Source organism: Pseudomonas sp. FG29, assembly GCF_057809355.1.
In genome coordinates, this window is the sequence record NZ_JBMDJU010000002.1 from 112,396 (window position 1) to 227,738 (window position 115,343).

91 protein-coding genes, 4 tRNA genes and 3 pseudogenes (2 of these 98 only partly in view) are annotated in these 115,343 nt (G+C 61.7%); 39 read left to right on the plus strand and 59 right to left on the minus strand.

The window, feature by feature from the left end; all coding sequences use genetic code 11:
* Positions 1–635, plus strand: the 3' end of a protein-coding gene (gene clpA / locus ACODS1_RS03935; protein ID WP_322977860.1) for an ATP-dependent Clp protease ATP-binding subunit ClpA. It extends 1,636 nt beyond the left edge of the window; only the last 635 of its 2,271 coding nucleotides appear in the window; its start codon lies beyond the left edge, outside the window; it ends in the stop codon at positions 633–635.
* 122 nt (positions 636–757) lie between these two features.
* Here the strand turns inward: clpA and infA are convergent, their stop codons facing one another.
* The 4 genes from infA to trxB form a co-directional block, all read right to left on the minus strand.
* Positions 758–976: a translation initiation factor IF-1 gene (infA, locus tag ACODS1_RS03940; protein ID WP_002553999.1), complete on the minus strand. Its 219-nt coding sequence runs from the start codon at positions 974–976 to the stop codon at positions 758–760.
* Positions 977–1,112: 136 nt separating this feature from the next.
* Positions 1,113–1,820, minus strand: a complete 708-nt coding sequence (locus ACODS1_RS03945; RefSeq protein WP_489084620.1) for an arginyltransferase — start codon at positions 1,818–1,820, stop codon at positions 1,113–1,115.
* 54 nt (positions 1,821–1,874) lie between these two features.
* A complete protein-coding gene (aat, locus tag ACODS1_RS03950; protein WP_489084621.1) occupies positions 1,875–2,555 on the minus strand; it encodes a leucyl/phenylalanyl-tRNA--protein transferase in 681 nt (226 codons plus the stop codon).
* A gap of 49 nt (positions 2,556–2,604) precedes the next feature.
* A complete protein-coding gene (trxB, locus tag ACODS1_RS03955) occupies positions 2,605–3,555 on the minus strand; it encodes a thioredoxin-disulfide reductase (protein WP_322977857.1) in 951 nt (316 codons plus the stop codon).
* A gap of 189 nt (positions 3,556–3,744) precedes the next feature.
* Between trxB and ftsK the strand changes: the two genes are divergently transcribed.
* The 6 genes from ftsK to cysG all read left to right on the plus strand — a co-directional run bounded on the left by ftsK (position 3,745) and on the right by cysG (position 11,359).
* The gene (ftsK, locus tag ACODS1_RS03960) at positions 3,745–6,177 is read left to right on the plus strand and encodes a DNA translocase FtsK (protein WP_489084622.1); all 2,433 of its coding nucleotides are present in this window, start codon (positions 3,745–3,747) and stop codon (positions 6,175–6,177) included.
* A gap of 29 nt (positions 6,178–6,206) precedes the next feature.
* The gene (gene lolA, locus ACODS1_RS03965; protein WP_322977855.1) at positions 6,207–6,833 is read left to right on the plus strand and encodes an outer membrane lipoprotein periplasmic chaperone LolA; all 627 of its coding nucleotides are present in this window, start codon (positions 6,207–6,209) and stop codon (positions 6,831–6,833) included.
* Between the two features lie 3 nt (positions 6,834–6,836).
* Positions 6,837–8,162, plus strand: a complete 1,326-nt coding sequence (locus ACODS1_RS03970) for a replication-associated recombination protein A (protein ID WP_489084623.1) — start codon at positions 6,837–6,839, stop codon at positions 8,160–8,162.
* Positions 8,159–8,539, plus strand: coding sequence for a fluoride efflux transporter CrcB (crcB, locus tag ACODS1_RS03975; RefSeq protein WP_322977853.1), 381 nt, complete (start codon positions 8,159–8,161; stop codon positions 8,537–8,539). The genes ACODS1_RS03970 and crcB overlap by 4 nt, the downstream gene beginning before the upstream one ends.
* Positions 8,540–8,618: 79 nt before the next feature.
* Positions 8,619–9,896: a serine--tRNA ligase gene (gene serS, locus ACODS1_RS03980; protein WP_489084624.1), complete on the plus strand. Its 1,278-nt coding sequence runs from the start codon at positions 8,619–8,621 to the stop codon at positions 9,894–9,896.
* Positions 9,897–9,970: 74 nt separating this feature from the next.
* A complete protein-coding gene (gene cysG, locus ACODS1_RS03985) occupies positions 9,971–11,359 on the plus strand; it encodes a siroheme synthase CysG (protein ID WP_489084625.1) in 1,389 nt (462 codons plus the stop codon).
* Between the two features lie 47 nt (positions 11,360–11,406).
* Here the strand turns inward: cysG and ACODS1_RS03990 are convergent, their stop codons facing one another.
* The 7 genes from ACODS1_RS03990 to ACODS1_RS04020 all read right to left on the minus strand — a co-directional run bounded on the left by ACODS1_RS03990 (position 11,407) and on the right by ACODS1_RS04020 (position 15,633).
* A complete protein-coding gene (locus tag ACODS1_RS03990) occupies positions 11,407–12,405 on the minus strand; it encodes a glutathione S-transferase family protein (RefSeq protein WP_489084626.1) in 999 nt (332 codons plus the stop codon).
* An 87-nt stretch (positions 12,406–12,492) separates the two neighbouring features.
* Entirely contained in the window at positions 12,493–13,476 is a 984-nt protein-coding gene (locus ACODS1_RS03995) for a glycosyl transferase family protein (protein WP_489084627.1), read from the minus strand.
* A complete protein-coding gene (locus ACODS1_RS04000) occupies positions 13,473–13,808 on the minus strand; it encodes a TusE/DsrC/DsvC family sulfur relay protein (RefSeq protein ID WP_489084628.1) in 336 nt (111 codons plus the stop codon). Before ACODS1_RS04000 ends, ACODS1_RS03995 begins: the two co-directional genes overlap by 4 nt.
* On the minus strand, positions 13,805–14,104 hold the full coding sequence (gene tusB, locus ACODS1_RS04005; protein ID WP_489084629.1) for a sulfurtransferase complex subunit TusB: 300 nt from the start codon (positions 14,102–14,104) through the stop codon (positions 13,805–13,807). The genes ACODS1_RS04000 and tusB overlap by 4 nt, the downstream gene beginning before the upstream one ends.
* Positions 14,104–14,463: a sulfurtransferase complex subunit TusC gene (gene tusC / locus ACODS1_RS04010; RefSeq protein ID WP_489084630.1), complete on the minus strand. Its 360-nt coding sequence runs from the start codon at positions 14,461–14,463 to the stop codon at positions 14,104–14,106. The genes tusB and tusC overlap by 1 nt, the downstream gene beginning before the upstream one ends.
* Positions 14,463–14,855 (minus strand): sulfurtransferase complex subunit TusD, encoded by a 393-nt coding sequence (tusD, locus tag ACODS1_RS04015; protein ID WP_489084631.1) that lies wholly within the window; start codon positions 14,853–14,855, stop codon positions 14,463–14,465. The genes tusC and tusD overlap by 1 nt, the downstream gene beginning before the upstream one ends.
* Positions 14,856–14,964: 109 nt before the next feature.
* Complete coding sequence (locus ACODS1_RS04020; protein ID WP_489084632.1) at positions 14,965–15,633, minus strand: Bax inhibitor-1/YccA family protein; 669 nt, start codon at positions 15,631–15,633, stop codon at positions 14,965–14,967.
* Positions 15,634–15,766: 133 nt separating this feature from the next.
* Here ACODS1_RS04020 and ACODS1_RS04025 point away from each other — a divergent pair.
* From ACODS1_RS04025 to ACODS1_RS04055, 7 genes are all read left to right on the plus strand, one after another.
* A tRNA-Ser gene (locus tag ACODS1_RS04025) sits at positions 15,767–15,854 on the plus strand.
* Between the two features lie 154 nt (positions 15,855–16,008).
* Positions 16,009–16,653 carry a response regulator transcription factor GacA gene (gene gacA / locus ACODS1_RS04030; protein WP_489084633.1) on the plus strand — a complete coding sequence of 215 codons (645 nt, stop codon included), beginning with the start codon at positions 16,009–16,011 and terminating at the stop codon, positions 16,651–16,653.
* A complete protein-coding gene (gene uvrC, locus ACODS1_RS04035; protein ID WP_489084634.1) occupies positions 16,654–18,474 on the plus strand; it encodes an excinuclease ABC subunit UvrC in 1,821 nt (606 codons plus the stop codon).
* A 33-nt stretch (positions 18,475–18,507) separates the two neighbouring features.
* Entirely contained in the window at positions 18,508–19,068 is a 561-nt protein-coding gene (gene pgsA, locus ACODS1_RS04040) for a CDP-diacylglycerol--glycerol-3-phosphate 3-phosphatidyltransferase (protein WP_322977841.1), read from the plus strand.
* Positions 19,069–19,135: 67 nt separating this feature from the next.
* Positions 19,136–19,211 (plus strand) — tRNA-Gly (locus tag ACODS1_RS04045).
* Positions 19,212–19,249: 38 nt separating this feature from the next.
* A tRNA-Cys gene (locus tag ACODS1_RS04050) sits at positions 19,250–19,323 on the plus strand.
* 119 nt (positions 19,324–19,442) lie between these two features.
* Positions 19,443–19,529, plus strand: a tRNA-Leu gene (locus ACODS1_RS04055).
* Positions 19,530–19,716: 187 nt separating this feature from the next.
* On the opposite strand, the gene ACODS1_RS04060 is transcribed toward ACODS1_RS04055, so the two are convergent.
* From ACODS1_RS04060 to ACODS1_RS04070, 3 genes are all read right to left on the minus strand, one after another.
* The gene (locus ACODS1_RS04060) at positions 19,717–20,811 is read right to left on the minus strand and encodes a type I restriction endonuclease (RefSeq protein ID WP_489084635.1); all 1,095 of its coding nucleotides are present in this window, start codon (positions 20,809–20,811) and stop codon (positions 19,717–19,719) included.
* A 161-nt stretch (positions 20,812–20,972) separates the two neighbouring features.
* Complete coding sequence (locus ACODS1_RS04065; protein ID WP_489084636.1) at positions 20,973–21,830, minus strand: SDR family NAD(P)-dependent oxidoreductase; 858 nt, start codon at positions 21,828–21,830, stop codon at positions 20,973–20,975.
* 11 nt (positions 21,831–21,841) lie between these two features.
* Positions 21,842–23,230, minus strand: a complete 1,389-nt coding sequence (locus tag ACODS1_RS04070; protein ID WP_489084637.1) for a flavin-containing monooxygenase — start codon at positions 23,228–23,230, stop codon at positions 21,842–21,844.
* Positions 23,231–23,404: 174 nt separating this feature from the next.
* Between ACODS1_RS04070 and ACODS1_RS04075 the strand changes: the two genes are divergently transcribed.
* Positions 23,405–24,454: an AraC family transcriptional regulator gene (locus ACODS1_RS04075; protein ID WP_489084638.1), complete on the plus strand. Its 1,050-nt coding sequence runs from the start codon at positions 23,405–23,407 to the stop codon at positions 24,452–24,454.
* 34 nt (positions 24,455–24,488) lie between these two features.
* Here the strand turns inward: ACODS1_RS04075 and ACODS1_RS04080 are convergent, their stop codons facing one another.
* From ACODS1_RS04080 to ACODS1_RS04185, 22 genes are all read right to left on the minus strand, one after another.
* Positions 24,489–25,079 (minus strand): biliverdin-producing heme oxygenase, encoded by a 591-nt coding sequence (locus ACODS1_RS04080; protein WP_489084639.1) that lies wholly within the window; start codon positions 25,077–25,079, stop codon positions 24,489–24,491.
* 132 nt (positions 25,080–25,211) lie between these two features.
* The gene (locus ACODS1_RS04085; RefSeq protein WP_489084640.1) at positions 25,212–27,359 is read right to left on the minus strand and encodes a hypothetical protein; all 2,148 of its coding nucleotides are present in this window, start codon (positions 27,357–27,359) and stop codon (positions 25,212–25,214) included.
* Between the two features lie 111 nt (positions 27,360–27,470).
* Positions 27,471–28,826, minus strand: a complete 1,356-nt coding sequence (locus ACODS1_RS04090; protein ID WP_489084641.1) for an efflux RND transporter periplasmic adaptor subunit — start codon at positions 28,824–28,826, stop codon at positions 27,471–27,473.
* Positions 28,823–29,572, minus strand: coding sequence for an efflux RND transporter periplasmic adaptor subunit (locus tag ACODS1_RS04095; protein WP_489084642.1), 750 nt, complete (start codon positions 29,570–29,572; stop codon positions 28,823–28,825). Before ACODS1_RS04095 ends, ACODS1_RS04090 begins: the two co-directional genes overlap by 4 nt.
* A gap of 112 nt (positions 29,573–29,684) precedes the next feature.
* Positions 29,685–31,391: a TolC family protein gene (locus tag ACODS1_RS04100; RefSeq protein ID WP_489084643.1), complete on the minus strand. Its 1,707-nt coding sequence runs from the start codon at positions 31,389–31,391 to the stop codon at positions 29,685–29,687.
* Between the two features lie 23 nt (positions 31,392–31,414).
* Entirely contained in the window at positions 31,415–39,334 is a 7,920-nt protein-coding gene (locus ACODS1_RS04105; protein ID WP_489084644.1) for a beta-propeller fold lactonase family protein, read from the minus strand.
* A gap of 53 nt (positions 39,335–39,387) precedes the next feature.
* The gene (locus ACODS1_RS04110) at positions 39,388–41,031 is read right to left on the minus strand and encodes a TadE/TadG family type IV pilus assembly protein (protein ID WP_489084645.1); all 1,644 of its coding nucleotides are present in this window, start codon (positions 41,029–41,031) and stop codon (positions 39,388–39,390) included.
* A 138-nt stretch (positions 41,032–41,169) separates the two neighbouring features.
* The gene (locus ACODS1_RS04115) at positions 41,170–41,574 is read right to left on the minus strand and encodes a YbaN family protein (RefSeq protein WP_489084646.1); all 405 of its coding nucleotides are present in this window, start codon (positions 41,572–41,574) and stop codon (positions 41,170–41,172) included.
* Between the two features lie 170 nt (positions 41,575–41,744).
* Positions 41,745–42,341 carry a TadE/TadG family type IV pilus assembly protein gene (locus ACODS1_RS04120; protein WP_489084647.1) on the minus strand — a complete coding sequence of 199 codons (597 nt, stop codon included), beginning with the start codon at positions 42,339–42,341 and terminating at the stop codon, positions 41,745–41,747.
* On the minus strand, positions 42,334–42,852 hold the full coding sequence (locus tag ACODS1_RS04125; protein ID WP_489084648.1) for a TadE/TadG family type IV pilus assembly protein: 519 nt from the start codon (positions 42,850–42,852) through the stop codon (positions 42,334–42,336). Before ACODS1_RS04125 ends, ACODS1_RS04120 begins: the two co-directional genes overlap by 8 nt.
* Before the next feature lie 3 nt (positions 42,853–42,855).
* Positions 42,856–43,704, minus strand: a complete 849-nt coding sequence (locus ACODS1_RS04130) for a tetratricopeptide repeat protein (protein WP_489084649.1) — start codon at positions 43,702–43,704, stop codon at positions 42,856–42,858.
* Between the two features lie 14 nt (positions 43,705–43,718).
* Positions 43,719–44,681 carry a type II secretion system F family protein gene (locus ACODS1_RS04135; RefSeq protein WP_489084650.1) on the minus strand — a complete coding sequence of 321 codons (963 nt, stop codon included), beginning with the start codon at positions 44,679–44,681 and terminating at the stop codon, positions 43,719–43,721.
* A complete protein-coding gene (locus ACODS1_RS04140; RefSeq protein WP_322977816.1) occupies positions 44,678–45,667 on the minus strand; it encodes a type II secretion system F family protein in 990 nt (329 codons plus the stop codon). The genes ACODS1_RS04135 and ACODS1_RS04140 overlap by 4 nt, the downstream gene beginning before the upstream one ends.
* Positions 45,667–47,031: a TadA family conjugal transfer-associated ATPase gene (locus ACODS1_RS04145; protein ID WP_322977815.1), complete on the minus strand. Its 1,365-nt coding sequence runs from the start codon at positions 47,029–47,031 to the stop codon at positions 45,667–45,669. The genes ACODS1_RS04140 and ACODS1_RS04145 overlap by 1 nt, the downstream gene beginning before the upstream one ends.
* Positions 47,032–47,044: 13 nt before the next feature.
* Entirely contained in the window at positions 47,045–48,265 is a 1,221-nt protein-coding gene (locus ACODS1_RS04150; RefSeq protein WP_489084651.1) for a CpaE/TadZ family protein, read from the minus strand.
* A gap of 32 nt (positions 48,266–48,297) precedes the next feature.
* Complete coding sequence (locus ACODS1_RS04155; protein WP_489084652.1) at positions 48,298–48,948, minus strand: CpaD family pilus assembly lipoprotein; 651 nt, start codon at positions 48,946–48,948, stop codon at positions 48,298–48,300.
* An 11-nt stretch (positions 48,949–48,959) separates the two neighbouring features.
* Positions 48,960–50,477, minus strand: a complete 1,518-nt coding sequence (locus ACODS1_RS04160) for a type II and III secretion system protein family protein (RefSeq protein ID WP_489084653.1) — start codon at positions 50,475–50,477, stop codon at positions 48,960–48,962.
* A 44-nt stretch (positions 50,478–50,521) separates the two neighbouring features.
* Positions 50,522–51,436 (minus strand): Flp pilus assembly protein CpaB, encoded by a 915-nt coding sequence (gene cpaB / locus ACODS1_RS04165; RefSeq protein ID WP_489084654.1) that lies wholly within the window; start codon positions 51,434–51,436, stop codon positions 50,522–50,524.
* A 14-nt stretch (positions 51,437–51,450) separates the two neighbouring features.
* Positions 51,451–52,011 (minus strand): A24 family peptidase, encoded by a 561-nt coding sequence (locus ACODS1_RS04170; RefSeq protein ID WP_489084655.1) that lies wholly within the window; start codon positions 52,009–52,011, stop codon positions 51,451–51,453.
* A gap of 27 nt (positions 52,012–52,038) precedes the next feature.
* Positions 52,039–52,239 (minus strand): Flp family type IVb pilin, encoded by a 201-nt coding sequence (locus tag ACODS1_RS04175; protein ID WP_322977809.1) that lies wholly within the window; start codon positions 52,237–52,239, stop codon positions 52,039–52,041.
* Positions 52,240–52,349: 110 nt separating this feature from the next.
* Positions 52,350–53,732, minus strand: coding sequence for a sensor histidine kinase (locus ACODS1_RS04180; protein ID WP_489084656.1), 1,383 nt, complete (start codon positions 53,730–53,732; stop codon positions 52,350–52,352).
* 1 nt (position 53,733) lies between these two features.
* Entirely contained in the window at positions 53,734–54,399 is a 666-nt protein-coding gene (locus tag ACODS1_RS04185; protein WP_322977807.1) for a response regulator transcription factor, read from the minus strand.
* Positions 54,400–54,657: 258 nt separating this feature from the next.
* Between ACODS1_RS04185 and ACODS1_RS04190 the strand changes: the two genes are divergently transcribed.
* Together ACODS1_RS04190 and galU are read left to right on the plus strand one after the other, a co-directional pair.
* Positions 54,658–56,019: a UDP-glucose dehydrogenase family protein gene (locus ACODS1_RS04190; protein WP_489084657.1), complete on the plus strand. Its 1,362-nt coding sequence runs from the start codon at positions 54,658–54,660 to the stop codon at positions 56,017–56,019.
* Positions 56,020–56,062: 43 nt separating this feature from the next.
* Entirely contained in the window at positions 56,063–56,902 is an 840-nt protein-coding gene (galU, locus tag ACODS1_RS04195) for a UTP--glucose-1-phosphate uridylyltransferase GalU (protein WP_489084658.1), read from the plus strand.
* Positions 56,903–56,950: 48 nt separating this feature from the next.
* Here galU and ACODS1_RS04200 read toward each other — a convergent pair whose 3' ends face one another.
* Positions 56,951–57,373 carry a VOC family protein gene (locus ACODS1_RS04200; protein WP_489084659.1) on the minus strand — a complete coding sequence of 141 codons (423 nt, stop codon included), beginning with the start codon at positions 57,371–57,373 and terminating at the stop codon, positions 56,951–56,953.
* Positions 57,374–57,445: 72 nt separating this feature from the next.
* Here ACODS1_RS04200 and gorA point away from each other — a divergent pair, with 72 nt between their 5' ends.
* Positions 57,446–58,801, plus strand: coding sequence for a glutathione-disulfide reductase (gene gorA / locus ACODS1_RS04205; RefSeq protein ID WP_489084660.1), 1,356 nt, complete (start codon positions 57,446–57,448; stop codon positions 58,799–58,801).
* A gap of 9 nt (positions 58,802–58,810) precedes the next feature.
* Entirely contained in the window at positions 58,811–59,434 is a 624-nt protein-coding gene (locus tag ACODS1_RS04210) for a trimeric intracellular cation channel family protein (RefSeq protein WP_489084661.1), read from the plus strand.
* Between the two features lie 22 nt (positions 59,435–59,456).
* On the opposite strand, the gene ACODS1_RS04215 is transcribed toward ACODS1_RS04210, so the two are convergent.
* Positions 59,457–60,056 (minus strand): nucleotidyltransferase family protein, encoded by a 600-nt coding sequence (locus ACODS1_RS04215; RefSeq protein ID WP_489084662.1) that lies wholly within the window; start codon positions 60,054–60,056, stop codon positions 59,457–59,459.
* A 90-nt stretch (positions 60,057–60,146) separates the two neighbouring features.
* On the opposite strand from ACODS1_RS04215, the gene ACODS1_RS04220 reads away from it, so the two are divergent.
* Positions 60,147–61,061 (plus strand): LysR family transcriptional regulator, encoded by a 915-nt coding sequence (locus ACODS1_RS04220; RefSeq protein ID WP_489084663.1) that lies wholly within the window; start codon positions 60,147–60,149, stop codon positions 61,059–61,061.
* 174 nt (positions 61,062–61,235) lie between these two features.
* Here the strand turns inward: ACODS1_RS04220 and ACODS1_RS04225 are convergent.
* From ACODS1_RS04225 to ACODS1_RS04245, 5 genes and pseudogenes are all read right to left on the minus strand, one after another.
* Positions 61,236–61,984 (minus strand): annotated as a pseudogene (locus ACODS1_RS04225) (IS5 family transposase).
* Positions 61,985–62,114: 130 nt separating this feature from the next.
* Positions 62,115–65,219: a P-loop NTPase family protein gene (locus tag ACODS1_RS04230; RefSeq protein ID WP_489084664.1), complete on the minus strand. Its 3,105-nt coding sequence runs from the start codon at positions 65,217–65,219 to the stop codon at positions 62,115–62,117.
* Positions 65,216–67,027, minus strand: a complete 1,812-nt coding sequence (locus ACODS1_RS04235) for a trypsin-like serine peptidase (RefSeq protein WP_489084665.1) — start codon at positions 67,025–67,027, stop codon at positions 65,216–65,218. The genes ACODS1_RS04230 and ACODS1_RS04235 overlap by 4 nt, the downstream gene beginning before the upstream one ends.
* The gene (locus ACODS1_RS04240; RefSeq protein ID WP_489084666.1) at positions 67,024–68,103 is read right to left on the minus strand and encodes a trypsin-like serine peptidase; all 1,080 of its coding nucleotides are present in this window, start codon (positions 68,101–68,103) and stop codon (positions 67,024–67,026) included. The genes ACODS1_RS04235 and ACODS1_RS04240 overlap by 4 nt, the downstream gene beginning before the upstream one ends.
* 2 nt (positions 68,104–68,105) lie before the next feature.
* Complete coding sequence (locus ACODS1_RS04245; protein ID WP_489084667.1) at positions 68,106–69,473, minus strand: lipase/acyltransferase domain-containing protein; 1,368 nt, start codon at positions 69,471–69,473, stop codon at positions 68,106–68,108.
* Between the two features lie 520 nt (positions 69,474–69,993).
* On the opposite strand from ACODS1_RS04245, the gene ACODS1_RS04250 reads away from it, so the two are divergent.
* From ACODS1_RS04250 to ACODS1_RS04270, 5 genes and pseudogenes are all read left to right on the plus strand, one after another.
* The gene (locus ACODS1_RS04250; protein ID WP_489084668.1) at positions 69,994–70,818 is read left to right on the plus strand and encodes an ATPase; all 825 of its coding nucleotides are present in this window, start codon (positions 69,994–69,996) and stop codon (positions 70,816–70,818) included.
* Between the two features lie 127 nt (positions 70,819–70,945).
* Positions 70,946–72,292 carry an RES family NAD+ phosphorylase gene (locus ACODS1_RS04255; RefSeq protein ID WP_489084669.1) on the plus strand — a complete coding sequence of 449 codons (1,347 nt, stop codon included), beginning with the start codon at positions 70,946–70,948 and terminating at the stop codon, positions 72,290–72,292.
* 319 nt (positions 72,293–72,611) lie between these two features.
* Positions 72,612–74,678, plus strand: coding sequence for an ATP-dependent nuclease (locus tag ACODS1_RS04260; protein WP_489084670.1), 2,067 nt, complete (start codon positions 72,612–72,614; stop codon positions 74,676–74,678).
* Entirely contained in the window at positions 74,675–76,663 is a 1,989-nt protein-coding gene (locus ACODS1_RS04265; RefSeq protein ID WP_489084671.1) for a UvrD-helicase domain-containing protein, read from the plus strand. Before ACODS1_RS04260 ends, ACODS1_RS04265 begins: the two co-directional genes overlap by 4 nt.
* A 279-nt stretch (positions 76,664–76,942) precedes the next feature.
* Positions 76,943–77,200, plus strand: a pseudogene (locus tag ACODS1_RS04270) (antitoxin Xre/MbcA/ParS toxin-binding domain-containing protein); the annotation flags it as partial.
* 602 nt (positions 77,201–77,802) lie between these two features.
* On the opposite strand, the gene ACODS1_RS04275 reads toward ACODS1_RS04270, so the two are convergent.
* From ACODS1_RS04275 to ACODS1_RS04310, 8 genes are all read right to left on the minus strand, one after another.
* Positions 77,803–79,917 carry a hypothetical protein gene (locus ACODS1_RS04275; protein ID WP_489084672.1) on the minus strand — a complete coding sequence of 705 codons (2,115 nt, stop codon included), beginning with the start codon at positions 79,915–79,917 and terminating at the stop codon, positions 77,803–77,805.
* Complete coding sequence (locus ACODS1_RS04280; protein ID WP_489084673.1) at positions 79,904–81,424, minus strand: tyrosine-type recombinase/integrase; 1,521 nt, start codon at positions 81,422–81,424, stop codon at positions 79,904–79,906. The genes ACODS1_RS04275 and ACODS1_RS04280 overlap by 14 nt, the downstream gene beginning before the upstream one ends.
* Before the next feature lie 11 nt (positions 81,425–81,435).
* The gene (locus ACODS1_RS04285; RefSeq protein WP_489084674.1) at positions 81,436–82,689 is read right to left on the minus strand and encodes a tyrosine-type recombinase/integrase; all 1,254 of its coding nucleotides are present in this window, start codon (positions 82,687–82,689) and stop codon (positions 81,436–81,438) included.
* Between the two features lie 638 nt (positions 82,690–83,327).
* The gene (gene tssA / locus ACODS1_RS04290) at positions 83,328–84,392 is read right to left on the minus strand and encodes a type VI secretion system protein TssA (protein ID WP_489084675.1); all 1,065 of its coding nucleotides are present in this window, start codon (positions 84,390–84,392) and stop codon (positions 83,328–83,330) included.
* On the minus strand, positions 84,389–88,207 hold the full coding sequence (locus ACODS1_RS04295; RefSeq protein ID WP_489084676.1) for a type VI secretion system protein: 3,819 nt from the start codon (positions 88,205–88,207) through the stop codon (positions 84,389–84,391). Before ACODS1_RS04295 ends, tssA begins: the two co-directional genes overlap by 4 nt.
* The gene (locus tag ACODS1_RS04300; RefSeq protein WP_489084677.1) at positions 88,204–88,974 is read right to left on the minus strand and encodes a DotU family type IV/VI secretion system protein; all 771 of its coding nucleotides are present in this window, start codon (positions 88,972–88,974) and stop codon (positions 88,204–88,206) included. Before ACODS1_RS04300 ends, ACODS1_RS04295 begins: the two co-directional genes overlap by 4 nt.
* Positions 88,975–89,004: 30 nt before the next feature.
* Positions 89,005–90,330, minus strand: a complete 1,326-nt coding sequence (gene tssK, locus ACODS1_RS04305; protein WP_489084807.1) for a type VI secretion system baseplate subunit TssK — start codon at positions 90,328–90,330, stop codon at positions 89,005–89,007.
* A 55-nt stretch (positions 90,331–90,385) separates the two neighbouring features.
* The gene (locus tag ACODS1_RS04310) at positions 90,386–90,856 is read right to left on the minus strand and encodes a type VI secretion protein (RefSeq protein ID WP_489084678.1); all 471 of its coding nucleotides are present in this window, start codon (positions 90,854–90,856) and stop codon (positions 90,386–90,388) included.
* Positions 90,857–91,065: 209 nt separating this feature from the next.
* Between ACODS1_RS04310 and tssB the strand changes: the two genes are divergently transcribed.
* The 7 genes from tssB to tssH all read left to right on the plus strand — a co-directional run bounded on the left by tssB (position 91,066) and on the right by tssH (position 99,472).
* The gene (gene tssB, locus ACODS1_RS04315; RefSeq protein ID WP_322977791.1) at positions 91,066–91,626 is read left to right on the plus strand and encodes a type VI secretion system contractile sheath small subunit; all 561 of its coding nucleotides are present in this window, start codon (positions 91,066–91,068) and stop codon (positions 91,624–91,626) included.
* A gap of 29 nt (positions 91,627–91,655) precedes the next feature.
* Positions 91,656–93,134, plus strand: coding sequence for a type VI secretion system contractile sheath large subunit (gene tssC, locus ACODS1_RS04320; protein ID WP_489084679.1), 1,479 nt, complete (start codon positions 91,656–91,658; stop codon positions 93,132–93,134).
* 81 nt (positions 93,135–93,215) lie between these two features.
* Positions 93,216–93,713 (plus strand): Hcp family type VI secretion system effector, encoded by a 498-nt coding sequence (locus ACODS1_RS04325; protein ID WP_322977789.1) that lies wholly within the window; start codon positions 93,216–93,218, stop codon positions 93,711–93,713.
* Between the two features lie 15 nt (positions 93,714–93,728).
* Positions 93,729–94,169: a type VI secretion system baseplate subunit TssE gene (gene tssE / locus ACODS1_RS04330; protein WP_489084680.1), complete on the plus strand. Its 441-nt coding sequence runs from the start codon at positions 93,729–93,731 to the stop codon at positions 94,167–94,169.
* Positions 94,153–95,940, plus strand: a complete 1,788-nt coding sequence (gene tssF, locus ACODS1_RS04335; RefSeq protein ID WP_489084681.1) for a type VI secretion system baseplate subunit TssF — start codon at positions 94,153–94,155, stop codon at positions 95,938–95,940. The genes tssE and tssF overlap by 17 nt, the downstream gene beginning before the upstream one ends.
* Positions 95,904–96,923 (plus strand): type VI secretion system baseplate subunit TssG, encoded by a 1,020-nt coding sequence (gene tssG / locus ACODS1_RS04340; protein WP_489084682.1) that lies wholly within the window; start codon positions 95,904–95,906, stop codon positions 96,921–96,923. The genes tssF and tssG overlap by 37 nt, the downstream gene beginning before the upstream one ends.
* Positions 96,923–99,472 (plus strand): type VI secretion system ATPase TssH, encoded by a 2,550-nt coding sequence (gene tssH, locus ACODS1_RS04345; RefSeq protein ID WP_489084683.1) that lies wholly within the window; start codon positions 96,923–96,925, stop codon positions 99,470–99,472. The genes tssG and tssH overlap by 1 nt, the downstream gene beginning before the upstream one ends.
* 272 nt (positions 99,473–99,744) lie before the next feature.
* On the opposite strand, the gene ACODS1_RS04350 is transcribed toward tssH, so the two are convergent.
* On the minus strand, positions 99,745–100,107 hold the full coding sequence (locus tag ACODS1_RS04350; protein WP_489084684.1) for a hypothetical protein: 363 nt from the start codon (positions 100,105–100,107) through the stop codon (positions 99,745–99,747).
* A gap of 721 nt (positions 100,108–100,828) precedes the next feature.
* Between ACODS1_RS04350 and ACODS1_RS04355 the strand changes: the two genes are divergently transcribed.
* Together ACODS1_RS04355 and ACODS1_RS04360 are read left to right on the plus strand one after the other, a co-directional pair.
* Entirely contained in the window at positions 100,829–102,835 is a 2,007-nt protein-coding gene (locus ACODS1_RS04355) for a type VI secretion system Vgr family protein (RefSeq protein ID WP_489084685.1), read from the plus strand.
* 7 nt (positions 102,836–102,842) lie between these two features.
* A complete protein-coding gene (locus ACODS1_RS04360; RefSeq protein ID WP_489084686.1) occupies positions 102,843–103,385 on the plus strand; it encodes a toxin-antitoxin system YwqK family antitoxin in 543 nt (180 codons plus the stop codon).
* 194 nt (positions 103,386–103,579) lie between these two features.
* Here the strand turns inward: ACODS1_RS04360 and ACODS1_RS04365 are convergent, their stop codons facing one another.
* Entirely contained in the window at positions 103,580–103,972 is a 393-nt protein-coding gene (locus tag ACODS1_RS04365; RefSeq protein WP_322977780.1) for a DUF4280 domain-containing protein, read from the minus strand.
* A gap of 245 nt (positions 103,973–104,217) precedes the next feature.
* On the opposite strand from ACODS1_RS04365, the gene ACODS1_RS04370 reads away from it, so the two are divergent.
* Positions 104,218–105,405 carry an MFS transporter gene (locus ACODS1_RS04370; protein ID WP_489084687.1) on the plus strand — a complete coding sequence of 396 codons (1,188 nt, stop codon included), beginning with the start codon at positions 104,218–104,220 and terminating at the stop codon, positions 105,403–105,405.
* A gap of 83 nt (positions 105,406–105,488) precedes the next feature.
* Here the strand turns inward: ACODS1_RS04370 and ACODS1_RS04375 are convergent, their stop codons facing one another.
* Positions 105,489–106,433: a LysR family transcriptional regulator gene (locus ACODS1_RS04375; RefSeq protein WP_489084688.1), complete on the minus strand. Its 945-nt coding sequence runs from the start codon at positions 106,431–106,433 to the stop codon at positions 105,489–105,491.
* A gap of 825 nt (positions 106,434–107,258) precedes the next feature.
* Between ACODS1_RS04375 and ACODS1_RS04380 the strand changes: the two are divergent.
* Both ACODS1_RS04380 and ACODS1_RS04385 read left to right on the plus strand, forming a co-directional pair.
* Positions 107,259–107,399, plus strand: a pseudogene (locus ACODS1_RS04380) (HAMP domain-containing protein); the annotation flags it as partial.
* A 141-nt stretch (positions 107,400–107,540) separates the two neighbouring features.
* Complete coding sequence (locus ACODS1_RS04385; RefSeq protein WP_489084808.1) at positions 107,541–108,254, plus strand: methyl-accepting chemotaxis protein; 714 nt, start codon at positions 107,541–107,543, stop codon at positions 108,252–108,254.
* Here the strand turns inward: ACODS1_RS04385 and ACODS1_RS04390 are convergent.
* On the minus strand, positions 108,244–108,444 hold the full coding sequence (locus ACODS1_RS04390; protein WP_489084689.1) for a hypothetical protein: 201 nt from the start codon (positions 108,442–108,444) through the stop codon (positions 108,244–108,246). The two genes, ACODS1_RS04385 and ACODS1_RS04390, sit on opposite strands and share 11 nt — an antisense overlap.
* A gap of 116 nt (positions 108,445–108,560) precedes the next feature.
* Between ACODS1_RS04390 and ACODS1_RS04395 the strand changes: the two genes are divergently transcribed.
* The gene (locus ACODS1_RS04395) at positions 108,561–109,814 is read left to right on the plus strand and encodes an OprD family porin (protein ID WP_489084690.1); all 1,254 of its coding nucleotides are present in this window, start codon (positions 108,561–108,563) and stop codon (positions 109,812–109,814) included.
* 37 nt (positions 109,815–109,851) lie between these two features.
* Here the strand turns inward: ACODS1_RS04395 and pdxR are convergent, their stop codons facing one another.
* Positions 109,852–111,351, minus strand: a complete 1,500-nt coding sequence (pdxR, locus tag ACODS1_RS04400) for a MocR-like pyridoxine biosynthesis transcription factor PdxR (protein WP_489084691.1) — start codon at positions 111,349–111,351, stop codon at positions 109,852–109,854.
* A 120-nt stretch (positions 111,352–111,471) separates the two neighbouring features.
* Here pdxR and ACODS1_RS04405 point away from each other — a divergent pair, with 120 nt between their 5' ends.
* Complete coding sequence (locus tag ACODS1_RS04405) at positions 111,472–112,677, plus strand: NAD(P)/FAD-dependent oxidoreductase (protein WP_489084692.1); 1,206 nt, start codon at positions 111,472–111,474, stop codon at positions 112,675–112,677.
* Positions 112,678–112,729: 52 nt separating this feature from the next.
* On the opposite strand, the gene ACODS1_RS04410 is transcribed toward ACODS1_RS04405, so the two are convergent.
* The 3 genes from ACODS1_RS04410 to ACODS1_RS04420 form a co-directional block, all read right to left on the minus strand.
* Entirely contained in the window at positions 112,730–113,245 is a 516-nt protein-coding gene (locus ACODS1_RS04410) for a hypothetical protein (protein WP_489084693.1), read from the minus strand.
* Between the two features lie 165 nt (positions 113,246–113,410).
* Positions 113,411–114,301 carry a chemotaxis protein CheV gene (locus ACODS1_RS04415; RefSeq protein WP_489084694.1) on the minus strand — a complete coding sequence of 297 codons (891 nt, stop codon included), beginning with the start codon at positions 114,299–114,301 and terminating at the stop codon, positions 113,411–113,413.
* Between the two features lie 57 nt (positions 114,302–114,358).
* A protein-coding gene (locus tag ACODS1_RS04420; RefSeq protein WP_489084695.1) for a zinc-dependent alcohol dehydrogenase family protein crosses the window boundary here: on the minus strand, positions 114,359–115,343 show its 3' portion. Its footprint extends 38 nt past the window's final position; 985 of the gene's 1,023 nt are visible here — the last part of the coding sequence; its start codon lies off the right edge, out of view; it ends in the stop codon at positions 114,359–114,361.

Genomic DNA, 115,343 nt, shown 5'->3' on the forward strand with positions numbered 1-115,343 from the left:
GCTTCGATCAGGGTGGTTTGCTCACCGAGGCAATCACCAAGCAGCCGCACTGCGTGCTGTTGCTCGATGAAATCGAGAAGGCGCACCCGGAAGTCTTCAACCTGCTGCTGCAGGTCATGGATCATGGCACGCTGACTGATAACAACGGGCGCAAGGCGGACTTCCGCAACGTGATCCTGATCATGACCACCAACGCGGGCGCTGAGACTGCCTCGCGTGCGTCGATCGGCTTCACTCAGCAGGATCACTCCACCGATGCCATGGAAGTCATCAAGAAGAGCTTCACGCCGGAGTTCCGCAACCGCCTGGACACCATCATCCAGTTCGGCCGCCTGAGTCACGAAGTGATCAAGAGCATCGTCGACAAGTTCCTCACCGAGTTGCAGGCGCAACTGGAGGACAAGCGCGTCACGCTGGAAGTCAGCGGTGCAGCGCGCAGCTGGCTGGCCGAGCGCGGTTACGATGTGCAGATGGGGGCTCGACCGATGGCGCGCTTGATTCAGGACAAGATCAAGCGTCCGCTGGCGGAGGAGATTCTGTTCGGCGAGCTGGCCGAGCATGGCGGTGTGGTACACATCGACATCAAGGATGGCGAGCCGAGTTTCGAGTTCGAAACGGCGGCCGAGCTGGCCTGATGCTGGGGAGTTGTGGAGCGGCGTCCATGGGTCGCCGCTTACGCTCTTGTCGAACGGTAGGATTAATCCACGCGAACGAAAACGCCCGGCAAATGCCGGGCGTTTCGTATCTGGCGCTTGGCTTAGCGGGCGCGGTAGGTGATGCGGCCCTTGCTCAAGTCGTACGGCGTCAGTTCGACGCGTACTTTGTCACCAGTCAGAATGCGGATGTAATTCTTGCGCATCTTTCCGGAGATGTGCGCGGTAACGACATGCCCATTTTCCAACTCCACGCGGAACATGGTGTTGGGCAGGGTGTCGACGACAGTGCCTTCCATTTCGAAGCTGTCTTCTTTCGACATGCAGTAAAGCCCTCGGTGTCCAGGAAATGGCCCGGCGCGACTGGCCCCAGGCAAAAGCGGCGTGCATTGTGCCCGAAAACAGTGGTCTGCGCCAAGTGGCTTGGGTTTGCTTGCACGAGAGCGTGCAGGCAGCGCGCTAAGTCAGGAGCGTCCAGCGCTGATTGACGAACAGTTCTATCGGGTGGTACTGGGTCTTGTAGTTCATCTTGCGACAGTTCTTGATCCAGTAGCCCAGATAGACGGCATCAAGGCCAAGACGTTCAGTTTCTTCGATCTGCCAGAGAATGGCGAAGCGCCCAAGGCTGCGCTGTTCCTCGTCGGGATCGTAGAAGGTGTATACGGCCGACAGGCCATTGGGCAGGACATCGGTCACGGCGATCGCTACCAGTCGCTCCCCGAGGCGGAACTCATAAAAGCGCGAGAAAGACAGGTCGCGCACCAGGAAGGTCGAGAACTGATCACGGCTGGGCGGATACATGTCGCCGTCAGCATGGCGCTGTTCGATGTAGCGGGCATAGAGCTGGTAGTACTCTTCGCTGAAGGCTGGCCGCACGGGGCGTACGCTGATGTCCTGGTTGCGCTTGAGGATGCGCCGCTGCTGGCGATTGGGGGTGAAGAGAGCGGCGGGGATACGCGCCGGGATGCAGGCGGTGCACTGCTGGCAGTGTGGGCGATACAGGTGGTCACCGCTGCGCCGAAAGCCCATGTCGGAAAGCTCGGCGTACACCTGCACATCCATGGGCTGACTGGGGTCGAGAAACAGGGTGGTCGCCTGCTCCTCGGGCAGATAGCTGCACGGATGGGGCTGAGTCGCATAGAACTTCAGGCGGGCGAGCTCGGTCATGGCGGTGTCTCGAGAGGGCCTGATAAAGAGTGTATGTCAGGGTTGCCAGATCGACTAGGTAAGCCAGTTCGCCAGGCTGGGCTGATCCAGGTAGCGCTGCAAATATTCGGCGAAACTGGCGCGTGAAATCGCTCGGGCGCCGAAGCTGTGCAGATGCTGGGTCGGCATTTGGCAGTCGATCAAGGTGAAGCCCCATTCCTGCAGCTTGCTGACGAGTGTCACGAAGCCCACCTTGGACGCGTTGTCGGCGCGGCTGAACATGGACTCACCAAAGAATAGTCGCCCCATTGCCAGGCCGTAGAGCCCGCCGACCAGTTCGTCGCCTTGCCAGACCTCGACGGAGTGAGCAATGCCCTGTTCGTGCAGTTCGATGTAGGCGCTCTGCATCGGCGTGGTAATCCAGGTGCCGTCGGTGTAGCTGCGAGGTGCAGCGCAAGCGCGGATGACGGCGCTGAAGTCCTGGTCGAAGGTGACGCGGTAACGCTGCTGGCGCAGCACTTTGCCAAGGCTGCGCGATACGTGCAGCTCGTCGGGAAAAAGAACGGTGCGGGGATCCGGCGACCACCAGAGAATCGGCTGGCCGTCCTGAAACCATGGGAAGCAGCCGTGGCGATAGGCTTGTACGAGGCGCGCCGCACTGAGATCGCCGCCGGCAGCGAGCAGGCCATTGGGCTCGCGCATGGCTTTGGCCAGGGGCGGGAAATCAAATGAGTCGCGTTGCAGCCAGGTCAGCATGCGTCAGGGCTCGGAAGAGGGGAGGGCGGACGGCGTCCGCCCTGGGGTGTCAAAGATCTTCGAGGAATTTCTCGACATCCAGTGCGGCCATGCAGCCAGCGCCGGCCGAGGTGATGGCCTGACGATAGACGTGGTCGGCCACGTCACCGGCTGCGAATACACCTTCGATGCTGGTGGCCGTGGCATTGCCTTCGCTGCCACCCTTGATCTTCAGGTAGCCGTCATGCATATCCAATTGGCCGACGAATAGCTCGGTATTGGGTTTGTGGCCGATGGCGATGAAAACGCCTGCCAGCGGCAGCTCCTGGGTGCTGCCGTCCATGGTGCTCTTCAGGCGTACGCCGGTGACACCACTCTGATCGCCAAGCACTTCGTCCAGAGTCTGATTCCAGTGCAGGCGCACGTTGCCGTTGGCGGCCTTGTCGAACAGCTTGTCCTGCAGGATCTTCTCCGAGCGCAGCTTGTCGCGGCGATGCACGAGGTGAACTTCCTTGGCGATGTTCGACAGGTACAGTGCTTCTTCCACGGCAGTGTTGCCGCCGCCGATGACGGCGACCACCTGGTTGCGATAGAAGAAGCCATCGCAAGTGGCGCAGGCCGATACGCCCTTGCCCGCGAAGGCTTCCTCGGACGGCAGGCCCAGGTACTGGGCACTGGCGCCGGTGGCGATGATCAGCGCATCGCAGCTGTAGGTGCCGCTATCGCCCTTGAGTACGAAGGGGCGCGCTTGCAACTCGGCGGTGTGAATGTGGTCGTAGATGATCTCGGTGTCGAAGCGTTCTGCGTGCTTCTGCATGCGCTCCATCAAGGCCGGGCCGGTCAGGCCTTCGACATCGCCAGGCCAGTTGTCCACTTCGGTGGTGGTGGTGAGCTGGCCGCCGGGCTGGATGCCGGTGATGATCACGGGCTTGAGATTGGCGCGGGCCGCATAAACGGCAGCGCTATAACCGGCAGGGCCGGAGCCCAGGATAATCAGGCGGGAATGCTTGACGTCGCTCATAAAAAAACCCCATAAGCCTTTGTCACAAAAGAGAATGCATGCTCCAATTGAGCCGCATGGAAGCTGCTGCCGGCTATGCTACACCGAAGGAACGCGGCTGCGGGAGCGCTGCAGCATGTCGATAACGGTGTCGGTTCTGGCAGCGCACGGGCAAACCCGTACAATACCCGCTCTGTGCGGTAACCATCGATGGACGCGCCAAGAGCGCAGGATACGGCTGTTTTGAAGAATTCCACCTCCCAGAATCCGGATTGGCGCCTGAAACTTCAGTACCGACTGAAGGAGGGCGCCCTGATCGCCCTGGCGGCGTTGTGTCTGTACGTACTGATGACGCTGGTGACCTACAGCGTGTCGGATCCCGCCTGGGATAACAGCGTGCAAGTCCAGCACATCCTCAATGCGGGCGGGAGCATCGGCGCCTGGCTGTCCAGCGCGCTGTTCGGCGCGCTGGGCTATTTCGCCTACATCTTCCCGTTGCTGCTGGGCACCAAGACCTGGCAGGTGTTTCGCACGCGCAACCAGCCTTGGCAGTGGAATGGCTGGCTATTTTCCTGGCACAGCATCGGCCTGGTGTTCCTGATCCTTTCCGGTGCCGTGCTGGCACATATTCATTTCGATCCGGCCGCCGGGATGCAAGGCTCTGGCGGCGGCATGCTGGGCGCCAGCCTGGGCGAGCTGGCGAAAGAGGCACTCAACGTCGAGGGCAGCACGCTGCTGTTCCTGGCCTTGTTCCTCTTTGGTTTGACCGTCTTTACCGATCTGTCCTGGTTCAAGGTCATGGATCTTACCGGCAAGATCACGCTGGATTTGATCGAGCTGGTGCACGGCATAATCAGCGGCTGGTGGAGTTCGCGCAGCGAGCGCAAGCAGATGGTGGCGCAGCTGCGCGAGCTGGATGAGCGTGTTATCGAGGTGGCAGCGCCCGTCGTTCCAGATCGTCGCGAGCAGGCCAAGGTCAAGGAGCGCCTGCTCGAGCGTGAAGAATCACTGAGCAAGCACATGAGCGAGCGCGACAAGCGTCCGGCTCCGGTGATCACCCCGCCAGCCCCGCCGAAACCGGCCGAGCCGAGCAAGCGCGTACTCAAGGAAAAGCAGGCACCGCTGTTTGTCGATACGGCTATCGAAGGCAGCCTGCCGCCGATTTCCATCCTCGATGTCGCCGAGAAGAAGCAGAAGCAGTTTTCCCCGGAATCGCTGGAGGCCATGTCGCGCCTGCTGGAGATCAAGCTCAAGGAATTCGGTGTCGACGTGGTGGTCGAGTCAGTACATCCGGGCCCAGTGATCACCCGTTTCGAAATTCAGCCCGCCGCCGGTGTGAAGGTCAGTCGCATTTCCAACCTGGCCAAGGATCTGGCGCGCTCGATGGCCATGGTCAGCGTGCGCGTGGTCGAGGTGATTCCCGGCAAGACCACGGTGGGCATCGAGGTGCCCAACGAGGATCGCCAGATCGTGCGCTTCTCCGAGGTGTTGTCCTCCAGCGAATACGACGACGCCAAGTCGCCGGTCACCCTGGCGCTGGGCCACGATATCGGTGGCCGCCCGGTCATCGCTGACCTGGCCAAGATGCCCCACCTGTTGGTCGCCGGTACCACCGGCTCCGGTAAGTCGGTGGGCGTCAACGCCATGATCCTGTCGGTGCTGTTCAAGTCCACGCCGGAAGAGGCGCGGATGATCATGATCGACCCGAAGATGCTCGAACTGTCGATCTACGAAGGCATTCCGCACCTGCTCTGCCCGGTGGTCACCGACATGAAGGAAGCGGCGAACGCGCTGCGCTGGTCGGTCGCCGAGATGGAGCGTCGCTACAAGCTGATGGCGGCCATGGGGGTGCGTAACCTGGCGGGCTTCAACCGCAAGGTGAAGGACGCCATCGAGGCCGGCACGCCGCTGCATGATCCGCTGTATAAGCGCGAGTCGATGGATGACGAGCCGCCGCATCTGAAAACGCTGCCGACCATCGTCGTTGTCGTCGACGAGTTCGCCGACATGATGATGATCGTCGGCAAGAAGGTCGAAGAGCTGATCGCACGTATCGCACAGAAGGCGCGGGCGGCTGGTATCCATTTGATCCTCGCTACCCAGCGCCCGTCGGTGGACGTGATCACCGGTCTGATCAAGGCCAACATCCCGACACGTATGGCCTTCCAGGTATCGAGCAAGATCGATTCGCGCACCATCCTCGATCAGGGCGGCGCCGAACAGCTGCTCGGCCACGGCGATATGCTCTACCTGCCGCCGGGGACCGGTCTGCCGATTCGGGTGCATGGTGCTTTCGTCTCCGACGATGAGGTTCATCGCGTGGTCGAGGCCTGGAAGCAACGTGGTGCGCCGGACTACATCGAAGACATCCTCGCCGGTGCCGAAGAGAGTGGCAGCGGCTTCGAAGGGGGTGGCAGCGGTGAGGGCAGTGAGGGCAGCGAGGAAGATCCGCTCTACGACGAGGCCGTCAACTTCGTGCTGGAAAGCCGCCGCGCGTCCATTTCCGCCGTACAACGCAAACTCAAGATCGGTTACAACCGCGCGGCGCGAATGATCGAGGCCATGGAGATGGCTGGCGTGGTAACCCCGATGAACACCAATGGCTCGCGCGAAGTGATCGCGCCCGGGCCATCCCGCGATTGATCCTCTTACGGACTGACGAGGTTTTTTATATGCGATTTATCCGCCTGCTGATGCTGGCTGCCCTGAGCTTTACCCTGCTGCCGGCGCATGCCGACGAAGATGCAGCGACCCAGCGCCTGACCGAGTTGCTCAGTCAGGCCAAGACTATCAGCGCTCGCTTCTCTCAACTGACGCTCGATGCCAGCGGCACTCAGCTGCAGGAAACTGCCGGCCAGCTCGTGCTCAAACGCCCAGGGCTGTTCCGTTGGCACACCGACCAGCCGATGGAGCAGCTGCTGGTTTCCAATGGTCAGAAGGTCTGGCTGTATGACCCGGATCTGCAGCAGGTCACCATTCAGACGCTCGACCAGCGCCTGACTCACACCCCGGCGCTGTTGCTGTCCGGCGATGTATCGCAGATTCGCGAGAACTTCGACATCGAGTACAAGGAAGGCGGCAACGTGGTCGACTTCATCCTCAAGCCCAAGGCCAAGGACAGCCTGTTCGACAGCCTGCGCCTGTCGTTCCGCAATCGTGTGCTCAATGACATGCAACTGATCGACAGCATCGGTCAGCGCACCAACATCCTGTTCCTCAATGTGAAGATGAACGAGCCAGTCGAGGATCACCTGTTCACCTTCGACATTCCGGAAGGCGCGGACGTCATTCAGGAGTAAGCCGTGGATCTGTTCGGCCGCCAACCCGTCGCGCAGCCTCTGGCTGCGCGTTTGCGTGCGACCAGCCTGGACGAATACGTCGGCCAGGAGCACGTGCTGGGGCCGGGCAAACCGCTGCGCGAGGCGCTGGAGCAGGGCGCTTTGCATTCGATGATCTTCTGGGGGCCGCCTGGCGTCGGCAAGACCACCCTGGCGCGCCTGCTGGCCAAGGTCACCGATGCGCATTTCGAGACCATTTCCGCCGTCTTGTCCGGGGTGAAGGAAATTCGCCAGGCTGTCGAAGTGGCTCAGCAGCACGCCGCTCAGTACGGCCGACGCACCATTCTTTTCGTCGACGAAGTGCACCGCTTCAACAAGAGCCAGCAGGACGCCTTTCTGCCCTATGTGGAAGACGGCACGTTGATCTTCATCGGCGCCACCACAGAAAACCCCTCGTTCGAGCTGAACAATGCGCTGCTGTCGCGCGCCCGCGTCTATGTGCTGAAGAGCCTCGACGAGGCGGCCATGCGCAAGCTGGTCAATCGTGCCCTGAGTGATCCGAAGGGCCTTGGCGAGCGTCATCTCAGCCTGCCAGATGAGGCCTTCCAGATTCTTCTGGCTGCCGCCGATGGCGATGGCCGGCGTCTGCTCAATTTCCTCGAGAATGCTGCCGACCTGGCCGAGGATGGCGGTGAGATCGGCGTGGCGTCGCTGCAAAACCTGCTGGGCGATAGTCGCCGCCGGTTCGACAAGGGCGGCGAAGCCTTCTACGACCAGATCAGTGCGCTGCACAAGTCTGTGCGCGGCTCCAACCCCGATGGTGCGCTGTACTGGCTGGCGCGCATGCTCGACGGCGGCTGCGATCCGGCCTATATCTGCCGACGTATCGTCGCCATGGCCAGCGAGGACATCGGTAATGCCGACCCGCGAGCGTTGCCGCTGTGCCTGGCTGCCTGGGATGCGGTCAAGCGCCTGGGCAGCCCAGAGGGCGATCTTGCGCTGGCTCAGGCGGTGACCTACCTCGCCTGCGCGGCCAAGAGCAATGCCGTTTACCTGGGTATCAAGGCTGCCAAGCGGGATGTCGCCGAGTTCGGCTCGCTGGAGGTGCCACTGCACCTGCGCAATGCACCGACCAAGCTGATGCAGCAGCTCGGCTATGGCGAGGAATACCGATACGCCCACGATGAGCCCAATGCCTATGCTGCCGGTGAAGTGTATTTCCCCGATGAAATGGAGCCGCGAGAGTATTACCAACCGGTGCCACGAGGCTTGGAATCGAAGATTCGCGAGAAGCTCAAACATCTGCGCAGCCTAGATGCCAGCAGCCCAAGACAAAGGAGAAAACCATGATTCGTGTCGCGCTTGCCGTTGCCGCTGGTGGCGCTTTCGGTTCCGTGCTGCGCTTTCTGGCCGCCAGTTGGGTGGCGGGCAATTGGCCGCGCCATTTCTATCTGGGCACGCTAGCAGTGAATATCCTGGGCTGCCTGCTGATCGGCCTGCTGTCGGGGCTGTTCCTGACGCGCACCGACCTGCCCCTGGAGCTACGCACCGGGCTGATCACCGGCGTGCTGGGCGGCTTCACCACTTTTTCCTCGTTCAGCCTGGAAATCATGAAGCTGCTGGAAGGCGGCCGCGCCCCGGAGGCCATGGGTTATCTGGCATTCAGCATCCTGGGCGGTCTGCTCGCAGCCTGGGCCGGTTTGAGCCTGGCTCGATTGGCGTCCTGACCCGCTAAGGCTTTACACTCCACCACCCGCGCCAGCTGGCTGGCCGTACTCTTTTTCGCCGATGTATTGAGACCCGAACATGCTCGATTCCAAACTCGTCCGCACGCAACTCACCGAAATCGCCGAGCGCCTTGCCACGCGCGGCTTCGCCCTCGACGTCGCCCGCTTCGAGGCTCTGGAGAGTCAGCGCAAGTCGGTACAGGTGCGTACCGAGCAGTTGCAGGCCGAGCGCAACAGCCGCTCCAAATCCATTGGCCAGGCCAAGGCCCGCGGTGAGGACATTGCGCCGCTGTTGGCCGATGTCGACCGCATGGGTAACGAGCTGGACGAGGCCAAGCGCGAGCTGGACGGCATCCAGGCCGAGCTCGATCACCTGATGCTGACCATTCCCAACCTGCCGCACGAGTCGGTGCCGGTGGGCGAGGATGAAGAAGGCAACGTCGAGGTGCGTCGCTGGGGCATCCCCCGTGCCTTCGATTTCGAGATCAAGGATCACGTCGCCCTGGGCGAGCAGCATGGCTGGCTGGATTTCGAGACCGCCGCCAAACTGTCCGGCGCCCGCTTTGCGCTGCTGCGCGGGCCGATCGCTCGCCTGCACCGCGCCCTGGCGCAGTTCATGATCAACCTGCACACCGCCGAGCACGGCTACGAAGAAGCCTACACCCCGTACCTGGTACAGGCCCCGGCGCTGATGGGCACTGGCCAGTTGCCGAAGTTCGAGGAAGACCTGTTCAAGATCACCCGCGAAGGTGAGGCCGACTTCTACCTGATCCCGACGGCTGAGGTTTCGCTGACCAACATCGTTGCCGGCGAGATCCTCGACGCCAAGCAACTGCCACTCAAGTTCGTCGCCCATACGCCCTGCTTCCGCAGCGAGGCGGGTGCGTCCGGGCGTGACACCCGCGGCATGATTCGTCAGCATCAGTTCGACAAGGTCGAGATGGTGCAGATCGTCGAGCCGAGCAAATCCTACGAGGCGCTGGAAGGTCTGACTGCCAACGCCGAGCGTGTGCTGCAGGCGCTGGAACTGCCGTATCGCGTTCTCTCCCTGTGCACCGGCGACATGGGCTTTGGCGCGACCAAGACCTACGACCTGGAAGTCTGGGTGCCAAGCCAGGACAAATACCGCGAGATTTCCTCCTGCTCCAACTGTGGCGACTTCCAGGCGCGCCGCATGCAGGCGCGCTACCGCAACCCGGAAACCGGCAAGACCGAGCTGGTGCATACCCTCAACGGTTCCGGCCTGGCGGTTGGCCGCACTCTGGTGGCGGTATTGGAGAACTACCAGCAAGCCGACGGCAGCATCCGCGTGCCGGAAGTGCTCAAGCCCTACATGGGCGGTATCGACGTCATCTAACTACGGCCGCGAGCTGCAAGCCCCAAGCTGCAACATGAGCTTGAAGCTTGTGGCTTGCAGCGCGAGGCTGCTTCATGGAATTTCTTCCGCTATTTCACAAGCTCAAAGAGCGCCCGGTGCTGGTCGTCGGCGGTGGCGAGGTTGCGCTGCGCAAAGCGCGCCTGCTGGCCGAGGCCGGCGCGCAACTGCGCGTCGTGGCGCCCGATATCCGCAGCGAACTGCAGACCATGGCCGGCGAGCAGGGTATGTTCCTGCGCGGTTACCAGACCGATGATCTGCAGGGCGTTGGGCTGGTCATCGCCGCCACCGACGATGAGCCACTCAATGCGCGGATCTCTGCTGAAGCACAGGCGCTGGGCATCCCGGTCAACGTGGTCGACGCGCCGGCGCTGTGCAGCGTGATCTTCCCGGCCATCGTCGACCGTTCCCCGCTGATCGTTGCCGTCAGCAGCGGTGGCGATGCCCCGGTACTGGCTCGCCTGATCCGCGCCAAGATCGAAACCTGGATTCCGGCCACCTATGGCCAATTGGCCAACCTAGGCAAGCGTTTCCGTGAGCGAGTCAAACTGATGTTCCCGGATGTGCAGCAGCGCCGCGTGTTCTGGGAAGACGTGTTCCAGGGGCAGATTGCCGAGAGCGTATTCGCCGGCAAGCCTGCCGAAGGCGAGCGGCTGCTCGAAGAACGTCTGGCCGGTGCTGCGCCACGTGCGCTGGGTGAGGTTTATCTGGTGGGCGCCGGTCCCGGCGATCCGGATCTGCTGACCTTTCGTGCCCTGCGTCTGATGCAACAGGCCGATGTAGTGCTCTACGACCGCCTCGTGGCGGCGCCGATCATCGACCTGTGCCGTCGTGATGCCGAACGCATCTATGTCGGCAAGCGTCGCGCTGACCATGCCGTGCCGCAGGAGCAGATCAACCAGTTGCTGATCGATCTGGCCCGTGAAGGCAAGCGTGTATTGCGCCTCAAGGGCGGCGATCCGTTCATCTTCGGCCGCGGCGGGGAAGAGATCGAGCAGTTGGCCGCCGAAGGCATTCCTTTCCAGGTTGTGCCTGGTATCACCGCGGCCTCGGGCTGTGCCGCCTACGCCGGTATTCCACTGACCCATCGCGACCATGCTCAGTCCGTGCGCTTCGTCACCGGCCACCTCAAGGATGGCAGCAGCAACCTGCCGTGGAAGGATCTGGTGGCGCCGGGGCAGACCCTGGTGTTCTACATGGGGCTGGTCGGCCTGCCAGACATCTGCGCACAACTGATCGCCCATGGTCGCGATGCTGAAACACCTGCAGCGCTGGTGCAGCAGGGCACCACGCAAAATCAGCGCGTGTTCACCGGCAGTCTGGCAACCCTGCCGGCGCTGGTCGCCGAGCATGAAGTGCACGCACCAACGCTGGTGATCGTCGGTGAGGTCGTAACCTTGCGTGACAAGCTCGCCTGGTTCGAAGGCCTGCAAGCCGACGCCTGAACCTTGTGCGCCGATGGATGAGTCAGCTCATCCATCGGCGCACCCGATTAGGCGGTGTAGACTCCTTTGCCGGATAAGCGCTGGCGATCATGCTTGCGATTGAAGTCCTGCTTCGGCCCTTTGGGGATGATCCCCGTCGGGTTGATGGTGGCGTGACTGGCATAGTAATGGCCTTTGATGTGGGTGAAGTCCACGGTCTCGGCAATCCCCGGCCACTGATACAGCTCGCGCAGCCAACTGGCGAGATTGCCGTAGTCCTCAAGGCGGCGCAGGTTGCACTTGAAGTGCCCATGGTAGACGGCATCGAAGCGAATCAGCGTGGTGAACAGGCGAATGTCGGCTTCGGTCAGGTATTCGCCAGCCAGGTAGCGTTGATCACCGAGCAGGGCGTCGAGCTCGTCCAGGGCCACAAACAGCTCGTCGAAGGCTTCTTCGTAGGCCGTCTGGGTAGTGGCGAAGCCGGCGCGGTAGACGCCATTGTTCACTGCCGGGTAGATGCGCTCATTGAGCTGCTCGATGCGCTCGCGCAGCGGCTCAGGGTAGAAATCCAGGTTATTGCCGGTCAGGCCATCGAACGCCGAGTTGAACATGCGGATGATCTCCGCCGATTCATTGCTGACGATGCGTTGCTGCTGTTTGTCCCACAAGAGCGGTACGGTTACGCGGCCAGTGTACTGGGCGTCATCGGCGGTGTAGCGCTGGTGTAGATAGTCGAAGCCGTCCAGAGCGTCGCCGCTGGAGCCATGAGCGGGATCGAACGTCCAGCCTTGCTCGCGCATCAGCCAACTGACCACGGACACATCGATCAAGCTTTCCAGGCCCTTGATCTTGCGCAGGATCAGCGTGCGATGGGCCCAGGGGCAGGCGAGGGAAACGTATAAGTGGTAGCGACCGGCTTCGGCCTTGAAACCCGCCTCACCACTGGGCCCGGCTGCGCCGTCGGCGGTGATCCAGTTGCGGCGCTGGGCATTTTCCCGCTGGAAACGACCGCTCTTGCCGGTGTCATACCACTGGTCACGCCACTGTCCTTCGATCAGCAAGCCCATTTCGCGTACCTCTTTCTAGCAAATGAGCCTGCAGTCTATCGTGATCGTTTCGATGGATAGGTGGAAAAAGCCGTACTAAATAAATCGTTATTTCGATCTATCTCGTTCGGTCCAGCGTTTTTCCGCTTCGGCGAAGGCCTGCGCCCTGGGCAGCCCGAGGGCGCGCAAGGCCAGGGCCATGGTTGCCAGAATGGCCAGGCGGCCATAGGCGTCCTCGCTCTCACCGCGCCACACGGCCAGCAGTTGGGCGGGCTGCAGGCTCTCCGGTTTGACGTGGCGTTGCGGCGACAGGGCTGGCCATTCCTCGTCCCAGGCGATGCCATCCTGCGTGCCGAAAAGTTGAGTCGTGGCATCCGGATTGACCTCGATCTCTCCACCTTCGCCCTTGATGACGATGGCGGGATCGCCCAGCAGGCGACTGGCCTCGCGGTGCACGGCCTGGTAGCCGGGGTGGAAAATGCTCTGCAAACCGCAGCGCGCGGAGAGCGGATTGATGACGCGGGCCAGTGAGTGGATGGGCGAGCGCAGGCCGAGGGTGTTGCGCAGGTCGATCATGCGCTGCAGCGGCGGCAGCCAGTCGCCGAGATAGGCGAAGGCCAGATTATGCTGCTCGAGCGCGTTCGACACCGATGACCAATCATGTGCCGTGGCGATGCCGAGCATATCGAGCAACTGCTCGGTATACAGGCGGCCAGCAGTGTGGGCGCCACCGCCGTGCATGAAGATGCGCACACCGCTGCCCGCCAGCGCTTTGGCTGCCAACAGATACCAGGGGAGATGGCGTTTCTTGCCGGCATAGCTCGGCCAGTCCAGATCGACCGCGATGGGGGGCGCAGCGAGCTGCTGGCGGATCGCGTCGGTGAAGCCGGCCAGCTCCTCGGCGCTTTCCTCCTTGTGTCGCAGCAACATGAGGAAGGCGCCGAGCTGGGTGTCTTCGACCCTGCCCGCGAGCAGAAGGGACATGGCCTCGCGGGCTTCCTCGCGGGTCAGGCCGCGAGCGCCGCGTTTGCCTTTGCCGAGAATCCGCACGTATTGGGCGAAGGGGTGCTCGGCGGGCGTGATCAGGTTCATAGGCAATTGGTCGGTTTCGGCAGGCCGGCGAGCTTCGCCGCGAGTTTGGCTGGGGTGCCGTTGAACAGGCGATTGAGGTGCAGGCTGTTGCCTTTCTCCGGGCCGAGCTTGAGCGCCACGTATTTGATCAGCGGGCGGTTGGCCGGTGACAGCTGAAATTCGGCATAGAACGCGCGCAGTAGATCGAGGATTTCCCAGTGCTCCGCGCTCAGTTGCAGGTCTTCCGCTGCAGCCAGTGCCTCGGCTACGGGGCGTGACCAGTCCTGCAGATCGATCAGGTAGCCGTCCTTGTCCAGGGCGATATCACGTCCGGCGACGTTGAGTGTGCTCATAGCCAACTGTTGACCTTGTCATAACGAGTGCAGAGCTCGACGAATTGCGCATAGTCCACCACCAGGGCACGCTCGGGCGCCTGCAGGGCGCGTGCGGCGAGGTCTTCGTCCAGTGCGTAGAGCGCGACATTACCGGGCATCCCTTGCAGCGCTTGCAGATGGGCGGTGCCGGACTGCAGCGCGTAGACCGCATCGCCCGTGAGCAGCAGGGCATCGCCTGCCTCCAGCAAACGCAGGCAACTGCTCAGGCGACTATCGGTGAACGGCGAATGAGAGAGAATGTGCAGGATGGCCATCAGAGCGTGATCACCTGGTCATAGCGGTCGAGTAGGGCAGTCAGCGCGCTGTCGTCGAGCCGCTGTACCGCCAGATTCAGTTCGGCATCACCCAGGCCGCGTTCGCTCAGGCTGTGCTGGCTGGCATAGAGCGACTCGACGCCGAACATCGGCAGCGCCTGCAGGTTGGCGCCGAGGTCTTTTTGCTGCAGTTGCCCAGGCTGTTGCCCGGCAATGAGCTGGAATACCCCATCATCGAGAAACAGCAGGCCGATGGGTAGGTCGAAGGCGCCGCCGGCCAGGGCGATGTCCAGTGCCTCACGTGCGCCCGGGCCGCTCCAGGGTGCCTGGCGACTGATGATCAGCAGGGACTTGCTCATCAATGACCTCCGAAGCAGATCAGCCGATCGGCCTGTTGCGTGGCCTCATGCAATTGCCCGAGGCCGGAAAGCTCCCAGGGCGCATGCAGGTTGGCGGCGGGGCGGGCATAGCGCTGGGCCTCCGCGCCATCGAGCACGCCACGTCGCAGTGCTGCGGCGATGCACACCACGGCATCCAGATCATTGTGGGTGACGAATTCGCGCCACTCCCGGGTCAGATCCAGTTCGTCCTGGGGCGCGACCACATTACTGGCAGCACTGTGTACGCCGTCCTGGTAGAAGAACAGACGGACGATCTCGTGGCCACCGGCGATGACCGTCTCGGCAAAGCGCAGAGCTCGTCGCGAGGCGGGGGCGTGAGGAGGGGAGAACAAGGCGATGGCGAACTTCATGGCAAATCCGGTACGGAAAACAGCGCCATGATAAGCCCGATAGCGGCTCGGGAAAAATCACACGCATGAAAAAGCCCGCCGAGGCGGGCTTCAGGACATTGCGGGCCGATCAGTCGTCGCCGCCCATGATGCCGAAGATCTGCAACAGGCTGACGAACAGGTTGTAGATGGAGACGTACAGGCTGATGGTGGCCATGATGTAGTTGCGTTCACCACCATGGATGATGGCGCTGGTCTGGAACAGGATGCACACCGAGGAGAACAGTACGAAACCAGCGCTGATCGCCAGTTGCAGACCGCTGATCTGGAAGAAGAAGCTGGCCACCACGGCACCGAGCAGGACGAAGAAGCCCGCAGTGATGAAGCCGCTGAGGAAGCTCATGTCCTTGCGGGTGGTGAGCACGTAGGCGGACAAGCCGAAGAACACCAGTGCGGTCATGGAGAACGCCGAGCTGATGACTTCCGCGCCATTGGCCATGCCCAGATAGCGGTTGAGGATCGGGCCCAGCGTGTAGCCCATGAAGCCGGTAAGGGCGAGGGTAGATACCAGGCCCCAGGCCGAGTCACGCAGCTTGTAGGTCAGGAAGAACAGGCCGTAGAAACCAGCCAGCAAGACGATGATGTTCGGGTAGGGGGCGTTCGCACGCTGGCTGAGGAAGGCAACCAGGCCGCTGAACGCAAGAGTGATGGCCAGCAGGCCGTAGGTGTTGCGCAACACCTTGCTGACCTCCAGTTGCTGGGCCTGCGAATGGTTCAGTGCATAGTCTTGCTCTTGCATGGCGACGCTCCTGTGGCAAAAAAGGGATGCCGATTGAACATTGACCCGGATCATAACAGAGGCAACCGAGCTGCCAATCACGAGAGTTTGACAGCGTGTTGCGTTCCGGTAAGATTGCCGCCCGCACTGCAGCGGAGGTGTGGCCGAGTGGTTTAAGGCAACGGTCTTGAAAACCGTCGATGGGCAACTATCCGTGAGTTCGAATCTCACCGCCTCCGCCAATTCTTCCCATGCTCAAATGGCAGCCCGAATTCTGGCGTTTGCTTTTTGACTGTTATGCGCCAAGCTAGGTTCGGCCTCGAATTATTTGTTAAGGTGGCCGACAGGTTGATCGCCGCCGTTCCTGGTGGCTGACAAGGTGCACGAGGTGGCCGATTGATTAAGGTCCTGGTGGTCGATGACCACGATCTGGTTCGCACAGGTATTACCCGGATGCTTGCCGATATCGACGGCCTGCAAGTGGTTGGCGAAGCGTCCACCGGTGAAGAAGCGCTGCTCAAGGTGCGCGAGCTCAAGCCAGATGTCGTCCTGATGGACGTCAAGATGCCCGGCATCGGCGGCCTCGAAGCCACCCGCAAGATGATGCGCAGCTACCCCGACATCAAGGTCGTCGCCGTTACCGTCTGCGAAGAAGACCCGTTCCCCACGCGCCTGCTACAGGCCGGTGCTGCTGGTTATCTGACCAAGGGCGCCGCGCTCGACGAAATGGTGCAGGCCATTCGCCTGGTGTTCGCCGGTCAGCGCTACATCGACCCGCAGATCGCTCAGCAGCTGGCGTTGAAATCCTTCCAGCCGCAAAGCGGCAGTTCGCCGTTCGATCTGCTCTCCGAGCGGGAAATTCAGATCGCCCTGATGATTGCCAACTGCCACAAGGTGCAGAACATCTCTGACAAGCTGTGCCTGTCGCCGAAGACGGTGAATACCTACCGTTATCGGATCTTCGAAAAGCTCTCCATTACCAGCGACGTCGAATTGGCTCTGCTCGCCGTACGTCACGGCATGGTCGACGCCGTCAGCTAAATGTCCGTTTTCGATTCGAGTGCCTTCCTGGCGACCTGCAGTGGCCGTCCCGGCGTCTATCGCATGTTCGATGCCGAGGCCAAGCTGCTTTACGTGGGCAAGGCCAAGAACCTCAAGAAGCGCCTTGCCAGCTATTTCCGCAAGACCGGCCAGGCGCCGAAGACGGCTGCGCTGGTCACGCGTATCGCGCAGATCGAAACCACCATCACCGCCAATGAAACCGAGGCGTTGCTGCTGGAACAGACGCTGATCAAGCAGTGGCGTCCGCCCTACAACATCCTGCTGCGCGACGATAAGTCCTATCCCTACGTATTCCTCTCCGATGGCGACTTTCCGCGTCTCGGCATCCATCGTGGCGCGAAAAAGGCCAAGGGGCGTTATTTCGGCCCTTATCCGAGCGCACTGGCGATTCGCGAAAGCCTCAGCCTGCTGCAAAAGACCTTCCTTGTGCGCCAATGCGAGGACAGCTATTACCGCAATCGCACCCGGCCTTGCCTGCAGTACCAGATCAAGCGCTGCAAGGGGCCTTGCGTGGGCCTCGTCTCGGCAGAGGAGTATGCGGAAGATGTGCGCCACTCGGTGATGTTCCTCGATGGGCGCAGCAATGCGCTGAGCGAAGAACTCTCGGCGAGCATGGAAAAGGCCGCGATGGCTCTGGAATTCGAGCGCGCCGCCGAACTGCGCGACCAGATTTCCCTGCTGCGCCGCGTCCAGGATCAACAGAGCATGGAGGGCGGCACGGGGGACGTCGATGTTGTCGCCGTGATGCTCACTCCAGGTGGTGCTTGCGTACATCTGATCAGCGTGCGTGGCGGACGCGTGCTCGGCAGCAAGAACTTCTTCCCGCAAGTGGCGATTGAGGAGGAGGGTGCAGACGTACTCATGGCCTTCCTGGCGCAGTACTACCTGGGTAATGCCGAGCGCGACCTGCCGGGCGAGCTGATCGTCAACGTCCTGCACGACGACTTCCCAACGTTGATCGAGGCCGTCGAGTCGTTGCGCGGCCGCAGCCTGAGCATCAGCCATCGCGTGCGCGGTACTCGTGCACGCTGGCAGCAATTGGCGGTGACCAATGCCGAGCAGGCCCTGAATGCTCGCCTGGCCAATCGGCAACATCTCGCTGAGCGTTTCGAGGCCCTGGCTGTCGTTCTGCAGCTGGACGAGCCACCACAGCGCATGGAGTGCTTCGATATCAGTCATTCCAGTGGCGAAGCGACGGTTGCATCGTGCGTTGTGTTCGGCCCCGAAGGGCCGCTGAAATCAGACTACCGCCGCTTCAATATCGAAGGCATTACCCCAGGCGATGACTACGCCGCCATGCATCAGGCACTGACGCGGCGTTTCAGCAAAGTGCGCGATGGCGAAGGCAAGTTGCCGGACGTGCTGTTGGTCGACGGTGGCAAGGGACAGTTGGCCATGGCCCGCGAGGTGCTGCAGGAGCTGGCCGTGCCCGATCTGATCCTGCTCGGCGTCGCCAAGGGCACCACCCGTAAACCGGGGCTGGAAGTGCTTTACCTCAATGATGCCGAGCACGAATTCACGCTGCCGGGTAACTCGCCGGCCTTGCACCTTATTCAGCAAATCCGCGATGAGTCCCACCGTTTCGCCATCACCGGGCACCGTGCTCGGCGTGGCAAGGCGCGGCGGACATCCAGCTTAGAAGAGGTCGCGGGCATCGGCCCGAAGCGCCGGCGCGAGCTGCTCAATCACTTCGGTGGTCTGCAGGAGTTGTCGCGGGCCAGCGCCGAGGAAATCGCCAAAGCGCCGGGAATCAGCAAAAAGCTTGCTGAGTCGATTTATGCCACCCTGCACAGCGAGTAGAATGCTCGATCACCTCACCGCCCAGTTGTGCCGATGAATATCCCCAATCTGCTTACCGTGCTTCGGGTTCTACTGATCCCCGTCTTCATCCTGCTGTTCTACATGCCATTCTCGTGGAGCTACTGGGCCGCCAGCATGGTCTTCGCCATCGCCGCTGCCACCGACTGGCTCGACGGCTACCTGGCGCGCCGCTGGGAGCAGAGCACGCCTTTTGGCGCGTTCCTCGATCCGGTGGCCGACAAGCTGATGGTGGCGGTTGCCCTGGTGCTACTGGTGGCCGAACACTCCAACCTGTGGCTGACCCTGGCTGCGGTCGTCATCATTGGCCGCGAGATCGTGGTATCAGCGCTGCGTGAATGGATGGCAGAGCTGGGCGCCCGTGCCCATGTGGCCGTTTCCAATCTTGGCAAGTGGAAAACGGCGGCGCAGATGCTGGCGTTGGTCATCCTGCTCGGCAATCCGCCGGTATTCACCTTCTGGGTGGTGCTCGGATACATCCTGCTGGTTGTCGCCGCCGTGCTGACATTGTGGTCGATGCTGCAGTACCTGCTGGCTGCCTGGCCTCATCTGAGCACCACCTCGGAAAAGAAATAAGTATTTTTGAATCAAAGGGTTGACGGCAGATTTCGAATCTATAGAATGGCGCCCGTCGACAAGACAAGCGGGAATAGCTCAGTTGGTAGAGCACGACCTTGCCAAGGTCGGGGTCGCGAGTTCGAGTCTCGTTTCCCGCTCCAGTTTTAAACGAATCGCCAAGGCGGTTCGTGCGATCAAAGGCTGAGTTGCAGAGTGGTTATGCACCGGATTGCAAATCCGTGAACGCCGGTTCGATTCCGACCTCAGCCTCCAATAGAAAGCCTCGTAGATCAGTGATTTACGAGGCTTTTTTCATTCTCCCTGGCATATCCCCAGATGCCTTGCGAGGACGCGGAGGGCTGTATATAGTCCGCCCTTCGCACAGCGCTACCGCCCGAATGGCGAAATCGGTAGACGCAGGAGACTTAAAATCTCTCGCTCGCAAGGGCGTGCCGGTTCGAGTCCGGCTTCGGGCACCATTGACATGTTTTCAGATGTTCCCGCATGACTCTGAAACCCAAGCAAACCGGCCTTTTTAGCCGGTTTTTTGTGCCTGTATATTCCCGCATGCCTCCCTACATATACTCATTTTAGGTATGCGTTTGGGTATATGTAGGCTTGATTGCGGGTCGTATTACGTCGCTTTTTTGAAAAATTAGGTTTTCCCTATTCGGGGGCGTCATATGACTTGGCGGTCGCTCTCAACGCATCAGCATGAGAGAAAATGTCATCCAGCGATTCGATGGGGTGGCGGGTTTCGTTCTTATCGGCATCGAACGTCCCGAGGTATTTCTGTGTGCGGTTGAAGTGTAGGCGGGCTATGGGCTTGCGGTTGTTGTCGTCCAGTAGAATACCGAAGTAGCTCTGCGTATCGCGGGCAGCAATGCGCTTGACGTCGACCTCGGCTCGTACGATGGCCTTGACGATGGTGTAGCCCTCGATCTCTTCGGCAGTGGTTACGATCCGATCTTTTTCCTCAGCCTCGTCCTGTGGCTTGGCCGCTGGTTGTTCAGCTTGAGCCTGGGCCACAAGGATCTGCTGAGAGCTTCCGGTAATTGCAGACTTGAGGCGCTCGTTAATCTGATCACTCAGAAACTGGGAAGCAGCCTTTCGAGTGAGCAGGGCGAATTGGTCGCGCACCTTTTGGGTGATGATCCCCTCGTACACGCGGGAGGCGAAGAAGCGAACGAAGTCTTCATCCGGCTGGCTGAATTGAGAGGCGAGGACACGCTTGATCTGGCCAACGTACTTGAGCTCGCCAGCCGCACTGATGATCGAGTCGACATCGAATGCGGACTTTGTAAGCTTCTGGAGTTCCGGGATGGCATGGTCGTCGATCTCCAAGAGATCCAGTTCGAGGAACGGCTTCTCGTCCATCTTGTTCGGAGCGTCCAGGTCTGTGAAGAATTTGTAGACTTGACCATTAGTCAGGATGGAAATCCTCGCGTTCGTCACATGGAAGTAGCGGAACAGCTGGCTGGCGTGATTGATGTTCAACGCCTCGCCAATCTTTTTGCTCTCGATGAGTATCTGGATTTCGCCGTCTTTCAGGATGGCATAGTCGACTTTTTCGCCTTTCTTTGTGCCTACATCTGCGGTGAATTCTGGAACGACCTCAAGCGGATTGAACACGTCGTAGCCCAAAACCGACTGGATGAAGGGCATGACGATTGCAGTCTTGGTCGCTTCCTCTGTCTGGATGGCAGATTTCTGTTGGCGGATCTTGGCGGCCATGCTGGCCAGCTTTTCTTCGAACTCCATGACTCCCTCCCATGGGATTTCCTTTCTGCGAATACCGCAGATAAATGGGGACGTCGCTTGTTCGCCCCCAGATTTACCCTGGAGCATAGACGGATGTAGCCTCAGTGCCATCACTGTTCAGAATCGTCGTTTCTCAGATTCCCTTGCCCTGATGTAGGCAATCACCCCTTACTCACCAGGCTCCACTTACCATCCTTGCGCTCGGCCAGCCCCTGCGCTTCCAGATTCTGCAGGTAGCGCTGCAGGCCGCGTTCGCCGCGGGCCTGGAAAAACGGCAGTAGGCGTGGCAGCAGGTTGGGGAAGAGCATCGCCAGTTTGGTCAGCCAGAGCTCGCTACGCCTGGGGGCGCTTTCCAGGGTCGGTTTGTCGAGCAGACGCAAGATGGTGCGTACGACGTCTTCCGGTGACTGCGGCGGATCCATGAATTGCAGGGCGTTGCCGCCATCTATCGCTTCCTGGCGCAGCATCGGCGTATCGGTGGCCGAGGGCAGCACGCAGGATACCTGGATGCCCCGTGGTGCCAGTTCCAGCGCCAGTGCCAGCATCGCGCCGCGCAGGCCGAATTTGCTGGCGCTGTAGATGGGGCTTTCCATGGTCGGGAAGATGCCGGCAATCGATACGGTGGTGACCAGCCGGGCATTGCTGGAGGCTTCGAGCAAGCCGATGGCCTGACGTGTCAGGAGCAGCGGTGCGAGCAGGTTGACGTCCAGCTCCTGGCGAATACTGGCGTTGCTGCGCGTCGCGAAGGCCTCCACGCGCACGATGGCGGCGTTATTGATCAGCACGTCGAGACGGCCGAAGCGTTCACCGATGAAGGCGATCAGCCCATCGATCTGCTGCTCATCGGTGAGGTCGATGGCGAAGGGGATGGCGCGCTCGCCGAGGCTGCTGCACAGGGTCTGGAGGCGCGACGCATCGCGATCCGCGAGGATCAGTTGTACATCGCGCTTGATCAGGTGCTGGCACAGGCATTGGCCGATACCACCGGCTGCGCCGGTGATGAGGATGATTTCGCTCATGTGGGGCTCGCTCAGGAAGCTTTCGACAGAGGGACGGCGACGTAGCCGGGTTGCTGGCGAACCGGGCTGAAGTAGCCTTCGTCCAGGTCACACCAACCCATGCGCCGACGCAGGCGCTGCATGTACTTCTTCAGGGCATGGACTTCCAGGTAGACCTCGTGGCGTTGCGACTGCACGAAGCGAATGCCGCCGGAGAGATCAGGCTCGTCATGCTCGATGAGTGCCTGGAACTCTCGCGCCATGCTCGGGCGCCTCAGCTGATCGGCCAGATGACAGGCGATCAGGTGGGCTTCGTTGTCGAATAGCTTGTAGGCACTGGAGTTGGTTTCCAGGTAACCGATGCCGAACAGGTTGTGATGCTGGCGACTGAAGATGGACAGGTACATCTGCGGACGTCCGCCTTTCCACTCGAAGTAGTCGGTGGCGTAGCGGCAGCTCCACTTGTAGCCGGTGGCGTAGAGCACCAGATCGAGGGTTTCACGGCTGCCGTCTTTGAACACCACCTGATCGCCGGCGAAGTGCGAGACATCCGGGCGTGCCTGGATGTCGCCGTGCTGCAGGTAGTGCAGCAACTGGCTGTTGAGCAGCGGGTGACTTTCGAACAGCTTGTGATCCGGTTTGGGCAGGCCGAAGCGGGTCAGGTCACCATTGACCAGGCGCAGCAGGCCGCCGAAGACCAGGCGTGTCAGCCACATGGGCAGTTGCGGCCCCTTTTCGCCGACTTCGTCTGCGGGCAGGCCGAAGATGTGCTTGGGAATGAAGTGATAGCCACGGCGCAGGCTGATGAAGGCCTTGTCGGCATTGGCGGCTGCGTCACAGGCGATATCGGCGCCGGAATTGCCCGCGCCCACGATCATCACGCGCTTGCCCTTGAATTCCTCGGGGTGGCGGTAGGTGACCGAGTGGCGGATCTCGCCGCTGAAATGTCCCTTGATTTCCGGCATGTTCGGATCCCAGTTGCAGCCGGTGGCGCAGACCAGCGCCAGGTAGCGGCGCCGCTCGCCGTTGCTCAGGGTGACGATCCAGCGCCCGTCTTCATCCTTGTCGACGCGCTCGACAGGCGTATTGAAACGCACCTTGTCATAGAGGCCGAAGGCGAGGGCGAAGGAGCGCAGGTACTCGAGGATCTGCCGGTTGCTCGGGTAGTCCGGGAAGTGCTTGGGCATCGGGTAGTCGAGAAAGCCGGAGAGGTCGCGCGAGGAGATGAAGTGCGCGGACTCGTACATCGGCGTGCCGGGGTTTTCCAGATCCCAGACGCCACCGAAGTCGCTGTGGCGCTCGAATTGTTCGTAGTCCAGGCCCTGGCGCTTGAGGGCGCGGGCCATGCACAGGCCGCCTGGGCCGCCGCCGATGATGCAGATACGGTCGCCACAGTCCTGGTAAGGGATATCGCTGGGCATGCAAGTCTCCGTGGAGGGGTTGGTCGATGACACCACGGTATCGCCAGTTGCACGGTCTGATCAGGGCAATGGCGGACAGCAAAGGGGGCCGAAACGGTCAGTTGATGAGTCCTTTGTATGCAGGCGTGTGCAGACGCGTTAACGTCCGAAAAAATGCCGCGAACGACTGCCCGCATGAAAACCACCGGTGACCCGCGTTTTTCCAACGCTTCGGCTCCAGCCCATATCTCGCGCATGCTGATGCGCATCGTCCACGAGCGCCAGGGTGACGCCGAGCGCCTCTGCCTGGGGCTTGGCTTCGCGGCGGCGGATCTGGCTAGGCCTGGTTTTCGCTTGTCGCATCGGCAGAATTACCTGCTGGTACGGCGCATTCTGGCCCAGTTCGGCGACGATGGCCTGGGGCTGGAAGTCGGCGCCCGGCAGAGCAGCGTCTCGCTCGGCCTGGTGGGGCTGGGCATGCAGGCCAGCGCCAGCATCGGTGCGGCGCTGGAGCTGGGCTTGCATTACCAACGCCATGCCGGCGCAATGCTCGATTACGCCCAGGAGGTCGAAGGTGAGATCGCCCGTGTGGTGCTGACACCACGCTTTTACGAGCCTGATGTCGCGGCCTTCTATGTCGAGGAAGCGTTCGCCAGCTCCTTGAGCGTCGTTCGCCATCTCAGTGGAGCTCGCCTGACGCCGCGGCGGCTATGTCTGGATTATCCACGCCCGCCCCATGGCGAGCGCTACGAAGCATTGTTCGGGTGCCCGGTACATTTCGGCGAGCCACTCAGCGCCATCGAGTTCGACTGCGCCTGGCTGTCGATACCCCTGGCCACCCAGGACGAGGCCGTGGCGGCTGAAGTGACCGAGCTGCTCAAGGAGGCGCGCTGGCTCGACCAGGAGCGTTCGGAGCTGATCGAAGGTTTGCAGCGAGAGGTACGCAAGCACCTCGACGCGCCGCCGCCTCTGGCGCAACTGGCCGCCCAGCTCAATATCAGCGAGCGCACACTGCGCAGGCGGATCGAATCAGCCGGCCTGAGTTACCAGTTGATCATCGACGAAGTGCGCCGGGCGAGGGCTCTTACGCTGCTGGGGCATGACGATCTTTCACTGGCCGAGGTGGCATTCCAGACGGGGTTCAGCGACGTGCGCAACTTCCGCCGGGCCTTCAAGCGCTGGACCGGTATCGGCCCGCGTGAGGCGCGCAAGGGCCTGTTGCAGCAGTTGGCGGAATGGGCCTAGGCGCTCTGGCGCCCAAGCCCAAGAGTGAAATGGCTCAGGCAGGGAAGATTTCACGCAGAGTGGCACGGTAGAAGTCGAAAGCGTCGAGCGCCCCCTGGATGGCTTCGTTGCGCTGCGTATCAGTCAGATCCAGACCGTCGAGCAGGGTGACGAACTGGCGCCAGTGCAGGGCGCGACCATCCGGGTGCGCTGCCAGGTGCCGGGCACCTTTCTCGCCATCCAGACCGATCTTCTGGGTTTGCTTGAACAGGAAGGCCGCGCCGAGGTTCGAGCCCTCCGCGCAGTAGAGCCAGCCGAGGGCGGCGCAGGGGCTGGAGGGACGAACCGGTTGTGGCTCGGTCGGTACCGGCAAGCCGAGGTCGACGAGATCGGCGCAGACGGCCTCGAAGCGCGGCAGCTCCTGCAGGCCTGGCAAGAGTTGGTTGAGTTCTGCGTCCTGGTACAGCCAGTTGATGACGCCATGGAAACGGTGCTGTAAGCGCAGGAAGTAGGCATAGCGTTCGTTGCTTTCGAACGGACGCGAGCCCATCACCAGGTTATCGACACTGTCGTGGTCACGCGTGGTGCCGGCTTTCAGGCGCTTGCTCAGGGGCAGCTCGGGGAGGTTCTGGACGATGGCGTTCATCTTGGCGATACCAGGGGAGAAATGACTGGCCGATGATGGAGGTCGTGGCAATTAGGAACAATTCTCAGATCATTAAGAATGCTTAAGGCTCCGAGTGGTCCGTGTATTTCCGAGACGCGGCCGCTTGATCGGTCAGAAGGCTGACTCACGGATCAATACGGCCATCGTCCAGCGCCAGGCCTGCAGCAGCGGGCTGCGCGCTTCGGCGGTGATGCTGGCCGTACCGCGCAGGGTCTGCGGGACAGCCGTGCCGCCATCCTGGGGGCGCAGCAGCACGCGATACAACGCCTGCTCCGGCACCGGCACGCGTTGCTCATCGAGCTGGCTGGCGATGCTGCCCTGGTACACCGATGCCAGCTCTGGTGCCGAAGTGAGCTTGCGTACCGCCGTCTGGCCGATGTCCTCGATGACTAGAGAGCGGCTCGGGCGGCCAGGATCCTCCGGCAGGAACCAGGCCCCGCCACCGAGCTGCAGGCGCTCACGATCACTCTCGCCAACAAAGGCCTCGATGAGTTCGCCATCGGTGCCGGCCACGGTTCCCAACCACTCGCCGGCGGGCAGCCATTCACCCTCCTGCAGGGGCTGGGCCAGGTCGGCTAGCACACCTGCGAAGGGGGTACGAACCTGCAACTGTGCCAGGCGCTGGCGCAGGGCATCGCGGCGTTCCAATGCCACCTGCAATTCCCGCTGGGCAACGGCCTGACGGGCAGCATCCTCGGCGGCGCGCAGTTGCAGGCTGCTTTGCCGGCGCAGCAATTCGATTTCCCGCTCCAGGCTGGTCAATTCGTGTTCGAGGTCGGGCGCCTGCAGGCGCAGCACGATCTGCCCTGCTGCGACTGACTGACCGGGCTCGACCTCAATGGCCTGCAGGCGCGCACCGACCGGCGTAAGCAGTAAAGCCTGCTGCTCTGCGCGCAGCAGCGCAGGCGCCTCGACGTGACCCCGCCAGGGCAGGGCCGCCAGTAGCAGCAGGGCCAGCAGCACGCTGGCGCTGATCAGGGTGTTGCGGTTCATGCGGTAGTCCTTGCGGCGTTGGTGCCAGTGGCGCAGTTCGCCCCAGATCGGGCGCAGGATGAAGTGGACGATCTCCACGGCGAACAGCAGCAAACCCAGCAACTTGAACGCGAAGTGGTAGACCAATAAGGCGATGCCGAGAAACAGAAAGAAGCGGTACACCCAGGTGGCGAAGGCATAGCCCAGCAGAACGCGTCGCAGCCAGGGCTCGACGTGTTCCGGTGGCGTGTCGCCGAAGCCGAACAGGGTTTCGCGCAGGCGCCAGCGCGCCAGTTCGAAGGCACGCTCCTGCAGGTTGGGCACGTCGATCAGGTCGGAGAACAGGAAGTAGCCGTCGAAGCGCATCAGCGGGTTCAGGTTGACCGCCAGGGTGAGAATCCAGGTGGTGCTGGCCAGCATGAAGGCAGCGCTGCGCAGCATGCCGTCGGGCAGAAAGCTCCAGGCTAGGGTGGCCCAAGCTGCCAGACACAGTTCCACGCCCATGCCGGCGGCGCCGATGGCCAGGCGCTGCCGGCGCTGGGTCAGGCGCCAAGCGCCGCTGGCGTCGGTGTAGAGCACCGGCCACAGCACCAGGAAGGCCACACCCATGGTCGGTACGCGGCAGCCGTAGCGCTTGCAGGTATACGCATGGCCGAACTCGTGCAGCACCTTGGTCAGGCTCAGGGTGATGGCCGCTAACGCCGCGCCTTCCAGGCTGAAGAAGTGCAGGAAGGTGTGCACGAACGTGTCCCACTGGCGCGCCGCCAGGTACAGGCCGAGCAGGGCGGCCAGCACCGTAGCGAGTGCGAAACCACGGCCAAAGAACCTCGCCACCAGCGGGTAGGTGCGCGTCAGGAAGGCGTCCGGGCGCAGCAGCGGTATGCGGATCGACAGGTAGTTGCTCAGTAGCCACGAAGCCCAACTGCCGCCCTTGCCGGCCTCGGCGCGACGACGCAGATCGGCAATGGCTTTTTCACCCTCGACCTCCACCAGTTGCACGTTGCGCAAAAACTGCACGAAGCCTTCCACGTCTTCCTTGGTCAGGGTCAGCGTCGTTTCTCGGTTGATGGCGGTGACCACGGCATCTGCGCTACCCAATTCCCAGCGCGCAAGAATCTCCGCTTCGGCCCAGCCGATCCGGTAGAAACGGCTGCGGGCATGGTCTTCCAGCGTCCAGGTTGGCGAGCCATCGCGCGAACGTGGGCCGGGGTGCAGGCGTAGGGTACGGCGTAGCGCTGGCAGCGGTTGCGGGCGAGATTGGCCGGGCAGGGTGGCGGCGAGCGTCATGGGTGGGTGTTCGACGGGATTCGAGGTTGCAGGGGTTCGCGGCTTGGGATGCGCTGCGCTCGTAGGAGCGGCTTCAGCCGCGAAATGTTGGCGCGTTGCTTCAGCATGCTGCTACCAGCCCAGGTAGACGCGCAGGGCGGCCAGCGGCCGGCGCATCACGTAGTTGAACAGCAGAGTGCGCTGACCGTAGAGCTTGGCGGTGCCCTTGAGGCCCACACGGATGCGCGAATCCTGCTCGGCAAAGGTGGCGTCAAGGCGGTAAGCCATGCTGCCGTCGGCTGCCGGGGCGGCACGGTAGCCATGGCGATGCAGGCTGGCTTGCAACGGGCTGCCAGGCTGGCTGTTGAGGAACAGCAGGATCTCGGCGCCGGGTTCCAGGGCGATGGCATCAGCCACCGGCAGGTGGATTTCCAGGCGCGCGTCGTGCGGGTCGGCAACCTGCATGATGCGCTCGCCGAGCGATACCGGGCGGCCGATCCAGTCGCTGGGATCATCGAAAATCGCCACGCCATCGCGTGGCGCCAGAATCAGCGAGCGTTGCAGATTGTCTTGCAGGTAGTCGACATCGGCGCGGGCCTGGTCACGGCGGGTGATCAGCTCAGCCAGGGCCGCCTTGGCGCGTTCATCGAACAATGCCTGCTGGCGCGTCTGACGCAGTTGCGCGTCGGCAGCGGCCAGGCTCTGGCGCGCCGATTCCAGACGGTTTTCCAGTTCGCGTTTGTCCAACTGCACCAGCGGGTCGCCGGTTTTCACGATCTGGTTCGGCTGTACCCGCATGCCTTCCACCACGGCCTGCAGCGGCGCGCGTAATACGGCGGGTTCACGCGGAACGATTTCCGCAGGTGCCAGCACGCTTTGCCGGACAGGCAGCAGGGCCAGGGCGACCAGCGCCGCCACAGCGACCAGCGCCACGCGACGCGGACGTTTGCGCAGCCAGCCGATACCCTTGCTGCGCTTGCCTCCAGCCACGCCGGCCCAGGCGTGGGCGTAAGCGTCCTGGAGGAGTTCCAGCAACGCGCGCTCGGAGCGTGCCAGTGGCTGTTCACGGCTGAGCAACAGGCAGCCGAGCAGCTCACCGTCGCGACGCCGTAGCGGCACCCACACCAGGTATTCGGCGAGGTATTCGTGCCACTCGCTGTGGTTTTCTGGCGCGGTATCCGTTGCGCTGAGTTCGCGCAGTTCGGCAGCCCAGGGTTGTCGTTGCCAGACCTGGCAGAGCCTGCGCAGAAACAACATGAAGGGCGCATTCGCCTCGACCTGAGCCAGGCCCGAGCAGGTCGTGATGCGATCCTCGGCGGCATGCCAGAGTAGCCCCTCGCGGTAGTCGAACAATTGGCGGCTGTCGTTGACCATGAGGAACGCCAGGCCAAGCAGGTCGGCTTCGGCGCGGGCACGGCGCTCCAGTTGCAGCAGCAAGGCCAGGCGTTCGGCACGTTTGTCGCGCAGCGGCGTCACAGTGGCATTCACGAACCGTCTCCGGGTGGTTGCAGGCGGGCCACGCCGCTCATGCCCGGCAGCAGCCCAGCGGTTTCACCGGTGATACGGGCGAAAACCTTGAGCGACTGACTCAACGGGTCGATGGCTGCACCGAGGCGTTCGATCTGCGCGGGATAGTCCTGGCCGGTTTCATCCAGGCGTACCTGGAAGTCGACACCGGGCTTGAGCCAGGACAGCCAGCTCGACGGCACGATCAGTTCCAACTGGTAGGCGCTGTCGTCGTAGATGGCCAACAGCTCGGTGCCTTCGGCAACATGCTGGAAGCGCTGCACCATGCGCTGCGAGACGCGCCCAGAGAAGGGCGCCTCCAGGTTGCAACGTGCCAGCATGGCGCGGCCTACGCCGCTTTCCGCCTGGGCCACGGCCAGGTCGGCCTGGGCTTGAGCGACTTCGGCCTGGCTGATGGACTCTAGCGCGTCGAGGCGCTTGGCCACGTTGAGTTTCTTCTGCGCACCGCTCTGGGCGGCTTCGCTGCGGGTCAGTTGGGCGCGTTGCACCGAGCAGTCGAAACCAACCAGGCGCTGACCCTGCTTGAACGCATCGCCTTCCTTGACCGCCAGCTCGGTGAGCTTGCCGGCCAGTTCGCTGGACAGCACGGTCTGGCGGATCGGGCTGAGTTGCACGCGCAGCTCGCCGCTTTCCTCGGCATGGGCCATGTCCGCTGCGGTGGCGATCAGGATCGCCAGTACCGCTTGCCAGTTGCGGGGCAAACGCATGGCCGTGGCTGTAGGAGCGGCTTCAGCCGCGAGCCGATGGGCATCGAGGCGGCCTTTTTCGCGGATGAATCCGCTCCTACAAAAACCTTTCAGGCGATTGCCCAGGGTTGGCTTAACGGTCACGGATGCTCTCCACGGGCACCAGCTCGGCGCCACGTAGCGAACCGAGGCTTTCCCACATATCCAGACGCAGAACCTTGGGCTGCGTTGCCTCAGCCTTGGCGATCAGGGGCGTGGCTGGCGTTGGGGAGGTAACCAGAGGCGTCGCAACGCCATGAGCGACCTGCTGGGCGACGGCGATACCGGCCGATACGGTTCCCTGGCCCTGATCCAGGCGCTGAGCATTGCCGACGATGGCGCGGGTCAGCTCATCGACGCTGCTGCCGGCGATCTTTTCTGGCAGCGGATCGAGGCCCGCTGCCTGGTAAACGGCGCCATGGGCGACCTGCAATTCGGCGAAGGCGCGGTCACGGGTACGGGTAGCGAGCACGGTTTCAGTCGCGGTGCGCACGCGCTCCAGGCGGCTTTGTGCCTGGCTGGAGTAGGCGCTTTCGCTCTGCCGCAGAATGCCGCGCTGCACCTGCTGCAGTTCGTTGGAGCGGGCAAACACCTGGCTGGAGCGCTGGAATTCGCGCCAGGCCACGTTGACCTGGGTCAGCACGGCCATGCGCATGGCCTGGCGACGCAGCTCGGCGACCTGCTGGCGGGCTTCGCCGGATTTCTTCACCGCCGGGTAGGCGAGTACGTTGAACAGGTTCCAACTGACCTGCAGGCCTGCATCGGCCCAGTTGTCGTTGACCAGGTAGCTGTTGCTGTCGTAGTTGCTGCCGACGAACAGGTTGGCGCCCGGCAGCAGCTTGAGCATGGCCGCGCGCGTTTCCAGTACGGCGTTGCGGGCCTGATAGCTCTCGCTGCGAATTTCCGGGCGCTGGGTCATGGAGGTGACTTCCAGATCGGCCAGGTTATAGGCCAGACTCGGCTCTACGTAGCTGGCCTCGCTGGGCAGCACCAGGCTGAACTGGGTTGCCGGCGGTAGGTTCATCAGGCTGGCCAGGCGGGTTTTGGCCACCGCCAGTTCGCCTTCGACCACTTCCAGTTGGCGGATCATCTCCAGCAGGCTCTTTTGGTAGCGTAGCGACTCCAGCGGCGCGACCAGGCGCTGACGCTCGGTCTGCTTGGCCTGTTCCAGGGCGCCGCGGGCGTCGGCCAGTGCACGCAGCACTTCCGGCTGCAGGCGCTCGGCGCTGGCAGCCTGCCAGTAGGCTTCACGCACCTGTTGGATGACGTCGGCAACCACCTTGCGCCGCGCTTCCTCGGCGGCCAGCACCTTGTTGGCCTGGGCCTTGGCGCTGAAGTAGCTGACGCCGAAATCGAGCACGTTCCACGACAGACGCAGGTTGGCATCGCGGCTGTAACGGTCGCTGCTGGTGGATGGCTCCAGGGACTCACGACCGCTGGTGACCGACTCGCTGGACGAACCTGCGACGTTGTCGCGGCCTTTCCAGCCAGCGCTGGCGGCCAGTTGCGGCAGTAGGTTGAGATTGCTGACGCTCAGGGTGTTGTCTTCCAGCGCGCGCTGCATCAGGCCCAGGCGCTGTTGCAGGTTGTACTTCACGGCGCGGGCCATGGCTTCTTCCAGGCTAATGGCGCGGGTTACCGGCTCTTGCGCATCGAACATGGCGCGGTGATCGCTCTGCGCCTCGGCCAGTTGCTGCTCGGGGGTGAGTGCCTCGGGCGTCACGGCACAGGCGGACAAGCCCAGCGCGGCACAGGCGATGGCCAGGCGCAGGGAAGAGCGGTTGAGGGCGGTGCGGTTCATCGATGAAAAATCCTTGGCAGTATTCAGGCAATGTGTCGGGTGGCGGCGGCTGGCTCTGCGGCCAGGTCGCTCAGTTGGTCGAGCAGGTCGAGCGCCTCGCTGAGCAGCGCGCTGGAGGTGTCCTGGCGCAGGCGTTCTGGCAGCGATTCGACTTGTGCTGTCGGTACCTGTGGTGCCGCGCGCTCGGCATTGGCCGGCGCCTGGGTGACACGCACTTCCACGGGGGTGCGTTGCTCCTTGCCCTCGGCATCGCGGCTGATCAGGGTCAGGCGCAGTACGCCGTCACGCGGCAGACGTTCGCGGTCGATACGCAGCTCGCCGCTGCGCGCATCGAAGCGGGCCCAGCTCGGCAGCGGTAGGCCATTGGCCAGGGTGACACGCTGGGCGCTGGCACCATCTGCCGTTGCAACCGGCAGGCGGAGTTCGATGCTGCGACTAGCGGGGTTCTGGTTCAGGTCGACGTCGCGGCGCAGGGTCGTGCCATCGAAGCTGAAGCTGCTTGCCGTGGCCTGCAGGCCGCTGTCGGTGAGCACACCATCGGAGTTGGCCAGTTGCTCGCTGAGCGAGCCGTGGCCATCAGCCAGGCCACTGCCTTGGCTGCTCTGCAGCAAGGCTTGCGCCGGTGATGGCGGTGGCGTCAGGGCTGCGGTTTCGATCAGGTCGCTGGCCGGCGCATCGCCGTATTCAAACAGCGGCGCATTCAGTGCCGGGCCGCCGAAACTGGCGGGTGTCAGGGCGCTTGCCTGTTGCTGGAAGCCACTGCTGGGAATTGGGGCTACGGTATCACCAGCGGTTTGTGTCGGCGGCTGGGCCACCGTCAGGCTCAGGGTGAGAGTGGCCGTCGCGCCATGCGGGTCCGTAGCGATAAGGGTGATGACATGGTTGCCCACTACATCCGGCGCGGTACCGGACAGGGTGCGGGTGTCGGCATCGAAGCTGAGCCACTCTGGCAGGTTGCTGATCGTCCAGGTCAGCTCGCTGTCGTTGGCGTCGTTGAACAGGTTCTCCGCCAGGGTGACTTCATAGGCCTGGCCGGTGTTGACGCTGCTCAGGGCAAACGACCCGCTGGCCACTGGCACTGCATTGACCACTTCGAGGGTCAACGTCATCTCCGCTTCACCGCCCCTGCCATCACTGACCTTGAGCGTCAGCTCATGGCTACCCATCGCTTGCACGGTGCCAGACAGGGTTCGCGTCAGCGGGTCGAAGCTCAGGCCTGTGGGCAGACCGTCGATAACCCAGGTCAGGATGTCATTGTCAGCATCGCTGAACAGGTCAGCGGGCAATTGAACGCTGTAGCGCTGCCCGGCAGTGGCCTCTACCAGGCTGAAGTTGCCAGCGTTGGCAATAGGGGCAGCGTTACTTTCCAGGTTAACGGTGGCCTGCTCGGAGAAGCTACTGCGGGTGCTGTAGTCATCCTCGATGACCCGCAGGCCGATGGTGCGGGTGCCCTCGGGGGCAGTGCTTTCGCTGGCGTAGGACAGGCTGTCGATCAGTGCCTGAGTCTGTTGCGGCGTGCCGGAGCCTTCCGGCAGGAAGAGATCGATGACCACCGTGTCGCCGTCTGCGTACAGGTTATAGGGCTGGCCCGATGGCAGGGTTTGCACACCCTTGCCAATCTGGCTGCTCAGATCACGGATTTGCTCATTCCCGATGCCGAGCACGTCGCCTGCAGCACTTCCGCCCAGGATCACCTGCACCTTCCAGATACCCTGACCGGTTTCTACCGTGTCGACATGGGTGTTCTCGAACAGCCTGACCGGCTCGCCACCTGCGCTGTAGGTCGGATTCAGGGGCGAGGTGCTGACCACGGCAGGATCATTGATACCTCGCAAGGTCACACTGGCGTCGAGCTGTGCCTGGTTGTTATCGCCGTCGTCGAAAACGATCCTGAAGCTAGCGTTGCTGCCAGCCCGCTCAGGGTCGTTGCTGCTGGAGCTATAGGCCACCTGGCGCAATACGAGCTGAGCGTCGGCCTGGCTGACACCGGCAAGGAAGCTGATGGTCAGCGTGCCATTGGCTTCGACGAAAGTGGCAATCGCGCGGGTGCCTTTCCAGATTGTGCCGTCATCCTTCAGTTCCAGGCCGTTGCCGGCGAGGAAGCTGAATGCATCGCCCGACTGGGCGCCGCCTTCACGCGTGATCACCAAGCTGGCGCCTTGGTAGTCGCCGGTGGTATCGAGCTGTGGGTCGCTCAGAGTGCCGCCGGGAAGGATGGCGACGGCTTCGCCATCTTCCGTGAAGGTGAGGGAGGCGGGTTTCAGGTCGATGACCAGCACACCCTCGTTCCAACCGGACTGGACGAAAATGCCGGTCAGATAGAGCTGCGTGCCATCGGGGCTGAGCGTCGCATGGCGGATCTCGTTGAAGGTGGTACCCGCGAAGTTGGCGTAATCACCAAAGCCCTCGACTTTCTGTACCAAGGTGAGGGCACCGTCTTCGCCGCGGCTATAGAGGAACACGCCGTAGCTGTTCCAGCTCTCGCTACTGCCCAGGTTGCCAATTACCAGCAGGGTCTTGCCATCTGGCGAAACGATGACGTCTTTGACACTGATGTCGTCGCCAGAGCCCAGCTCAAGGGTAGCAGCGGCGGTCAGATTGCCGTCTGTTCCGACATCAAGCACGTGCAGCAACGCGTTGTTATCGATCACGTAGAGCGTTTTGCCGTCGGCCGACAGGGCGAGTGCTGAGGCGTAGTGGCCGAACTCAGAAACATCGGTGCCGGCTACCGCCTGCCTGAAACTCAGCGAACCGTCGGTGGCGATGCTGAACACACTGACCAGCGTGTTCCCGCCGGAGGTGGCGACGTACAGGGTACGGCCATCGGGCGACAGGCTGATGGCGTTGGCCCCATCCAACTGCATGCCGCTGTCGCCGGCATCTTCGAGCGTCTGCTCCAGCGTCAGGTTGTTATCGTTGCGGGTGAACACCAACAGCTTGCTATCGGCCGTCACATAGACCTTGTCGCCCTGGGCCACGACATCGCTGACCAGGCCGATGTCGGCACCAAAGGTGCCGAGTTGCTGCAGGTCGGCTGCGTTGAACAGGGCGATGCCGTCGGAGCCGATCAGATAGAGGGTGCCGCCATCCGTCGAGACATGCAGGGTCGCTATGCCCGTCAACCCACTGACTGCCTGGGTTTCGAGCAGTTGCAATGTTCCATCCGCAGCGCGCTGGTAGACGGAGAGGGTATTGATGGCGACTTCCGAGCCGGTCTGGGTTGCTTCGTCGTACACCCAATCGCTGCTCGAGCGAACCACATAGACCTTGTCACCGATGGCCGTGATGCCCTGGACGCCCTGCAACAGGTTGTTGCCATTGTCATCAAGCTGGGTGAGCAGGTCTGCGTAGTCGAGTGCGCCGACATCTGCCCCCAACGAAGGCAACTGGCGTTGGTCGCGCACGGTGACGCTGGCGCTGATTCCCGGTTCGATCTGGTCGCTGGTATCACTCAGGCTGGCCAGGGTGATGGTGACGGTGCCTGCGCTGACGGTATCGGCCAGCGCCTGATAGGCGATGCCGTCGATCAGCGTGGCGGCGTCTTGCGCGGAAGCCGAGCCAGCGAGGCTGACACGAACACGAGTCCCGCCAGTGTCGACCTCGACCACGTACGCGTAACCATTGGCGCTGGTCTGGCCGCTACCGGCCTGCAGGACAACGGTGCTGCCATCGATGATCAAGGCCTGGTCGGTACCGCTGCGATCCACGCTGATGATCAGTTCGGACAATACCTCACCATCCTCACCGAGGCTGACCGAGACCTGCTCGAACAGGTCGACCTGGCCGGGCAGGCTGCTACCGCCGATGGTGATGGAAGTGGTGTTGCCATTGGCCGACAGCACGGGTTCAGGGGCGCTCAAGAGCAGAACCAGGGTGGTATCGCTGCTCTTGCCGCCATCGTCGACGCTCAGCTTCAGCTCGACGCGCGCTGGCGCTTCAGCGCTGTCGTTACGGTAGGTGACCTGTTGCAGCACCTGGTTGGCCGTCGCCTTGTCGACTGCGGCGATGAAGCGGATGGTCAGCTTGCCGTCGGTGCTGCTGAACTCGGCGATGGCAGTGCCGTTCTGCTGAATCTGGTTATTGACCAGAGTCAGGCCTGAGCCGTCCTTGAATCCAAACAGGTCGTTCACCGAAGCGCTGCCGCTACGGCTGATGGTCAGTTCGGCGCCCTGATAGCTGCCTGCTGCATCGAAGTCCACATCGGCGAAGCTGACCCCTTCGGCGAACGGTGTGCTCGCGCGATTGGCGACAGAAGAGGCGGTGGGCAATGCGGACAGAATCGCCACACCGGTGGTGAACTGGCTGCGGCCGGTGTAGAGGTTCAGGCCATCGGGCGTGACGGCGATCTGGTTGCTGCGGGCGCCGACGTTCAGGCTACTGACGAAGGCCACGGCGCCCGTGACGCTATCGCGGCTGAGTACAGCCAGAACGCCACCGTTGAAGCCGACATACAGGGCGGAGCCATCGCTGGACATGGCAATCTCGCGGATCGCCAGGGTACTCACGTACGAGTAGAGCGACAGGGTGCCGGCATAGGTCAGGCTGCCGTCCGCTGCGTCACGGCTGAAGACCGTCAGGGTCGCTTGCTGGCCCGAGCCGACGTAGACGTACTTGCCATCCGGGGAGATGACGATGTCCTGCAGCTCCAGCAGGTAGCGGTTGTCGCTGGGTTGGGCAGCGCTATCGGCATCGGCGGTGATCGTGCTGGCGTTGATGAAACCGACGTAAGTCAGCGCGCCGCTGTCGGTGTCACGGCTGAATACCGTGAGCATGCTGTTGCTGCGGTTGCTGACGTAGACCGACGTGCCATCGGGCGAGACGACGATGCCGGTCGGCGCGTTCATGCCCAGATCTGCCGAGCCGCCCTGGTAAGCCCCCAGGTAGGTGAGGGCGCCACTTTGCGCATCGATGGCAAACTGAGCCAGCACGGATTTGCCGGTGGCGCCGTCGATGGTGGTGACACCGTTGATGGTGTACAGCGATTTGCCATCTGCCGAGATCACGATCTCGGAAACCTGCGCATCCAGACCCGTGACACCGTCGACGCCCTGGGTGGCGACAATGCCGGCATAGGCGTATTCACCCGTATTGGCATCGTAGGTGAAACGCACCAGGGAGTAGGCTCCGGCATTGCCGGTGTGGCCGGCGAGATAGAGGTTGTCGCCATGCATCGCCAGAGTGCTGATGGCGCTGAGGCCGTTGGCCTCGATGGCCACGGTATCCGGGTTATCGCTGGCGCCCTGGGTAAAGGTTTGCACCAGGGTCAGCGCGCCAGTGCTGGTGTCGCGCGAATAGATGCGTAGGTAGCTGGTGCCGCTGGCGTTGTCGCCGGTGCTGCCGCTGATGACCAGCGTCTTGCCATCGGCGGACAGCAGCATGTCGGTGACGCGATCAGCGTAGCCGCTGAGCGTACCGTCGGCGTAATAGAGAGTAGGGTTCGGCTCGCTGGTATCGGTCTGCCATTGCGGTGCATTGTTGATGGCCAGTTCGATGCTGGCGCTGATGCCAGGCTCGCCGGTGTCGTCGCCCCCACCGGCACTGCCGCCGCTGTCACGAACGCTGGCCAGGGTGAAGGTGCGCGTGCCGGTGGTGGCAGCGCGGGTGTCGTTGACGTAGCCAATCCCGTTGACCAAGGTCTGCGCCGTCGCCGAGTTGATGCCGCCGCTGTCGATGACCAGCGTGGCGCTGTCGCCCGTGCGCGTGTAGGTGTAGCTGTAGGCGCCGGCGCTGCCGCTGGACGACTGCGACAGGTCGATGCGCGTGCCGGAGATGATGATGAATTCGTTGGCGACATCGTTCAGCCCGTCGATGCTCAGGGTCAGTTGGATGATCGACTGACCGACTTCACCGGTACGAATGGTGGTGTCCCTGAACAAGGTGACGAGAGTGCCGGTGGTGTCGTAGGGCGCGGTGATAGCCGAACTGGTGTTCAGCTCCGGTGCCGTGTTTTGCGTCAGTAGTACATCCAGGCCTATGAGCTGGCTGTCCACCTGGCCGTCGTTGACGCGTAGCTGCAGCGTCACCACGCTGCCATTGGCATCCGAACCTTCGTTGGCATAGGTCACCTGGCGCAGGACGGCGTTGGCGTCATCGCGGCTGGTACCGGCCTGGAAGGTGATGATCAACGTGCCGCCACTCTGGGTGAAGCTGGCGATGACCTCGCCGGACTTGAGTATTTCACCGTTGGCCAGTGTCAGACCGTTGCCATCGGCGAAGCCGAACACGTCATTGGCCGAGGCACCGCCCGCCCGCTCGATCAGCAAGCTGCCACCGCCGTAGTCACCGCTGCCACCAGCCAAGCGGTCGAAGTTGGCGTCGCTCAGACTCAGGTCGCTGGCCAGGGTGATCGCTTCGCCCCGGATCAGCGTCTGGATCGAGGAGAAGCGGCTCAGGCCGTTACCGGAAATTACGATGGATTGGCCGTCAGGCGCGACGGCGATCTCCTGGCCATTGGTCGGGCTGCTGAGCGTGCCCTGGCTGGTCAGGCTGCCATTGCTGGCGACGCTGTAGAGGTGCACGGTGCCATTGCTGGCAGCCACGAAAAGGCGGTCGCCATCGGCATCGAGCGAGAGGCTGCCGACGGCGATGCCGCTGATCGCATTGACCTGAGTGAGTTGATTGTCCGTACCCAACTGGTAGAGGGTGACACCGCTGGCACTGCCCACGTACAGGTAGCGACCATCGGCGGAGGCCACCAGATCGGTACCGGCCGCGCTGATATTGAGGCTGTCGACCAGGCTCAGGGTGCCCGAGGCGCTGCGCTGGTACACCGACAGGCTGGGCGGTGTCACGATACCGGTCCCGGCATAGGTCACGTAGACGTAGTCACCGGAGGTGGTGACGATCCCGCTACGCCCATCGAGGCGCTGGAGCTGTGTCAGCGCGCCGCTATCGGTATCACGGCTGTAAACGTAGAGGCCGTTCCACTGGCTGCCGACGAACAGCTGCGTGCCGTCATCGGAGATGGCGAGACTACCGGTGACGGAGTCGCCGACAGCAATGGTGGCATTACGGCTCAACGTACCATCGGCATCGACGCTGAGCAGCACCAGGTTGCCGTTGCCGGAGGCGGTATACACCGACTTGCCGTCCGGGCTCACCACCATGTGCGTGACCGTGCCGAGATCCTGGATGCCGGTCAGGGTCTGCTTCAGGATCAGGCTGCCAGTCTCGCTGACGTCGAACACGCTGATGCTGCTGTTCGAGCCGGCTGCATAGACGTACTTGCCGTCGGCGGAGTAAGCCACTTCGGTGGAGGCCGCCAGTACTCCGGCGTTCAGAGCCTCGGCCTCTTTCAGTACGTCGCCGGAAATCACCGGCGGCACATTGACCTGGCTGTCGATCTCGACCGTGGCCTTGATGGCGCTCAGGTCGGTGGTCTGGCCGCCGTCATCGCTCAGGCTGTGCAGGGTGATGGTAACGGTACCGCTGGCGACGGACTTGTCGAGAGCCTGGTAGGAGAGGGTGTCGATCAGGGTCGCGACACTGGCCGGATCAGGATCAAAGGCGTTGAGCGATAGAGTGATGGTCGTGGTCGTGCCGGAGACGCTCACCTCATAGAGGTAACCGCTGTCGTTGGCCCGCGTGGTGCCACTGCCAGCGACCAGCTCGATGGTCTTGCCATCGATGACCAGCGCCTGGTCGCTGCCCGTGCGGTCGACAGTGATCACCAGGTTGGCCAGCTCGTCCAGTCCACCGCCGGTTTCCTGGGAGACATCGACGCTACGGAACAGATCCACCGGTGGGAAGCTGGTCGTACTGTCGGTAATGGTGAGTGTGCTGTGAACCGGCGTGGCCTCGACGCCAGGGGCATCGGCGGTCGCTGGTGCCTCGGCTTGCGCCGCCACTTCCGCCGCAGTGGTAACCGCTGCGGCATCGAGCAGGATGCGCGGCTCCAGGGCCAGTGCGCGGAAAAAGCGTTGCGAAGGCTTGCGTGGGGTCATGGCAGTCTTCCGGGACAGTGAGCGTTGAAATGAGATGAGATGCAGCGCCCGTGCTATTCGACGAGACGGACGTAGGCACTCTGCTGGCGGATGTCGTCGAGGATCTGATCCAGGCGATCCTGAAGCTGTCCTTCGGCGGCGACGAAGTCGAAGCCGGGCATGTAGGTGATGTCGCCGGCCTGTTCCGCGCAGCGGGCCAGGCCTGGCCCGGCCAGACGCTTGAAGTCCGAGGCACCATCGACCGTGCCTTCGGCCAGGAGGTCGTTATCAGGGATCTCGTCCTGGCCGATGGCGATCAGGAAGAAACGCAGCTTGCGTTCACGCAGGGAGTCGCATAACTGAGCGAAGCGTTGCGTCCTGAGGCTGGTGTTTTCACCATCGGTGCCGGTTTCCCCGTCGATGGCCTGGCCGACGTAGGCGTTGTAGCTGTCGCTGTCGAACCAGCGCTGGTCTGTGGTGTTGACCAGCATGACGATGGCCTTGTAGCTGTCGCCGCCATCGTCCTTGAAGTCCTTGGGCAGATCGTCCGGCAGGTTCCAGCCGCTGTTACCACGGAACGCAGGCGCGAGGGCCATGGCACTCCAGCCCATGGCGATGGCGTAGTTGGTGTTGAAGCGGGTGGACATCTGGTCAAGGCGTTCCTCGATCTTGTCCAGGTCGTTGGTCAGGGGCAGCAGGGGAGCTGATGGGCAGCCGCGGTCGGCGACCATCCAGCGCGTGTCGTTGACGCCTGCCGCCTGGCCGAAGAGCGGGTTCGGGCCGATCCAGCGGATCGGGTTCGCACCTGGGCTGCCGTTCTCCGGCAGGTCGTGACGGTAGTAGATGCGGAACTGGCCACCCGGCGCCTCGTCCCAATGGTAGTTCTCGCCGCGATTCAGACCACGGTAGAGGCACAGCAGGTTGGCGCGGCGATCCGGGATACGACGGTCATGCAGACCGGCATAGCCGGAGCGGAACAACGAGGTCAACTCGATCGGGCGCAAGGCCGCTGCCATGGACCAACTGTTGAGGCGCTGCATGTGGCTGGCACTGGGGCCGGCCGGCGTACGCGTGTCGGGGTTGGTGTAGTCGGGCGAGACATTCACCGCCTGGCTGTAAGGCACCAGGGCCAGCCAGGCATCCTCGCGATCCTTCACCAGCTTTTCAGCGAAACGCTTGCCCAGGCGACGCAGCACCGCAAGGTTGGCTGCGTTTTCTGAACCGCTATTGGGCAGAGTCAGCGCCACTTCCAGGGCGCTGGGCTGCACCTCGACGGTCGAGTGGATGCTGATGTCACGCGGCTCGCCGCCAAGGAACTCTGGGCTGGCCTGGAACGTGACCTGCACCTGGTAGCGGATTCGGCCTTGCTCATCCTTTGTCTGGCTGAGCGCCAGGCTGTCTTCATCGATCTGTTCGGCGAGGGTGCTGTCGAGGCCCAGGTTGTTGATGACGTAGCCATAGGCGAGCTTGCGCAGTTGTTCCTCGCTCTTGTCGCCGCTGAGCACGCGCTCCTGGCCGATGGCGAGCGCGGCGGCATCGGTGGCCCGTTTCACCTGCGCGGCGCTGTTGGTCATGCGGCTGGTGTCGAGCGAATAGGCGGTAGCCAGCAGCGCGCCACCGATGGCCAGTGCCATGAATGGCGCGACGCTGCCGCGTTGCCGGTGAGCGCGGAGCATGGGCGCGGCGTGACGGTGGAAGAGGGTGGGCCATGCGCGCATCGGGATCTTGCCTTTCTCTGGAATGCCCGACAGGAAGCAGTGGGCTCGGAGCGGCAAAGATAAGAATTATTCCTAATCGCGAGCAATGCTCGTTTCATTAAGAATGCTTAAGGGAGCGCATGCGCTCGAAGCGAGGCGTCAAGCCAGCGGGCGTTCTGTCGGCAATGACTCAGGTCGTGACCAGATCCAACAGGCGCCGCAGAACATGCCACCGCCCGCAGTGAGCAGCAGCCACAGCGGCGGCTCATGCCACAGCAGTAGGGCGAAGCAGGCGAGCATGCCGAGGCTGGCGTAGAGCTTGTGGCGGCGGGCTATCACGCCGCCCCGTGTCCAGTTGTTGAGCATCGGGCCGAACAGGCGATGCTCGTGCAGCCAGCGATTCAGGCGTGGTGAACTCTTGCTGGAAGCCCAGGCCGCGAGCAGGACGAACTCGGTAGCCGGCAGACCCGGCAGGACGAGGCCGAGCAGGGCGAGGCCCAGGCTCAGGTAGGCCAGTACCAGGTAACAAAGACGTTTGGCGGGGCTAAGGGCAGGTGTCTGCATGAGTCGTGATAGATCGGCTGGTACGGAACGGTTCGCGCTGGGAGCGCAGCATAGGGGCGATACGGCACATGCCTCGTGCCGTGCTCAAGTAGAAGGCGCAGGCGTGCCTGAGGCAAGTTAAGAGGGCTTCATCTTTGCGGAAAACTACCGATACGAGCGGCATGCGGGCATCAGCTGTCTTCGTCCTCCAGGCCGACTTCCTCGCGTAACGGCGCATCCAGTTCGATGTCGCTGTAGCTCATGCGGGCGAAGGAAATGGTCTGGATATCCTTGCTCGCCAGCAGGGCGCTGCTCAGCGCCAGGGTGTCACTGTTGCGGCACAGTTGCACGACCACGATCGAGGTGCCGGACGTACTGTCCTCATCATCCTCGTCGTCACTGCTGTTGGCAGGCAGTTCCTCCGGCAGTTCGCCGGTATAGCGGTCACCGCTGAACAGCTCCGGGCAAAGGCCTTCGGCATTACCGCGATAGAGCGGCTTCCAGGGCATGCGGCGGTCGAGCATCACGCGGCTGATGACCATCTGGTAGTCACCCAGTACGCCCGGCGCCGCGCTTTGCTCGGTGAGTGCCTGCAGGCCGTCCTTGTCCAGGCGGTTCTGCATGGCCAGCGTGCTGGCCACCGTATGGGCGGACTGTTCCATGTAGGCGCGCGCCAGGTTGATGTTGTACAGGTCGGCGATCACCAGCGCGCTGCCGATCAGCAAGGGCAGCGTCAGGGCGCTCTCGATCAGGGCATTGCCGCGCTGCTTGCGGCGCAGGTCATTCATCGTCGTCCTCCTCGTCGGTGTCGCTGGTGAGGCTGCCCAGTAACTGGCGGTACTGGTACTGGAAGGCATCACCAAGACCGAACAGGGCCGGCAGTGGTGTCATGAAGGTCTGGGTCAGGTCGACGGTGACACTGAGCACGGGTGGCGAGTGGTCTACGGCGTCCTTTTCCTCGTCCGCCGCACCACCGGCGAAGCGGCGCAGGTTGTCGAAGGCCAGCACATCGACCTCGAAGTTGTCCTCGGTGAGAAAACCGTAGGACGAGTCGATCAGCCGCTGTTCGATGGCCGCCTGCAGCACATCGGGCGTCTGTGCGTAGAAGGCGCGCTCCTGGCGGAAGTCCTGCAGGGCGCGCTCCAGCGCGAGGTTGCCGACGCCGATCATCAGGCTGATACGGGCCAGTTCGAACAACATCATCACGCCGAACAGCAACACCGGCAGGATCAGCGCGGTCTCCACGGCGGTCACGCCTTGCTGTTCGTGCAGCAGGCGGTGCAAGCGAGTGGGCTGCATGGCTCAGTTCTGCTCGCTAAGGGCCAACGGTTGCTGGCTGGCCGCCAGCAGCTCGCTGGCCAGCGGCGCCCCGGCATTGACCCGGGCACGGGCGGTACGGAACTGCTCGATGATCCGCCCGGCGTACTCCGGCTGCAGGCTTTCCAGCAGCACAGCCTGGGCGGTGTCGTCGTGACCGGCGAACACGTAGGCCAGCGCCAGGTTCAACTGCAGGGAGATATCGCCCTGGCCGCGTGACTGGTTGAGCAGGCCGATGGCCTTGCTGCTGTCGCCGCTGGCCAGCCAGGACAGTGCCAGGTTGTTCAGCGCCGGCGCGAAGCCCGGGTTGATCTCCAGCGCCTTCTCGAATTGCCGGCGGGCGTCGTCATCGCGGTTTTGCAGGTTGTAGGCCACGCCCAGGCCATTGAGTGCCGGCAGGTTGCCCGGCTCGGCATCGATGGCGCACTGGAAATCACGCTCGGCGAAGCCAGCCTGACCGAGGGCCAGGCGCGCACGGCCCAGGCCTGTACACAGCGCCACGCGCTGCGCATCTGGCAGCGCCTGGATGTTACCGCCGAGTGCGTCACGGGCGCGTTGGTACAGCGGCAACACTTCCTGAGCTGGGCGTACGGCTGCGGCGACACTGGCGTATTCCAGCATATAGCTGTTCTTTAGCTGGCCACGCTCGTCCATGCGCGCATAGACCTCGTAGGCCGCCTGGAAGCGCTGGTTGTCGCGCAGGGTGTGAGCCAGGCGCAAGGCTTCAGCGGCTTCCTGATCCAGTTTCGGTTGGGTCAGCGGCGCAAGGCTGGCGCAGCCGCTTAACGTCAGGGCCAGGAGTAGGGGCAGTAAGGCAGTGCGGTAGGCAGGCATAAAGAGGTCTCGCATCATTGGCTGAGCAGGCGGATGACGCGCACCATCGCCGGTGCGCCCATCATCGCCACGATAGGCGGCAGGATCAGGGTCATCAGGGGCACGCTCAACTGGGCAGGCAGCTTGCCGGCGCGCTCTTCGAGGTTGAGGATCAGCGTCTTGCGACTTTCCTCGGAAATGGTGCGCAGTGCCTGCGACAGCGGCGTGCCGTAGCGCTCGGCCTGGATCAAGGTGGCGACCATGCTTTCGATGCCGCTCACGCCGGTGCGCTCGGCCAGGTTGAGCAGTGCGCGCGGACGGTCGCTGAGGATCTGCAGTTCGGCGTAGGTGTAGCGCAGCTCGTCGGCCAGCTCTGGTGCCGACAGCGCGAGTTCCTTGGACACCACTTGCAGCACGCGGCCTAGCGGCAAACCAGCCTCGGCGCAGATCACCATCAGGTCGAGGCCATCGGGCAGGCTGCGCGACAGGCGCTCACCGCGTTTGGCGCTGCGCATCTTCAGCCACAGTTCCGGGGCCGTGGTGCCGGCGAACAGCGCCATCAGCCCACCGGCCAGGCCATTCATGCCCAGGCGCGAGCCGGGCTCCAGCACGCCGAACAGCACCACCATCGCCAGCATCAGGCCGAGCGCGTACTTGCCAACCATCAATAGGCCGAGTGCTTCCGGGTTGCGGAAACCCGCCATGCTCAGCAGGCGGCGTAGTTTTTGGCGGTCGTTGTCGGTGCCCGCCAGCCCTTCGCCGAAACGCGCTGTCGGCAGCAGCAAGGCCTGCAGGCGCGCAGGCAGTTGCAGACCCTGGCCGCGCAGGATGTCGTCCTGGCGAACCGGCGCACTGGCTTGCGGGGCGTCCGGGCGCAGGCGCTGGCGCAGCGGGGCGAGCTTGCTGCGCTGGTGCAGGCCGATCAGCAGCAGGCCGACGCCGGCCAGCAGGATCGCCAGCGCACTGGCGGCCAGGGGATTGTCGAGCAGGGTGCTCATGTCACCCTCCTTACCATCAGGTGGGTGAGGGTCAGGCCCAGGGCGACACTGCCGAAGGCGTAGAACAAAACCATGTTGCCGGTCGGGTCGCCGAGCAGGAAGTGAAAGTCGCGTGGCGAGTTGAGGTACATGTAGCCGAGGGCAAAGGGCACCAGTGAGGCGACGATCTTCGCCGAGGCGCGGGCCTCGGAGGTCTTGGCCTGAATTTTCAGGTGCAGTTCGTGGCGGTCACGCAGGGTCGCCGACAGCCGATCCAGGGTTTCCCCCAGGCGGCCACCGGCCTCCTGGTTGATGATCAGGATCACCGCGAAGAAGCGGTACTCGTTGAGCGGGATACGCTTGGCCGAATCCTGCATGGCCTGGCGCAGCGGCACGCCCAGGCGCAGCCAGTTGTCGATCAAGGCGAATTCCACCGACAGCGGCCCGGCCAGGTTCGGCGCCACCAGGGCGAAGGCGTTGCTCACTGGCACGCCCGCGCGGGCCGTGCGGGTGATGGCGTCGATGGCTTCCGGCAGGCTCTGCTTGAGCTCGGCCAGGTGCTTGGCCAGGCCCTTGTTGTAGCCCAGGGTGGCGAGCACGGCGAAGAACACCAGGGTCAGCAGCAGGCTGGCCAACACCGGCAGCGGCGTTTCGCGCCCCAGCAGTACGCCGCCGATCAGGCTGGCCAGGCCGGTCAGGGCCAGGCGCATCGGCAGGCTCTGACGCCAGCCGAGCACGCTGATACCCAGCCAGATGCGGGAGATATGCGGGCCTATCACGGGCAGGTCGGCAAAGGGCGCTTGCTGCATCTCGCGCAGGATGCCGTCGACCGACACCTGCGGACTTTGCTTGATCGCCTCGCCGACGAGTTCGCCCTTGAGCTTCTCCAAGCGCTGCACCACGGCTTTGTCCGGCACGTTGCGGCGCTTCAGGCTGCGTACCGTCAGCACCGTGAGTACAACGACGGCGAACACCAGCAGGGTCAGCAGATCAAGCACGGCGTCCATCAGATCTGCCCCTCGAAGAGGTGGGCGTGGTCGTTGTAGAAGTGCGGGCGCTGGCCGCTGGACACGTATTGGCCCTGCAGGCGGCCCTGGGCGTCGATGCCGTGGGTCTTGAAGGCGAACAGTTCCTGGGTCTGGATCACGTCGTTCTCCATGCCGCAGACCTCGGTGATCGAGACGATGCGTCGCCCGCCATCGCGCTGCCGCTCGACCTGCACGATGAGGTTGACGGCGCTGGCGATCTGCCGGCGGATGGCTTCCAGTGGCAACTGCATGCTGGCCATCATCACCATGTTCTCCAGGCGCATGATGGCGTCGCGCGGAGTGTTGGCGTGCACCGTACAGAGCGAACCGTCGTGGCCGGTGTTCATCGCCTGCAGCATGTCGAAGCACTCGCCGCCCCGTACCTCACCGAGGATGATGCGGTCGGGGCGCATGCGCAGGGCGTTGCGCACCAGGTCGCGCTGGTCGACCTTGCCGGTGCCCTCGGCACTGACCGGACGGGTTTCCAGGCGCACCACATGGACCTGTTGCAGTTGCAGCTCGGCGGCATCCTCGATGGTGATGATGCGATCGTCGTTGCTGATGTTCTGTGACAGGGCGTTGAGCAGGGTGGTCTTGCCCGCGCCGGTACCGCCGGAAACGATGATGTTGAGCTTGGCCACCATGGCGCGCTTGAGCACCTCAGCCATGTCCATGGACAGCGCGCCGCGTTCGGCGAGAATTTCCAGCGACATGTTGCGGCGCATGAACTTACGGATCGAGATGCTGGTGCCGTCGATGGCCAGTGGGTAGGTGATGACGTTGACCCGGCTGCCGTCGGCCAGGCGCGCGTCGACCATCGGGTGGCTCTCGTCGATGCGCCGGCCCACGGCGGCGGCGATGCGCTGGGCGGTGTTGAGCACATGCTCTTCGTCGACGAAGGTGATCGGCGACAGCTCCAGCTTGCCGTAGCGTTCGACGAACACTTGCCCTGCGCCATTGACCAGAATGTCGTTGACCGAGTCGTCGTGCAGCAACGGCTGGATCGGGCCGATGCCCACCATCTCGTTGAGCATTTCCTCGGCGATGGCTTCCTCTTCCTGGCGCGACAGCTGCAGGCGGTTGTCATCGCAGATACGGCGGATCAGCGACTCGATCTGCACACGCAGCTTGTCGCGGCCCATGGCGGCGGCCTTGAGCGGGTCGATCTGGTCATACAGGTAGCCGCGAATCAGCTTGCGGTTCTGCGTGCTGGCGTTGTCCACCGGCTTGGCCTGGGCGTTGCGCTGCACGCTGGTGGCGCGCACGTCCTGCTGCGCGGGCTGCGGCTCGCTTTGCGCCTGTTGGCGCAGTTCGCGATTCTTGTGCGGGTGACGGATGAGCATGGGCGAACTCTCCTCAGGCCGCTTGGCGGTTCAGCACGCGCTTGAGGCGTGAGAGCAGGTTGCCGCTGGCAACGGTGGCGCGCTTGGGCGCATGCCCGGTGGCCATGTCGGCCAGATCCTGCAGGGCCACTTGCAGCGCCGGAGCGGCGGTCAGGTTCAATGAGCCGGTGAGCAGGCTGGCCGCCAACGCAGGCCCTGCATAGGGCAATTGCAGGTCGATGCGTCGCTCGATGAAATCCTCGAACTGGCTGCGCTCGACCACGCCAGCGTGGTTGCCTCGTGCGGCATTGGCCACCAGTAGCAGGTGCTGGCCGTCGCTCTCGTCGCCGATCTCGCGCAGCAGACGGTGCAGATTGCGCGCGTCCTGCACGGTCAGGTCGGTGAGCAGAATGCGCGTCTGCGCGTGAGCCAGCACATCCAGGGTGCCGTGCGGATGACCGGCCGGCAGATCCCAGATCACCTGGTTGAACATCTGACAGAGGTTGGCACCGAGAAACAGCAGGTGCTCGGCGCTGAAATTCTGCTCGGGGCGCAGGGTCGGGGCCTGGGCCAACAGGTGCAGGCGCTCGTTGATCCGGCCCATGGCGCGTTGCAGCAGGCGGCTGTCGATCTCACCGCTGCTCAGTGCACCGGCCAGGCCCGCGTCGCCCTCGTAGCCCAGCAGCAGGCTCTGGTCGCCGTTGTGCCGGTCGAAGTCGACCACGGCGCTGGCCATGTGCCGATCCAGCGAAAGGATCTGCGCCAGGCCGGCGACCACGGTGCTCACGCCGCAGCCACCAGAGGCGCCGCTGATGGCGATGGTGCGACCGCTGCGCGCGCCATGGCTGGTGGCCTGGCCCGCGCGGGCGCGGCCCAGGGTGGCGGCCAGCAGATCCAGTGGCACCGGCTTGGCCAGGTAATCGAATACGCCGCTGTGCAGCAGGGTACGGTAAAGGTCGACGTCCTGCTTGCTGCCAATGACCACGATATGGCAAGCCGGATCGCAGATTTCGCCCAGTTCGGCCAGCGACTGCAGGGGCATGGCATCGCCATCGATGTCGATGACCAGCACCTGCGGCGGCGGGTTGTCGCGGCTCCAGGCGATGGCCGCAGCGATGCCGCCAGCGCGTGCCTGGCTGGCTTCCTGGCCGAGCCGTTGTAGCTGTGCGCCGAAGCGGGCGGCTTCTTCGCTGCTGGCGGCGAACAGCATCAGAGTGGGCGTATCGTTTTTGAGCGCTTGGGTCGTGTCGTTCATGGTGCGGATCTCTTTGCGTCGGGCCTGCTGGCTCAGTCCTGGAAGTCGATGTCGAGCAATTCGCGGACTTCGTCGTCGTGGTAGCGGCCCACGGCATTCACCGCGCCGATTCCGTCGCCGCCATCGAGTGCTTGTGGGCGCAGCAGATCGCGCGGGTCGGACACCATGGCGGCGATATTGGCGCGATTGGCGCAGCCCAGCGTACCGATGGCCTGATAGGGCTTGACCGTCCAGGCGTCGGGGTTGGCGATGTTGCAGTCCGGCACCTTGACCACCAAGGCCTCGGAGACCACCTGCAGATCCCATTCGTTGGCTTGCGGGGCTTCCAGGCGCGACGGCATGACAATCACCTGCTCGCTCACCGCACCCTGGGCGCGCAGCACATCAGCCAGGCGCTGTGCCAGGCGTTCGCCGGACGGCGTGTAGGGCTGCAGGGTGAGGGTTTGTTGGCGCAGACGACCTTGAGCGCGCAACAGCGTGTTGAGGTTGGCCAGCGACTCGGCGGTGAAGCTGCCGTTGCCATTGGCCTTGAGCGAGGCGACCAGCGCCGAGGGGGCGACCTTGGGTTGCTCGATTTCGCCGAAAGGCGCGAAACGCTGTTCGCGCAACTGGTTCACATGGCGGTCGCAACCGGCCAGCAGCAGGGCGAGGGCCAGCAGGGAGAGCAGGGGACGTGCGGGCATGGCGAATATCCTCAGTACAGGTAGCCGGCAGTGGCCTGGGGCGGAATCATGGTGTCCAGCGCGCGAATGCCACGGCCGGGAGACTGCAAGGCGCCGGCCGCGGTCGGCTCGACCACGTAGGCGGTGGCGATGATCACCAACTCGCTGTCGCTCTGTTCGCTGGTCTCGGTCTCGAATAAACGGCCGAGCAGAGGCAGGCTCTTGAGGCCGGGCACGCTGCTGACCTGCTGGTTGATACTGCTGCGCAGCATGCCGGCGAGGGCGAAGCTCTGGCCGCTGGCCAACTCCACCGTGGTATCGGCGCGGCGCACCTTGAATGCCGGGATGGTGAAGCCGTCCAGGGTCACGGCGCCTTCGTCGGACAGGTCACTGACTTCCGGGGCGACGTGCAGGCTGATGCGATTCGGCGACAGCAGGGTCGGGGTCATGCGCATGATCACGCCGTACTGCTTGAAGTCGATGTTCACGCTGTTGTTGACGAAGGTGACGATGGGCACCTCGCCGCCAGCAGCGAAACCGGCGGTCTCGCCGGACATCGCGGTGAGGTTCGGTTCGGCCAGAATGGTCGCCAGGCCGTCGTCGGATAGCGCAGTGAGCAGGCCGCCGACGGTGACCGAACCGTTGCGGTGGAAACCACCCGCGACCGCATTGGTTACCGTGCCACCGCTGAAGGCGCCTGTGCTGGCATCGAACAGCGAGGCGCCATTGCGCAGGAAGTAGTTGCCGTCCTTGAGCGCGACATCCCAGTTCATGCCCAACGAAGAAGTCAGGCTGCGCGACACCTCGACGATGCGCACGCTGATATTGACCTGGGCGGACAGCTCCACCTTGAGTTGGTTGATCACTCGCGGCGCGCCCTGGCCATTGCCACCCTGCGCTTGCGGCTGGGCGCCGCCGCCCTGGCTGGAGCGGGCGCCGAGATTGGCCTCGACGCTGTCCATGACCTGCTTGGCCTGCTGCGGAGTGCGTACGCTGCCACGCACGATCAGGCTGCTGCCGGAGGGGACGAACTCCACCTTGGCCCCGGGGATTTCATTGGCGATTTGCTCGCTCAGGCGGGTCAGCGCAGCGATGTTCGGCGTGGCCACCAGGCGCACGGCTGCGACCACTTCATCATTGGCGTCCAGCGCGTAGAGGGTGGTGGTGCCGGGGATCTTGGCAAACACGAAGACACTGCCTGGCGATGCTACCTGGAAGCTGGCGACCTCGGGGTTGGCCACCATGACGTTGGTGGCTTCGCGCGGCAGTTGCAGCAGGCGCCCCTGGTTGAGCAGCAGTTGGACAGTCTCGGTTTCCTCGACGGTCTTCAGTCCCTTGCGCAGTTGGCGCACCGCTGGCGCCGCCGTCTCGGTTACTTGGCCGTTTTGCTCGTAGTATTCGCGGGCAAACGCCAGGTCGAGGTCAGGGTTGTAAGCGTTGGGTTCCTCAGTCTTGCTCTCGGCGGTATCCGAGGTCTCAGCATGAACCAGCCCAGGGCTAGTGAGCAGGCAGGCCAGCGGCAAGGCCAAGTGTTTGAGCGCGAACTTCATCTATCAAATTCTCTGTTGGCAGAAGGGGCTGAGCGTTAGGCGCTTCAAGGGGTACCGAACTGCACCGTGTTACTGGCGTCGCCGTGAAAGGTCTTTACGGGGGCGCGCTGGCCCGAGGGGGCGGCGACGCGGTACACGCTGGTGGTCTGCGCCAGGGTGGTGACACGACCGCTACCGACCTTGACCTGGCCATCACCGTTTTCCCGGCTGCTGCGCAAAATCAGATTCAAGGTGCCAACTTGGCTGGCCAGGGCCAGTCGCTCGGCGTAGACGGGCGGTACTTCCAGTGTCACGGTCTGGGCCGAGTGGCTGGGGTAGGCATCCGCGTTCTTCTTGCCGTTGGCAGGCTCGCTGGGACGCTGCTGCAGAGGGCTGCGAGTTTGGTTGTCGAGCGACAGTACGCGCACGTTTTGCAGCAGTGTCTGCGCTGCCAGGCGAGGTGCATTACCGGCCTCGGCACTACTTTGTTCATCACGCTCAAGGTTGAGCATCACATCCACCCGATCACCGGAAGTGAGCATGCTGTGCTGACTGGCCGTCTGGTTGGTTGGCACAGTAATGGCGCGCATGCCGGGCGTGATTACGGTGGCGATGAAGCCGGGCTCGTTAGGGCGTACCACGATGCCATTGGTCAGCGGCGTTCCAGCCGTTATCGCATGGCGCACGCTGGCCCCGGTTAACTGGCTCGCTGCCTCGCTACCACGGGTGTAATACAGGCGCTCATCGACTTGGCTGTCGCTTGGTTTCCACTCCACGGCATCGGTATCGATGAAGTCACCCGGACGCAGATCACGACTCGCGACCAGCACCGCCGGATAACTTGGCTTGGGTGCTTCGATGACGGGTTTCTCGACCACGGGCGGCGGTGGCGGCGGAGTCAGCATTACGCGAGCCAGCAAGGCTGCGCTGCCGGCAACCAGCAGCGTGCCGGCCACGAGGAGGACGGAAGGGGTTTTCATGGCGTGAACCGTGTCTAGGAATGGATGGGAACCAACAGCGTGTAGAGCGCACCGATGGCGATGGCCACGCCGTAGGGAATGCCCTGTGGTCGTTGCTCGGTGAGTGCCACGGGCAATGGAATGTTCAGGCGTGGGCAGGCAGTGCCCAGGCGTTGCCAGCGCAGGGCGAGGGCGTGCTCGATCTGGTTGAGCAGTGGTAGGCCGAGGGCCAGCATGCCACCGGCCAGGGCCGTCACGATAAGGAAGGCCATCTGATCCGACTGGCACATCCACAGGCTCACCGCAGCCACCAGTTTGATGTCGCCGGCACCGACCCGGCCGAGGCAGAACAGGCCGAAGCCGATCACCAGTACCAGCATGGCGCCGAGCAGGCCATACGCGACCTGATCGAACAGCTCGGCGCTGCTCATCGTGCCCCAGGGGCCAAAGCCGAACACGGCACTGACTGGCAGCACCAGCCACAGGGCCAGCAGCAGCAGGATGAGCAGGTTATGGATGCGCCGGTAGAGCAGGTCGGAGCCGACCACGAACAGCAGCGCCGGCAGCAGGACGATGATGATGAACAGATTGTCCATGCCGTACTCCAGCGCCTGGGGCCGCGCTTACTTGGTGGAGCCCGGGTTGTTGGTATTGGTGATCTGGTCAGCGATCGAGGAGAAGCGCTCCTTGAGCGCGGTCACGAATACACCGTCAGAACCGAAGATGATGCCGATGGCCGCAGCCATGGCGGCGGCGAGGATGCCGTACTCGATGGCGGTGACGCCGCTTTCGTCGGCGAGGAATTGCTTGATGCGATTGGACATGACAGCTCCGTCAGCTAAAGGCGAGCGTGTGTTTTCAGGAGCCACTATTAGGATTTATTCTCAAATGCGAAGCAAGATCGATTTCATTAAGAATGCTTAAGGAAAGCGCCTCACACACCCGTTGGCGCCGGCTTGAGCTCCAGGATCGCGCGCAGGCCCGGCTGGTTGTCCGCCAGTACCAGGCGTCCTCCATGCAGGTCGCAGATGGCTCGCGTAAGGGTCAGCCCCAGGCCGTTGCCCGGCACGTCACCGCTGGTGTCGAGGCGGCTGAAGCGCTCCATGGCCTTGGCATTGAGCTCGCGAGGTATGCCTCGTCCGCGGTCGGCGACACTCAGCGTCTGGCGTCCAGGCAGGTTGGCTGCCGCTAACAGAATTGGCGATCCGGTCGGCGCGTACTTCAGCGCGTTGTCGACCAGATTGGCCAGGGCCTGAAACAGCAGGGCACGGTCGCCATACAGGCGGTAGTCGGGCGCACACTCGATCTGCAGCAGACAATCACGCTCCTCGGCCAGCGGTAGGTAGTACTCACGCACGTCCTCCAGCAGCTCACGGGCCAGAATCACCTCGAACTGATGGGCGCAGCGGCCGGTTTCCACCTCGCCGACGCGCATCACCGCGCGGAACAGGCTCTGGATGCGCTCGCTGTCTTGCACGGCGCGCAGCAATTCCTCGCGAGGTTCGCCCTCGAGACGTTCGCTGACGCTGAGCAGGCGGCTTTGCAGGCGCGTCAGCGGGGTGCGCAACTCGTGGGCGATATGGCTGGTGACCGTCCTCACTTCCTCCATCAATCGGTCGATGCGCAGCAGGCTCTGGTTGATCTCGCCACCTAGCTGGTCGAACTCGTCGCCGTCACGGGCACTGGGCGCACGTGCGCTGTGATCGCCGCTGGCGTAGCGGGAGAGGGCGTCCCGTATGTGATTGATGCGCGCAAGGTTGCGTCGGCTGAACGGCAAGCTGATGAGCAGGATCAGCAGTAGCACCAACAGCAGACCAGCACCGGCCATCAAAGGAATGATGCGCGTACGCTCGAGCATCGGACGCAAGTCGTAGGCGCTGAAGTAGCGGCCGCCGTCGGCCAGTGGCACCAGCAGGCCGAGGATCTCCGCCTCGTTGCCATCCTCGCCATGGAGGGTCGTGTGGCGCCAGTTACTGGCGCATTCTCCCTGGCAGGCGAGGCTGGGCAGCAAATGAACGTCGCCATAGAGCGGCAGCCCCTGGTTGTCGATGACCAGCGAGTGACGTTCCTTGCGGTTTTCGAAAGGTTCCCGGTATTGCAGGGCCGAGACCACGTCCTTGCTAAGCAGCAGTCGCCCGTGCAGTTGTTGCGAGCGAACGTCATTAAGAATCATGTCACGCACATGGCTGCGCATGATCAGCTCCAGCAGGTGATTGCTGAAGATGATCGACGCCAGCGCAATGAGCAGGCTGATGAAGGCAATGGTCGAGGCTTGCTGGAAATTGCTGGTACTGAACAGCTGCCTGAGACTGAACACGTTAACCAAGGACGTAGCCTATCGCCCGGATGGTGCGGATCAATTGCCGTGCAAAGCCCTTGTCGATCTTGTTGCGCAGCTTGGACAGGTGGACGTCGATCAGGTTGGTTTGCGGATCGAAGTGATAGCCCCAGACCTTCTCCAGCAGCATGCCGCGGGTAACGGTCTGCCCCTGATGCTCGGCCAATACCTGCAGCAATTTGAATTCCTTGTCGGTAAGGTCGATCCGCTGACCGGCGCGCATGACCTCGCGGCGAGCCAAATCGATGCTCAGATCCTCGATCTGCTGTCGCTCCTCGTGAGTCGGGTGTTGCCGACGCCTGGCCAGAAGCTCCAGGCGCAGCAGCAACTCGGTGAAGTCGAAAGGCTTGCCCAGGTAGTCATCGGCGCCGGCCCGCAGTCCCTCGACGCGGTCGGATACCTGGTCGTTGGCAGAGAGGATGAGAATAGGGGGGCGTGGCTGACCATGCAGATGGGAAAGCACTTCGATGCCGTCCATGCGTGGCAGCATGCGGTCGAGGATAACCACATCGAAAGCCTCGTCGCGGATCATGCGCAGCGCACCTTCCCCGTTGTCTATCAGGCGGCAGTTGTGGCCGCAGGCATGGAGCTTGCTGCCCAGCCAGTGACTGACGGAAAGGTCGTCTTCTACGACCAGTACACGCATAGTGATATCTCTATCTGGAGGTGTAATCGACGATTCTCACGAATTGCCGGGGAGGGATGGAGTTAAGAATTATTAATTATAATGAGAACTATTATCAATGGTGTAATGGCGAATAGATAGCCTGTCCTCACTGCTTCGACCAACTGCTGACACGTCAGCCGCCCAATTCCTCAGGCTCTCGTCACAGCTCCTTCATCCAACTGCCATATCGCTGCCACCGGTTTTCGTTGCAATCGCAGCAAAACCGGAGGAACTACCATGCGAATCTGTGTGATCGGTGCGGGCTACGTCGGCCTGGTGAGTGCGGCGTGCTTCGCCGAGATGGGCAATCGGGTGGTGTGCGTGGAGCGTGACCCGTTTCGCGTCGCGCGCCTGAGCCGAGGCGAGGTGCCGATCTACGAGCCGGGGCTGGAGGCCATCCTCAAGGCGCAAACGGCCAGTGCGCAGCTCAGTTTCACCACCGAGCTGGCCGCGGGGATCGACCAGGCCGAGATCATCTTCATCGCAGTGGGCACGCCCAGTGGCGAGGATGGCTCGGCGGATCTGAGCCATGTCCTGGCAGTGGCCGACGAACTGGGCGAGCGACTCGAACACAGCTGCCTGGTGGTAGACAAATCCACCGTGCCGGTCGGCACCGGCGAGCAGGTGGCACGGCGCATCAACACAGCGCTTGCGCGCCGCCAGCAATGCGCGCGGGTGGTGGTGGCGAGCAACCCGGAATTTCTCAAGGAAGGCTCGGCGGTGGAGGACTTCATGCGTCCTGACCGCGTGATCGTCGGCTGCGACGACGAACGAGGCCGCGAGCTGCTGCGCCGGCTCTACGCGCCATTTTTGCGTAACCATGACCGTCTGCTGTGCATGGGGCTGCGTGCGGCGGAATTCAGCAAATATGCCGCCAACGCCTTCCTGGCCACGAAGATTTCCTTCATCAACGAGATGGCCGGTATCTGCACGCGCCTGGGTGTCGACATCGAGGACGTGCGGCGCGGCATCGGCAGCGACAAGCGCATCGGCACCCACTTCATCTACGCCGGCTGCGGCTACGGCGGCTCCTGCTTCCCGAAGGACGTGCGCGCCCTGATCCGCACGGCGGAGCACGAAGGGATTGAACCCGGCATCCTGCGCGCGGTCGAAGCCCGCAATGCGTTACAGAAGACGCTGCTGTTCCAGGCGATCCGCGAGCATTTCAACGGGCACCTGCAAGGACGGGTCGTCGCGCTCTGGGGTTTGGCGTTCAAGCCCGGTACCGATGATCTGCGTGAAGCACCGAGCCTGGTGTTGCTCGATACGCTGCTCAACGCCGGTGCGCGAGTTCAGGCGTGCGATCCGGTGGCCAGTGCCGCAGTGGCCAAGCGCTATGCGCAAGCTGTCGCGGCCGGGCAGTTGTCCTTGAGCGAGTCGCCCTACGTGGCCAGCCAGGGCGCCGATGCAGTGGTGCTGGTGACCGAGTGGAAGCAGTACCGTCAGCCGGACTTCGCCCGTATTCGTGGCGTGATGCGCATGCCGGTGCTGTTCGACGGGCGCAATATCTATGACGCTGGTCAGCTGGCGGAGCAGGGTTTTCTGTATCGTGGTATCGGTCGGCCAGCAGTCGGTAGTTGTAAGGCTAGCGCGGCTTGATAGACTGAGCGGCGCAATCCAACCATCCCCATCTGGGAGTCCCATGATCAAGAAATGCCTGTTCCCCGCTGCCGGTTACGGCACCCGCTTTTTGCCAGCGACCAAGGCAATGCCCAAGGAAATGCTGCCGGTGGTGAACAAGCCACTGATCCAGTACGGCGTTGAAGAAGCACTGGAAGCTGGCCTCGACCAGATCTCCATCGTCACCGGCCGTGGTAAGCGCGCGCTGGAAGACCATTTCGATGTGAGCTATGAGCTCGAGCACCAGATCAAGGGCACCGACAAGGAGAAGTACCTGGTCGGCATCCGTCGTCTGATCGACGAGTGCAGCTTCTCCTACACCCGCCAGGTCGAGATGAAAGGCCTGGGCCATGCCATCCTCTGCGGTCAGCCGCTGATCGGTGACGAGCCTTTTGCCGTGGTACTGGCCGACGACCTGTGCCTGAACCTCGAAGGCGACAGCGTACTGGCGCAAATGGTCAAGCTCTACAACCAGTTCCGCTGCTCCATCGTGGCGATCCAGGAAGTGCCGAAGGACGAAACCTCCAAGTACGGCGTGATCGATGGCGAGATGATTCGCGACGACATCTATCGCGTCAGCAACATGGTGGAGAAGCCCAAGCCCGAAGACGCGCCGTCCAACCTGGCGATCATCGGTCGTTACATCCTGACCCCGGACATCTTCGACCTGATCCGCAGCACGCCGCCGGGCAAGGGTGGTGAGATCCAGATCACCGACGCCCTGATGCGCCAGGCCCAGCAGGGCTGCGTGATGGCGTACAAGTTCAAGGGGCAGCGTTTCGACTGCGGCAGCGCCGAGGGTTACATCGACGCGACCAACTTCTGCTTCGAGCACCTGTACAAGACCGGCAAGGCGTTCTGATACGTCGGCCAGTCAACAGAACGCCACCTTCGGGTGGCGTTTTGCATTTCAGGGAATGGGCATCGCTTCCGAGCCTGGGCCGAGTGGCTGGCCGTAGCTGAACTCCACGTAGTTGCCGGCCGGGTCGCGCAGGCCGCAGTAATAGCCGACCGGGTAGGGCTCATCGCGTGGTGGCCAGATCAGGCAGCCATCGGCCTCGGCCTGAGCCGCGATACGGTCGACATCCTCACGGCTGTTCAGGGCGAAACCCAAGTGGCTGTAATCATTGGCAGCCAGGTTCCTGTCTTGCCCGCCGGGCATGATGACGAAGATGAATTGGTGCTCCTTGCCTGGTTCAGCCATCCAGACGATGCGGGTGCCTTTGCCGGGGCGTTCGTGAATGACCTGCATGCCGCAAAAGCGTTGGTAGAAGGCGATGCAGGCATCGAGATCGGGTACGTGCAGAGCCAGATGGGTCAGGGTAGGGCGCATGGGGTTGTCCTCCGTCTCTCAGCTTAGCGCCGGGCTTTGCGGTATGCTCCTCGTCTGCCAAGGAGATACCCAATGAGTTACGACTTCGACCTTTTCGTGATCGGCGCCGGTTCCGGCGGCGTCCGTGCGGCGCGCTTCGCCGCAGGCTATGGTGCACGCGTGGCGGTCGCCGAAAGCCGCTATCTGGGCGGCACCTGCGTCAACGTCGGCTGCGTGCCGAAGAAGCTGCTGGTTTACGGGGCGCACTACGCCGAAGACATCGAGCAGGCCGGCGCCTACGGCTGGTCGCTGGGCGAAGCCAGCTTTGACTGGGCCACCCTGATCGCCAACAAGAACCGCGAGATCCAGCGCCTCAACGGCATCTACCGCAATCTGTTGACCAACAGCGGCGTCCATCTGTTCGAAGGCCATGCGCGCATCGTCGACGCCCATACCGTCGAGGTGAATGGTCAACGGCATAGCTGCGAACGCATTCTCATCGCCACCGGCGGCTGGCCACAGATTCCTGACATTCCGGGGCGCGAGCTGGCCATCAGTTCGAACGAGGCATTCTTCCTGCCCGCACTGCCCAAGCGCGTCCTGGTCGTGGGCGGCGGCTATATCGCCGTGGAGTTCGTGTCGATCTTCAACGGCATGGGCGCGCAGACGACGCTGATGTATCGCGGCGACCTGTTCCTTCGCGGCTTCGACGGCGCGGTGCGTGAGCACCTGCGCGACGAGTTGGGCAAGAAGGGCGTCGATCTGCAATTCAATGCGGACATCGCAAGCATCGAGCGCCAGGCCGATGGCAGCCTGATCGCGACACTGAAGGACGGCCGCGCGCTGGAAACCGATTGCGTGTTCTATGCCACCGGGCGCCGTCCGATGCTGGACAACCTCGGTCTGGAGAACGTCGAGGTCAAGCTCGACGATCGCGGGTTCATCGAGGTGGATGACCTCTACCAGAGCAGTACGCCCTCGATTCTGGCCATCGGTGACGTGATCGGACGGATACAACTGACACCGGTCGCCCTGGCCGAAGGCATGGCCGTGGCACGCCGCCTGTTCAAGCCCGAGGAATATCGCCCGGTGGACTACCGCAGCATTCCGACTGCCGTGTTCAGCCTGCCCAACATCGGCACAGTGGGCCTCAGCGAAGAGCAGGCGATCGAGGCGGGGCACAAGGTGCGCATCTTCGAGAGCCGCTTCCGACCGATGAAACTTACCCTGACCGACAATCAGGAACGCACCCTGATGAAGCTGGTGGTGGATGCCGAGACCGATCGCGTCCTCGGTTGCCACATGGTTGGCCCGGATGCCGGCGAGATCGTCCAGGGGTTGGCCATCGCCATCAAGGCCGGTGCCACCAAGCAGATCTTCGACGAAACCATCGGCGTGCACCCCAGCGCGGCCGAAGAATTCGTGACCCTGCGCACGGCGGTTCGGTGATCATTGAACATGCAGCAGCTTTTCTATTTCGCCGACCTGTTCGGCGTAGCGGTATTCGCCATCACCGGGGCGCTGATGGCCGGTCGCAAATCCATGGATCTGTTCGGCGTACTGGTCATGGCCATTGTCACCGCCTTGGGCGGCGGCACCTTGCGCGACCTGATCCTGGACAACCATCCGGTCAGCTGGATTCGTGACGACACCTACATCCTCGTCGCCTCGCTGGCGGCACTGGGAACCGTGGCCTGGGTGCGCATGACGCGGCCGATCCACGAGAAGGGATTGTTGATCGCCGACGCCTTCGGCCTCGCGGTGTTCACCGTGTACGGCACCGAACTGGCGTTGCAGCACGACACGCCGACCAGCACGGCGGTGATCATGGGGGTCATGACCGGCGTGGTCGGCGGGGTGATCCGCGACGTGCTGTGCAACGAGATCCCGCTGATCTTCCAGAAGGAGATCTATGCCACGGCCTGCATCGCCGGCGCGCTGACCTTCATCGTCCTGCGCGAGCTGGGCACGCCGCACTGGCTCGACACCGCCGCCGCCATGCTGGTGGTATTGGGCGCACGCCTGGCCGCGATCCACTGGCACCTGGCGTTGCCGCGCTTCCATCTGCTGGACAAGCCCTGACGCCCAGCGGGCGCCTGATATTTCAGGTGCCCGCGCTAGGCAGATCCTCGGGCTGGTCGATGTCCTGCAGCACGCCGGGATCATCCACCCGGATGCGCCTGACAGCCTCTGAGTTGTCTTGCAGGATCGTTCGGGCGCCCGCGTCGCCGGATAATTGCGTCAGTTGCGGCCAGAAGTCCCGGCCGAATATCACCGGGTGCCCCGGTTGCCCGTCAAAGGTCGGCAGCACGATTCGCCCGGGCGCTGCCTCGGCCCGCAAGGCCGCGAGGGTTGATGCCCGGATCGCCGGCATATCACCCAGAAAGATCGCCAGCGCATCGGCGCCCGAGCGCTGCAGCAGATGGCGCGCGCCGGCGGCGATGCTGTGCCCCATGCCATGCAACGTCAGCGCATCCTGTATAACCTGCACGTCTTCCGGCAGCGCCAGATCACCAGGTTGCTCATCGGGGCGGATCACCACCCAGACTTCGCCCAGCGCGGTGCGCGGCAAGTCCAGGCTGGCAGCGAGCAGGGAGCGCTCGGGCGTCCAGCGCGCCTTGCGTTTGTCCCCAACGAAACGGCGGCTGTAGCCCGCCGCCAGCACCAGAGCGGCAACGGGGCAGGGCAGTGGGGTAGTTGTCATGGAGGCTCCGCTTGCACACACTGGGCGCCAGTATAAGGTTGCACCACCCCGCGTGCCGACGGGTGCGTGCCCCACGCCAAGGATTTCCGGATGAATCGCAACGATCTACGCCGCGTCGACCTCAACCTGCTGGTGATCTTCGAAACCCTGATGTTCGAGAAGAACCTCACGCGGGCAGCGGAAAAATTGTTCCTTGGGCAACCCGCGGTGAGCGCTGCATTGGCGCGCCTGCGTGATCTGTTCGATGACCCGTTGCTGGTACGCAATGGCCGTACCTTCGAGCCCACGGCGCGGGCGCTGGCGATTCTCAAGGAACTGCAGCCAGCCATGGACACCATCTCCGGCGCCGTCAGCCGGGCGCGCGAATTCAACCCGGCGACCAATCGCGACACTTTCCGCATTGGCTTGTCGGACGATGCCGAGTTTGGTCTGTTTCCCGCGTTGCTCAACCAGATCCGCGAGGAAGCGCCCGACGTGGTGGTGGTCGTGCGCCGGGTCAATTTCCTGCTCATGTCGCCCATGCTGGCCTCGGGCGAGATTTCCGTCGGCGTCAGCTATACCACCGAGCTACCGGCCAACGCCAAGCGGCGCAAGTTGCGCGAGATGAAGGTCAAGGTCTTGCGCGGTGACGATCGCCCGGGCCCGCTGACCCTGGACGAATATTGCTCGCGGCCGCATGCACTGGTGTCATTCTCGGGCGACCTGTGCGGCAACATCGACAACGACCTGGCACGCCTGGATCGCACACGCCGCGTGGTGCTGGCCGTGCCACAGTTCAGCGGTTTGCGCTCGATCATCGCCGGCACGGAAATGCTCGCGACCGTACCGGACTTTGCAGCCCATGCCTTGATCGAAGGCACCAGCCTGCGTGCGGACGATCCACCATTCGAACTGCAGAATTCCGATCTGTCGATGGTGTGGAGCGGCGTGACCGACAACGACCCAGCTGAACGCTGGTTGCGCAGCAAGATCGTCGAACACATGGCAGAGGGTGGGGCCGATTGATGGCAGGGGATCACGACAGCGCCTTTGAGCGTCTGTCGTGTAATACGTAATTTTACTTATGGGCGATGTCATCTGTTCATAAGCAGATCAGTAGTCCAAGAATGCTGGCCCAACGTCGATGAAATGAACGCAACTGTTCACCGATTGGTGTTCATAGACCTAGCTTTCCCGTCATTAGGTTCTGTCTGAAAAGAGGTGTCTCAAACACCGCATAGTGCAGGCCAGCGAGACCATCGCCGCATAACCTTTCGCGAGCGTGTCGACGCGAGTCCCGATCCTTCGATTCTCTTTTTAGCCAGCCAAACATGCGCTCGATCACATTGCGTTGACGGTACTTGGGGCGATCGAACAGGCGGGGTAGGCCAGGCTTGGGTTTGCGCTTCATCGAGCGCAAAGGAATGACCGGCTGCATGCGGTAACGCCGCATTGTATCGGCATCGTAGCCCTTGTCGGCTAGCAGCTACCGGCAGCGCTTACCGTTGGGATGCTTACTTCATCCAGCAGCGGCCAGGCATCGCTGATGTCATTGGCTTGACCGCCAGAGAGGAGCAAGCGCAACGGTACGCCGTTGGCATCGCAAAGCATATGAATCTTAGTAGTGAGTCCACCACTACCGCGGCCTAGAGCGTGATCGGCATGTTCATTAGGCCCCTTTTTTACAGTACCGAGTCTGAGGTGTAATCGCTTGAGTAACTGATCGAATGTGCCCGATTACGCCAATAACGAAAGCGATGGTAGACCATTCGCCAAGGCCCGAACCGCTTGGGCATGTCTAGCCATATAGCACCTGAGCACAGCAGCCACAGTATGCCATCGAGTATCAGGCGATTACTCGATCGCGGCCTGCCTCTGAAGTGGGTTGGAGTAAATAGATCCGCGATCACGTCCCATGCTTCATCTGCCAGTTCGTAGCGCTTGGCCATCACAGAATTCCTTCCCGTAGATGGCTGAAAAAATTACAGAATTTCTGCTTTCGGGGCCGGGAGTTCTGTTTGCCGGAACTTCAGATAGAGCCTAGACGCGACAGAGCCTGTTAGGATCTTTCATGATTTGTCAGTGGCTGGGGCCTTTGGGCCCTTGGGTCGTGGGTGCTGGTGAGGATGGCTCAAGCGCCTCAACCAAGCGCCAGGCCTGAGCTAGTTGGTGGAACTGCCGCGAAGTATCGCCAGTACAGATCCGCTCGAACTCGCGGCACACCTCACTGGCCAAACACATGCGCGCGAGCCATTCGACGAAGGGTATAAACACCCTATTGCCACTGCTTTTCCATAATTTGCTCAGCCATACATCCTGTTTGAGCGCGGCCGGGGTGCCTGGTGTATTGGCAATCAGATCGAGGAAGTACCGATTGGCGGTTTGGCGCTGAGTGGAATCGGTTAGGGCAGAGCGGATCAGTTGCCGGGTGGGAGCACGTAACTCGACGATCATCCCAGGCAGCATTTCGTTGGGGGTGAATCCAGCGATCGTGAAAAAGCCAATCCGATTGGCCTGGCACTCGGTGATGGCCTCGGCAAGCTGGCGGGTGTAGAGCCCGACCTGCTCCAATTCGACACGTTGCTTTCTGACCTTGGCCAGGCAAGCACGAAGCTGGTAACTGCCCGGCACGACATCACACAACCTATGAAGCTTGGCCAGGCAACGGTCGTCCAGTGACAAGGCATCACCGTGAACCACGAAGAGGTCATCCTCACTGACGTGGCCCGCCGCCCACAACAGTAGCCAGAGGCGTGCTTTCTCGTAACTGGCGAGCGGTGAATCATCCAGGGTCTGCGTGAGGGTCGAGTACATCACCCCCCATTCCTGATCGACGTTGGCAGGTTGCTGCAGCGCGCCAATGCCCCAGGCGACCATAGCCTTGAGCCAGCCGATAGTGCGTTTTGTTCGTCGTGCTTCGACCATACGCAGCAACACTGAAGGTTTGGGGATATTGCGGGTTCGGCGTCGCCAGAGGTCGAGGAATGCGCTGATCGCGAGGGCGTTCTGTTGATGCTCGCGGCTGCTGGAGGCGATGCCGCGAAAGGCCTCATAGTCCATGCCAAGAGCATTACCAACGGCAGGGGTATTCCATCTGGCCAAGTCATGCTGCGCGGTCAGCCACCACACGGGCAGAAAGCCTGGCGTCGGCAGTGCCAAGGCTTCTTCGGCCCGGTCGGCATCGATCAGCGCCCAGGCGTATTCAGCGGTCGCCTCACGCTGCAACTCACCCGGCAACAATGCAAGGTCTTCGCGCAACGGCGGCATTTGGCAGTAGGCGCGTGCCAGCGCTGCCGAGTAGGGCGTGAGCTCACTGAGGTCACCGGCCATGGCTTGCCTGACCAGCATCTGCTCCTGCTGATCCAACTGCTGCGGGCTTTGCAGCGTCATCAGGCGGTGATAGACGACTTCCAGTAGGTGCTGCTCTCTCGACAGGTCTGGGTCGCATTCCTCACGATGATATTCAATGGCTTCTCGGTGCAACAGCTGCGCAAGCGGCCCGGCCACCGGATCCTTGCGCAGCAGGCCTAAGGTCACGATACGCAGATCCTTGCGGTGGCGTACCTGATTCGGCGCGTGCTCATCGACTAACCAGGCGTGCTGCCTGAGGCGGTCGAACAGCGCCTGCGCTTGGTCCTGCGATAGCTCGTCGCCCAGCACCAGGGGAGCCAACACGTCATGCACCAGTGTTGGCGTGACCACGCGCAGTACCAACCCCGGATACGCCAGCTTGCGCAGCGGGTCGCTCTCGCCAATGCCGATGCGATTGAGAATGCGTGTGTAGAGCACACCCTGGCCGAGCGCCTTGTCCAGCCCGGCCGCATCTTTCAGGAATTCTTCCACATGGTCGGGATGGTTTGCCAGGTAACGGCCCACGAGCCTCAGTACCAGCGGGTTGCCGTCCAACGCGGCGGCCACTTTTTTTGCATGGCTGCTGCTGAGGCCTTCGCGGCTCAGCAGGGCACGGGCATGGTGTTGGGACAGTGGCGCCAGGTTGAACGGTTTACCGATCCTGTTGCCCAACGGCAGCGCCATGTTTGCCGCCGCGCGCCCTGCTACCAGCACGCGCATGCCGTGCATGTCGAAGTCCTGCCAGACTATTTCCAGCCACTCGGCCAACGCGCTGACGGCGCTATCGCCACGGCCAGCGAGCATTTCGAACGTGTCCAGCACCAGCAAGACGGGTTGCTTGTGCAGCCCGAGCCGGTGAATGACGGAGCGGATGAACGCGCTGCCTTCCATGCTGGAGGACAACGTCTGCTCGCGGCTAGAGCTCATGTCGTAGCGGCTAGCCGAACGATCGGTGAACGAGCGCTTGAAGTTCTTTCTGATATCGTTGAAATCGTCTTTGGCCTTGGGGTTGTAGCGGGCCAACTGGCGGGTGAGCTCCAAGGTCAGGCCAGGCCCTTCAGGGTCTAGCGAGGGCCGGTCAAAATCGAAATGCACGATGGGCAGGGGAGGCGTGAGGGCATTCAATGATTGGGTCAGTGCCGCGAGCAGGCTCGACTTGCCGATCCCGCCTTCGCCGTCGATGACCCGAATGTGGCCTTTATTTTGTACATCGGTGGCGAAGACCTGGAGCTCGCTCAGTTCATCTTCGCGACCGATCAGGCCTTCGCCCACGAGTGCCTGCAGCTCCTGATTACGGGTGCGGTTGGCGATTTCGCTTTGCACCTGCCGTGCATCTGGCAGGCTCAGGGTTTTACGGGTGTCGGACAAGCCTTGCAACCAACCGGTGGCCACCGCCAAGGATTGCAACTGCGGCGTGCTCAGCAGTTGCAGTTGCGGCTGCCAGCCACGCAGTAACTGTGCGGTGTACTTGCCTTCGAGGTCTTGGAGGGCGGGCTTGAAATGGTCAAGTACCCTGCGCGTGAAGTCCGGATTGACCAGCAATTCGGCCAGCGCCTTGCGCCGAGGCCCAATGGACAGGCGGCGGTACAGATCCCCAGTGTCGATCACCAGTTCGGAGATGTCGCTGAGGTGCGCAACCAGGGCCTCGCGCTCGCTGGGGGGGGCTTTGCGAGCCAGTTGGCCGAGGTCGAAAGCACCTGCCAAGGCGACGTTGGCAATCAACTCGCGGGCTTTGTCGGTAAAGGTATCGGTGGCCGGTATTTGCTGGGCGGCCAGGCTTTCTTCCAGCGCGGCGAGGCGCTTGCGCAGTGCTTCGTCGTCAGAGGCCGTCATAGGGATCTCATATTGTCGAGGAACAGCCCGCACGTCGTAGCCATGCAGTGCAGATTGGCAGTTGTGGGCTGGTCAGCAGTCATCGTTTTATAGCGCTTGCTCAGTGCTGTGCGGTACTTGATGTCGGGCACGCCAGAGAAGGCTTTATCCATGTACTGCGAGAACCTTGCAGGCGTGAGGTCGGGCAGTATCTGCTCGCTCCAGTAGGCGGCTGCGGCTCTGGGAGGAGTGCCCTCATAGCCCAGCAACACGATGCGTAGCCAGTGGTAGCCCGCCAGTGCCTCGTAGAGCAATTCCAGCAATTCGCGAAGGTTATTGCCGTCGCCCAGCGGCACATGGGAGGCGTCCGGGCGTTTCAGGTCGTCGAGCAGCAACCAGACATAGCGTTCCATGCGTGCTTGGTCGAGTCTGGCCAGCAACTCGGGTACCAAGGTGTTGCGCAGGTAGGCTACGTATGTGGTTTCACCTTGCGGCTGGGTGAACGGCGAGGGGTTGCTCTTGCCTGTGGCCGTCAGTAGCCGCAATGCGAAGTCTTCTGCGCCAAGGGAATGAATATCCAGCGCCGACATCCGCACCACACGGTGCTGCTCAGGCGGAAGCAGGGCCTTGAACAAGTCAGCGGTAAAGGTCATTCCAGCCGGCATGCGCAGGCTCGGGCGAATAATCAGCCCGCGCTGGTTGTCGTTGGTGCAGGCCTCACGCAGCCATGCCAGGGTCTGCTCGCGATCAACGATGGGGCGCGAGAACCCGTCCGCATCATCGAAGCTGTAGGGCCAGTTTGATGGCAGCGTTACAGGTTGTTGTGCAATGGCCGCAGCAACTTGATCGATGGCCGTTGCCAGATTACTCGCCGGTGTCGTCCCAAGCAACTCGCCCGTGTGAATGCCGACTACTTTAAAGTTGACGTCGAAACATGGTGCCCCCGAGCTGCCGGGCTCGGAATTGACCGAATGCTGGAACAGCCCTGGGTTTACATGAAGCCCAGTAACCTTGCCTTGCTGATGGCACATCACTTGCCCCTCGGGATGTTGAACCACCAGTAGGTAATCCTGGTGATACGGCAGGGCAGCGCTCATCTCGATAGGTCGGGCCATCGGCAAGGGGGCTTCGGCCAGGCGAATGATGGCGTAGTCTTGGTCAACCAAACCATGCTGGACGATGCCGCCGGCTTGTATTGCCGGTGAATTCAGTGCCACCAGCCACTGTTCGGCAAGCAGGAACTCACGGGGTTTGCGGCGTACCCGGCGGCCCCCGAACACGTCGAGCTTGTCGTCAAAGTACACAACGACCCTGAAAGGGTCGGCTTCTTCGGATTTGTCCACATCGACCAAAGGACCATTCGGTCTACCTGAGGTCAGCACATGGCCGGCAGTTACCACCATGTCAGGCGGCACGAGCCACCCTGTGCCGGCATGCCGGCCATCGATCTCTATACGGCATACATAGTCGGCAACGTGTAGTAGCCCCTTGGCATGCAGGGCACTGTTCAAGAATGGTGAATCGGCATCGATCAAGGCCTGGGCTTTGACCATCCAGGGCGATGCGGTCTGCTTGATCGCCTCCTCAATGAAGCCGCGAGCCACTAGCCGAGCGGTCACGCAGTTAGTGCAGAACTCGCTCAGCCAGCCGCCCGAGCGTGCATGGCCGAAGGCCCTGGCCATGCGCTGTTCGAGCGTATCGCCGGCTTGGCTCAGGGTATCGTACTGAACCTTTGTGTCATCGCGTTGTTGCAGGGTGAGAAATAGTTCGGCAAAGGCCAACTCACTATCGACCACCCACTTGGCTAGGCGTAGATCCTCTGCCGTCATGAACCACTCTCCATCACCGCACGTATGTCATGGGCCAAGTTGTACTCCCCGGATCGCCCGCCAAAATGCAAGCCTATGACTTGCCAGGTATCATCCAGGCCGATCACGCAACTGCCCGAGTTGCCGCCCAGGGTCGAAGCGTCGTGGCTGAAGCAGCGCGGAGGCTGGCTATCGCCGGGCACCTGACCAAGCGTATCGCCCAATAGGCCCGGCGAGAGCCGTTTGACGTCGAAAACGCCCTTGAATAATTTGAACAGAACCTTGGCGTTCTCCATGCCAAACGACGGCTCGGCCGGGAAGCCGATCGTGACTAGCGGCGTGCCTGGCTTCAAGGCGTGGGCATCGTCTGCATCGCACACTTGCAGTGGCGTGGGCAGGTGATTGTTGGGCAGCGCCTGAATCTGTATCAAGGCGAAGTCTAGGCGCTGTGGTTCGCCGAGTTGCAAGATCGGCTCGGGCCCGAAGCGCTCAACAGCGACGGGCCGAGCGAGTGCAGCCGGTGGATTACTGCGCTGATGCTCACCCCCGAAATCGATGACCAGGTCGTCCTTGAAGCGCCAGGTACCCGTGCCATCCAGAGCGGCCATTTCTTGCAGCACATGGCGATTTGTCGCGAGCAGGCCCGTGTTAACCAAAAAGCCCGTGCCCAACGTTTTACTGTCGCCGTTGGGCTGCTGCTGGGCAATGCGGGCAATTTTGCCTAACGTTTCCCTGAGAAGGGGTTTGCTCTTGGTCAGGCGGCTGAGCCAGCCGCCAATCTGTGGGTCCTGAAAATCGATGCTGTCGTTACTGACCAATAGCGCCGGCCGCGAGCCGTCAGTGAGGATGATGGCCTCGATGCCGACGCGCATGGCCGGCGTGAGGATACCGCTCTCGCTGCGCAGGTAATCTAGGCCTGCGCGAGCACTGGCTAGCAGGTGCCTGGCCGCGGGGTCGTTTTCATCGACCTGCGCTGCCAGGCACGCGAGCGAATGCTCACGTGCCTGCTCGGTCAGTGGATCCGCCCCGATGCCTTCGCGGCCATTCACGTTTACCTGGCTGCGCAGGCGACTGCGCAGTTGCTTTGCGACGTCCATGTTCACACTGTGGTGATTGCGAAGTGCAACGGGTCACTGAGTGTCGGTTGGCCCAGGAAGCGCAATTCATAAAGGCCCGGCGCGAACTTATTGGACTTGATGACCAGGCTGAGGCGGTCGAGAAGTGGCCCTGAATAGTTCACTCGGTATGTATGCGCTGGCGATTGTGCATCTGCGCGAGCGTCGGTAATGACCAGTTCCCCTTCGATGCTCGCGGTGCGCCCTTTGCCATCGAGTGCATTTAGGTTGAGCACCTCCAAGGTCACTTCGATTGGCTCGCCCTGCTCGTAGACCGGACGATCAAGAGAGCCTGCCAATGTGGCTTTGCCGATTGTCTCGATTGCAGGTCCAACGTTCCCGCCCAGCAAGCGGAAGAACGCACGTCGGAACGTTTCGCCTTTGAATACGGTGGCGTGCTCGTTGATCACAATCTGGCGCTGGCCAGTCGTAGGTAACGAGCTGTACAGCGGCACTGTGCCGTCGCCGGCATCATCGGTTTTGGTAATGACCGACATGGCATGATCAACAGTCTGGCCGGAGGTGTGGTTGACATTGATGCGGGTGACAGTTTGATGGCCGCTGCCGGCAAAGTAGAAGTAACGCACCCCTTCAGGGCGCGTGCCTGCGGCGAGTACCTGGTGCATCCGCTGAGCTTTATTCACCAAGTCATAGTCCAGCCCCAAGTCCTTGGCCGACTCTTGTTCATAGATGTCGACGGCTCTCAGGTCAGGACTGTTCAGCGCCCATACCGCCGCTTCACCTGGGGCAGGGAGGAGTTGGTAGGCCGACGGATAGCGTGGGTCGTTGGCCAGGCGCTTGACGTCTGTTGCACTGACCCCCGCGGTGCTGTCCAATCCGAAGATGCGCGCCAATGCCAGCGGTGCGCCCAGGTGCGGTGTGCCCAGGGTAATCAATTGGGTGATGCAGGCGAACCAAGGTTGTTTTTGGTTTTGCGCCTGTTCGAGCAGCAAGCGCGAGATCAGGCCGCCCATGGAATGGCCGACCAGGGTAACGCGCGCACCGGGTTCTTGGGTGTGCAGTTTTTCAAGCAGCTTGGCCAGCTTTTGCGCGCTATCGAAATTGTCTTGCCGCCAGTCATAACCGAACTCGATGCGGCGCTTGCCTTTGTCGGTGTTCTTGAACCCCAGGTCGTCAAGGTGTTCGCGCAGCAGGCTGTAGAAGTTGTAGCAGGCCACTTTATTGATCGGCTCGCCGACTTTCAGGTCGGGCCGAGTCAGCAGATCCAGACGTTTGTAACCCATCACGGCTTCGTAGGGCGTCGGCGGCCAAACCTCTTCTTGCTTGCCGTCTGCGTCGGTTGCCAGCAGGGTAGTGCCCATGATGCCTGGAATCAGGATGACGATATCCACTTTAACCTCCTTGTCGGTTTTCGAGCTGCGATCGCTTGGGATTGAGAGAAGCTAGCCAAATACCTTGATGATTGCAAATTGCTATATTTCACCCAATTTCAAGTGATCCAGCTATAGGGCGCCCACCATCCTCTAAATAGCAATCTTTATCGATTTGCAGGCTTCGGCAATGGGGTACCCGTGATCCAAAACCAGGCCAACTGCTTCGAGTTTGAGATTTGTAATGAATGCTTCTGGTCACGGAAACACTCCATGCTTGGGCGAAACTTAGCTCCTATCGGGGGTGTCCAGAATCATTGAGCCACAACACTGTGAATCGCCCCTTGGCGCTCCACACCCGGCGCGTTAGTCTCCAGCTTTTGCGTTGAGGCTGTAGATGCGAACGAAGAGAAGGATCACCCGGGCGTATTGTGTAGAACTGGGGGAGGAATTAACCATTGGCGGTGCACGCCAGGCCTACTTCAATCAAAACCAACCACGCAGCCGTTTTCTGTTCCAGTGCTCATCACCGGAATGCAGGATGCTCAAGGTGGTGCCTAAGATCACAGCCGTCAATTACGACATCCACCCAACCGACACAGCGCGCGTCAAATCTCCCCACTACAAAGACAACGAGCACTATGCTCATCATGCAGATTGCGAGTGGGTGCTGCCCGATGAGGACGAGAGTAGCGATGCACCGCTGCCAGGAGAAACAGAGTTACAGACACGCACCCGCCTAGCTAAACGCCAACTCACCTCGGTCATCGATATATTTGTTCCCCCAACGCAGCCTGAACAATCGGTAGTCCGTCCACCTCAAGCCGTCCCAGGTAACGAGGACGAGGCAGGGCCCAATCGTCGGCGTGGCGAGGGTGACGCAGAAGGTACCCGAACCGACCGGAAGCACCGGAGCGGTGATCTTCGAGAGCTGGTGGATTATTACCACGACACACGCGAGGCCCTCAAAGATCTGTTCCCTGAAGTAACCATCAACGTGACAGGGCGAGGCGAGATACCGCTGCGTTCGTACTTCAAGAAGGTGGCTTGGGCCAAACCTGATACCGCAGGATACGTCTACAGCGGTGGCGGGAGGATCGAACGAAGAGAAGAGGCTGGCTTCGTATTCAGGTTCTTCGACAAGGTCGCGGATAAGGAAGCCTTTCTCCAGGTCTCCGATGAGGTCATGACTCAGCACCGATCGAGGCGCTATGTGAATGAGCTTCTCGATCAGGCCCGAGTGGTAAGGTACTTCACGTTTTACTTCCTCGGCACTTTCGCCTATCACGAGGCCAGCGACACCATGATTGCAGAGGTCACCGACCTTCGCTGCCTGGCGATTGACCTTGGGCCTTTGAAAAGCTGAGCCCCAGTCGAGATGGGCGCATATAACAACTTGCATGGGCACGATCCGCTCGGCATAAGCTGAGGATAGAGAGTGGTCTTTGCCTGGCAGCAGGGATATATCGTGTGAAACAGTCAAGGAATACGTGATGAGTCAGCTGGTGTGTACCGATTGCCTCACCGAGGCCTATCTGCGGGATCAGGCTTCAGACAATGATGTCGGCGAATGCGATTACTGTGACCGAGAGCTTCCTGTCATGGACATGGAAGAGTTGGTAGAGCTGTGCGATACGGCAATCCAAGCCTCGTTCCGACCTATCCAGCAGCCGGGCTCAGTAATTCATCACGGTTATCCTCCAGTCGGCGAAAGTCTGTACGACGTGCTGGAGCGCATGCTGGGTGCCAATCAGACGCTTCTTTCGGATGTCCATGAGCGGTTGCTCGATTCGTGGAGCTACCACGATCCTGAGGACGACCCCTATTTTGTCGAAGAGACTGAAGCCTCGTCCGAATTAACGATGGGCTGGCGCAAAATGGAACACAGCCTGCAGTTTGAATCGCGACTGGCAAATCCCATGGTCGGGACAATCCTGGCCATGGTTTTCGACGGCATTGAAGATTTGCGTTCGAATGATAATCGATCAGCAATCGTCGAGGTGGGGCAGGGAAAGGAGATCACATCATTCCAGCGGGGGCGGGTGTTTCAGGACAACAAAATAATGGAGGAAGCCCTGAAGCACCCCGAAAAGCATCTGGGTCCGGTACCCAGAGGTAAGGGGGCCCCTGGTCGAATGAATGCCAAAGGGATCTCGGTTTTCTACGGTGCAACAGATGACCATACGGCAATTGCCGAAGTGCGTCCTCCCGTCGGCAGTATGGTTGTCACCGCACGTTTCGACGTCATTCGGCCTTTGCGGCTTCTCAACTTGCACGATCTGGCTTCAATGCGTCCACACCGTGAGCTGAGCTATTTCGATCCAGTTCGCAAGAGCCTCTCTGAGCGCTGCGCTTTTCTCAAAGCCTTACAACGGCAGCTAACTATGCCGGTTATGCCTGATTGGGCAGAAAGCGGATACCTGATCACCCAAGCGATTGCCGACTACCTCGCAACTCATGATCAGCTGAATATCGATGGGATCTTATTCCCTTCTGTGCAAGTGGCTCAGGATGCTTCGCCGGGCCAAAACGTGATTCTTTTCCATAAAGCCAGTGGGGTGGAGCGAGTCAAAGCTGCGGATGAGGCAGAGCATGTGAGCCTCTATGAGCCTGATGAGGATAGATGGATCTACTACCCCGAAATTTGGGAAGCTGAACCTAAATCCGATGATGAACACTCCCAGTATTTGCTTTTGGTGCCGCCCCCAGAACCAAGCCTGCGGCTAGCGCGAGATTGCATCGTGATTCACAAAATCCAAGGTGTGCGCTTTAGCACTGAGGCCGATCCCGTTCGTTATGTTCCTTGGTCGAAGGACAGGAAATACCATGGATTTAGATAGGGTGGCTGCCCGGTAATAGCAAAGCGGCTCCACATTGAGATACTGCACTCTTAGTGCATATCCGCAGAGAGCCGCCTGAGGCATTCATGTTGGCGGGACGTGCGGTACCCAAATTTTTTCGGCCGTACTACGTCGACACCCACGCGCGCAATTCGCCCGCTGTTGGAAGCAGTGCTCAGGCTTCCTGACTGAGACTTGAAGCAACTCGTCGATGAGTTGAGTAGCTCACACAGGTTTTTCATGGCATATAGCCAGCGTATCCAGGGAGGGAAAGTGTCGGCCAGGCTGGCAACCCTCTGAATCAGGTGAGGGTAGCGCTTTGTTCCTTTCAGCTTTGAAAATCGAAAATTTCCGCCAGTTTGGCAACGGTGGCCATGCGTTGAACATCCAGTTCAACAAAGGCGTCACTGCTCTCGTAGGTGAAAATGATGCCGGTAAAACCGCCGTCATTGATGCGATCCGTTACGTTTTACAAACCCGGGATGCTGAGTATCTTCGACTGCAGATTGAGGACTTTCACATTGCCAGCGATGGCACTCAGGCGGAAACCATCACCCTCAGATGCACCCTGGAAGGACTTAGCCCTGCCGAACTCGGCGCTTTCGCTGAATACGTGACCTACAAGGACGGCGTGGGACGGCTGTACGTTCACTGGTCAGCTCGCCGCGTCGTCGCCTCTGCCTCAACCCGCAAATGGGTCGATATCTCGGTTCGTTCGGGTGAAAACGGAGAAGGCCCGTCTCTGGACATGGGGGTACGGCAACTGCTGGCCACCGCATACCTGAAACCGCTGCGTGACGCAGAGCGGGAGATGTCACCGGGCAGAAACTCTCGGCTGTCCCAGGTACTGAGTAGTTTCCCCAATATTGACGTCGGCAGTTCATTCGACCCTGCGGCGCTCCCAGCTGACCTCGCTGACGCTGAAGCCCTGAGCATTGCCGGCATGGGCGACTTTCTTCGCCACCTAGTGAACAGTCACGCCGCCATTGTCTCCGCCCAGAAGGAGATCAACGACACATACCTACGGCCGCTATCGCTCGCTGGCCAGCCCCTGACAAGCCGAATCGGTTTCGGGGAGGCCGGAACTGATCCCGCGAAGCTCAAGCATATCCTGGAGCGCCTGGAACTCGGGCTTTTGGATCACGCCACTGGTGAGGCTCGGGGCGTTTACGGGTTGGGTTCCAACAACCTGTTGTTCATGGCCTGCGAATTACTACTGCTCGGTAAAGAGCCTGACGGTCTTCCGTTGTTGCTCATCGAAGAGCCTGAAGCCCACCTACACCCGCAGCGCCAGCTCCAATTGATGGAGTTTCTTGAGGCCGCGGCCCAGCCATCTACAGGCTTGAGGCCGGTTCAAGTTATCTTGACCACGCACAGCCCGAATCTGAGCTCGAAAATCCCTCTGCAGAACTTGGTGCTGATGCAGCGTCAGCAGGCCTTCTCGCTCGCGGAGGAACAGACCTGCCTGGCACCTGATGATTATCGCTTCCTCAGTCGCTTCCTGGACGTCACCAAGGCGGGCCTGTTTTTTGCCAAGGGCTTGCTTGTCGTGGAAGGTGATGCGGAAGCCATTCTGCTGCCTTCGCTTGCGCGACGGCTGGGCAAAGATCTCACCAAACACGGAGTTTCGATCATCAACGTGGGCGGTGTGGGGTTGCGGCGCTACTCAAAGATCCTGCAGCGCAAGGATACCTCCCAGGGCGAGATCACCGTGCCCACGGCATGTATCACCGACATGGACGTGATGCCGGACTGCGCCCCCGAGATTCGGGGCCTGAAGGGAGTGAAGGGGGCGGAGTGGCCAGACATCGCTAAACGGCGCTGGCGCGCCATGAAAGACTTTGGCTCCACCAAGGCGGAAATTGAAAAGGGCCTCAAGGAACATCGCGAAAAGCGCGCCGAGAGCGATGGGCAATGTGTACGAACGTTCGTAGCCGACCACTGGACGCTCGAATACGACCTGGCATTCAAGGGGCTCTCGAAGGAAGTCCATCATGCCGCGTACTTGGCCATCCATGAGGAGAAAATCGATGGCGGCACGGAAACCAAGGCCACCTTGCTGAAAAAGGCGCAGACAGAATTCAATAAGATCCAGGCCGCACATGCTACCGAGGAAGCCCGTTGCTCTTCGATCTACAAGCTATTCAACAGGGCGTCAAAAGCAATCGCGGCCCAGCACCTGATCGACTTTATTGACCAGCGCTTCGATGACCACACCCTGGACGCCACCAAGCTGCGGGCTCTACTGCCCACCTATGTTGTCCATGCGATTGAATATGCGACCAGTGGTTCTGCCCTGACCGCCACCAGTCCAGTTCACCCGACGACGGCACCCGCCGCGCCAAGCACAGGGGCTGCGGATTCTTTGGAAGAGGCAGCCAAATGACGCTCAGCCAACTGGTCGCCCCAATCACCGACGCCGATGTTGACTGGGTCATTGAGTTGATGGGGCTGGAGGCGCTGGACGAGCCCCGTCGCAACTTCTTGAAGTCCATGAATACCTTGGACGTGGCGGCGTGTCCCGGTAGTGGGAAGACGACTCTGGTTGTCGCGAAGCTCGCCATCCTGGCTCGTCATTGGAAGAGTCGCATGCAGGGTATCTGTGTGCTCTCGCACACCAATGCCGCCCGGGAGGAGATCGAAAAGCGCCTCGGCGGCACAGAGGTGGGGCAACGGCTGCTGCGCTTTCCTCACTACATCGACACCATTCATGGCTTCACCGGCCGATTCCTGGCCTCGCCATGGTTACGTTCGAAAGGCATCGCGCTGCAGGCAATCGACGATGATGCCACCCATAAAGCCCGTCGAAAGGAACTGACGTACCGCGAACATCTAAGTGCACAGACCGCCTTCGAGAAAAAATTCAAAACCCTTCTCAGCTTGCGGGTCCGGTCTGCCGATTTTGACCAGCCGCTCGGCGATGAAGACATTGGTTTTGCACCACATACGGAGACCTACAAGAGCGTGGTGAAATCGCTCAGTGGTGCAGCCAAGGCCGGGTACTTCTGCTTCGACGAAGTGTTCGTGCTGGGCCACGCCTTGCTCGATCAGGAAGAAAGTGTGGGCGCCGCCTTACGCCTACGGTTTCCGTGCGTATTGATCGATGAGATGCAGGACACCCAGCCTGAGCAGGCGCGCGTGCTTCAACGTATCTTTCCCCATGATGACCCAGCTGTCCGGCTCATCCGCGTCGGCGATCCCAATCAGGAAATCTTCGAGAAGAAGACGGCGCTTCTGGATCCGTTCCCTGACCCGCGACGTAAGTTGGAAATCGCGAGCAGTTTCCGCTTTGATCAGGCCATCGCGTCGATAGCTAACCCCTTTGCATATGTCCCCATCACGGATGGCTTGAAAGGACTTCGGGCCGACGGCGAAACCAGCACCGTCCCTAACACGATCATCGTTTTCCCAGACAAGGATGCAACCGGGGTGCTGGACGAATTCGGCAAGCTGGTGCTGAAACATTTACCAGCGGATACGCGCAAGGCTGGTGTGTTCGCCGTCGGCGCCGTGCACCGGCTTGAGAACTTCAAAGCTAACCAATACCCAAAGGCCCTGGAGCATTACTGGCCAGCCTATCGGTCTGATACGACCAAGACTTCGTTCAAGCCCCGCACGTTCGCGGAAGGCGCCCATATCGCCCGGCGTTATGCGATGCAGGAGCCCACAGCCTATTCGGCCGTTGAACTGTTGGCCTCGTGCCTGATCAATCTCGGCGAGTTGGCGTTTCCAAACAGCTCAGTGCGACTGAGAGGCCGACACAAAACCTCAGTGGAGGAAAAGCTCACGACTAGAATCAAAACCTTCGCCCAGTACCGCGAGTGTCTCCAGCAGATCCTGTTCGTATCGTCTGAAATCACGCAGCAGGATTGGATCACGGTCATATCCCCGAAACTCTTGCTGCTGGCAGCCGTGCTCTATGACTCCGAGGGTGTGACGGTTGACCTCCCAGGCCGCCAATACCTTGCCTGGGAGTCTGCCCCAGCAGCCACTGAGGTCGGAGAGAGCGGAGGATCCCTGGTCAACACCTACCGATTCCAGGATGGGGCCGACGGCGTCGATATCCGGATGTCATCCATCCATTCGGAAAAGGGTAAGACCCACGCTGCTACGTTGATTCTAGAGACCTTCCGGAACAGCCACTTCATTCAGAAGCTTATGCCGTGTCTTGAGGGCAAAAAAGCAGGAACCAAACGTCCCCAGGAGAGCATCAAGAAGGACATGATGCTGATGTACGTGGGGATGACCCGACCGACTCATATGCTGTGCCTGGCCATACGTCAGAGCTCACTGGGGGAGGGAGCCACAGGCGAAAAGCGGCGGGCGGCACTCAAGAATGTCGGGTGGTCAATTTTAGAGTTGACTACTTAAAACCATGTGTTCAAGCACGGCTGATTGCTAACCCTGGGGGCAAGGGCGCATGTATTCGACGTGATGTCAGCACGGCTCATAGGGCTCCGCTGATAGCAAAGTGCTATGGGGCTTGCGATTACCTTGACGTCCAATCTCGAATCGCACAAAGGCAAAAGCCCGGTAGCTAACCGGGCTTTGCAGATCCCTCTAGGGGATAGAACTCAAGTGCCTCAAGGGCTACGGATGAAACACTATGGGTGATTGATGCAGATGTCAACTCCTTGCATCAAACCGTGACCGTCACACGCGCTAAAGAGTCGCATCAACCGCAATCAGCTCCTGACAGTTGAGGAGAGTGATCGCTTCTTTCGCGTCGCGCATATCCACGCTATGGCCGATGCGGTGTTTGGTGAGTCCGACAAAGCCAAGCTTTGGCTCTCAAAGCACAAGGTGCGATTCGGCGGCATGGCACCAGCGCAGATGCTGATTAGTCAGCAAGGCACAAGCCAGGTTGAAGAGATACTGCTGCAATTCGCAGAGGGCTTCATGCTGTGACCCTACAATCAGGTCAGCAGGTGGAGGCAGCTAAGTAAGGTCTGCTCCGGTAGGATGGCTGAAGCGGTAGGGCGCGGAACGGTAGCCGAGGAACCCATACCGTAATGTATAGTCGTTAGAAATCTGTACAAGCTTGTCCTAGGGCAGCTTAGCTGATCATGCCGTAATCTGTAGTCAATAGACTGGCTACGTAGATTTATGGGTGTTCCTCAACGGCGCCATTATCGACTCCACATCTAGCCCACTAAGTAGGCAGTTGTTCGCTATTGCCGAAAGGGCTTCAAAAAGCTGGTCTCGCTGTCTCACCAGGACTGCATTTTCCGTCCTAAGACTTGCAATACGCTCTTCAAGGGTTCTGCGCCGACGGGCATGGTCTGGATCTCTCCCGCCTTCCTTAAGTTGTGCAATTCGGGCTGATTCGATTCTGTCTGCACGGTCACCTCCTAGAGTAGCTCGGCTTGTCAGGCCCAGTCGGCGCTGCACCTCCGGTCGGGAAATGGGAGCGAGCTCCACTCCTGAGCTAATCATCTGGGCGAGGAGGATGTCTATTGCCTCGTCTAGAGCGCCGCCCCTCAATGTCTGTCGTCGCGCCATGGTCGCCTCTAGTCATCTGAAACCGAACTGTGTCGTTTGTCCGTATCTGCAACTGTCATAGGATGCCCATCTGGAAACACGCGTTGCACACCTCCACTGGTATCGCGTGCAAGGACAGATTTTAAATTGTTGAGCTTGTCTTCCTGGTCTGCTAGCCATACATCGCTGCCTGCCTCTCCGGTCCCTGCGTCGCGCATGATGGATATTGCCTTCGTCAGATTCTTGGCTTGTTCTTCAAGGTTGACCCGCTCCGATGGAGTGCCCATCAGATGTAGATGCGAGCAGCCATTCCAGCACTGAAGATGCTTAGGGCAGGGTGCCTGGGAGAAATCGTGGATACAACCTCCGAAAGGGGTCACATGCAGCGCCGTAGCGTGTACGGTGAGGAATGCTTCCGCGGTTGTTGTACCTTTATCTGATAGCAAAGCATGGTAACTATCGGTCAAAGCGCCATGAATGCGCTTATCTCTTATGGCTGTATGTAGAAAGTCGAGGCGCTCGTGATAGCTATTGAACGCCAGAAACTCATGATGGGCAGCGGTGTTTTCTTCAATGCTCGTGTGTTGGTAATAAACATTCTGGTCGAGGCGTTTTCGCCCCAGAGCCAATGCTTGCTGAACATCGCTCATACCGGTCAAGTGGTAAATTGTGTTCCGCCAGTGTCTAGGTTGGTGGCTTGTTAGCCTAATCGGAGTTCCATCGGATTCGGTTAATGAACGACGCGAAAAAATGGACGTATATTTTTCATCGTCACCTAATGCGTGATTGATATCCCCGAGGGTGACCCGACGCGGGACCGCACGAAACACATTCGCCTCACGTCCACCGAAACGAAATTGGCCGTCGAAAGCGATCGCAAGCGTTTCGCTGGTTCTAAGTACGATACGAACTTGTCCCCCGACATTTTCTGTCAATGCCGCGTGCCCACGGATCCTCGGGACGATCAGTCGCTCAATCTCCCCGGCGACGTAACGTCGCTTTAACGACCTTCCTTGCTTTTCATCCGGTTCATCGTCAAATGGATGGACACCGTTGCGTGTGAGGAAAAGGTATAGATTTCTGCTTGCGCTTCTTGCTTCGCTAAAACCTAGCCAGTCCAAGACCTTTGCATCGGATATCACTGACTGAGGGGGGTAGCTCCAAATACGTCCTGGGTGGAGTTCTTGCCAGGCGGCAATTTCTCGTTGTTCATTGGTTAGCGTTTTTAATCGCTCTACTGCGCGCCTGGCTAGAGGAATGTCGCTTTCAGCCAGCCAATGAACACGGGATTGAAATTGCTTTTCCGCGAAGTACCTAATTCCGCATTCGACGAGAGGCTTGCCATGGGCATCGACAACTACTTCTCCTGTCGTCCCTTTGATCGGCCTTTCGACCCAACAATCATAAGGTATTACTGATACTTCGTTACCTCGTTGCCCAGTCGCTATCAATAAGTCGATCACTCGCAGCAAAATTTCTTCGCCGTCACTGAGTGGGTTGTTCGAACATATGGCATATGCCTCCATCGCCTCACGAGAAGGTAATCTCTCATCAGATTTACGCTGTTTTACCGCACGATCAGGATCGTGCAATGAGATGAACTCGTGGCGGCTTTTTTCTGGTTTTGCATCATGTGTAAAGTGGATGGCGGTGTCGGTTAATTGTAGTTTATCGATCGTATCCGCAATTACCTGAAGATGAGATATCGCATCGTAAAGGTTCTTGTAGCCACTCCCTCTGAGAAATTCTACGACACGGTCAAAATCGCCCCGCGTCAACTGTGTAGGGTCGGATACACGTCGTTCAAACAACGGATTGTAAAGTCGGCGTACCGCAATATTGTAGGCGGCGACCATCGAAAACTTCAGGCTTCGGGTGCGTTGTAGATATACGATTAATGCCTTGCAAAAATCCTGGAAATCCGAGGGAAGGGCAGCTTTAGGAGGAACAGAATAGCCATTCTTTTCAAGCGATTGTCGGTGAGTTTCAAAGGTTATAGTCTGCTGCTTTAAGCGCTGCGGCAACCAATGCTGGACCGACCATAGCGTTGACTCCCAAGGGGTTGGAATCGATAAAGACTGAAAAATCACTTGTTCCTGTTTAATGAAGCCTTTGAGGCTCTGCCTTGCCCTAGACAGCGTCATCCGCGGAACCCTCCGTGTGCTGCCGGCAGCGTTCGATTGTAGCGCGTACTGCCAGGATGGTTGTCTGATGTTGGGCGAGGGGCCGGTTGTGAATGAGGTCACCGGCTTGTTCTGCCATGTCAATGAACCGTTGCGCTTCCCGTTGCAACGCATCTTTCACCTGCTCATGGCGGCCGTCAGCAAAGGGATGAAATTTCTTGCAGGTGTAGCAGGCGTAGACGGGATTGTAGGGGCAGTGGGTATGAACTGGGAGGGCACAGGCACCAATATCCCCGATGTACTGCGTATCGATCACACCTCGGATGGCTCTTTCCGGCACAGTATCATGGCGTTGGACGATTTCCCCGGTCAATAAGCTGCGCATGATGCGTTGATAGCTAGGGCTCTTTCCGAGTGCTTTCTCTTTGATCCGGGCAATGTTCGGGGTTGCGGTGACATAAGCACGCGCCGCAACCGTGGTGTTGTGGCCGAGCAGTTCAGCAATCATGTCTGCCGGAGTTCCCTGATCCGCCAAACCTTGACCGAGGTGATGACGCAGCAACATTGTTACCTGGTTCGGCTTATCTATCCCGGCTTCACGTAGCTCGTGTTTGAGGCCCACACCGATTTCGGTTACAGACATGCGTCTGCCGTTAGGACTTACAAACAATGGTTCGCAGTCGCCGCCAAAGCGGCGCCGCATTTCCGAGACATGCTGCAAGATTTTCTCCCCCAGCCGTGTTGTTATTTTGCGGGGCCGTCGCTCCGGTCTGCGTTGACCGACCTTTTTGGCCATGGGTAGCCAGAGGGTGTAGTACCTTTCATGATCAGCGCTTTCGATGAACTCAAAATCCACAATATCTAGCGAATGGAATTGAATCGAACGCGGGCCTAATTCGAAACTCAAGTGGAGCATCATGTTGAGTTGAGCTTCACTCCAGCCTTTGGTATGGATATCACGCTCAATTCGCTGCAGTAGCCGGATCTCTTCATTAAGGGCTAAACCGGACTGGGATAGAAATATACGTTTGTACGGATCATGGCGGTTCGTCTTGATTTCTTTAAGTGCTAGATATGTTTCCTTATCAAAGCCGAATATTCCTCGGTTAAGGGCCCAGCGATAAAACGTTCTAAAAAAAATAGTGCTCTCGCGAAATTTCGCCCAAGTACTTATGGTCGTCACTACCTCTTGTCGCGTCCAAGGAAACTTGGCTGAAATAACGCTCTCGGACAGTCGCAGGAACACCCCGGATGCTTTGAATGCCGTTACCGGTGCATACTTTTCCAGTGCATAGGCTAGGAACGCTTTGGCGATTTGCATGAGGTTAGGATTCAGGTGGAGCGCAGTCCAATCTATTTTCATAGCCGTTCCGCCGTCGTACCACGTCCAAACGCTCAATCGAGTATCGACGTACCTCGGCTGGTCATTAGTGCGAGTTCGAATCGCAACTTGAGCCGGGCCCTCGAACACGTAAGCCGAAAAGGAGGAGGAGGGTGAAGCGTGTTCCTGATCGGCTGATTTGGTCATGGCGAACCTTCCTAACTGTCAAGCCTGCTCCAGGCTGCCGAGGCACGCTGGGCATTGTGGAGATTGGCCGACTCGGCTAGATAACGACTTGCATAACGGCGTGGCATCGTCGAGGTGTCAGACCAACCGCAGACTCGCCGGAGTTCGTCCGTGGCCCGCTCGAGGTCATACCCACGCTTCTCGACCAGGTAAGCCAAAAACCGGTCGGCAAAGGTGTGGCGAAAGTCATGGGCGGAAAGTGTAGGCAACAACCCCGGATGAGCCAGTTCAATGGTCAGAAACAGCCGATCAAGGACGTTTGACAACGCGCGAATCGACAGCGGACGGCCTTGGTCAGAGATGAACAAATAGCGGTACAGCAATTTCATTGGTTTGCCGTTACGCAGGGGGCGTCGCTCTCCTTGGATATAACGCTCGTAGACCTCATACAACTGCGCGGAAATACCTACTGTCCGTCCGTGTGTTTTCAGCGCTGGCTCTTCAGTTCGTGGGTCGCCGGGATCATGTTCGCGATCATTGATACTGACATAGGCATGCTGAGATCCCTGATTGATATCCGTGGTGTAGAGCTTCAGAAGCTCTCCGCGACGGATACCCGTCTCCAGCAGTAATTCAATCATTAGCCAATTGCGCAACTGCAGTCGCTCCGGAAACGGATTCTCCGCAGCGCCCGGGCGAATCAGTGTGCGAATGATCTGGAGTTGTGCATCTGTCAGGCTGCGGTAACGAGCGTGGTCGGGACGAACATTGATGATATGGCTCTCAAAGCGTCGTTCAATGACGTCGGCGACATCTGCAAATACCACCTCGATGTTAGCCTGGGTGGTTGAGTTTTGACGAGCACGCGGGATGTATCGGGTGACACACCAGGACAGGTACTGCTTTAACAGCCGCAGGTACTGGTCACGGGTGCGCGGATCGATCTGAAGAAAAGGTACCGTTTCAACTTTGCCGATTCTGGCGACCAGGTTATCGGCTTGACGGCCGCTTTGGAGCCAGATGGCGTAACCGTCGAGTAAAGCCAGAATCGACTCGAAGTGGCAGGCCAAAATGGCGTCATCAATATTGATGTCACGGCTTTTGGCATAGGTGTAGAAAGCCTGGATCGCGCGCAGGTGCGCCGCAGCTGTGTTGTAAGCGCGGTGCCTGAGTTTGAGTTGGACGTAGATGAACGGAATGAGTATGGGCAACGGCGCTGCATGACCAGCTTGCACGAGCAGCGGCACACGCTGACCTGAAGAGAAACGGCACTGAATCAGCTTCATCGGCAGCCACCTCATTCAAGGACTCGCCATGAACACAAAGGACATGGCCCGTTGAGAGATTGGACGTCAGAAGCGGGTTTGTCGAATCAGTACCTTATGAGCCTCATGAACATTTCTAACATGGCATCTGGTTTAACATAATATACATTATGCGAACCTTTGGGTTTGAGCTTGTAGATCACACGCACGCATTTTTAGTCATCGAGCCGGCTACTACGCGCAGATTGTTGGCTTCGTCACTCCGTTCCAGCGAGCCACTCCGTGACTCAGCCTGTTTGCACGCCTGCACATGCTGCTACGGCCATTCGCTTAGATTTCGCCATGTACCCTGGGGATTCAAGCTTCAAAGACTGCCATGCACTGCGCATGGCAATCGAATGGTCACGTGATTCCATGTGTGTACGCGTGGGCAGCCAACGGATCTTCAACGTCATCGACTCGATCGCGTATCCAGTCATGTGCGATTCGCGATCATGCCTACAGGTTCAGAGGCTCTGGAGCGCCTTTCCTGGCAACCTAATTTGATATGGCTCGCAGCGTGAGCGATCCGGCGCGATGCACTGCATCGCTCTGGTTGATCAGCCGTGGTTCACCCCACGGGGGGACACTTACGCCCTCCTCGCTTTTTAGCAGCAAACTCACTTGAGGACGCCGAGCAGCTTCCATAGGCGACGGGACTCGGCATCGGCGCTGATCAACTCCTCCAGCAGCTCGCCGAGCGGCTGGTTGCCCCACTCCACGGCCCGGCGGATTACATAGGGCACTGGGCTGTGCGGCTCGGTTCTGGCCAGGTAATCGGCAATTTGCGCCAATTGCCGATAGGCCTGCTCGCGGCTGCTGGGCACGCCGGTGGCAGGCGCTGCGGGAGCAGTCGGTTCGGTAGTCGGCTCATCCATCACGGCTTCGGTCTCAGGCTCGGGTGAAGGGAGCGGCTCAGCTATCGGGACGAACTCCTCGAGCTGAGCGCGCAGCTTGATCAATGTCTGTCGTAACGGGCCAAAGCTGGGCGCCAGATCGGCCAGCCAGTCATCGCTCCAGTGATCCAGGCGGTCAAGGGCAGCCAGAGCGCCCTGCAGCTCGGCGTCGGCAGCCTGGAAGTGTGCCACCGGCGTTTGCCTGAGCTTTTCATGCAGCTTGCGATACTCCAGCCGAGCAGCCTCGGCGGCGATCTTGTCCTGCTTGCTGTCGCTCATCTGCACCTGACGCTGCTGCAACTGCAGCCAGTCGTGCAGGGTGACATGCCCGAATTCGCTGGCCTCCAGGCCAAAGAGCGGAATATGGGTGCGCACGGCATCGTTGTACTGGCGGATCATCCATTCCAACGGGAAGACGCGCCAGGATCGGTCATCGTCCTCAGGCTGCGGGTGCAGGGTGTCCGGATAGCGTTCGCACAAACCGGCGAGCAACTCCAGGGCCGCCGCCAGCCCAGCCAGCGCGTGGCGTCTGATCCAGGCCTCGCCGAGCCACACGGCGATCATCAGATCCTTGCTGCGCTCACGCAGCAGCTCACCGGCCAGGTGTTCCAGCGCAGCCCAGTCGCCACGCTTGAGTTCACTCTGCCAGACACCGGTCGGCAAACTCGCATCGTCCTCGCGGCGTAGCTCCCGCAGGCGATCCCAGGCGCCCTCGTAGCGCAGGCTGGGGCCGCAGACGTCATCACCGGGGATGGGTTGCAGATAGGTTTCGATGGCAAAACGGCTCATGGCATCGGCGCTCCATCATGCAAGGCCTGAAGCTGAAAACGAGTGAACGGAGACGCGGGGGCGATCACCGGCAGTGGCTGGATCGACAGCGGCAGCTTGCTGCCCTGGCTGAGTAACGACAGGCGCATGAACATCTGCGCCTGGGGGTTGGCATCCAGCGCACCGCGCACCGGAACCTGCAGGGTCAGGGGGAAGTCGGTGTAATCCATGTTCGGTAGACGCTGTGGCACGACGTGCACGCGCATCATGCGCAGCAGCGCCCACGGGCCACGGTATTCCCAACCGGCTTCCAGACCGCTGACGGCCATGCTCGGTTGCAGCGGGTCGATCGTCGGCCGCTGGTTGCTGTCGCGCGCCCAGCGCAGCACCAGTTGCAACGGATCGCCGACATTCCAGCGCAGGCGCTGACCGGCCTCCCCAGGATGAGCGATCTGCTGGCCGGCACCATTGAGTGTCCAGGCGATCACCTGGTCGGCGCCCTGCTCGTCTTCACGATCCGTTCGCCAGCGCACCTCGAGTTCGACACCGATGGCGCCGGACTGATCACGGATGAACAACGGCCCGAGCCAGCTCCTGGCCTGTTTCATCCGCGTCAGGAAGTCCTCTGCGGCCAGTCGATTACCCGCCGGCGCCAACGCCAAGCCCTTTTCGGCCACTTCGAGATGGGTGTCGATCAGCTCCAGCAGGTGCTTGACGCGGGCCGGATCGGCATCACCGCTATCCAGGCTGTAGGAGAACGGAAAGCGCCCGGCCAGGTACTGGTTGAAGTAGTCCGCCAGCGCGCTCCAGGCTTGCGCCGCGTCCTGTGTCTGCAAGTCGTTGCAACGCTGCCGCGCCTGTTCGGAAATGCCGCGGGTGTAGCGCGCCAGATCGCCATTGCCTGGCGGCAGGCTGGCGGTCGAAAGCACCTGGCGGCAATTGCCGATTTCCATTTCCACCAGATCCCGGCTCACCAGTTGCTCGAATAACGCCGGAGCACTGGCGGGGTTCTGCGCCTTGTATTTCTGCATGTCATCGCTGATCGAACCGAGCCTGTCGACCTTCTCCTGCAGCGGTAACGGCAGATCGCTCTGCGTCCTCAGCCAGGTCAGCTCGGGCATTACCTTGTCAGTGCTGCTGCCGATATCGGCGAACTGCCGCGCCAGCGATGTTTTCAGATCCTGGATGTCGCTGGCCCGAAACAGTTTGAGCCCCAGGTTGGGTTGGCCGTCCCATTCGGCAATCGGATAGCGGGTGGTGAACAGCGGCAAGGTGTCGATATCGGCCAGCACGGCGTCGACATCTGCCATGGCGCGCAAGGTCAGCTGCGATTGCAGGGTACCGGCGAGGTCGGCACGGCCAAGCACCTTGAGTGCCTGGATCACCTGCATGGCCTGATCGACGGAAACATTGAACCGGCTTTGCGTGGAGCCGTAGCTGTAGGTGCCAGCCGAGGTGGTCAGCTCCGACCACATGGCCAGCGCTGCAGCCTGTTCGGCAGCCTTGAGCATACCCGCGCGATAATCGGGCGCGATCTGGGCCAACTCCTGCGTGACGAAGCTCTGATAGCTCTGCTGGTAGACCAATGCCTGAGCCATCTGCTGCTCGGTCACGTTGCCCAGGGCACGGGTGTCGGGGATGCCGTCCGGATGGCGCATCGCACTTACGGCGAAGTCGCGCTTGAGCAGGTCATCGATACTTCTCGACAGTTTGCTGATGCGCTCCTGCAAGACCAACGTCCCTCCAGCCTGGCGTTGCAGGAGGTTGTCACGGCTGGCGGCGCCCTCGATCCACTGGCTGTGGAAGGTCTTGCGCAACTGGTCAGCCTCCAGCGTGACGTAGGCCTCGACGGTTGGGCCGAGCAGACGGCTCTGCTTGACGTCGTTCATCAGGTCGCGATAACCCGGCACAAGCTCTTCGCCGCTGCCATGACTCCAGGCGGAGTTGGTGAGGACGATCAGGTCTTCGAGGTGCCCGATCAGACCATCGATTTCCTCGAGCTTTTTCAGCGAGGTGTCGCGGCCATACTCCAGATCGCTGAGGTGTCGCTTGAGGTAACCCGCAGGCGTGACGAAGTTGCCGGCCAGGAAATACTGCGCCAGCCAGAACTTCATCAACCCCTGGAATTGCCCTGAAAGTTGCCGGCCATTGGGCTCCAGATCTACGGGGCGCAGGCCTGGCATGGCCAGGTTGCGCAGGGTCTGGTCATAGAAGGCACGCCTGGACAGGCTGGCGGGATCGAGGCTCAGCCCAAGGGCATCGTTGCTCAACTGCGCGAGTGATTCGATGACGCCTTCCTGGCCGGTCAGCGCATCGTTGAGCAGGCGATTGTGGCGCTCCAGGCTGACCACGCCTTCAGCCAGGGTGCGTGCCTTGACGTAGGTTGGCCATTGATCCGGCTGGGCGCTTTCCACATCCGGGCTGCGCTTTTCATTACGGATCGCCAGTAATGTGCTCAGTTGGTAGTTCTGCAGTTGCTGCAGCGGTACCAGGGCTTCGCGGCGCGCCATGCCACGCAGCAACTGATCCATCTGTACATCCAGGGAGGTACCCCAGGACGAGGGATAGACCAGCGATGAGAAATGCCAGCGCGGCGCCTGCTGCAGCAGCGTCCAGAACGCCTGCACGTTGAGCTTGGCCTGCTCCTGACGACGCTCGGGCGCCAGCAGGCTTACGTGCCCGGCATGGGTTTCCTGCAGCAGGCGGCTCAGTTCTCGGGCATCTTCCTGCCGCCCCTGCCACACCCACAGCATGCCCAGCAACCAGCACAGCGCGAGCACGACGGCAACGCCGCCCACGCTCTTCTGCCAACGTTGGCGCAGGCGCAGCACACGCGGCAATGCCTGCGCCAGCCCTTGCTCCGCGACCAGCCGCTGCCGCCAGAGCGTTTGCGTGAAGACCCCTTGCGTGGCTGGCAACTCACCGGGATAAAGCTGCGCCGATTCGGCAAGCGCTTGCGCCGCGCCAAGATAAAGGCCGCGAAACCGTGGCGCCTCGCCCTGCGTATTGCCCTGGAAGACCGGCTCCAGCAAGGTGCGCAGATTGCCCTTCAACTCCAGCAGCAGATCCGGCAGACGATACAGATCCTCGGCCAACTCGCCCTTCAGGGCGCCGACCTCGATGATCGCTGCCTGCATGTTCTGCACCACGGCTTCCAGCGCATCGTCGAGCCAATAGCTCTGCCAGCCTGCATCCAGCCCATAGGGCGATGACCACCCCAGCAGGCGTTCACGTCCCTCCTCGGGCAGGGCCGCGACCAACTCCTGAAAGCCTGGCATCTCCTCGAAGCCGGTAATCAGGACATAGACCGGCAGGCTCAGGCCCAGGCGCTGCAGCAACTCGGCGAAACGCCGGCGCAGCACGATGACGTCGGCGGCACTCTGCGCGCCGTCCTGCAACTGGCTGAGGGGGATGTTCCAGACCACGCCATCCAGTGGGCGCTGGCCACGCAGCCTGAGCAGCATGCCTAGCAGGCGGCGCCAGACGAAGGTGGCGGCGTTGCTGCCATCGCTGGGCAGGAAAATGCCCTGCGGTACCACCAGCACGGCGCCGTCCTGATCCGCCCACCAGCGGCCAAACCAGGCCGGACGGCCAGCGGGCGTGAGTTGCCAGTCGAGGCACAGCTGGCTGCCTTCGCGCGGATCGCCGAGCAGCATCAGCCAGGGAACCTGATAGCGCGACTCGATCCCCTGTTCATGCTCCATCTTGCGCACGGCAGCATAGAAGCTGCGGATGGCCATGCCCGATTGCGTTCGCAGCCACCAGAACAGCGCGACCAATGCCACCAGCAGCAAGAGCGTGCCAAGCACGCTGAGGATGATTGCCAGGGTACTCATTCTGCTGGGCTCCCGGCTTCTTCCACGCTGACCAGATGCAGCAGCGGCGTCAGTTCCGCCTGGATGTCACGCCACATCAAGTGCCCAGCCAGGCTCAGCAGCACCAGCAGGCCACAGATGGCCAAGCCCAGGCGCATGCCATCGGGCAATGCACGGCGCAGCGGCAGGCGCAAGGCCGCAGCCCGGGTTGGCCGGGCGAGGCTGCTCATGACGCCAGCGGCGGCAGGCTCGCGCTGCCAGGCAAAAGTGAACAGCGCATGGCGCCAGCGCGTATGCAGCGCGCGCCCACGATCACTGCGCAGGCCACCATAGAAGCCCAGAACCAGACATTGCAGATAGACGTTGGCCAGATCACGCGAGGCCGGCGCGCGCTCCTTGAGCAGCTTGTGAATGGCGCGGGGCAAACGCTCGCCAGCATTGCGCGAGCCGTACAGACGGGTTTCCAGCGGGCGTGGCTGCCAGGCTGTGCGGCCAGGCCATTCATCGAACAGCAGACGTTCGTCGACCAGCGCCACGAACGCGTAGACCATCGCCTTGACCTGATTCGAAGACGACGCCCCGACGCTGGCGAACGCCGCGCGCCACAAACGGCGAACCACCAGGATCGTGGCTTCCGCCATGCGCTCGACCTGTTCGTTGCCCGTGTTGCTGAGCCCGGCCATGCCATCCCAGATTTCCCGCCATTCGAGCCACGCCTCGCGAAATGCCAGGCTCAGCGGTGCTTCTCCGAACTCGGGTGGGTACAGCGCAACGCTCCTTTCCGACATCTAGGCTTCCTTGGCTTGGACAGGCTGATTTCAAGGGGTATCGGTGGTGAACAGCAGAACTTGCCAGGGGCTCGCCGTCGCTCTCGCGGAGGTGACGGCCAGGCATAGCGGCTGCTCGGGGTCGAACCAGTCGCCGGATGCCTGGATCAGGAAGAGGTGGGTCTCCTCCCCCACACCATAGGCCGCGCGCTCGTTGCGGCTCATCGGCTGATGCGGCAAGCCTCTCATGCGTTGCTGCGCGAGCGTGGGAACATGTTGCCGCGAGGCGATCACGGCCTGGGCCAGCCAGGTCTGTGCGGCCTGCTGCCCGGTACCGGCCGGCATGCGCAGCCCGACGACCAGACGCTGGCGACGCGTCTGGTGGTCCGGCAAATCGATGGCGAAACCCTGTTCGGACTGCTCGAACACCAGGCAGCGGTAGCCGACGCGGATGCTGTCCAGATTCCGATGCAGCCAGTCGATCACTTCGTCGAAGCCGCGCTTGAGCTCGAGAAAATCCAGCGGTGCGAACGCCGGCACACCATTCAGCGGATCGAGCGCACACCAGGCGCCCGCGAGGCCGGCCAGCAGCCCATGCAACTGCGCCGGGCTCGCCACTCGGCTGTTCAAGGCGACTTCGAGCTCGGGGAGGCGCGCCCAGAGCGCCGTCAGTTGTCGCCGGAGCTCCTGCACGTCGTCGCGATTACCTGCCTGCTCGGCCTGGCGCAGCCGCCCGGCGAGGAACATGCACTTCTCCCGACCACGTGCGCACAAAGCGGCAACCATCTGCCCCAGTGACGATTCCGGCAGGATCAGCGACATCGGTGGCACATAGGCTTGCCTGACGAAGCCGCCGCCCTCTTTGGCAATACGCAACAGCGGCAGGCAAACCGAATCGGCCCGTTCGCTGTCCGTCACCAGACGCAGATTGGGTCGCCAGACCAGAACCGGCTCGGGATGCTCGCCGCTGGCCAGATCGGGTACGGCGTCACCGAAATGCGACTGCAGGCGCCCGTTGAGGGGCAGTACCTGCCCACTGCGACCCAGCGGGTTGACGGCGAGGTAGAGGGTGACGCATGCGTTGGCAGACGCCGCTACGGCAGGCCCGACATCGAGCTCCAGCACCTTGCCGCCACCCGGCTGCACGCTGACGGGCAAGCCGTCGGGCAGGATCGCTTCGAGAGATTGGATACGTACCAGGCCGGTGCTGAGCGCTGCGGGATCGACTTCCAGCTCGCTCACGCCCCAGAACCAGGGATTGGCGGCGTTGGCGCAAAGTGCCGCGACAACTTCCGCGCGCAGCCCCTGCAATTGAAAATGTTGAGGCAACAGTTGCATGCCCTCATGCCAGCAGACTGCATCCGGCAAAACCTTCATACCACTCCCCTTCGACATCCGCTGTTTGGCATGCATGCACGCGCGCAAGGCTGGGCTAGCGTTCTCGACCTGTCAGCAGGCGCATCTCCCTGCTGTCGAAACGCAGCCACACTCGGCCTGATTCGTTCAGGCGCAAACGGTGCGCGCCAGGAGTGTTATAGCCGGCGAATACCAAAAGTCCAGCGGCCTCATCCCCGGCAAAGGGAAAGTCACGAACATCACGGAATTGCCCTGGCACGAGCTCCAGCCGCCACACCGAAAACAGCTTTCGGTAGTCGCGCTCGTACTGCCCCCGCTCGGCGAACCATTGCCTGGCCGGAATCTCGGAAAGCAGCTTGAGCAAATCGGGGTCGTGCACGGCGACGAAGTCGACGGCAATCGGCGTGTCGTCATTGGCCCGCTCCGCCACGTCCAGCGTCAGGCTCTCTAGCCCGATCCTTTCACCGCGAAAGGCGCAGCCGCCCAGAGCAAGCGAGAGACCCATCAGCACTGCCAACAGCCAGGAAATCGCACGTCCCTGCGTCATGAACATTTCACCTTGAATTTCACATTTGCAAATTTATAGACCTGATCTAGCGTCTATGAAAGTTCGTCGTTATGACGAATGTGGATGGATCGCCAAGGACGGGCTCGCTGTTCAGCCAACCCGTCGTCGCTGTGGTCCAGCAACGGAGTGCGAGCACGGGATTCATCCGCTGCAGTGCGCTCCAGGTACCGCCCCGGAGCTCAACCAACATGGCTGAAAGTACGCAACACAAGCTGGACCGGATCCGCCCACCCCGTGTCCAGATCACCTACGACGTCGAAATCGGCAACGCCATCGAGAAAAAGGAACTGCCCCTCGTGGTCGGTATCCTCGCCGATCTTTCCGGCAAACCGGAAAATCCCCTGCCCAAGCTGATCGAGCGTCGCTTCACCGAGATCGACCGCGACAACTTCAACGAGGTACTCGCCTCCATCGAGCCGCGCAGCACCCTGCAGGTGGAAAACACCATCAGCGGTGACGGCAGCAAGCTCAACGTCGAACTGCGCTTTCGCCATTTCGACGACTTCGATCCGGTCAACATCGTCAAGCAGATCACCCCGCTGCGCCGTCTCTACGAGGCCCGCCAGCGCCTGCGCGACCTGCTCACCAAGCTCGATGGCAACGACGACCTCGACAAGCTGCTGCAGGACGTGGTGAGCAACACCGAAGGTCTGCAGGAGATCAAGTCTTCGCGTCCTGAAGGCGAGGCACCGGCCGCTGAAGGCGCTGCCGCTGCCGATGACGAAGCACCGGCCGAACCTCAGGCCTGATCGAACCCCGAATTCCCGGAGACAACGCAATGGCAACTGAAGCCGGTGCATCCAGCGAAAGCACGACCCAGACCCTGACCCTGCTCGACCGCATCATCGCCGAGGGCCGCATGGCTCACGATGAGAGCCAGCAGGGCTACGCCCGCGACATGCTCGCGGAGTTCGCCACCCAGGTTCTCGACGAAGGCATGGCCATCGACAAGGACACCGTGGCCATGATCAACGACCGCATCAGCCAGATCGACAAGCTGATCAGCGACCAGCTCAACGAAGTCCTGCACCACCCCGAGCTGCAGAAGCTGGAAGCTTCCTGGCGCGGCCTGCACATGCTGGTGGATCAGACCGAGACCAGCAGTCGCCTGAAACTGCGCTTGCTCAACGTCACCCAGAAGGAGCTGCAGAACGACCTGGAGAAGGCCGTCGAATTCGACCAGAGCGCGCTGTTCAAGAAGATCTACGAAGAGGAATACGGCACCTTCGGCGGGCACCCGTTCAGCCTGCTGGTGGGCGACTACGCCTTCGGTCGCCATCCTCAGGACGTGGCCCTGCTGGAGAAACTCTCCAACGTCGCCGCCGCTGCCCACGCGCCCTTCATCGCCGCCGCCAATCCCAAGCTGTTCGACATGAACAGTTTCACCGAGCTGGCCGTGCCGCGTGACCTGAGCAAAATCTTCGAGAGCCTGGAGCTGATCAAGTGGCGCAGCTTCCGCGAGAGCGAGGATTCGCGCTACGTCTCCCTGGTGCTGCCGAACTTCCTCCTGCGCCTGCCCTACGGCCCGGACACCAAGCCGGTGGAAGGCATGGACTACCTCGAGGACGTCAACGGCACCGACCACTCCAAGTACCTCTGGGGCAATGCCGCCTGGATGCTGGCGGCACGCATCACCAGCGCCTTCGCCAAGTACGGCTGGTGCGCGGCGATCCGCGGTGCCGAGGGCGGTGGCGCGGTGGAAGGCCTGCCGGCCCACACCTTCCGTACCCTGTCCGGCGACCTGTCGCTGAAATGCCCGACCGAAGTGGCGATCACCGACCGCCGCGAGAAGGAGCTGAACGACCTCGGTTTCATCGCCCTGTGCCACAAGAAGAACACCGACATGGCGGTGTTCTTCGGCGGCCAGACCACCAACAAGGCCAAGCTCTACAACACCAACGAAGCCAACGCCAACGCGCGCATCTCGGCCATGCTGCCATACGTGCTGGCGGCCTCGCGCTTCGCCCACTACCTCAAGGTGATCATGCGCGACAAGGTGGGCAGCTTCATGACCCGCGACAACGTGCAGACCTACCTCAACAACTGGATCGCGGACTACGTGTTGATCAACGACAACGCGCCCCAGGAGATCAAGGCCCAGTACCCGCTGCGCGAAGCCCGCGTGGACGTCTCGGAAGTCGCCGGCAAGCCGGGCGTCTACCGCGCCACGGTGTTCCTGCGCCCGCACTTCCAGCTGGAAGAGCTGACCGCCTCGATTCGCCTGGTGGCCAGCCTGCCGCCGCCCGCTGCGGCCTGACCCGACGCCCCGCCGGCCAGACCGGCGGGGGGTCGCCCCTAATACGATCCACACCGTTTCCAGACCCAGGAGTTATCCGCGATGGATGCCATCATTCTCGACCTCGGCGACGACATCAAAGGCGACAGCCTGCTCGAGGGCTACACCGACAAGATCGAGTTGATGTCCTACAGCCACAACGTGGCGATGCAGGTCACCAACGACGTCAGCAACTCGGAGCGCACCTCCGGCAAACCGCATATCGGCGAGTTCACCGTCACCAAGTTCGTCGACACCTCTACCCCTTCGCTCAACGAATACTGCTGCGCCGGCAAGCCTATCGCCACGGCCAAGATTACCATCGGACGCAACGCGGCCGAGGGCGACGGCAAGCTGCTGCCCTTCATCATCTACACCCTCGACAATGTGGTGCTCTCCAACGTCAGCGTCAGTGGCGGTGCCGGCGGCAAGCCAGTGGAAACCCTGTCGTTGAACTTCACCAAGATCAAATGGGAGCTCACCGCGCAGAAGGACGATGGCACCAAGGAAGGCACCGCCGCCTCCACCTGGGATCTGGCCGCCAACAAACTCGTCAAGTAAGGACGCCGCCGCTCCATGTCGTACAGCGGACTGCTGCCCCCCCTGTTCGAGCGCCTTTCCGCCCAGGCGGACGAGGCGCCGGACTTCGACCGCGAAGCCCTGGCAGAGTCCGTGCGCCTGGAGTTGGCGCGCCTGCTCAACACCCGCCGCCCGCCTCGCGCCCCTGGCCGACCGCTGACCGTACTCGACTACGGCATCGCCGACTGGAGCGCCCTGCAGGCTCTGCGGGTGGATGATCGGCGCCTGCTATTGCGGGAACTGCGCACCGCCGTGCAGCATTTCGAACCGCGTCTGCAACTGAGCGAAATTGAGGTCGAGGCCCTGCCCGACCAGCCTCAGCGCCTTGGCATCCGCCTGGCCGGGCACCTGCGCAGCGGTCGTCGCACCTGGCCCGCGCTTTTCCTCCTCGCCCCCGGCGACGATGGCCTGGAGGTGCGCCATGAGCGACTCGATTGATGCCGACCTGCTGGACTACTACCAGCGCGAACTCACCTGGCTGCGCCATGCCGGCAGCAGCTTCGCCCAGCGCTACCCGAAAGTGGCGCGGCGCCTGGAACTGTCCCCCGGCGAATGCCCGGATCCCCATGTCGAACGGCTGTTGGAAGGCTTCGCGCTGCTCAGCGCACGGCTGCACCGACGCCTCGACGATGACTACGCCGAATTCAGCGATGCCCTGCTGGAACAGCTCTACCCGCTGGTGCTGCGGCCCCTGCCCTCCTGCGCCATCGTCCAATTCGAGCCTGACCCGACCCAGGGCAACCTGGTCGAAGGCTACAGCCTGCCCCGCGACACGCCGTTGTTCGTCACCACACGCGACGGTGCCAGCGTGCACCTGCGCACCACTGCCGAGGCAGTGCTCTGGCCATTGCGCATCAGCGAAGCGACCCTGCTCGATGGCGACGCCGCCGTGGCCTTCTCCGGCCACCCGCGCGCACGCTCGGCCTTGCGTCTGACCCTGGAATGCCTCGGCGAATTCGACTGGGCGCAACTGCCGGTGCGTCGTCTGCGGGTGCACCTGGCCGCCTCGCCGATGACCAACGCCACCCTGTACGACCTGCTCGGCGCCCACAGCCTCGGCATCTGGAGCGGCACACCGGAAAGCCCGCTGCAGCCGGTGCCCGGCGAAATCGCTCCGATAGGCTTCGCCGACGACCAGGCGCTGCTACCCGACGAAGATGGCCAGCACCCGGGCCTGCGCCTGCTGGCGGAATACTTCGCCTTCCCCGACAAGTTCGCCTTCTTCGACCTGCCGCTGCTGCCACCGGCCAATGGCGGGCGCGACTGCCAGGTGTTGATCGCCTTCGACCGCGCCCCGCTGGGTCGGCCGCACCTGCAGGCCAGTGAGCTACGCCTGGGCTGCGCACCTGCCATCAACCTGTTCCCGCGCACCTCTGAACCATTGCGCCCGGACGGCACCCGCAGCGAATACCGCCTGGTAGCCGACGCCCACCGCGAAAGCAGCGTGGAGATTCACAGCATTCGCAACGTCCGGGCCGCCACGCCACAAGGCGTGCGCCTTGTGCCGGCCTACTACGGCCATAGCCACGCCGGTGCAGGCCTGTACTGGCATGCTCGGCGCGTCGAAGGCCTGAACCCGGCGCGCCCCGGCAATGATCTGCTGCTGAGCCTGGTGGACACTGCCTTCGACCCATTGCACGACGCCCCCGAATACAGCCTCACCGCCGAACTGCTGTGCACCAACCGGCACTTGGCAGAGAACCTACCGGCCGGTACCCGCCTGGGCTTCGAACGCCCCGGCCCAGTGGCCTTGGCCAGCCTGTTGGCACCACCCACGCCGCAGAGTCTGCCGCGCCTCTCTGGCCCTTCGCGCTGGCGTCTGGTGTCGCAGCTGAGCCTCAACCACCTGTCCCTGGTGGAAGGCCCGCAAGCCCTTGATGCATTGCGCGAGTTGCTGCACCTGCACAACCTGCGCGACGAAGCCGGCCCCCGGCGCCAGGTGGACGGCCTGGTCGAGTTGACGGCTGAGCGAGTGGTAGCGCGAGTCGGCAACGACGCCTGGCGCGGCTGGCGTAACGGCCTGGAAGTACGCATCCGCCTCGACTCGCAGCATTTCGCCGGCAGCAGCGCCGTGCTGTTTTCTGCCGTACTGGCACAGTTCTTCTCTCTCTACGCCACGCCCAACCGCTTCATCCGTACGATACTGGTGGATCACGACAAGGAGGTGCGGACATGGCAGCCCCAAGCCGGCAAGCCCCTCAGCCTCTGAGCCAGCGTCTGCGCGCAAAACCCCAGGCCTTCGAGTTTCTTCAGGCCCTGTTGCTGCTGGAGCGCGAACGCCCCGACGCCACGCCGCTTGGCCAGGGCAGCAGCCCGGACGAGGAGGCCCTGCGCCTGCGCGGGCCGCTCACGCCAACCTTCGCCGCCAGTCAGGTGGTCAGCCTGGACGAACAACCGGGCCAACCGCCGGTACTGAGCACCGCTGTGTTCGGCCTCGGTGGCCCCGACGGCCCGCTGCCCTATGCCTATCAGGAATGGCTGCAACAGCGCGCCCGTCAAAAGGATCACGCCCCGGCGGAATTCCTCGACCTGTTCCAGAACCGCCTGCTCGCCCAGCTCTACCGCGTGCTGGGCCGGCATCGCCTGGCACTCGGCTTCGAGCCGCCGGAACAGGCGCCCGTGCATCAGCCGTTGATGGCCCTGGCCGGCCTGCTACCACGCAGCCTGCAACAGCGCATGACTCTGCCGGATGCCGCCGTGACCGCTCGCGCCGCGCTGTTCAATGGCCCGCGCCGCTCGCTGGCCGGCTTCGCCGTGCTGGTGCGTCACCAGTTCGGTGTGGCGGTGGACTACGAAGCCTATCAAGGTGCCTGGCGGGAGATCCCCACAGCCAGCCGCAGCCGTCTGCAGCGCGGCGGTCGCAACCTTGGCCTAGGGCGCGACGCTATCGCCGGCACACGAGTGTGGGACGAACACGCCGGCATCCGCCTCACCCTCGGCCCGCTGAGCACCGAACAAGCCAACGCCTACCTGCCTGACGGCACGCAGCACCAACGGCTCGCCGACCTCGCCGGGCTCTACCTCGGCCCCGATCTGGACTGCCACCTGCGCTTGCTGGTGCGCCCTGGCGCGCCGCTGCGTCTGGATCGCAAACAGCCCCCGCGCCTGCGATGGAGTGGCGGGCTGCACCTGGTCGCCGGTAGCACCCTGCAACGCATCGACACCCGCCTGCGGCTCAAGGAGATGCCCTGATGGAACTCGCCGCACTCATCGGTCGCCTCAACGCCGACAGCCGCCGTGCCCTGGAGCGCGCCGCGCAACGCTGCCTGCAACGCACCCACCATTACGTGGAAATCGAGCACCTGCTGCTCGAACTTCTGGAAATAGAAGGCGGTGACTTCGCCTGGCTGCTGCCGCGCTTCGGCCTGGAACGCGACAGCCTGGCCACCGAGATCAACCGCGCCCTGGAACTGTTCAAGGCCGGCAGCACCCGCACCCCCGCCCTCTCCACACAGACCATCGGCCTGCTGGAAGACGCCGTGGTACAAGCCAGCGTGCAGGGCCAGACGAGCATTCGCTCGGGCCTGTTGCTGCTCGCCCTACTTGATCGCGACGAACGCCGCAGCCTACTGCTCAACAGCGCCTCTTCGCTATTGCGCATCCCGCGTGAAGCCCTGCGCGCCAACCTGCTGGAATGGACGCAAGCCTCCCGCGAATACAGCGGCGTCCCTGGCCCGGCCGGCAAGGCCCGCCCCGCACAGGAGGCCACGCAGGACAGTGTGCTCGACCAGTACACCCAGGATCTCACCGCCGACGCCCGCGCCGGGCGCATCGACCCCATCGTCGGGCGCGACGGCGAAATCCGCCAGAGCATCGACATTCTCCTGCGCCGTCGGCAGAACAACCCGATCCTGGTCGGCGCCCCCGGTGTCGGCAAAACCGCCGTGGTCGAAGGCCTGGCCCTGCGCATCGCCGCCGGCGACGTGCCGCCGCCCTTGCAGAACGTAATCCTCCGTGTGCTCGACCTCGGCCTGCTGCAGGCCGGCGCCGGGGTCAAGGGCGAATTCGAGCAACGGCTGAAGGGCGTGATCGACGCCGTACGCAACAGCGAGCAGCCGATCATCCTGTTCATCGACGAAGCCCACACCCTGATCGGCGCCGGCGGCAGCGAAGGCGGTAGCGACGCCGCCAACCTGCTCAAGCCGGCACTGGCACGTGGCGAGCTGCGCACCCTCGCCGCCACCACCTGGCTGGAATACAAGAAGTACTTCGAGAAAGACCCGGCCCTGGCCCGCCGCTTCCAACTGGTGCAGGTGGAAGAACCCGACGAGGCCACCGCTGTGGAGATGCTGCGCGGCGTCGCTGCCAAGCTGGAGCAGCACCACGGTGTGCAAGTACTCGACAGCGCCATCCACGACGCGGTCAAGCTTTCTCACCGCTACATCTCCGGTCGCCAATTGCCGGACAAGGCCATCAGCGTGCTCGACACCGCCTGCGCCCGTGTTTCCCTCGGCCAGCACGACGTGCCGCCGCTGCTGGAAAGCCTGCGCCACCGCCAGCAGGCCCTGGGCGAGGAACTGCAACGCCTGCGTCGCGAGCAGGCCACCGGCCTCGACCACCGCGAACGCATCACCACTCTGGAGCAGGAGTCCACCGGCAACCAGACTGCCATCCGCGAACTGGAAACCCGCTGGGGCGAAGAACGCGAAGCCGTGCGCGAACTGCTGGAAGCCCGCCGGGAACTGCTGGCCCTGAGCGAGAGCGCCGACGCCAGCCACCCCGACGAAGCCCTCGACGAGCGCATCGACCACCTCGCCGCCGAACTCAGCCGACTGGAGGCCGGCCTCGACGCCATCCGCCAGGACGACCCGCTGGTACCCGAGCAAGTGGACTCACGCACCGTAGCCGCCGTGATCGCCGGCTGGACCGGCATCCCCATCGGCAAGATGCTCGCCGACGAAGCCTACGCCGTGCGTACCCTCGGCCAACGTCTGGGGCAGCGGGTCATGGGCCAAAACAGCGCCTTGGGCACCATTGCCCAGCGCATCCAGGCCTACCGCGCCGGCCTGACCGACCCGGCCAAGCCGGTGGGCGTGTTCCTGCTGGTCGGCCCCACCGGCGTCGGCAAGACCGAAACCGCCTACGCCCTGGCCGACGCCCTCTACGGCGGCGAGCGCAACCTGATCAGCATCAACCTCTCCGAGTACCAGGAGGCCCACACCGTCAGCCAGCTCAAGGGCGCCCCGCCCGGCTATGTCGGCTACGGCACCGGCGGCGTGCTCACCGAAGCCGTGCGCCGCCGCCCCTACTCCGTGGTGCTGCTGGACGAAATTGAAAAAGCCCACCCCGACGTGCTGGAGGCCTTCTACAACGTCTTCGACAAAGGCGTGATGGAAGACGGCACCGGTCTGGTGGTGGACTTCAAGAACACCGTGATGCTCGCCACCAGCAACGTCGGCGCCGAACTGGTGCTGGACACCCCCACCGACCAGCTCGGCAGCGACGCCTTCAACGAACGCCTGCGTAAGGTGCTGCTCCAGGCCTTCCGCCCCGCCTTCCTCGCCCGCATGACCGTCGTGCCCTACCGCCCGCTGGACGAAGCGACGCTGGAAGGCATCGTCCTGGCCAAGCTGGAAAAACTACGGGAACGCTACAAAGCCGCCACCGGCAAACAGTTCGACTTCGACCCCGCCATCGTTAAAGCGGTGCTCGCCAAATGCAGCGCAGCCGGCGCACGAGATATCGAGAATGTGCTGATGGCGCAGGTGACGGGGAAGTTGGCGGAGTGGGTGTTGGAGTAGAAATCACACAACTTAAGTACGAAAGGGAGAATTATGGCCGGAGATCTATTACTAACCAATATCGATGAAGAGGATCTTAACTCCTTGCTAGCGGCCGGGGGAAGTTTGGGTACCAGCATTTTTCACTCGGACAAATACGCCCAAACAAACTGGAACGGATGGATTGGGCGCTTAACCGAAGGCATAAATGGAGGCACCATAAATAACCGCGTTGGGCTACCCCCCCATTTCTACGTATCATTCGACATCTCTAGATACAATGGAACAGGAAACTATGCGTTCAGCAAATTAATCTGGTCAGCAATCAGACCGCTCACCATAGTCAGCAACAAGCAATCTCTGAGCGGCTGGGATAAAAACAGCACAGCTCTGAGTGCAGAAAACCAGTTCAGGCAAGCGCTCGAATCCGGCGCAATCGTATTGGAAATATATGGATACAACGGAAAAGATCTCATTAATAGAGCCAGCGGGAAGATATCCAGCGACTTGGAGTACATGAAGCAAATCCCTGAATAGATATCTACAAGAAAATAGCGATCAAACCCAGCAAAAGGGTCATGGAGAAAATGATGACCATAGCAGTAATGGAGAAGGTTAAACTCATCCCTATAACCGTTGAGGAACAGATTGGTCATGCATTGTTCATGCGGTCACTTATGCATATGACCCAATTTTTGGGCAACCCTGGCCTTGGGCTCAGCTATGACTCCTGCAATGCCGCGGTAGCTGTGAATCTTGGGGGGGCTTATGAGGCAGTCAACGTAGGAGGTCAGAATTTCTCTGTAGTTCATGGCTCATCTAGGTTGTACCAAGGACTTGATCCAAGCCTTAACGCAATCCATATGCATGTTAGCCCAACCCGCCCCTTCTCTAGCTCTGCACTCCAAGAGCATGCCGAGCAAACAGCTATACGTGTAGCCATCGCCGAAGGCCAAGTGTTTTTTGATTACCAAGGCCGAAATCACATATATATAGACCTGTCTCCCTGTCCTAGCTGTTATGCTTGGCTAGATAACCGACCGGAGGACTGGTACGTTCACTATTTCACTCCCATTACCCATCAAGCGCCGATTGTTACTGAAAAGAAAAAACTACGCTCAAAAATATTCGGCCGGCAGATGGAACGGTACGCAAGACCTAAAGGCATCGTCAAGCCACGCCGCGTTAAGCGCCCCCGCGTATAATACTCACCAGACAGCAAGCTGCAGTAAGCGCAATCATAACGAATGAGCAAAGCAAGTAGGCAATACAACTTTAAGCCTGCCCAATAGACGTGAGAAGCGGCAATTAATATTTAAACAGGGCTAAACTCTTTTGCCGGCTGTCCCGCACCACAACAGGCTCCAAGAGGTTCTAATGCCCCGCCCCACCGACACCAATACCAGCCTCTCTCTAAACGCCTCCGCCCTGACGGATCTCTACCCCCAAACGCTTTCCGGGGACGAGGCGTTGAACGAGCTGGGCAGCCTGACCCTCCAAGGCGACAGCGCCACCGCGCTGACGTTGAGCAGTGCCGTGGCCACGCATATCACCGCGACCTTGCACAACGACGCCAACCAGCGCCCGCTCGACGCCCTGGTCGCGGAGATTCGCCAGCTCCCCGCCGATGCCACCGCCGACCGCTACCAAGTAGTGCTGCGCCCCTGGCTCTGGTGGCTGACGCTGGCCAGCAACAACCGGGTGTTTCAGAACCTGTCCACCAGCGACATCGTCACCACCATTTTCAAGGCTCATGGTTTTACCGACTTCAAGCTGTCGCTCTCCGGCAGCTACTCGCCGCGCGAGTATTGCGTGCAGTACGGGGAGACAGATTTCGCCTTCGTTTCGCGACTACTGGAGGAGGAAGGCATCTTCTGGTTCTTCACCCACGATGACTGCGAGCACACGCTGGTGCTGGGCGACAGCAGCGATGCCTTCGTGCAGATTCCCAATGGGCCGAAGGTGCCCTACCTGGGCCAGGGTATCGGCGTGCGTGAGCTGCACGGCATCCGCTCGGCGCAGTACAGCGTGCAGGCGGTGAGCGGGGTGTACAGCGCCACCGACTACGCCTTCACCACCCCCACCACCTCGCTCTACAGCAAGGCCGAGGCGCTGGCCGGGCCGTTGTCGATGTACGAGCACCCGGGCGGCTATATCGCCAAGGCGCGCGGCGATGCCTTGACCAAGCAACGCGTGGACGGGCTACGCAGCCAGGAGAAGCGCCTGATCGGCGAGAGCGACTGCCGCTGGCTGGTGCCCGGCCACTGGTTCACCCTCACCGGGCATGACGACGCCAGCCTCAATATCGACTGGGTGGTGACCGCCGTCACCCATGACGCCAGCCACGAGCACTACCGCAACCGCTTCGAGGCCATCCCCAAGGCCACCGCCTACCGCCCGCCACGGCTCACGCCCAAGCCGCGCATGCACACCCAGACCGCACAGGTGGTGGGCAAAGCCGGCGAGGAAATCTGGACCGACCAGTACGGCCGCATCAAGATCCAGTTCCCCTGGGACCGCGACGGCAAGAACGACGAAACCTCCTCCTGCTGGGTGCGCGTGGTGCTGCCCTGGAGCGGCAAAGGCTTCGGCATGCAGTTCATCCCGCGTATCGGTCAGGAAGTGATCGTCACCTTCATCGACGGCGACCCGGATCGCCCGCTGGTCACCGGCTGCGTCTACAACGGCGACAACACCCTGCCCTACGCCCTGCCGGACAACCAGACCCAGTCCGGCATCAAGACCAACTCATCCAAGGGCGGCGGCGGCTTCAACGAACTGCGCTTCGAAGACAAGAAGGACGCCGAGGAAGTCTTCCTCCAGGCGCAGAAGGACATGAAGGTCAACGTGCTCAACGACAGCACCGCCACCATCGGCCACGACGAAACCCTCACGGTGCAGAACGCCCGCACCCGCACGGTGAAGGAAGGCGACGAGACCATCACCCTGGAGAAGGGCAAGCGCACGGTGACCATCCAGACCGGCAGCGATACCCTCGACGTCAAGGACAGCCGCACTGTTAGTGTCGGCGCCGACCAGACCCACAGCACCGGTGGCAACTACAGCCACAAGGTCAGCGGCAACTACGAACTGACCGTGGACGGCAACCTCACCATCAAGGTGACCGGCACCCTCACCCTGCAAAGCAGCGGCGACTTCACCGCCAAGAGCGACAAGAACCTCACCACCCAGGCCGGCATGGCCCTTACCGACAAGGCCGGCACCTCGCTCACCAACCAGGCGGGCACCTCCCTGGACAACAAGGCTGGCACCACCCTGACCAACGACGCTGGCGTCAGCCTCACCAACAAGGCCGCCGCCGAACAGACCGTGGATGGCGGCGGCATGCTGACCATCAAGGGCGGCCTGGTGAAGGTCAACTGAGGCGCCCATGGCCAACGGCAATCTCGACCTCACCCGTGGCGACAGCCGTCTCCAGGGCAAGCTGCAGGACGGCGCCCTCGACGGCCCGGTACGCATCCAGGAAGCCGGCCGCCCGCAGGCCCAGCTCGGCTACGCCAACGGCGTGCTGCACGGCCCCAGTATCCTCTACCACCCCAACGGCCAGGTATCGGCACAACTGCCCTACGCCGACGGACGCCTGCATGGCGTGGCCCAATACTTCGCCGCCGAAGGCTGGCTGCAGCGCAAGGTCACCTATCGCCAAGGCTTGATGCACGGCGAAGCCAGCAGCTACTACCCGGACGGCAGCATGGCCGAGCTGGAGCTGTATCGCGATGGCGTGCGTGACGGCCTTTACCAGCGGTTCCATGGCAACGGCCAGGTGTCGCATCGCAGCCGCTATGTCAAAGGCAAACCGCTGGACGAAGGCCAAGGCTTCGCCGAAGACGGCCGCCCACTGGACGCCGACGGCAAACCCATGTCGCGGCTGCGTTGGTGGTGGAGAAGGTGGAACGAATCGGCCGAGGCTTAGATCGGCTCGGGTCTGTACGAAAAGTCGCCGAGCGAAGGTCAGGCGATACCGATGGCGGCCCCGCAAAAACGGGTGAGGAACGGACTGGGCTCGCATTCGAGTTTACGCGCTGTAAATGAGCATTTTGATCGGACTCGCGCACGAGCCTGTTTTTAACGAAGCATCACCGAGCACAGGCACTTTTCGTACAGAGCCTAAGGAATCAGCATCTGCATCTGGCCAGGCATCACCACCTTGATGACACCAGCCCAGTTGCACATCAGAGAGCAGTTGGAATCCAGCGAAGGCATGTTGCCCAGCAGCATGGTCGGCGCGCCGGGTATCCAGGGTGTTGCCGTAGCCGGTATGCACGGCATGGGTGTCAACACCCCTAGTGCAGCAGCGGTAGCCGCCGCCACCATCGGGTTGGCCATGCTCATGCACATGCCGAAAGGCATGATGTTCACCAACGGGATGTGATCCATGATATTCGCCGCCGGCATGCCGCCTGTGAGCGTGCGATTGGTCGGCAACACGTTCAACATGCTCGGCGCAGCGCCAAAGCTGCACTGCAACGTCGCGCCACTGCACACCTGCGGACACCCCATCATATCCTCCGAGCCAATCCTTGATGGATGCGAAGCTTAGTAGAAAATGGCGGGCCGTGTATGAGGCTGGTCGTCCAAAAGTAACGATCTGGAGAGGTACTGGGAGCGCGCTCATCTGCTCGTGGCAACTCGTATCAAACTCGATTAATTGATGAATTTATTTCCATATATCGCTGAAAAACGGCCAAAGATAGGAAAATTAATAACCAATAGACTGGCAGGCATTTCCACCGGAGTATCTGTAAATGTCTGCGTTTGAATCCTCAAGCCAAGCCGCTGCTTCCACCAAGGGCGCTGGGCTCAGCATCGCAATATTGGCTTTTTCAGCCTTTCTCATCGTAACGACCGAATTTCTGATTGTGGGTTTGCTGCCTGCGCTTGCCAGAGACCTGGACATTTCGATCTCAGTTGCGGGTCAGTTGGTTACCCTTTTCGCGTTCACGGTCATGATCTTCGGCCCGCCCTTGACCGCTGCACTTTCTCACCTCGATCGAAAGCGATTGTTCATCGCGATCTTGCTGATCTTCGCAGCGGCAAACGCCCTGGCGGCAGTCTCGGAGAGCTTTTGGCTCCTGGCTGTCGCTCGCGTGGTGCCGGCTTTAGCGCTACCGGTGTTCTGGGGAACTGCCAGTGAAACTGCCGGGCAACTGGCAGGCCCACAACGATCTGGCCAGGCTATCTCAAGGGTGTACCTGGGTATTTCGGCGGCAATGCTGCTCGGTATTCCGTTGGGAACCGTGGTATCGAATGCGATTGGCTGGAGAGGCGCGTTCTGGTTGCTGGCAGGGTTCTCGCTGATCATGGCTATCGCGATGTGGATGTACATGCCCTCGGTCGCTCGCACCGCGAAAGTGGATTTTTTGCAGCAAGCACGCATCTTTAGAGAGCGCTACTTCCTCTCGAATGTGTTGCTCTCGATCGTGGTGTTTACGGCCATGTTCGCCGCCTACACCTACCTGGCCGATATCCTTGAGCGGGTCGCAGGCGTAGCGCCGGAGAATGTCGGATGGTGGCTGATGGCATTTGGCGCAGTCGGCCTAATCGGAAACTGGATCGGGGGAAAGGCCGTAGATAGATCCCCAATCAAAGCAACTGCGCTCTTTCTGGTATTACTCGCGATTGGCATGGCCGCGATTGTTCCGCTCGCACATACCGGGATGATTTTCTGCGTGGCTCTCGGCCTCTGGGGCATCGCCAATACTGCTCTTTATCCGGTCAGCCAGGTGCGCGTCATGAATTCGGTCTCCCACTCTCAAGCGCTGGCGGGCACCACCAATGTATCGGCCGCAAACGCAGGTATCGGTATCGGCGCCATTGTCGGAGGCATGACAATTCCAAGCCTTGGCGTTGAGTATCTGGGCTACGTGGCATCTGCCGTAGCAGTGATCGCGTTGGCGCTGATACCCGCCATTCACAAGCTCGCCCCGCGGTAATAATTCAACGGCTTGGCGGCCGTCCCCACCGCCTTTGAGGCAGAACGGAGCAGGTTCATGGGTAATCCTGCTCCGCTGGCCGTTCAAGCCGAGGGCGTTGCCTCGGTAGGTTGTGCCCCATGCGGCGCTAACCTGGGAAGCAGATAGTCCAGCAATGCCCGAACCTTTGGCTGCCCCTCTCGGCTTTTCAACCAGACCAGATGCATCGGTAGACCATCTGTAGCCAGATCGGGAAGTACTTCTACGAGTGTTCCCTGCTCGATGTGGCGCTGAGTGAGCCATGTAGGGAGTTGACCTATACCGTGCCCGGCAAGCACCGCGGCTACCTCGCCCTCGCCATCCCCCACCGCAATACGGGTGTGAACCGTTCGACGCTCCATTTCGCCCGGCTGACGCCCTTTGAAAAACCAGGGGCTGACCAGACCATCGCTTTGCCAATAGCCGACGCAGTGGTGCTGGTCTAGATCCCGCTCGTTCTGCGGGATGCCATGTTGTTCCAGATAAGCCGGGGACGCGCAAAAGATCAGTCGCTGGGCCCCGAAATACTGATGGCCAAGATTCGCCGGCCACGCATCAGGGCCGCCAATCCGCACCACGATATCGATGCCTTCGTACGCAGGATCAACGAAGCGATCGGTGAACGAGATGTGAGGTTGGAGCATGGGGTGAAGGCGGACAAAGTCCATGATCAGCGGGAGAACGTGTAGCCGCCCATAAGAAGCCGGAAGATCTATCCGTACCCGACCATGTGGCTCATTACCCTCGGCAATAATCGCATGCTCGGCTTCTTCCAGATCCGTCAAAACTGATGTGCACGTCCGGTAGAAGACGATACCCGCCTCGGTGAGCGCCAGCGTCCTGGTCGTTCGGGTGAACAGACGAGTGCCTAGGCGACTCTCCAAACGTGCCACGCTTTTGCTGACAGCCGAGCTTGTGAGGTTCAGGCGTTCGGCAGCAGCGGTGAAGCTGCCGAAATCAGCGACAGCGACAAAAACATCAATACCTTTCAGTCGCTCGGACGAGAACATCGCAGCCTCCATTGGTGAATGTAGTTCATGGCGTGCCAGGAATTATTGCCTGGAATAAGATAAAAATTCTCCAATGGGCAACATAGCAAGCGACGTTCAGGGGTCTGCTACGGCTCGTCCCGGCCTCTCACTGGAAACAGCAACTGGCGAATAGCCAGCGGCCACCGCTGGTCTAGACTACTTGCTGTAAGGTTCTCAGGATCAGAACAGCTCATGAAGATTCGACACAAGATGATCACCAGTGGCGTGGTCAGCATCCTCAGTGCGGCGCTGCTTGGCGGCGCCGGGTTCTGGGGGCAAACGCAGCTGGCCGGGGCCATGGCGGACAACGAGCTGAGCGTCAGTGCGCTGCGCAATCACCTGGAAGGCGACATGATGCACGACGCTCTGCGTGCCGATGTGCTCGCCGCCTTCACCACGAACCCGAGCGACAGCGCCGCGGTGAAACAGGTGCGTGATGATCTGAGCGAGCACAGTGCGTGGTTCCAGAAGGCCATGGATGCCAATGCCGAGCTGCCGTTGCCGACGGAGATCCGCAACGCCATCGATGCGTCACAACCGGCCCTGGCGGCCTATATCAGCCAGGCCAGGAGCATCGTCGATAAAGCACTGGCCGACCCCGCCGCAGCGCGGGCCGACATGCCGGCCTTCCTCGCCAGTTTCAGTGCGCTGGAGGACAAGAACGAGGCGCTCAGCAGCCTGATCGAGGCGCATACCGTCGAGGCCCGTGAGGCGGGTCAGGCTGCCGTAAGCCAGGCGGCGATCATGCTGGTGTTGGGTATCGCCCTGACCTGCGCCCTGCTCGGTCTGATTACCTGGCAACTGATGCGTAGCGTCCTACGTCCGCTGGAAAAATCCGTGCAGGCTGCGCGGGCCATCGCGCGGGGCAATCTGCGTGAACGGATCGACGTCGACAGCGATGACGAGACCGGTCAATTGCAGCGTGCGCTGGTCGAGATGCAGAGCAATCTGCGGCAGATGATCGACAACATCCGCCAGCAAAGCGAGCAGTTGCAACAGACTGTCGGCAGCCTGGATGACACCTCGCAGCACATCCTGCACTCCGCCAACGCGCAGTCCGAGGGTGCGACCAGCATTGCGGCAGCGATGGAGCAGATGATCCAGAACATTGCCCAGATCGCCCACCATACTCGTGATGCCCAGAGCATTTCCGCACAGTCCGAAGGGCTGGCCGGCAGCGGCGGCCAGGTGATTCTCGACGTGGTCGAGGGCATGAATCGCATTGCCGCAGCCGTCAACGAATCGTCCACGACCATCACCGCCCTCGGCCAGTCGTCCGAGCAAATCTACTCGATCATCCAGGTGATCAAAGGCATCGCCGAACAAACCAACCTGCTTGCGCTCAACGCGGCCATCGAGGCGGCGCGTGCCGGCGAAGCCGGGCGCGGCTTCGCCGTGGTCGCGGATGAGGTGCGCAGCCTGGCGGCGCGTACCGCGCAATCGACGCAGGAAATCACCGCGATGATCGAGCGCATCCGCAGCAGTACGGGAGATGCGGTCGCCAGCATGCAAACCGGCGTGACCAGCGTTGGCGAGGGCGTGGCGCTGGCGCGCCAGGCCGGTGAGTCGATCAGCGCGATTCGCAGTGGCACGCAGCACGCGGCGCAGGTGGTGGAGGAGATTTCGCACAACATCGACGAGCAGAGCAAGGCCAGCCAAGAGGTGGCACAGCGCGTCGAGCAGATCGCGCAGCTGTCGCAGCACAACACCCAGACCGTCCATCAATTGACCACAGCGGCGCATGATCTCGGTCTGGTCGCTCAGGGCATGCAAAGCTCGGTGCAGCGCTTCAGTACCTGATGCAGGGTAACGGCACATAAAAAAGGCCGCAGGGGAAACCCGAGCGGCCGAAGTCATAACCAAAGGAGATGAAGCGGAGCCAGAACAGCGGCTCAAGGGAGGAGTCGAGCCGCTGTCCGAAAACTTCATCGGGGGCAAGCCTAACGTCATGCGGCCGATTCGCCCCATCGAAGAGATCGATAGTGTTCATCGATCATCATCAATGGCCCACCTCAAGCACCGGTGATAACTCTTAGCGGCCGCTCTAGGCCGGGCCTTGCCTCGCTGCAGGGCTTGCTCAAGAACACACCGACACCGGGAGCATTCATGTTCAAGAAACACAGCCTGACGCTGGCCTGTGGCCTAGCGCTCGGCCTGCCGCTGGCGCATGCCAGCAGCCAGTCCGACGCCAATGGCTTCATCGAGGACGCCAGCCTCGACCTGTTGCTGCGCAACAGCTACTTCAATCGCGATTACAAAGACCGCACTGCCGATGCCAAAACCTGGGGGCAAGGTTTCATTGCCACCTTCGAGTCCGGCTTCACTCAAGGTACGGTGGGTTTTGGCGTCGACGCCTTCGGCCTGCTCGGCATCAAGCTCGACAGCGGCCGTGGCCGCAATTACAGCGCCTTCTTCGACACCTACGATGACGGCCATCCGGTCGATGAGCTGTCTCAGGCCGGCGGCGCGGTGAAGATGCGCATCTCCAACACTGTGATCAAGTACGGCAACCAATTCCCTTCCCTGCCCGTGCTGGCTTATGACGACAGTCGCCTGCTGCCGCAGTCCTTCACCGGCACCCTGATCACCAGCAACGAGATCGAAGGGCTGGAGCTCAACGCTGGCCGCTTCACCGCCGACAGCCCGATGGGCGACTCGGCACGCGACCCCAATCGCCTCAAGAGCATCGACGTGCTCGGTGGCAGTTACCAGTTCAACGATGATTTGAGCGTGGCGCTGTATCACTCCGACCTGGAGGATCAGTACAAGCGCTACTACGCCAATGCCAACTACACCCTGGCCCTGGCAGCCGAACAGGCGCTGAACTTCGACTTCAATATCTACCGCACCAAGTACGACAACGGCTCTACCGCAGCACAAGCCTTCGGTGGTGACGGCCAGGGCGATCGCAACACCATCTGGAGCCTGGCGGCGAAATACAGCGTGGGCGCCCATGCGTTTATCGTCGCCCACCAGCGCAGCAGCGGCGACGCGGGCTTCGCCTATGACTTCGGCGATGGCGGCAGCAGCATCTACCTGGCCAACTCCTACTACTCGGACTTCAACCTGAAGGACGAGAACTCCTGGCAGGCCAGCTACGAGCTGAACTTCAGCGAGTACGGCGTACCCGGCCTGCGCTACAAGTTCGCCTACGTGCGCGGTGACAACATCGACACCGGCAGCGATAACGAAGGCACCGAGCGCGAGATCTTCAACCAGGTCAGCTACACGGTACAGAACGGCCCGGCCAAGGATCTGTCGCTGCGCCTGCGCAACTCCATCTACCGCTCCAGCACCGATGTCGGGCCTGATCTGAACGAGATCCGTGCCTTCGTCGAATACCCGCTGAGCATCCTCTGACGGCACCCTGCCCTGGCGACTATCGCCGGGGTAGGCATCACGCCCGCAACGCGTTGCCGAGCGCCCTCGCCGCTTCGTCGATGGCGCGCTCGTCATAGGGCGCGAAGCCCATCACCAGCCCCGGTGAGCGCGCGCTCACGCAGTAGCGCGCCAGCGGTATCGCCTCGATGCCGACAGCCTGGATCTGCGCGAAAGCCTTGGCCTCGTCGTCCACCTGCAGGTTACAGGCAATGTCCAACCCGGCGCGGATATCCGGTACCTCGATCACCCCCTGCCAATGGCGATGCGCCGCTTCGGCGAATGCCTCGGCACGCAGGGCGTAAATCTTGCGCATGCGCCGCACGTGGCGGTCGAAGTGCCCCTCATGGATGAAGTCGGCCAGTACGGCCTGCGACAAGCTGTTGGCGTGCCGTGCGGTGAGCGCTGCAGCGCGGGTAAAACACTCCACCAGATGCGCCGGCAGCACCAGATAGGCCAGGCGAATCGCCGGAAACAACAGCTTGCTGAAGGTGCCAGCGAGTATCACCGAGTGCTCGGATGCCGCCATCGAGCGTAGCGCCGGGATCGGCTTGGCAATGAAGCGGTACTCGCTGTCGTAATCGTCTTCGAAAATGTAGCTGCCTTCGCGCTGCGCCCATTGCAGCAAGGCCAGGCGCCGCGAGGGCGACAGCTCACCACCAAGCGGTGCCTGGCGCGACGGCGTCACATAGGCCAGACGCGCCCGTGGCGCCAGACGCATACCGTCGTCCACACACAGCCCCTGGCTATCCACCGGTACGTCAATACGGCGCACACCCGCTACGTCGAGCAACTGGCGCGCGCCGGGGTAGCCCGGATCTTCCATCCAGACCTGCGAATCGCCGGGTACCAGCAGGCGCAAACACAAATCGAGCCCCTGTTGCACGCTGGCGATCACCAGGATGCGCTCGGCCGACACCTGTACGCCGCGGGCGATGGACAGGTAGCTGGCAATGGCTTCACGCAGCGCCGGCAAGCCGGCGGGATCGGAGTCGAGCAATAGCGACAGGCGCGATGCGCGTAGTCGCTGAGTATGCAACTTGCGCCAGGTATCGATGGGAAAGGCCTGGACATCACCCCGATGCGGAAAGAACGGCCACAATCCTGGCGCCGATGAGCGTCTGGCGAAGATGGGGTCGATGGCATCAAGACGTTCGATCCAGGGCGTGTCTGGTGACGTGCGTGACATCTCCTGGTGCGGCAACACCTTGCGCCGTACGTAACCGGCGTTGAGCGTGGCATCCGGCAATACGGCGCTGACCCGCGTACCACTGCCGGTACGAGCCTGCAGATACCCCTCCGAAAGCAATTGCTGATAGGCCGCTTGTACCGTGCCACGCGCGATCTGGTAGTGCTCGGCGAGTTGTCGCGTGCTGGGCAGCTTACTGTCCGCCGGCAACCGGCCACTGAGTATCGCCGTGCGCAGTGCTTCGTAGAGCCAGCGCTGCAGACTGATGCCCGGCTCCGGTGTGCTCAAGGGCAGAAAGAGCACTTGCGGTGGTACAGGTGGAGTTGGCATGGGGCCCCTAATTGGATCAATACTCTTTAGCAATAATGGATCATTACACTGATCCAATCCAACGCCAGAATCGCCCAGCAATCGATCGGAACTCATCCTTTCCCTGACTGGAGCGAAACCATGAAGCAACAGATCCTGATCATTGGCGCCGGCTTCGGCGGTATGTGGAGTGCACTCAGCGCCATCCGCCTGCTGGATCGCCACCAGCGCCTCGACGTAGCGGTCACCGTGCTGGCCCCGCAGGCCGAACTGCGTGTACGCCCACGCTTCTATGAAGCCAATCTGACCACCACCGTCGCCCCATTGGGCCCGCTGTTCGATGCTGTAGGCGTGCGCTTCATTCAGGGCAGCGCGACCCGCATCGACAGCACTGCACATCGCGTAAGTTACCGGGACGCCAGCGGTAACAACGCCCATCTGCCTTATGACCGGCTGATCCTGGCCAGCGGCAGCCAGGTGTTACGCCCGCCGGTAGCTGGGATCGACCGTTTCACCTTCGATGTCGACAGCCTGGAGTCGGCACAGAAGCTCGATATTCATTTGCAGAGCCTGCGCCAGCAGCCGGACAGCCCGGCGCGCAATACCGTGGTGGTGGTTGGTGGCGGCTTCACCGGTATCGAGACCGCCACGGAAATGCCGGCCCGCCTGCACGCCATTCTCGGCGAAGAGGCAGACATTCGCGTGATAGTGGTCGACATGGCAAAGCAGGTAGGCGGCGCCATGGGCCAGGACATCGCCACAGTCGTCGCTCAGGCCAGCGACCAGCTCGGCATAATCTGGAGGCTCGGCAGCCCGGTTACACAGGTCGAGGCGGATGCTGTGGTGCTCGACAATGGCGAGCGTATCGCTGCCAGCACAGTGATCTGGGCTGTCGGCGTACAAGCCTCGCCGCTCACCCAGCAAATCACGGGCGAACGTGATCTACATGGCCGCCTGCATGTCGACCGCAACCTCAAGGTGCTTGGCCAGGACGCGATCTACGCCACCGGTGACACGGCCTACGCGGCCGTAGACGATGCCGGCAACCATGCGCTGATGACCTGCCAGCACGCCATAGCCCTGGGACGTTCGGCGGGCAACAACGCCGCCGCCGATCTGCTCGGCGTAGCGCCGATTCCCTACAGCCAGCCCAAGTACGTCACCTGCCTGGATCTCGGTGCCTGGAGCGCGGTGTACACCGAAGGCTGGGAACGCAAGGTGGTACTCACCGGCCAGGAAGGCAAGGCATTGAAGACGCAGATCAACACGGAGTGGATCTACCCGCCAGCGGCCGAACGTGACACTGCACTGGCCGCTGCCGACCCACTGATTCCTGTGGTGGCCTGATAGCACTCAAACCGGTCTGTAACCCAACGTCCAGACCGGTTGCGTGGCGCCATCACAGAACGCCGTATACCTGCTCCTCGGGCGATCGATCGGCCTGTGCCTGCATCTGTGCCTTATCCCTCATGCGTTCAGATATCTCTTCTTCGATCGCCTTCTGTTTCTCTGGCGGCATGGCCTCGATGTCTTCCTTGGTTAGCCCCATTTCCTTGAGAATGCTGTCGCGCATGCGCTCAGCAGGCGTCTTGGCCATGTAGGCCTTGAACTCCTGCAGGGCGCGGTCGCTCTTGTCGACCTTCTGGCTGGTGTCCACACGGCCACTCTCGACACTGGTTTGCGCCGTGCCCGCCGAGGTCGTCTGCATGGAGACGCGCAGGCGCGCGAATCCTTCCTCGGTGGCCTGCTGGGCTTGGTAATCGCGCGCAGCGCTGGCGTCCACGGTGCGTTGACTGGGCACCACGGCCGGAGCACTGAAAAGAGAGTCCTTCTGCTGCTCTTCGCCACGTTTGCCGGTCTTGAACTCCATGAGTGACAGGCTGCCGTAGCCTCCCACACCTGCAATCGTGCTCATGGCTGATCCTCATCGATAGAATGCAGGAGACAGCCGATCAACTCTCATGCCAGTCGAGAATTACTACGTAACCAATTGATTTAAATAAATTAAAGTCAGATGCCCCTGAACAGAACGCGGCAACGTACTGCCGCAGACGGCAAGGGCTTGCCGCCTGCGGAAGCTTCAGCGGTCGCTCATCTGGTGAAAGGCGTCCAGCGTGGCACGAGTCAGATCCACTGCGGAGAACTTGGTCAGCACGGCATTGGCGCCGACCGAACGGGCTTTCTCGGTGTTCATGGTGCTGTCGAGGGAGGTGTGCAGCAGGACGTAAGTGCCGCCGATGTCGTGGCTGCGCCGAATCTCCTGAACCAGGTTGTAGCCATCCAGCTCAGGCATCTCAATATCCGACACCAATAGCTCGAAGGGCATGCCGGCCTGCTGGTAATCATGCAACTGCTGCAACGCCGCCTGGGCGCTGCGCACGGCCGTGCAATCCAAACCCAGTTGGCGCAGGACGTTGAGCGTCTGCTGCAAGGCGACCTGGGAGTCGTCGACGATCAGTACGCGCCGGCCTTGCAGCAGTTGCGCGTCCTGTTGCTCCAGCAACTGGCCAACAGGTGCCTCCTCCACTGGAGGCGCGATGTCGTGCAGCACCTTCTCGATATCGAGCACCTGAACGATGCCGTCTTCGAGTTGCGTGACACCGGTAATGAAGGCGCGGCTGCCAGAGCCGGCAGGTGGTGGGCGCACGTCGCGGGTCGAGCACTGCACGATGCGCTCGACGTTCTTCACATGCAGGCCCTGACGCGAGCGGCTCAGCTCGGTGACGATCAGGCAGCCATCATCTTCGCTGTTGCCGCCACGCTCACCGATGGCGCTGGCCAGGTCGATCACCGTAACCGCCGAGCCACGCAGCGTGGCGATACCCAGGACATTTGGGTGGCGGCTGGGCAGCTTGGTCAGGGGCGGACAAGGGATGATCTCGTTGACCTTGAGCAGGTTGATCCCGAGCAGCCTGCCGCTATGCAGACGAAACAACAATAGCGATAGCGCGTCGCCGGTGACGAGACTCATTGGGGGTTCCTTGAACTGTCGAAATCTAGGGGTATAGCGACCGCATGGCCGCGGACTTTAATCCGCAGCCAGCTTCAGCGCGACCCGACCACGATCCGGGCAGGTTTCCATGTAGCGATGCGCGGCGACGAAATCGTCGAAATCGAACACCTTGTCGATCACCGGCGTCAGCAGTCGATCAGCCGTCATCTGGTTGATGTGCGTAAGGGCACGTTGCACGGCCTCATCATTGGGCTCGATGCCCAACTCCGGGCAGCCGGTGAAGTCCAGCACGCAATGGCGGAAGAACTGCAGGTGCTTCTTGAAGGCGGCACAGGCCGGGAAAGCGGTGTCGTTGCCACCGTTGTTACCGTACAGAATCAGCTTGCCACGCGGGGCGGCGATGTCGCCGAGTAGCTTCATCTGCGGGCCGGCACACTGATCGAGGATGACTTCGACACCCTTGCCTTCGGTGTAACGCTCGATCTCCAGCACCAGATCCTGCTCTTCGGTGACGATCACCTTGTCCGCTCCCAGCGAACGCAAGAACTCGCGGTCGTCCGGCGAGCTGGTGGAGACGACCACCTTCGCACCCAAGGCCTTGGCCAGTTGCACGGTCTGCGGTGCCAGGCAGCGGGACGCCTCGGTGATCAGCACATGCTGACCAGGCTTGAGGTGAGCAAGATCGATCAGGGCCAGGTAGCCGAACAGCAAGGCGCTGTAATGCACGCTGGCTTCGACCGGGCTGAGCACATCCGGATAACGAGTCAGGGCATGCCGGGGCATCAACACCAGATCGCCCCAGGTCGGATAACGGTTCGGCGTGCTGGCGGGAAAACCCGCAACGGCGGTGCCGACTTCCAGGCCTTCTACGCCTTCGCCCAGCGCGGCCACGGTGCCCGCCAGTTCGAAGCCGGTACCGGCCGGCAACTTGGCCTGCTCGGCCGCCAGGTTCTGCCGCCACAACACGTCCTTCCAGCCCAGCCCGACGGCCTGCACGCGCACCAGCACTTCACCCGGACCGGGTACAGGCGTCGGAACCTCTTCGTACTGGAGCACATCG

Coding starts and splice junctions, on each gene's coding strand:
- crcB (WP_322977853.1), top strand. CDS start 8,159: ATGATTCGTGTCGCGCTTGCCGTTGCCGCTGGTGGCGCTTTCGGTTCC.
- cpaB (WP_489084654.1), bottom strand. CDS start 51,436: ATGAAAACCCCTTCCGTCCTCCTCGTGGCCGGCACGCTGCTGGTTGCC.
- ACODS1_RS04275 (WP_489084672.1), bottom strand. CDS start 79,917: ATGACGCTGTCTAGGGCAAGGCAGAGCCTCAAAGGCTTCATTAAACAG.
- ACODS1_RS04310 (WP_489084678.1), bottom strand. CDS start 90,856: ATGACGCAGGGACGTGCGATTTCCTGGCTGTTGGCAGTGCTGATGGGT.
- ACODS1_RS04360 (WP_489084686.1), top strand. CDS start 102,843: ATGGCCAACGGCAATCTCGACCTCACCCGTGGCGACAGCCGTCTCCAG.
- ACODS1_RS04230 (WP_489084664.1), bottom strand. CDS start 65,219: ATGACGGCCTCTGACGACGAAGCACTGCGCAAGCGCCTCGCCGCGCTG.
- aat (WP_489084621.1), bottom strand. CDS start 2,555: ATGCTGACCTGGCTGCAACGCGACTCATTTGATTTCCCGCCCCTGGCC.
- ACODS1_RS04185 (WP_322977807.1), bottom strand. CDS start 54,399: ATGCGTGTACTGGTCGTAGAAGACGACCTTTCCGTCAGTCACTGGCTG.
- ACODS1_RS04060 (WP_489084635.1), bottom strand. CDS start 20,811: ATGGAGTTCGAAGAAAAGCTGGCCAGCATGGCCGCCAAGATCCGCCAA.
- infA (WP_002553999.1), bottom strand. CDS start 976: ATGTCGAAAGAAGACAGCTTCGAAATGGAAGGCACTGTCGTCGACACC.
- tssF (WP_489084681.1), top strand. CDS start 94,153: ATGAGCGACTCGATTGATGCCGACCTGCTGGACTACTACCAGCGCGAA.
- tssH (WP_489084683.1), top strand. CDS start 96,923: ATGGAACTCGCCGCACTCATCGGTCGCCTCAACGCCGACAGCCGCCGT.
- ACODS1_RS04150 (WP_489084651.1), bottom strand. CDS start 48,265: ATGAACGACACGACCCAAGCGCTCAAAAACGATACGCCCACTCTGATG.
- ACODS1_RS04140 (WP_322977816.1), bottom strand. CDS start 45,667: ATGGACGCCGTGCTTGATCTGCTGACCCTGCTGGTGTTCGCCGTCGTT.
- ACODS1_RS04365 (WP_322977780.1), bottom strand. CDS start 103,972: ATGGGGTGTCCGCAGGTGTGCAGTGGCGCGACGTTGCAGTGCAGCTTT.
- ACODS1_RS04395 (WP_489084690.1), top strand. CDS start 108,561: ATGTTCAAGAAACACAGCCTGACGCTGGCCTGTGGCCTAGCGCTCGGC.
- ACODS1_RS04075 (WP_489084638.1), top strand. CDS start 23,405: ATGAAAACCACCGGTGACCCGCGTTTTTCCAACGCTTCGGCTCCAGCC.
- ACODS1_RS04215 (WP_489084662.1), bottom strand. CDS start 60,056: ATGACAACTACCCCACTGCCCTGCCCCGTTGCCGCTCTGGTGCTGGCG.
- ACODS1_RS04135 (WP_489084650.1), bottom strand. CDS start 44,681: ATGAGCACCCTGCTCGACAATCCCCTGGCCGCCAGTGCGCTGGCGATC.
- cysG (WP_489084625.1), top strand. CDS start 9,971: ATGGAATTTCTTCCGCTATTTCACAAGCTCAAAGAGCGCCCGGTGCTG.
- ACODS1_RS04255 (WP_489084669.1), top strand. CDS start 70,946: ATGAGTCAGCTGGTGTGTACCGATTGCCTCACCGAGGCCTATCTGCGG.
- ACODS1_RS04220 (WP_489084663.1), top strand. CDS start 60,147: ATGAATCGCAACGATCTACGCCGCGTCGACCTCAACCTGCTGGTGATC.
- tusD (WP_489084631.1), bottom strand. CDS start 14,855: ATGAAGTTCGCCATCGCCTTGTTCTCCCCTCCTCACGCCCCCGCCTCG.
- tssK (WP_489084807.1), bottom strand. CDS start 90,330: ATGAAGGTTTTGCCGGATGCAGTCTGCTGGCATGAGGGCATGCAACTG.
- tusC (WP_489084630.1), bottom strand. CDS start 14,463: ATGAGCAAGTCCCTGCTGATCATCAGTCGCCAGGCACCCTGGAGCGGC.
- ACODS1_RS04235 (WP_489084665.1), bottom strand. CDS start 67,027: ATGACGGCAGAGGATCTACGCCTAGCCAAGTGGGTGGTCGATAGTGAG.
- ACODS1_RS04265 (WP_489084671.1), top strand. CDS start 74,675: ATGACGCTCAGCCAACTGGTCGCCCCAATCACCGACGCCGATGTTGAC.
- ACODS1_RS04110 (WP_489084645.1), bottom strand. CDS start 41,031: ATGCGCGCATGGCCCACCCTCTTCCACCGTCACGCCGCGCCCATGCTC.
- ACODS1_RS04240 (WP_489084666.1), bottom strand. CDS start 68,103: ATGGACGTCGCAAAGCAACTGCGCAGTCGCCTGCGCAGCCAGGTAAAC.
- ACODS1_RS04080 (WP_489084639.1), bottom strand. CDS start 25,079: ATGAACGCCATCGTCCAGAACCTCCCCGAGCTGCCCCTGAGCAAGCGC.
- tusB (WP_489084629.1), bottom strand. CDS start 14,104: ATGGCCATCCTGCACATTCTCTCTCATTCGCCGTTCACCGATAGTCGC.
- ACODS1_RS04375 (WP_489084688.1), bottom strand. CDS start 106,433: ATGTTCTCGTCCGAGCGACTGAAAGGTATTGATGTTTTTGTCGCTGTC.
- ACODS1_RS04370 (WP_489084687.1), top strand. CDS start 104,218: ATGTCTGCGTTTGAATCCTCAAGCCAAGCCGCTGCTTCCACCAAGGGC.
- tssG (WP_489084682.1), top strand. CDS start 95,904: ATGGCAGCCCCAAGCCGGCAAGCCCCTCAGCCTCTGAGCCAGCGTCTG.
- ACODS1_RS04100 (WP_489084643.1), bottom strand. CDS start 31,391: ATGAACCGCACCGCCCTCAACCGCTCTTCCCTGCGCCTGGCCATCGCC.
- trxB (WP_322977857.1), bottom strand. CDS start 3,555: ATGAGCGACGTCAAGCATTCCCGCCTGATTATCCTGGGCTCCGGCCCT.
- ACODS1_RS04280 (WP_489084673.1), bottom strand. CDS start 81,424: ATGACCAAATCAGCCGATCAGGAACACGCTTCACCCTCCTCCTCCTTT.
- ACODS1_RS04155 (WP_489084652.1), bottom strand. CDS start 48,948: ATGCCCGCACGTCCCCTGCTCTCCCTGCTGGCCCTCGCCCTGCTGCTG.
- ACODS1_RS04160 (WP_489084653.1), bottom strand. CDS start 50,477: ATGAAGTTCGCGCTCAAACACTTGGCCTTGCCGCTGGCCTGCCTGCTC.
- ACODS1_RS04190 (WP_489084657.1), top strand. CDS start 54,658: ATGCGAATCTGTGTGATCGGTGCGGGCTACGTCGGCCTGGTGAGTGCG.
- ACODS1_RS04200 (WP_489084659.1), bottom strand. CDS start 57,373: ATGCGCCCTACCCTGACCCATCTGGCTCTGCACGTACCCGATCTCGAT.
- lolA (WP_322977855.1), top strand. CDS start 6,207: ATGCGATTTATCCGCCTGCTGATGCTGGCTGCCCTGAGCTTTACCCTG.
- ACODS1_RS04285 (WP_489084674.1), bottom strand. CDS start 82,689: ATGAAGCTGATTCAGTGCCGTTTCTCTTCAGGTCAGCGTGTGCCGCTG.
- ACODS1_RS04325 (WP_322977789.1), top strand. CDS start 93,216: ATGGATGCCATCATTCTCGACCTCGGCGACGACATCAAAGGCGACAGC.
- tssB (WP_322977791.1), top strand. CDS start 91,066: ATGGCTGAAAGTACGCAACACAAGCTGGACCGGATCCGCCCACCCCGT.
- ACODS1_RS04390 (WP_489084689.1), bottom strand. CDS start 108,444: ATGAACACTATCGATCTCTTCGATGGGGCGAATCGGCCGCATGACGTT.
- ACODS1_RS03990 (WP_489084626.1), bottom strand. CDS start 12,405: ATGGGCTTGCTGATCGAAGGACAGTGGCGTGACCAGTGGTATGACACC.
- pgsA (WP_322977841.1), top strand. CDS start 18,508: ATGAATATCCCCAATCTGCTTACCGTGCTTCGGGTTCTACTGATCCCC.
- ACODS1_RS04350 (WP_489084684.1), bottom strand. CDS start 100,107: ATGACCAATCTGTTCCTCAACGGTTATAGGGATGAGTTTAACCTTCTC.
- ACODS1_RS04020 (WP_489084632.1), bottom strand. CDS start 15,633: ATGCAAGAGCAAGACTATGCACTGAACCATTCGCAGGCCCAGCAACTG.
- ACODS1_RS04000 (WP_489084628.1), bottom strand. CDS start 13,808: ATGAGCACACTCAACGTCGCCGGACGTGATATCGCCCTGGACAAGGAC.
- ACODS1_RS04085 (WP_489084640.1), bottom strand. CDS start 27,359: ATGACGCTCGCCGCCACCCTGCCCGGCCAATCTCGCCCGCAACCGCTG.
- ACODS1_RS04210 (WP_489084661.1), top strand. CDS start 58,811: ATGCAGCAGCTTTTCTATTTCGCCGACCTGTTCGGCGTAGCGGTATTC.
- ACODS1_RS03995 (WP_489084627.1), bottom strand. CDS start 13,476: ATGAACCTGATCACGCCCGCCGAGCACCCCTTCGCCCAATACGTGCGG.
- serS (WP_489084624.1), top strand. CDS start 8,619: ATGCTCGATTCCAAACTCGTCCGCACGCAACTCACCGAAATCGCCGAG.
- ACODS1_RS04385 (WP_489084808.1), top strand. CDS start 107,541: ATGGAGCAGATGATCCAGAACATTGCCCAGATCGCCCACCATACTCGT.
- ACODS1_RS04125 (WP_489084648.1), bottom strand. CDS start 42,852: ATGCAGCCCACTCGCTTGCACCGCCTGCTGCACGAACAGCAAGGCGTG.
- tssE (WP_489084680.1), top strand. CDS start 93,729: ATGTCGTACAGCGGACTGCTGCCCCCCCTGTTCGAGCGCCTTTCCGCC.
- uvrC (WP_489084634.1), top strand. CDS start 16,654: ATGTCCGTTTTCGATTCGAGTGCCTTCCTGGCGACCTGCAGTGGCCGT.
- ACODS1_RS04295 (WP_489084676.1), bottom strand. CDS start 88,207: ATGAGTACCCTGGCAATCATCCTCAGCGTGCTTGGCACGCTCTTGCTG.
- ACODS1_RS04170 (WP_489084655.1), bottom strand. CDS start 52,011: ATGGACAATCTGTTCATCATCATCGTCCTGCTGCCGGCGCTGCTGTTC.
- ACODS1_RS04105 (WP_489084644.1), bottom strand. CDS start 39,334: ATGACCCCACGCAAGCCTTCGCAACGCTTTTTCCGCGCACTGGCCCTG.
- ACODS1_RS04175 (WP_322977809.1), bottom strand. CDS start 52,239: ATGTCCAATCGCATCAAGCAATTCCTCGCCGACGAAAGCGGCGTCACC.
- ACODS1_RS04405 (WP_489084692.1), top strand. CDS start 111,472: ATGAAGCAACAGATCCTGATCATTGGCGCCGGCTTCGGCGGTATGTGG.
- galU (WP_489084658.1), top strand. CDS start 56,063: ATGATCAAGAAATGCCTGTTCCCCGCTGCCGGTTACGGCACCCGCTTT.
- ACODS1_RS04145 (WP_322977815.1), bottom strand. CDS start 47,031: ATGCTCATCCGTCACCCGCACAAGAATCGCGAACTGCGCCAACAGGCG.
- ACODS1_RS04095 (WP_489084642.1), bottom strand. CDS start 29,572: ATGCGTTTGCCCCGCAACTGGCAAGCGGTACTGGCGATCCTGATCGCC.
- ACODS1_RS04115 (WP_489084646.1), bottom strand. CDS start 41,574: ATGCAGACACCTGCCCTTAGCCCCGCCAAACGTCTTTGTTACCTGGTA.
- gorA (WP_489084660.1), top strand. CDS start 57,446: ATGAGTTACGACTTCGACCTTTTCGTGATCGGCGCCGGTTCCGGCGGC.
- ACODS1_RS04065 (WP_489084636.1), bottom strand. CDS start 21,830: ATGAGCGAAATCATCCTCATCACCGGCGCAGCCGGTGGTATCGGCCAA.
- ACODS1_RS04415 (WP_489084694.1), bottom strand. CDS start 114,301: ATGAGTCTCGTCACCGGCGACGCGCTATCGCTATTGTTGTTTCGTCTG.
- ACODS1_RS04410 (WP_489084693.1), bottom strand. CDS start 113,245: ATGAGCACGATTGCAGGTGTGGGAGGCTACGGCAGCCTGTCACTCATG.
- tssC (WP_489084679.1), top strand. CDS start 91,656: ATGGCAACTGAAGCCGGTGCATCCAGCGAAAGCACGACCCAGACCCTG.
- ACODS1_RS04355 (WP_489084685.1), top strand. CDS start 100,829: ATGCCCCGCCCCACCGACACCAATACCAGCCTCTCTCTAAACGCCTCC.
- ACODS1_RS03945 (WP_489084620.1), bottom strand. CDS start 1,820: ATGACCGAGCTCGCCCGCCTGAAGTTCTATGCGACTCAGCCCCATCCG.
- ACODS1_RS04130 (WP_489084649.1), bottom strand. CDS start 43,704: ATGCCTGCCTACCGCACTGCCTTACTGCCCCTACTCCTGGCCCTGACG.
- ACODS1_RS04120 (WP_489084647.1), bottom strand. CDS start 42,341: ATGAATGACCTGCGCCGCAAGCAGCGCGGCAATGCCCTGATCGAGAGC.
- ACODS1_RS04250 (WP_489084668.1), top strand. CDS start 69,994: ATGCTCAAGGTGGTGCCTAAGATCACAGCCGTCAATTACGACATCCAC.
- ACODS1_RS04300 (WP_489084677.1), bottom strand. CDS start 88,974: ATGTCGGAAAGGAGCGTTGCGCTGTACCCACCCGAGTTCGGAGAAGCA.
- ACODS1_RS04070 (WP_489084637.1), bottom strand. CDS start 23,230: ATGCCCAGCGATATCCCTTACCAGGACTGTGGCGACCGTATCTGCATC.
- ftsK (WP_489084622.1), top strand. CDS start 3,745: ATGGACGCGCCAAGAGCGCAGGATACGGCTGTTTTGAAGAATTCCACC.
- pdxR (WP_489084691.1), bottom strand. CDS start 111,351: ATGCCAACTCCACCTGTACCACCGCAAGTGCTCTTTCTGCCCTTGAGC.
- tssA (WP_489084675.1), bottom strand. CDS start 84,392: ATGAGCCGTTTTGCCATCGAAACCTATCTGCAACCCATCCCCGGTGAT.